94 protein-coding genes, 1 pseudogene and 1 riboswitch are annotated in these 110,843 nt (G+C 73.0%); of the genes and pseudogenes, 31 read left to right on the forward strand and 64 right to left on the reverse strand.

Annotated elements, in window-relative coordinates; all coding sequences use genetic code 11:
• The 3 genes from cofG to ACI78Q_RS13430 form a co-directional block, all read right to left on the reverse strand.
• Positions 1–1,708: 7,8-didemethyl-8-hydroxy-5-deazariboflavin synthase CofG (cofG, locus tag ACI78Q_RS13420; RefSeq protein WP_456923887.1), on the reverse strand; the 1,708-nt coding region annotated here is incomplete at its 3' end.
• 8 nt (positions 1,709–1,716) lie between these two features.
• The gene (locus ACI78Q_RS13425; RefSeq protein WP_456923888.1) at positions 1,717–2,799 is read right to left on the reverse strand and encodes an LLM class flavin-dependent oxidoreductase; all 1,083 of its coding nucleotides are present in this window, start codon (positions 2,797–2,799) and stop codon (positions 1,717–1,719) included.
• 308 nt (positions 2,800–3,107) lie between these two features.
• Positions 3,108–3,836: a GntR family transcriptional regulator gene (locus tag ACI78Q_RS13430; RefSeq protein WP_456923889.1), complete on the reverse strand. Its 729-nt coding sequence runs from the start codon at positions 3,834–3,836 to the stop codon at positions 3,108–3,110.
• A gap of 90 nt (positions 3,837–3,926) precedes the next feature.
• Between ACI78Q_RS13430 and ACI78Q_RS13435 the strand changes: the two genes are divergently transcribed.
• From ACI78Q_RS13435 to ACI78Q_RS13445, 3 genes are all read left to right on the forward strand, one after another.
• Entirely contained in the window at positions 3,927–5,135 is a 1,209-nt protein-coding gene (locus ACI78Q_RS13435) for a CaiB/BaiF CoA transferase family protein (RefSeq protein WP_456923890.1), read from the forward strand.
• Positions 5,136–5,172: 37 nt separating this feature from the next.
• Positions 5,173–6,333 carry an acyl-CoA dehydrogenase family protein gene (locus ACI78Q_RS13440; RefSeq protein ID WP_456923891.1) on the forward strand — a complete coding sequence of 387 codons (1,161 nt, stop codon included), beginning with the start codon at positions 5,173–5,175 and terminating at the stop codon, positions 6,331–6,333.
• A 71-nt stretch (positions 6,334–6,404) separates the two neighbouring features.
• Positions 6,405–7,349, forward strand: coding sequence for a 3-carboxyethylcatechol 2,3-dioxygenase (locus tag ACI78Q_RS13445; protein ID WP_456923892.1), 945 nt, complete (start codon positions 6,405–6,407; stop codon positions 7,347–7,349).
• Here the strand turns inward: ACI78Q_RS13445 and ACI78Q_RS13450 are convergent.
• Together ACI78Q_RS13450 and ACI78Q_RS13455 are read right to left on the reverse strand one after the other, a co-directional pair.
• Positions 7,283–8,044, reverse strand: a complete 762-nt coding sequence (locus tag ACI78Q_RS13450; RefSeq protein WP_456923893.1) for an SDR family oxidoreductase — start codon at positions 8,042–8,044, stop codon at positions 7,283–7,285. The two genes, ACI78Q_RS13445 and ACI78Q_RS13450, sit on opposite strands and share 67 nt — an antisense overlap.
• Positions 8,045–8,100: 56 nt before the next feature.
• A complete protein-coding gene (locus tag ACI78Q_RS13455; RefSeq protein WP_456923894.1) occupies positions 8,101–8,955 on the reverse strand; it encodes an alpha/beta fold hydrolase in 855 nt (284 codons plus the stop codon).
• Positions 8,956–9,287: 332 nt separating this feature from the next.
• Between ACI78Q_RS13455 and ACI78Q_RS13460 the strand changes: the two genes are divergently transcribed.
• Complete coding sequence (locus ACI78Q_RS13460) at positions 9,288–10,400, forward strand: LLM class flavin-dependent oxidoreductase (protein WP_456923895.1); 1,113 nt, start codon at positions 9,288–9,290, stop codon at positions 10,398–10,400.
• A 53-nt stretch (positions 10,401–10,453) separates the two neighbouring features.
• Here the strand turns inward: ACI78Q_RS13460 and ACI78Q_RS13465 are convergent, their stop codons facing one another.
• From ACI78Q_RS13465 to hpaB, 7 genes are all read right to left on the reverse strand, one after another.
• Positions 10,454–11,467 carry an AraC family transcriptional regulator gene (locus ACI78Q_RS13465; RefSeq protein ID WP_456923896.1) on the reverse strand — a complete coding sequence of 338 codons (1,014 nt, stop codon included), beginning with the start codon at positions 11,465–11,467 and terminating at the stop codon, positions 10,454–10,456.
• 97 nt (positions 11,468–11,564) lie between these two features.
• Entirely contained in the window at positions 11,565–12,422 is an 858-nt protein-coding gene (locus ACI78Q_RS13470) for an alpha/beta fold hydrolase (protein ID WP_456923897.1), read from the reverse strand.
• On the reverse strand, positions 12,419–13,036 hold the full coding sequence (locus ACI78Q_RS13475) for a cysteine hydrolase family protein (protein ID WP_456923898.1): 618 nt from the start codon (positions 13,034–13,036) through the stop codon (positions 12,419–12,421). Before ACI78Q_RS13475 ends, ACI78Q_RS13470 begins: the two co-directional genes overlap by 4 nt.
• A gap of 53 nt (positions 13,037–13,089) precedes the next feature.
• Positions 13,090–14,163, reverse strand: a complete 1,074-nt coding sequence (locus ACI78Q_RS13480) for an LLM class flavin-dependent oxidoreductase (protein WP_456923899.1) — start codon at positions 14,161–14,163, stop codon at positions 13,090–13,092.
• A gap of 70 nt (positions 14,164–14,233) precedes the next feature.
• A complete protein-coding gene (locus ACI78Q_RS13485; RefSeq protein WP_456923900.1) occupies positions 14,234–15,172 on the reverse strand; it encodes a 3-carboxyethylcatechol 2,3-dioxygenase in 939 nt (312 codons plus the stop codon).
• A 34-nt stretch (positions 15,173–15,206) separates the two neighbouring features.
• Positions 15,207–15,761, reverse strand: a complete 555-nt coding sequence (locus ACI78Q_RS13490; protein WP_456923901.1) for a flavin reductase family protein — start codon at positions 15,759–15,761, stop codon at positions 15,207–15,209.
• The gene (hpaB, locus tag ACI78Q_RS13495) at positions 15,758–17,251 is read right to left on the reverse strand and encodes a 4-hydroxyphenylacetate 3-monooxygenase, oxygenase component (RefSeq protein WP_456923902.1); all 1,494 of its coding nucleotides are present in this window, start codon (positions 17,249–17,251) and stop codon (positions 15,758–15,760) included. The genes ACI78Q_RS13490 and hpaB overlap by 4 nt, the downstream gene beginning before the upstream one ends.
• 160 nt (positions 17,252–17,411) lie before the next feature.
• Between hpaB and ACI78Q_RS13500 the strand changes: the two genes are divergently transcribed.
• The 3 genes from ACI78Q_RS13500 to ACI78Q_RS13510 all read left to right on the forward strand — a co-directional run bounded on the left by ACI78Q_RS13500 (position 17,412) and on the right by ACI78Q_RS13510 (position 21,055).
• A complete protein-coding gene (locus ACI78Q_RS13500; RefSeq protein ID WP_456923903.1) occupies positions 17,412–18,164 on the forward strand; it encodes a GntR family transcriptional regulator in 753 nt (250 codons plus the stop codon).
• Positions 18,165–18,380: 216 nt separating this feature from the next.
• Positions 18,381–19,709, forward strand: coding sequence for a bifunctional 3,4-dihydroxy-2-butanone-4-phosphate synthase/GTP cyclohydrolase II (locus tag ACI78Q_RS13505; protein WP_456923904.1), 1,329 nt, complete (start codon positions 18,381–18,383; stop codon positions 19,707–19,709).
• Positions 19,710–19,777: 68 nt separating this feature from the next.
• Positions 19,778–21,055, forward strand: coding sequence for an LLM class flavin-dependent oxidoreductase (locus ACI78Q_RS13510; RefSeq protein ID WP_456923905.1), 1,278 nt, complete (start codon positions 19,778–19,780; stop codon positions 21,053–21,055).
• Between the two features lie 246 nt (positions 21,056–21,301).
• Here the strand turns inward: ACI78Q_RS13510 and ACI78Q_RS13515 are convergent, their stop codons facing one another.
• The 5 genes from ACI78Q_RS13515 to ACI78Q_RS13535 form a co-directional block, all read right to left on the reverse strand.
• Positions 21,302–21,766 carry an NUDIX domain-containing protein gene (locus ACI78Q_RS13515; RefSeq protein WP_456923906.1) on the reverse strand — a complete coding sequence of 155 codons (465 nt, stop codon included), beginning with the start codon at positions 21,764–21,766 and terminating at the stop codon, positions 21,302–21,304.
• Positions 21,767–21,849: 83 nt separating this feature from the next.
• Entirely contained in the window at positions 21,850–22,473 is a 624-nt protein-coding gene (locus ACI78Q_RS13520; RefSeq protein WP_456923907.1) for an isochorismatase family protein, read from the reverse strand.
• A complete protein-coding gene (locus ACI78Q_RS13525; RefSeq protein WP_456923908.1) occupies positions 22,470–24,347 on the reverse strand; it encodes a hydantoinase B/oxoprolinase family protein in 1,878 nt (625 codons plus the stop codon). The genes ACI78Q_RS13520 and ACI78Q_RS13525 overlap by 4 nt, the downstream gene beginning before the upstream one ends.
• Before the next feature lie 3 nt (positions 24,348–24,350).
• Entirely contained in the window at positions 24,351–26,414 is a 2,064-nt protein-coding gene (locus ACI78Q_RS13530) for a hydantoinase/oxoprolinase family protein (protein WP_456923909.1), read from the reverse strand.
• Positions 26,411–27,169, reverse strand: coding sequence for a GntR family transcriptional regulator (locus tag ACI78Q_RS13535; protein ID WP_456923910.1), 759 nt, complete (start codon positions 27,167–27,169; stop codon positions 26,411–26,413). The genes ACI78Q_RS13530 and ACI78Q_RS13535 overlap by 4 nt, the downstream gene beginning before the upstream one ends.
• A 104-nt stretch (positions 27,170–27,273) precedes the next feature.
• Between ACI78Q_RS13535 and ACI78Q_RS13540 the strand changes: the two genes are divergently transcribed.
• Positions 27,274–28,167 (forward strand): isocitrate lyase/PEP mutase family protein, encoded by an 894-nt coding sequence (locus ACI78Q_RS13540; protein ID WP_456923911.1) that lies wholly within the window; start codon positions 27,274–27,276, stop codon positions 28,165–28,167.
• Positions 28,168–28,295: 128 nt separating this feature from the next.
• On the opposite strand, the gene ACI78Q_RS13545 is transcribed toward ACI78Q_RS13540, so the two are convergent.
• The 12 genes from ACI78Q_RS13545 to ACI78Q_RS13600 all read right to left on the reverse strand — a co-directional run bounded on the left by ACI78Q_RS13545 (position 28,296) and on the right by ACI78Q_RS13600 (position 40,830).
• Positions 28,296–29,090, reverse strand: a complete 795-nt coding sequence (locus ACI78Q_RS13545; protein ID WP_456923912.1) for an enoyl-CoA hydratase/isomerase family protein — start codon at positions 29,088–29,090, stop codon at positions 28,296–28,298.
• A gap of 241 nt (positions 29,091–29,331) precedes the next feature.
• A complete protein-coding gene (locus ACI78Q_RS13550; protein WP_456923913.1) occupies positions 29,332–30,186 on the reverse strand; it encodes an alpha/beta fold hydrolase in 855 nt (284 codons plus the stop codon).
• Between the two features lie 115 nt (positions 30,187–30,301).
• Positions 30,302–31,339, reverse strand: coding sequence for a sugar ABC transporter substrate-binding protein (locus tag ACI78Q_RS13555; RefSeq protein WP_456923914.1), 1,038 nt, complete (start codon positions 31,337–31,339; stop codon positions 30,302–30,304).
• A gap of 124 nt (positions 31,340–31,463) precedes the next feature.
• Positions 31,464–32,594: an ABC transporter permease subunit gene (locus ACI78Q_RS13560; protein WP_456923915.1), complete on the reverse strand. Its 1,131-nt coding sequence runs from the start codon at positions 32,592–32,594 to the stop codon at positions 31,464–31,466.
• Complete coding sequence (locus ACI78Q_RS13565) at positions 32,591–34,207, reverse strand: sugar ABC transporter ATP-binding protein (protein ID WP_456923916.1); 1,617 nt, start codon at positions 34,205–34,207, stop codon at positions 32,591–32,593. Before ACI78Q_RS13565 ends, ACI78Q_RS13560 begins: the two co-directional genes overlap by 4 nt.
• A gap of 5 nt (positions 34,208–34,212) precedes the next feature.
• The gene (locus tag ACI78Q_RS13570) at positions 34,213–35,019 is read right to left on the reverse strand and encodes an alpha/beta fold hydrolase (protein WP_456923917.1); all 807 of its coding nucleotides are present in this window, start codon (positions 35,017–35,019) and stop codon (positions 34,213–34,215) included.
• A complete protein-coding gene (locus tag ACI78Q_RS13575; protein WP_456923918.1) occupies positions 35,012–35,455 on the reverse strand; it encodes a RidA family protein in 444 nt (147 codons plus the stop codon). The genes ACI78Q_RS13570 and ACI78Q_RS13575 overlap by 8 nt, the downstream gene beginning before the upstream one ends.
• 99 nt (positions 35,456–35,554) lie before the next feature.
• Positions 35,555–37,009 carry an amidohydrolase family protein gene (locus ACI78Q_RS13580; RefSeq protein WP_456923919.1) on the reverse strand — a complete coding sequence of 485 codons (1,455 nt, stop codon included), beginning with the start codon at positions 37,007–37,009 and terminating at the stop codon, positions 35,555–35,557.
• 112 nt (positions 37,010–37,121) lie between these two features.
• A complete protein-coding gene (locus ACI78Q_RS13585; RefSeq protein WP_456923920.1) occupies positions 37,122–37,814 on the reverse strand; it encodes a GntR family transcriptional regulator in 693 nt (230 codons plus the stop codon).
• On the reverse strand, positions 37,811–38,716 hold the full coding sequence (locus ACI78Q_RS13590) for a fumarylacetoacetate hydrolase family protein (protein ID WP_456923921.1): 906 nt from the start codon (positions 38,714–38,716) through the stop codon (positions 37,811–37,813). The genes ACI78Q_RS13585 and ACI78Q_RS13590 overlap by 4 nt, the downstream gene beginning before the upstream one ends.
• A gap of 48 nt (positions 38,717–38,764) precedes the next feature.
• A complete protein-coding gene (locus ACI78Q_RS13595) occupies positions 38,765–39,907 on the reverse strand; it encodes an FAD-dependent oxidoreductase (RefSeq protein ID WP_456923922.1) in 1,143 nt (380 codons plus the stop codon).
• Positions 39,908–40,404: 497 nt separating this feature from the next.
• Entirely contained in the window at positions 40,405–40,830 is a 426-nt protein-coding gene (locus tag ACI78Q_RS13600) for a hypothetical protein (protein WP_456923923.1), read from the reverse strand.
• 322 nt (positions 40,831–41,152) lie between these two features.
• Here ACI78Q_RS13600 and ACI78Q_RS13605 point away from each other — a divergent pair, with 322 nt between their 5' ends.
• Together ACI78Q_RS13605 and ilvA are read left to right on the forward strand one after the other, a co-directional pair.
• Positions 41,153–47,197: a DUF4011 domain-containing protein gene (locus ACI78Q_RS13605; protein ID WP_456923924.1), complete on the forward strand. Its 6,045-nt coding sequence runs from the start codon at positions 41,153–41,155 to the stop codon at positions 47,195–47,197.
• Between the two features lie 47 nt (positions 47,198–47,244).
• Positions 47,245–48,528 (forward strand): threonine ammonia-lyase IlvA, encoded by a 1,284-nt coding sequence (gene ilvA / locus ACI78Q_RS13610; protein ID WP_456923925.1) that lies wholly within the window; start codon positions 47,245–47,247, stop codon positions 48,526–48,528.
• Here ilvA and ACI78Q_RS13615 read toward each other — a convergent pair.
• Complete coding sequence (locus ACI78Q_RS13615) at positions 48,510–49,490, reverse strand: LysR family transcriptional regulator (protein WP_456923926.1); 981 nt, start codon at positions 49,488–49,490, stop codon at positions 48,510–48,512. The two genes, ilvA and ACI78Q_RS13615, sit on opposite strands and share 19 nt — an antisense overlap.
• Positions 49,491–49,654: 164 nt before the next feature.
• Between ACI78Q_RS13615 and ACI78Q_RS13620 the strand changes: the two genes are divergently transcribed.
• The 3 genes from ACI78Q_RS13620 (at position 49,655) to ACI78Q_RS13630 (ending at position 52,880) form a co-directional block, all read left to right on the forward strand.
• Positions 49,655–50,602: a fumarylacetoacetate hydrolase family protein gene (locus ACI78Q_RS13620; RefSeq protein WP_456923927.1), complete on the forward strand. Its 948-nt coding sequence runs from the start codon at positions 49,655–49,657 to the stop codon at positions 50,600–50,602.
• Between the two features lie 70 nt (positions 50,603–50,672).
• Positions 50,673–51,941, forward strand: a complete 1,269-nt coding sequence (locus ACI78Q_RS13625) for an LLM class flavin-dependent oxidoreductase (RefSeq protein ID WP_456923928.1) — start codon at positions 50,673–50,675, stop codon at positions 51,939–51,941.
• Positions 51,942–51,944: 3 nt separating this feature from the next.
• Positions 51,945–52,880 carry an MBL fold metallo-hydrolase gene (locus tag ACI78Q_RS13630; RefSeq protein WP_456923929.1) on the forward strand — a complete coding sequence of 312 codons (936 nt, stop codon included), beginning with the start codon at positions 51,945–51,947 and terminating at the stop codon, positions 52,878–52,880.
• A 9-nt stretch (positions 52,881–52,889) separates the two neighbouring features.
• Here the strand turns inward: ACI78Q_RS13630 and ACI78Q_RS13635 are convergent, their stop codons facing one another.
• The 3 genes from ACI78Q_RS13635 to ACI78Q_RS13645 all read right to left on the reverse strand — a co-directional run bounded on the left by ACI78Q_RS13635 (position 52,890) and on the right by ACI78Q_RS13645 (position 54,537).
• Positions 52,890–53,753: a chitosanase gene (locus ACI78Q_RS13635; protein ID WP_456923930.1), complete on the reverse strand. Its 864-nt coding sequence runs from the start codon at positions 53,751–53,753 to the stop codon at positions 52,890–52,892.
• A gap of 155 nt (positions 53,754–53,908) precedes the next feature.
• Positions 53,909–54,304, reverse strand: coding sequence for a type II toxin-antitoxin system VapC family toxin (locus ACI78Q_RS13640; RefSeq protein WP_456923931.1), 396 nt, complete (start codon positions 54,302–54,304; stop codon positions 53,909–53,911).
• A complete protein-coding gene (locus ACI78Q_RS13645; protein ID WP_456923932.1) occupies positions 54,301–54,537 on the reverse strand; it encodes a FitA-like ribbon-helix-helix domain-containing protein in 237 nt (78 codons plus the stop codon). Before ACI78Q_RS13645 ends, ACI78Q_RS13640 begins: the two co-directional genes overlap by 4 nt.
• 118 nt (positions 54,538–54,655) lie before the next feature.
• Here ACI78Q_RS13645 and ACI78Q_RS13650 point away from each other — a divergent pair, with 118 nt between their 5' ends.
• The 5 genes from ACI78Q_RS13650 to ACI78Q_RS13670 all read left to right on the forward strand — a co-directional run bounded on the left by ACI78Q_RS13650 (position 54,656) and on the right by ACI78Q_RS13670 (position 60,615).
• Positions 54,656–55,759: a serine/threonine-protein kinase gene (locus ACI78Q_RS13650; protein WP_456923933.1), complete on the forward strand. Its 1,104-nt coding sequence runs from the start codon at positions 54,656–54,658 to the stop codon at positions 55,757–55,759.
• Positions 55,760–55,785: 26 nt separating this feature from the next.
• On the forward strand, positions 55,786–55,923 hold the full coding sequence (locus ACI78Q_RS13655; protein WP_172442492.1) for a hypothetical protein: 138 nt from the start codon (positions 55,786–55,788) through the stop codon (positions 55,921–55,923).
• A gap of 7 nt (positions 55,924–55,930) precedes the next feature.
• Positions 55,931–57,100 (forward strand): TRAFAC clade GTPase domain-containing protein, encoded by a 1,170-nt coding sequence (locus ACI78Q_RS13660; RefSeq protein WP_456923934.1) that lies wholly within the window; start codon positions 55,931–55,933, stop codon positions 57,098–57,100.
• The gene (locus ACI78Q_RS13665; RefSeq protein ID WP_456923935.1) at positions 57,097–58,764 is read left to right on the forward strand and encodes a GAP1-N2 domain-containing protein; all 1,668 of its coding nucleotides are present in this window, start codon (positions 57,097–57,099) and stop codon (positions 58,762–58,764) included. Before ACI78Q_RS13660 ends, ACI78Q_RS13665 begins: the two co-directional genes overlap by 4 nt.
• Positions 58,765–58,932: 168 nt before the next feature.
• Complete coding sequence (locus tag ACI78Q_RS13670) at positions 58,933–60,615, forward strand: PHA/PHB synthase family protein (protein ID WP_456923936.1); 1,683 nt, start codon at positions 58,933–58,935, stop codon at positions 60,613–60,615.
• 2 nt (positions 60,616–60,617) lie between these two features.
• On the opposite strand, the gene ACI78Q_RS13675 is transcribed toward ACI78Q_RS13670, so the two are convergent.
• Together ACI78Q_RS13675 and ACI78Q_RS13680 are read right to left on the reverse strand one after the other, a co-directional pair.
• Positions 60,618–62,822: a SpoIIE family protein phosphatase gene (locus ACI78Q_RS13675; RefSeq protein ID WP_456923937.1), complete on the reverse strand. Its 2,205-nt coding sequence runs from the start codon at positions 62,820–62,822 to the stop codon at positions 60,618–60,620.
• 10 nt (positions 62,823–62,832) lie between these two features.
• On the reverse strand, positions 62,833–63,183 hold the full coding sequence (locus ACI78Q_RS13680) for an STAS domain-containing protein (protein WP_456923938.1): 351 nt from the start codon (positions 63,181–63,183) through the stop codon (positions 62,833–62,835).
• Positions 63,184–63,299: 116 nt separating this feature from the next.
• Here ACI78Q_RS13680 and ACI78Q_RS13685 point away from each other — a divergent pair, with 116 nt between their 5' ends.
• Both ACI78Q_RS13685 and ACI78Q_RS13690 read left to right on the forward strand, forming a co-directional pair.
• Entirely contained in the window at positions 63,300–63,731 is a 432-nt protein-coding gene (locus tag ACI78Q_RS13685) for an ATP-binding protein (protein ID WP_456923939.1), read from the forward strand.
• Positions 63,732–63,742: 11 nt separating this feature from the next.
• Positions 63,743–65,296, forward strand: coding sequence for a protein kinase domain-containing protein (locus ACI78Q_RS13690; RefSeq protein ID WP_456923940.1), 1,554 nt, complete (start codon positions 63,743–63,745; stop codon positions 65,294–65,296).
• 9 nt (positions 65,297–65,305) lie between these two features.
• Here the strand turns inward: ACI78Q_RS13690 and ACI78Q_RS13695 are convergent, their stop codons facing one another.
• Entirely contained in the window at positions 65,306–65,845 is a 540-nt protein-coding gene (locus tag ACI78Q_RS13695; protein ID WP_456923941.1) for a hypothetical protein, read from the reverse strand.
• 116 nt (positions 65,846–65,961) lie between these two features.
• Between ACI78Q_RS13695 and ACI78Q_RS13700 the strand changes: the two genes are divergently transcribed.
• Positions 65,962–67,125: an RtcB family protein gene (locus ACI78Q_RS13700; RefSeq protein ID WP_456923942.1), complete on the forward strand. Its 1,164-nt coding sequence runs from the start codon at positions 65,962–65,964 to the stop codon at positions 67,123–67,125.
• Positions 67,126–67,227: 102 nt separating this feature from the next.
• On the opposite strand, the gene ACI78Q_RS13705 is transcribed toward ACI78Q_RS13700, so the two are convergent.
• The 3 genes from ACI78Q_RS13705 to ACI78Q_RS13715 form a co-directional block, all read right to left on the reverse strand.
• Complete coding sequence (locus ACI78Q_RS13705) at positions 67,228–67,836, reverse strand: hypothetical protein (RefSeq protein ID WP_456923943.1); 609 nt, start codon at positions 67,834–67,836, stop codon at positions 67,228–67,230.
• Positions 67,837–67,893: 57 nt separating this feature from the next.
• Entirely contained in the window at positions 67,894–68,193 is a 300-nt protein-coding gene (locus ACI78Q_RS13710) for a hypothetical protein (RefSeq protein WP_456923944.1), read from the reverse strand.
• 76 nt (positions 68,194–68,269) lie between these two features.
• Positions 68,270–69,112 (reverse strand): NmrA/HSCARG family protein, encoded by an 843-nt coding sequence (locus ACI78Q_RS13715; RefSeq protein WP_456923945.1) that lies wholly within the window; start codon positions 69,110–69,112, stop codon positions 68,270–68,272.
• Positions 69,113–69,156: 44 nt separating this feature from the next.
• Here ACI78Q_RS13715 and ACI78Q_RS13720 point away from each other — a divergent pair, with 44 nt between their 5' ends.
• Positions 69,157–70,056: an SMP-30/gluconolactonase/LRE family protein gene (locus ACI78Q_RS13720; protein ID WP_456923946.1), complete on the forward strand. Its 900-nt coding sequence runs from the start codon at positions 69,157–69,159 to the stop codon at positions 70,054–70,056.
• 47 nt (positions 70,057–70,103) lie between these two features.
• Here the strand turns inward: ACI78Q_RS13720 and ACI78Q_RS13725 are convergent, their stop codons facing one another.
• From ACI78Q_RS13725 to ACI78Q_RS13735, 3 genes are read right to left on the reverse strand one after another with little or no spacing between them, the layout of a single operon-like run.
• On the reverse strand, positions 70,104–70,328 hold the full coding sequence (locus tag ACI78Q_RS13725) for a hypothetical protein (protein WP_456923947.1): 225 nt from the start codon (positions 70,326–70,328) through the stop codon (positions 70,104–70,106).
• Positions 70,329–70,381: 53 nt separating this feature from the next.
• A complete protein-coding gene (locus ACI78Q_RS13730; protein ID WP_456923979.1) occupies positions 70,382–70,726 on the reverse strand; it encodes an NAD(P)-dependent oxidoreductase in 345 nt (114 codons plus the stop codon).
• A 28-nt stretch (positions 70,727–70,754) separates the two neighbouring features.
• A complete protein-coding gene (locus tag ACI78Q_RS13735) occupies positions 70,755–70,919 on the reverse strand; it encodes a hypothetical protein (protein ID WP_456923948.1) in 165 nt (54 codons plus the stop codon).
• 359 nt (positions 70,920–71,278) lie between these two features.
• A riboswitch (cyclic di-AMP (ydaO/yuaA leader) is annotated at positions 71,279–71,405 on the forward strand.
• Between the two features lie 15 nt (positions 71,406–71,420).
• Here ACI78Q_RS13735 and ACI78Q_RS13740 point away from each other — a divergent pair.
• The gene (locus ACI78Q_RS13740) at positions 71,421–71,918 is read left to right on the forward strand and encodes a C40 family peptidase (RefSeq protein WP_456923949.1); all 498 of its coding nucleotides are present in this window, start codon (positions 71,421–71,423) and stop codon (positions 71,916–71,918) included.
• Between the two features lie 23 nt (positions 71,919–71,941).
• Here ACI78Q_RS13740 and ACI78Q_RS13745 read toward each other — a convergent pair whose 3' ends face one another.
• Entirely contained in the window at positions 71,942–72,313 is a 372-nt protein-coding gene (locus ACI78Q_RS13745; protein ID WP_456923950.1) for a hypothetical protein, read from the reverse strand.
• A gap of 221 nt (positions 72,314–72,534) precedes the next feature.
• Between ACI78Q_RS13745 and ACI78Q_RS13750 the strand changes: the two genes are divergently transcribed.
• On the forward strand, positions 72,535–73,035 hold the full coding sequence (locus tag ACI78Q_RS13750; RefSeq protein WP_456923951.1) for an HAD domain-containing protein: 501 nt from the start codon (positions 72,535–72,537) through the stop codon (positions 73,033–73,035).
• 7 nt (positions 73,036–73,042) lie between these two features.
• Here ACI78Q_RS13750 and ACI78Q_RS13755 read toward each other — a convergent pair whose 3' ends face one another.
• Complete coding sequence (locus ACI78Q_RS13755) at positions 73,043–73,651, reverse strand: hypothetical protein (protein WP_456923952.1); 609 nt, start codon at positions 73,649–73,651, stop codon at positions 73,043–73,045.
• 158 nt (positions 73,652–73,809) lie between these two features.
• On the opposite strand from ACI78Q_RS13755, the gene ACI78Q_RS13760 reads away from it, so the two are divergent.
• Positions 73,810–74,658 carry a carbohydrate kinase family protein gene (locus ACI78Q_RS13760; protein WP_456923953.1) on the forward strand — a complete coding sequence of 283 codons (849 nt, stop codon included), beginning with the start codon at positions 73,810–73,812 and terminating at the stop codon, positions 74,656–74,658.
• Between the two features lie 4 nt (positions 74,659–74,662).
• On the opposite strand, the gene ACI78Q_RS13765 is transcribed toward ACI78Q_RS13760, so the two are convergent.
• The 3 genes from ACI78Q_RS13765 to ACI78Q_RS13775 are packed head-to-tail and all read right to left on the reverse strand — an operon-like array spanning position 74,663 to position 76,942.
• Entirely contained in the window at positions 74,663–75,034 is a 372-nt protein-coding gene (locus ACI78Q_RS13765; RefSeq protein WP_456923954.1) for a type II toxin-antitoxin system death-on-curing family toxin, read from the reverse strand.
• Positions 75,031–75,237 (reverse strand): ribbon-helix-helix protein, CopG family, encoded by a 207-nt coding sequence (locus ACI78Q_RS13770; RefSeq protein WP_456923955.1) that lies wholly within the window; start codon positions 75,235–75,237, stop codon positions 75,031–75,033. The genes ACI78Q_RS13765 and ACI78Q_RS13770 overlap by 4 nt, the downstream gene beginning before the upstream one ends.
• A gap of 43 nt (positions 75,238–75,280) precedes the next feature.
• Positions 75,281–76,942: an FAD-dependent oxidoreductase gene (locus ACI78Q_RS13775; RefSeq protein ID WP_456923956.1), complete on the reverse strand. Its 1,662-nt coding sequence runs from the start codon at positions 76,940–76,942 to the stop codon at positions 75,281–75,283.
• A 106-nt stretch (positions 76,943–77,048) separates the two neighbouring features.
• On the opposite strand from ACI78Q_RS13775, the gene ACI78Q_RS13780 reads away from it, so the two are divergent.
• Positions 77,049–80,297 (forward strand): BTAD domain-containing putative transcriptional regulator, encoded by a 3,249-nt coding sequence (locus ACI78Q_RS13780; protein ID WP_456923957.1) that lies wholly within the window; start codon positions 77,049–77,051, stop codon positions 80,295–80,297.
• Here the strand turns inward: ACI78Q_RS13780 and ACI78Q_RS13785 are convergent, their stop codons facing one another.
• Complete coding sequence (locus ACI78Q_RS13785) at positions 80,298–80,981, reverse strand: hemerythrin domain-containing protein (protein WP_456923958.1); 684 nt, start codon at positions 80,979–80,981, stop codon at positions 80,298–80,300.
• Positions 80,982–81,140: 159 nt separating this feature from the next.
• Here ACI78Q_RS13785 and ACI78Q_RS13790 point away from each other — a divergent pair, with 159 nt between their 5' ends.
• A complete protein-coding gene (locus ACI78Q_RS13790; RefSeq protein WP_456923959.1) occupies positions 81,141–81,758 on the forward strand; it encodes a hypothetical protein in 618 nt (205 codons plus the stop codon).
• Between the two features lie 150 nt (positions 81,759–81,908).
• Here ACI78Q_RS13790 and ACI78Q_RS13795 read toward each other — a convergent pair whose 3' ends face one another.
• From ACI78Q_RS13795 to ACI78Q_RS13840, 10 genes are all read right to left on the reverse strand, one after another.
• On the reverse strand, positions 81,909–82,553 hold the full coding sequence (locus ACI78Q_RS13795) for a dihydrofolate reductase family protein (protein ID WP_456923960.1): 645 nt from the start codon (positions 82,551–82,553) through the stop codon (positions 81,909–81,911).
• 137 nt (positions 82,554–82,690) lie between these two features.
• Positions 82,691–83,869, reverse strand: coding sequence for a DUF3048 domain-containing protein (locus tag ACI78Q_RS13800; protein ID WP_456923961.1), 1,179 nt, complete (start codon positions 83,867–83,869; stop codon positions 82,691–82,693).
• A gap of 258 nt (positions 83,870–84,127) precedes the next feature.
• Positions 84,128–85,612 carry a DUF4407 domain-containing protein gene (locus tag ACI78Q_RS13805; protein ID WP_456923962.1) on the reverse strand — a complete coding sequence of 495 codons (1,485 nt, stop codon included), beginning with the start codon at positions 85,610–85,612 and terminating at the stop codon, positions 84,128–84,130.
• On the reverse strand, positions 85,609–86,514 hold the full coding sequence (locus tag ACI78Q_RS13810) for a hypothetical protein (protein WP_456923963.1): 906 nt from the start codon (positions 86,512–86,514) through the stop codon (positions 85,609–85,611). Before ACI78Q_RS13810 ends, ACI78Q_RS13805 begins: the two co-directional genes overlap by 4 nt.
• Before the next feature lie 214 nt (positions 86,515–86,728).
• Positions 86,729–87,166, reverse strand: a complete 438-nt coding sequence (locus ACI78Q_RS13815; RefSeq protein WP_456923964.1) for a hypothetical protein — start codon at positions 87,164–87,166, stop codon at positions 86,729–86,731.
• Positions 87,167–87,378: 212 nt separating this feature from the next.
• Positions 87,379–88,302 (reverse strand): PGN_0703 family putative restriction endonuclease, encoded by a 924-nt coding sequence (locus tag ACI78Q_RS13820; RefSeq protein WP_456923965.1) that lies wholly within the window; start codon positions 88,300–88,302, stop codon positions 87,379–87,381.
• A gap of 67 nt (positions 88,303–88,369) precedes the next feature.
• Positions 88,370–90,016, reverse strand: a complete 1,647-nt coding sequence (locus ACI78Q_RS13825) for an NERD domain-containing protein (protein WP_456923966.1) — start codon at positions 90,014–90,016, stop codon at positions 88,370–88,372.
• A complete protein-coding gene (locus ACI78Q_RS13830) occupies positions 90,013–91,308 on the reverse strand; it encodes an exonuclease domain-containing protein (RefSeq protein WP_456923967.1) in 1,296 nt (431 codons plus the stop codon). The genes ACI78Q_RS13825 and ACI78Q_RS13830 overlap by 4 nt, the downstream gene beginning before the upstream one ends.
• A gap of 473 nt (positions 91,309–91,781) precedes the next feature.
• Positions 91,782–92,438 (reverse strand): hypothetical protein, encoded by a 657-nt coding sequence (locus ACI78Q_RS13835; protein WP_456923968.1) that lies wholly within the window; start codon positions 92,436–92,438, stop codon positions 91,782–91,784.
• A 99-nt stretch (positions 92,439–92,537) separates the two neighbouring features.
• Positions 92,538–93,227, reverse strand: coding sequence for an NUDIX domain-containing protein (locus tag ACI78Q_RS13840; protein ID WP_456923969.1), 690 nt, complete (start codon positions 93,225–93,227; stop codon positions 92,538–92,540).
• Positions 93,228–93,297: 70 nt separating this feature from the next.
• Here ACI78Q_RS13840 and ACI78Q_RS13845 point away from each other — a divergent pair, with 70 nt between their 5' ends.
• Together ACI78Q_RS13845 and ACI78Q_RS13850 are read left to right on the forward strand one after the other, a co-directional pair.
• Positions 93,298–94,698, forward strand: coding sequence for an ADP-ribosylglycohydrolase family protein (locus tag ACI78Q_RS13845; RefSeq protein WP_456923970.1), 1,401 nt, complete (start codon positions 93,298–93,300; stop codon positions 94,696–94,698).
• Between the two features lie 33 nt (positions 94,699–94,731).
• Positions 94,732–95,394, forward strand: a complete 663-nt coding sequence (locus ACI78Q_RS13850) for an HD domain-containing protein (protein ID WP_456923971.1) — start codon at positions 94,732–94,734, stop codon at positions 95,392–95,394.
• Between the two features lie 195 nt (positions 95,395–95,589).
• Here ACI78Q_RS13850 and ACI78Q_RS13855 read toward each other — a convergent pair whose 3' ends face one another.
• Together ACI78Q_RS13855 and ACI78Q_RS13860 are read right to left on the reverse strand one after the other, a co-directional pair.
• On the reverse strand, positions 95,590–96,294 hold the full coding sequence (locus ACI78Q_RS13855; RefSeq protein WP_456923972.1) for an EcsC family protein: 705 nt from the start codon (positions 96,292–96,294) through the stop codon (positions 95,590–95,592).
• Between the two features lie 235 nt (positions 96,295–96,529).
• Complete coding sequence (locus tag ACI78Q_RS13860) at positions 96,530–96,877, reverse strand: nucleotide pyrophosphohydrolase (protein WP_456923973.1); 348 nt, start codon at positions 96,875–96,877, stop codon at positions 96,530–96,532.
• A gap of 215 nt (positions 96,878–97,092) precedes the next feature.
• Between ACI78Q_RS13860 and ACI78Q_RS13865 the strand changes: the two genes are divergently transcribed.
• Positions 97,093–98,889: a DNA/RNA helicase domain-containing protein gene (locus ACI78Q_RS13865; RefSeq protein WP_456923974.1), complete on the forward strand. Its 1,797-nt coding sequence runs from the start codon at positions 97,093–97,095 to the stop codon at positions 98,887–98,889.
• Between the two features lie 44 nt (positions 98,890–98,933).
• On the opposite strand, the gene ACI78Q_RS13870 is transcribed toward ACI78Q_RS13865, so the two are convergent.
• The 4 genes from ACI78Q_RS13870 to ACI78Q_RS13885 all read right to left on the reverse strand — a co-directional run bounded on the left by ACI78Q_RS13870 (position 98,934) and on the right by ACI78Q_RS13885 (position 109,559).
• Complete coding sequence (locus tag ACI78Q_RS13870; RefSeq protein ID WP_456923975.1) at positions 98,934–99,659, reverse strand: hypothetical protein; 726 nt, start codon at positions 99,657–99,659, stop codon at positions 98,934–98,936.
• Between the two features lie 97 nt (positions 99,660–99,756).
• A complete protein-coding gene (locus ACI78Q_RS13875; protein ID WP_456923976.1) occupies positions 99,757–103,005 on the reverse strand; it encodes a TM0106 family RecB-like putative nuclease in 3,249 nt (1,082 codons plus the stop codon).
• 176 nt (positions 103,006–103,181) lie between these two features.
• Positions 103,182–103,766 carry a hypothetical protein gene (locus ACI78Q_RS13880; protein ID WP_456923977.1) on the reverse strand — a complete coding sequence of 195 codons (585 nt, stop codon included), beginning with the start codon at positions 103,764–103,766 and terminating at the stop codon, positions 103,182–103,184.
• Positions 103,767–103,904: 138 nt separating this feature from the next.
• Positions 103,905–109,559: an AAA domain-containing protein gene (locus ACI78Q_RS13885; RefSeq protein WP_456923978.1), complete on the reverse strand. Its 5,655-nt coding sequence runs from the start codon at positions 109,557–109,559 to the stop codon at positions 103,905–103,907.
• A gap of 256 nt (positions 109,560–109,815) precedes the next feature.
• Here ACI78Q_RS13885 and ACI78Q_RS13890 point away from each other — a divergent pair.
• Positions 109,816–110,843 (forward strand): annotated as a pseudogene (locus tag ACI78Q_RS13890) (hypothetical protein); the annotation flags it as partial.

A 110,843-nucleotide genomic window follows, 5' to 3' on the forward strand; every position in this document is an offset into this window, starting at 1 on the left:
CCCGGTCGCCGACCTGGGCCATCGACAGGGTGTAGGCGTCGGCGTCGGTGCGCCGCTGGGCGAACGCGCAGAACCGGCAGCCGGTGTAGCAGACGTTGGTGAAGTTGATGTTCCGGTTCACCACGTACGTGACGTGGTCGCCGTTGACGTCCCGGCGCACGGAGTCCGCCAGCCGGCACAGCGCCTCCAGCGCGACCCCGTCGGCGGTGAGCAGGGCCAGGTACTCGGCGTCGGTCAGCCCGGCCGGGTCCCGCTCGGCGTGCCGCAGCGCGGCCCGGACGTCGGCCGGCAGCGGCGCCGCGGCCGCCCCGGTGCGGGCCGCGTGGCCGCGGACGGTGTCCCAGTCGCCGTAGACGGTGTCGAAGTCGCCGCGCCGGTCGTCGCTGCGACCGGAGCTGTCGACCTCGGCGTGCAGGTCGACCCGGCCGGTGCCCGTGGCGCCGAACTCGGGCTCCTGCCACGGCCGCCCGACCGGGGTGCGGCCCTCGACCGCGAGCCCGTCCGGCCCGGCGAGCGCGGCGACGTGCGCGGCCACCCGCGGGTCCAGCCAGGGCTCGCGCTGATAGGGCGGGTACACCGTGAGCCGCTCCCGCAGGGTGAACCCCGCCTCGGCGGTCCGCGCGGCCAACTCCTCCAGGTGGGGCCACGGGTGCTCGGGGTTCACGTGGTCCGGGGTCAGCGGCGACACCCCACCCCAGTCGTCGATCCCCGCGTCGAGCACCGTCCGGTACTCCTCGCCGATCAGGTTGGGCGGGGCCTGGATGCGCACGTCGGGCCCCAGCAGCAACCGGGCGACGGCGATGGTGGCGGCCAGGTCCTCGAGGTCGGCGTCGGGGTGCGCGCGCATCGCGGTGTCCGGCTTGGCCCGGAAGTTCTGGACGATCACCTCCTGGACCCCGCGGTAGGCGCGGGCGATCTCGCGCAGCGTGAACAGTGCGTCGACCCGCTCGGCCAGGGTCTCGCCGATCCCGATGAGGATGCCGGTCGTGAACGGGACGGCGGTACGACCGGCGTCGTGCAGCACCTGCGTGCGCACGAGCGGGTTCTTGTCCGGCGAGCCGAAGTGCGGGCCGCCCGGCTCGGACCACAGCCGCTCGGCGGTCGTCTCCAGCATCATCCCCATCGAGGGCGCCACGGGCTTGAGCCGGGACAGTTCCTCCCAGGAGAGGACGCCGGGGTTGAGGTGCGGCAACAGGCCGGTCTCCTCCAGCACCGCGATGGCGCAGGCCCGGAGGTACTCCAGGGTGCTGGCGTACCCCCGCTGCTCCAGCCACGTCCGCGCGACGTCCCACCGCTCCTCGGGCCGGTCCCCGAGGGTGAACAGCGCCTCCTTGCAGCCGGCCGCCGACCCCGCGCGGGCGATCTCCAGCACCTCGTCGCGTTCGAGGAACGGTGCCGGCACCCGGTGCGGGACGGTGGCGAAGGTGCAGTAGTGGCAGCGGTCCCGGCACAGCCGGGTCAGCGGGACGAACACCTTCCGGGAGTAGGTGATGACACCCGGCCGGCCCGCGGCGAGCAGTCCGGCGTCGCGCACCCGGGAGGCGCTGGCCGACAGATCGGCCAGCGCCTCCCCCCGTGCGGTGAGCAGCAGCTCGGCCTCGATGCGATCGAGGGCGACCGAGTCGCGGGCCCGGCGCAGCACCCGGCGCATCGCGCTGGGCGTGGGCCGCAGCTCGGTGCCGGCGGGCCGGTCGCGGTGTGCGTCCACGGCGCCCGTCAGATCCGGGCGAGGATCGACGACCCGATGTCGGCGATGTCCCGGCGGGCGGTGAACGGGTTGTAGAGGAACACGCTGAGCGCGTCGAGGCCACTCTCCATCATGAGTTGGGCCTTCTCGAGGAGGTCGTCCGGCGACCCGTACAGGGTCCAGAAGTCGAGGATGTCCTGGGACATGTAGGGCATGTGCCGCTCGTCGAAGCCCTTGGCGTAGGTGTCCCACTGGTCCAGGTGGCTGGCGGCGCCCATCTCCTCGGGGGCGCCCATGATCGTGTTCTGGACCATGGCGATCGACTTGTCGACGATGTCCGCGCCGATCTCCTCGCGGAACTTCTTGAGGTAGCCCATGTCGCTGATCGTCGAGCCCATGGGCGCCGTGGTGCCGAAGCCCTTGGTCAGGGCGTCCTCCCAGGTCTCGCCGTTGCGCAGTTGGTAGAAGAAGGTGAGCCCGATCAGCTTCACGCTGCCCGGCGGGCGCCCCGCCGCGGCGACCTCCCGCTCCAGCTCGCGTCGGACGATCTTGATGAAGTCCGGGTTGGGCCCGACGCAGTAGAGGATCGCGTCGGCGTACCGGGCGGCGTTGGCGACGCCCTTGGGCCCGCCGGCGGCGATGTAGACGGGGAAGTCGGGGTCGGTGCGGAAGAAGCCGGCGTCCGGGGCGCCCAGCAGCTGCGCCGCCTTGGTCTCGCCGCGCCATGTGTGGTCGGCCCGGCCCCCGCGCACCAGCGCGGAGATCACCTGCACCGCCTCGGCGAGCTCCTCCGGCTTGGCGCTCTTGCGGCCCATGGCGTGCAGCGCCGAGTTCGCCGTCCCGAGGCCGAGGAAGGCCCGCCCCTCGGAGACCAGGTTCAGCGTCGCCAGCGAGTTGGCGACCGAGGGCGGGATCCGGGTGAGCGGGTCCATCACGTACGGGCCGAGCTTGATCGTTGAGGTCTCCCGCGCGGCCAGCGCCAGGAACTGGAAGGGGTCGCTGGAGTGCAGCGGCCCCTGCCCCGCGCCGTAGTGGGTGATCCCCACGTCCTCGGCGAGCTTGACCTGGTCGAGCCCTTCGATGTGCGCGAGATTGCCGACGATGAAGTCCACGTGCGCCTCTTCTCGGATCGGGTGCGGACAGGCAGGTCTCACCGCGCTGGAGCCCCGGGCGAGCTCGTCGAGCAGGCCGCTGTGCTCGGTCGGGGCCCGGACGTCGAGCCGGTCGAGGGACCGGCCCGGCCAGGACTCCGTTCCGGGAGCGCCTACTGGAATGCTGGCATGCTAGGGGGACAGATGTGATCTGCGCAACGACCACCTGGCTCTCCTCCGGCTCCGGCGTCCCCGGTCGGGATCAGGTGCGGCCGGGTCCGCCCCGGCGGCGGGCACGGCAACTCCCCCGCCGCTCGCCCCGCCGCAGCTCACGCCGGGTCGTCCCCCCAGAAGCCCCGGCTCTCGAGGTGGGCGACGAGCAGCCGGCCGGCGTGGCTCACGTGGCTGCGCATGGCACGGCGGGCTTGCTCCGGGTCACGCCGGCGCAGCGCTTCGATGATCGCGCCGTGCTCGGCGACGGAGGCCCCCTGCCACCCTTGGATGTCGGCGTAGAAGCGGCGCGGGGCGTACCGGGCGAGGCTGCCCAGGACCCACGTCAGCTTCGGCGAGGCCGCCCCGCGGTAGACCGCCCGGTGGAGCTGGAAGTTGAGTTCCTCCATCTCCTCCGTCGCTCCCCGCCGGGAGGCCTCCTCCAGCTGCTCCTGCAGCGCGGTGAGGCGGTCGACGACCTGCGGCGCGAGGCGCTCCGCGGCCCGCCCGGCCAGCTCCGCGGCGACGTCGGCCTGGACCTGGAAGAGGTCGGCCACGTCCTGCCGGCTCAGCGGGGCGACGACGAAACCACGGCGGGCCTCCAGGCTGACGAACCCCTCGCCACGCAGCGACAGCAGCGCCTCGCGCACCGGCGTCGCGCTGACTCCCAGCTCCTCGGCGATGCGTTCCAGCCGGAGGAACTCGCCCACGCGCACCTGCCCGGACATGATCAGGTCGCGGATGTAGGACGCGACCTCGTCACCGAGCTGCACGCGCGTGCGCCTGCGGAAGTCCGACGCCGAGGGCAGACCGTTCCGCACCGACGGGCCGGGCGCACCTGGCTCCACGTCGCTCCTCCCCAGCAGGCCCACCCGGGATCGCGCACCGGGACGCTGCTGTCCCACGGAGCCATCTTCTACATTGTATGGTGCGCCACCATGGCCGGACCGACCTCGTCCCTGCCCCTGGCTGGGCTGGTCGTCGTGACCATCGAGCAGGCCGTCGCCGCCCCGCTGGCCACCCGCCACCTGGCAGACCTGGGCGCGCGAGTGATCAAGATCGAGCGACCCGGGCGCGGCGACTTCGCCCGGGACTACGACACGACCGTCCACGGCCTCTCCAGCCACTTCGTGTGGCTGAACCGCTCGAAGGAATCGGTGGCACTGGACCTCAAGCGACCCGGGTGCCGGTCAGTCGTGGAGCGGCTGCTGGATCGTGCCGACGTGTTCGTGCAGAACCTCGCCCCCGGGGCGGCCGAGCGCCTGGGGCTCGGCTCGGAGACGGCCCGGGCCACTCGCCCGCGCCTGGTCACCTGCGACGTCTCGGGATATGGCGCGGAGGGTCCGCACGCCCACCGCAAGGCCTACGACCTGCTCGTGCAGGCGGAGGCGGGGCTCCTGTCGGTCACCGGGACGCCGGAACACCGCGCCAAGGCGGGGATCCCCGTGGCCGACATCGCGGCGGGGACATACGCCTTCAGCGGCATCCTGGCGGCGCTCTACGAGCGCGAACGGACCGGCACCGGCCGTGCCGTGCGGGTGTCCCTCTTCGACTCCCTGGCCGAGTGGATGGGCTTCCCCTTCTACCACGGGGCCTACGGCGGGCAGGCGCCGGTGCGCAACGGTGCCGCGCACGCCGCGATCGCCCCCTACGGCCCGGTCCGCACCGGCGACGGGAAGCAGGTCGTCCTCGCGGTCCAGAACGACCGTGAGTGGGCCCGGTTCTGCGACGTCGTGCTCGAGGACCCGGCGCTGGCCACCGATCCCCGTTTCGCGACGAACAGCCGGCGCGTGCAGCACCGGGCCGAGCTGCAGGAGCGGATCGAGCAGCGCACCGGCCGGCTGCCCGCGGAGACCGTGGAGGACCTCCTGGACCGCGCCTCCGTGGCTCACGCGCGCATCGCGGACGTGACCGCTCTCGGCGACCACCCGGCCCTCACTGCACGGCACCGCCTGCGAGAGGTCGCTTCCCCGGCCGGCCCGCTGCGGGCCCTCGAACCTCCCCTGACCGGCCCCCACCGGCCGGCTGCCATGGGGCCGGTGCCGGAGGTGGGCGAGCACAGCGTCGCCGTGCTGCTCTGGGCCGGCCTGGATGAGTCGGAGGTCGCGGCGGCCCTCGGCCCGGCAACTCCCCGGTCGGCGCCATGACCACCGCACTCCCCCTTCCCCCACGAGGAGACGCCGGATGCCCCAGCTGAGCGAGGAGGAACGGGCCATCGTCGCGACGGTCCGCCGCTTCGTGGACCGCGAGGTGGTGCCGGTCGCCACCGAGCTCGAGCACAGCGACACCTACCCCGAGGCTCTGATCGAGCAGATGAAGGACCTGGGCGTCTACGGGCTGGCCGCGCCCGAGCGCTTCGGTGGCCTCGGCGTCTCGACGCCGTGCTTCGCCGCGGTCACCGAGGAGCTCGCCCGCGGCTGGATGAGCCTGGCCGGGGCCATGGGCGGGCACAGCGTCGTCGTCAGCCTCCTCACCCGGTTCGGCACCGAGGAGCAGCAGCAGCGCTACCTCCCGGCCCTGGCGACCGGGCAGCTGCGCGCCACCATGGCGCTCACCGAGCCCGACGGCGGTTCGGACCTGCAGAACATGCGGACCGTCGCCCGTGCCGACGGCGCCGGCTACGTCGTGAACGGCACCAAGATGTGGATCACCAACGCCCGCCGGTCGGGGCTGGTCGCGCTGCTGTGCCGGACCGATCCGGACGCCCGGCCCGCTCACCGGGGCATGAGCATCCTCCTGGTGGAGCAGGGGGCGGGCATGACCGTCTCCCGCGACCTCGCCAAGCTCGGCTACAAGGGCATCGAGACCTGCGAGATCGCCTTCACCGACTGCCGTGTGCCGAGCACCCAGCTGCTCGGCGGGGTGGCCGGTGCCGGCTTCGCGCAGATGATGCGCGGGCTGGAGCTCGGCCGGATCCAGGTCGCCGCCCGGGCCAGCGGGGTCGCCCGCGCGGCCTTCGAGGCCTCTCTGGCCTACTCGCAGCAGCGGGTCGCCTTCGGGGTGCCGATCTGGCAGCACCAGTCGATCGGCAACTACCTGGCGGACATGGCGGTGAAGCTGGAGGCCGCCCGGATGCTCATCACGGCCGCGGCCGAGCGCCTGGACGCCGGCGCCCGGTGCGACCTGGAGGCGGGGATGGCCAAGCTCTACGCCTCCGAGGTGTGCCTGGAGCTCTGCCAGCAGGCGGTGCGCATCCACGCGAGCAACGGCTACGCCGCCGAGTACCCCGTCGAACGCTTCTACCGCGACGCCCCGCTCATGGTCGTCGGCGAGGGGACGAACGAGATCCAGCGTTCGATCATCGCCCGCCGGCTGGTCGAGCGAGGCGGACTGCCGTACGCATGACCCCGCCCCACCACATCTGACACCGCCGACAGCCGCTCCCGCGGGACGGCTGGGATGGGGAGCCCACTGCCATGTCCCTGGCCCTCTGCGCCCTGTCACACACCCCGGTGATGGGCGTCCACCAGCCCACCGACGACGTCGTCGACCGGGTGCAGGCGGCGATCGACGACGCCCGGGAGTTCGTGGTCGCGTTCGACCCCGAGCTGGTCGTGGTCTTCGCCCCCGACCACTACAACGGCTTCCTCTACGACCTCATGCCGTCGTTCTGCATCGGGGCCGCCGCGACGGCGGTGGGCGACTACGGGACGTCGGGCGGTCCCCTGCCGGTGGACGGCTCGGCGGCACGGACCTTCACCGCGACCGCGCTGGATCGCGGGGTCGACGTGGCGTTCTCCGAGCGCATGACCGTCGACCACGGCTGCGTGCAGCCGCTGGACCTGCTCTTCGGCGGCATCGACGCGGTGCCGGTCGTGCCGGTGTTCATCAACTGCGTCGCCGAACCGCTGGGCCCGGTGGGTCGCGCGCGCCTGCTCGGCGAGGCGATCGGCTCCGCCGCCCTCGGGCTGGACCGCCGGGTACTGCTGCTCGCCTCCGGCGGCCTGTCCCACGACCCGCCGGTCCCGCGGCTGGCCGAGGCCCCGCCCGAGGTGGCCGAGCGGCTGATCGCCGGCCGCAACCCGACCCCCGAGCAGCGGGCCGCCCGTGAGGCGCGCGTGTTCGACGCTGCGCTGGCCTACGCGGCCGGGACGACGGACCTCATGCCGCTCAACCCCGAGTGGGACCGACAGTTCCTCGCGGTCATGGCCTCCGGGGACCTCGCGCAGATCGACTCGTGGAGCAACGAGTCGTTCGTCGACCAGGCCGGGCACTCCTCCCACGAGGTCCGCACCTGGCTCGCGGCCCACGCCGCCCTGTCCGCCCACGGCCCGTACGACGTCCGCTCCAGCTTCTACGAGGCCATCCCGGAGTGGCTGGCCGGCTTCGGCCTCACGACGGCACAGCCGCGGCAGAGCTGAGCGGGGCCGGCGGGCTGCGAGCAGAGGAAGGCCACCACGGCGCCGAGGTCGGCCGGTTCGCCGACGGCGTTCGCCGGCACGTCCGCCGCGAGGTCTGCCAGCCGCTCCCCGGCCCAGGACTCGAGCCGTTCCGTGCGGTGGTAGCCCGGCTGGACCGTGTTCACGGTGACGCCGTCCGGGGCGACCTCCAGGGCGACCGTCTTCAGGAACGCGGTGAGACCCGACCGCCCGGTGTTGGACAGGATCAGGTCCGGGAACGGCTGGCGCACCCCCACCGACGTGATGGCCACGACCCGACCCCAGCCCCGCGACTGCATGTCCGGCACCGCTGCCTTGCACATCGCGACCGCGCTGAGCACGTGGTTCTGCAGCGCGGGCCCGTACGCCTCGAACGCCGTGGACCCGAAGGTCCCGGCCGGCGTCCCTGGCACGTTGACGACCAGGATGTCGACCTGACCGAGGGCCCGCTGCGCCTCGTCCACGAAGCCCGTCGCGCCCTCGGGCGTGCTGACGTCGGCCTCGATCGGGACGACTTCGCCCCCGATGGCGGCGGCAGCCTTCTCGACACGCTCCCTCTGCCGCCCGCAGATCGCCACCTGCACACCCTCGGCCGCGAGCGCCTGCGCCGCCGCGAAACCGAGCCCGCTGGTCGACGCGGCGACGGCCGCGCGCTTGCCGGCAATACCCAGGTCCATGATCCACCCGTCTGCAGAGGAAGCAGTTCGTGCCGCCGATCGGAACGCCGGACGACCTAGTCGAGCGTCGAGCGCAGGAACTCCAGGTGGAGGGCGTTGAACCGCTCGGGCTGCTCGTAGTGCGGCCAGTGGCCGGCTTCCTCGATCATCTCGAACCGGGCCCCGGGGATGGAGTTCGCCCAGAAGTGCCCTTCGGCGACCGTGCTCGTGGGGTCCTCGGCGGTCCACACGACCAGTGTCGGGGCCTGGATGCGGCCCAGCCGCTCCTCGGTCATGAGGTTCTGGGTGCGGACGTCCATGTCCTGCAGGACGAGGATGTTCCCGACGTTCTGCTTCATCTCCGGCTGCTGGTAGATCGCGTGCCGGATGGCGACCAGCTCATCGGTCACGCTGGTCTCGGGATGGGCCATGAGCCACTCGATCCTGCGGCGGGTGCCGATCGGGTCGCTGTTCTCCACCGCGGCGAGCGTCGACGTGCGGATCTGGTCCATCACCTCGGGCTTCGCCACGGTGCCGCCGGGAGCGAGCAGGGAGAGGGAACGCACGCGGTCGGGGTGCTCGGCCGCCGCCCAGGCAGCGACCCAGCCCCCCAGGGACTGTCCCGCCAGGTGCGCGCTCCCCACGCCGCAGGCGTCCAGGTAGCCCAGCAGGTGCTCCACGTAGGCCGGGATCGTGTACGGCCGGTCCGGCTTGCCGGTGTACCCGTGGCCGAGCATGTCGATGGCGTGCACGGTGAAGTGCTCGGCGTGTGCGGCGATGTTGCGGCTGAAGCCGTCGAGGTGCCCGCTGGTCCCATGCAGGAAGACCAACGGCGGGCCCGAGCCCGCCCGCAGGCTCCGCGTGGGGATGCCGTCGACATCGATGGAGCTGACGCTGAACTCCAGCCCCGTCAGATCGGTCCACACCGTCATCGGTGATCTCCAGCTCTCGTCGGAAGCGACGTCGAGCGCCCGGCGGCCACTCGGAGGGCAGGGCTCCGGCGTCGCGCTCGCCACCGCAGCCCCGGACGGTTCAGGCTGCTGCCCTGCGGACGCCAAGCTAAGCGGCGGCGCGGTAGGGGTCAAGTATTTTATACGAGACGTGCCGCAGGCTCGGGACCTGCGACTCCCGGCCCGCAGACATGCCGGAAACCGGCTGCGCAGGGCGGCCGGAACCGGCGTTTTCCGGCTCGGACCCGGCGGCGACCCGCGGCTACCGTGCGCCCGGCTCACCCCCCCGACCGGCACTGTCGACAGGAGACACCGTGGTCAAGTCCTGGATGTTCGACATCTTCAACTACCCCTACGACAAGCGGGCGGAGAACTTCGACCCGGCACTCTGCTCGGAGCTGTACGACTGGCACTTCGACACCTGGGTGGGGGCCGAGGACCAGGGCTTCGACGGTGTCTTCTTCAGCGAGCACCACTTCACCGCCTACACGGTGAGCCCGTCGCCGAACCTCCTCGTCGCGGCGGTGGCCGCGCGGACCACGAGCATCCGGCTGGGCGTGATGGCCAACATCATCCCGTTCCACGAGCCGCTGCGGCTCGCCGAGGAGGCGGCCATGCTCGACTACCTCACCCACGGCCGCCTGGAGGTGGGCCTGGGCCGCGGCGTGGACGAGCTGGAGTTCCACAAGGCCGGCGTCCCGATGGAGGAGACCCGCCCGCGCTTCGAGGAGGGCATGCAGCTCATCCACGAGGCATGGCGCAACCCGTCGTTCACCCACCACGGACGCTTCTGGGACTACGACGACGTCGCGGTCTGGCCGAAGCCGATCCAGCAGCCGAACCCGCCGGTGTGGATCACCGCCCTCAGCCCGGCGACGACCGAGTGGGCCGGCACCCAGGGCTACAAGATGGCTCACACCTTCCTGCCGGTCCCGGACACCAAGGACATGTTCGACCGGTACCGCAAGGCGGCCCGCGAAGCCGGCAACTCGACGGCGCCCGACCGGGTCGCGGTGATGCGCAACATCTTCGTGGCCCCGACCGACGCCGAGGCCAACGATCTCGCCGAACCGGCCCTGGACCACCTGTTCGGCCTCTTCCGGACGCACGCCATCTTCGAGGACCTGGACAACGTCCCGAAGGGCTACGAGTACTACCAGTCCTTCTTCCGCCCGTTCGTCCAGGACAACGTGAGCTGGAAGGACCTCAACGACGCCGGGATCATCTGCGTCGGGTCGCCGGAGACGGTCCGGGACAAGCTCGTCGCCCAGGCCGAGGAGCTCGAGTGCGGCAACATCATCGTCTGGGGCACGTTCGGCAACCTCACCGAGCAGCAGACGAAGCGCTCGTACGAGCTCTACTCCCAGGGCGTCATCCCGGCACTCAAGGGGCTGCGGCTCCCCGGGGAGGAGCCGAACGCCGGCTGAGCCACCCGAGCCCCGGGGCCCGCACGTCTTCGTCACGGGTCCCGGGGCCCGGGTCATCCCCCCGAGCGCAACGTGTCCGACGGGGACCGGCCGTACTTGCGCCGGTAGGCCACGGCGAACCGGCCGAGGTGACCGAAGCCCCAGCGCAGCGCGACGGCGGTGACCGTGGTGCCGTCGCCCGCCTCCGCCAGTTCCCGGTGCACGCGTTCGAGCCGGACGTCGCGCAGGAACTCCATCGGCGACATCCCGACGTGGCTGTGGAACGCCGCCTGCAGGGTGCGGACGCTCACGCCTGCCGCGTCGGCGAGGTCGGTCGTCGTCAGCGGGTCGTCGGGGCGCTCGATCATGAGATCCATCGCGCGCCTGACGTGTCGTGGCCGGCTCGGCCCGGGGGGTGCGGTGAGCACGTCGCTGAGGTCGTGCGGCTGGGCGGCCAGCAGCCCGCTCATGACGAAGTCCTCGACCTGGGCGACCATCAGCCGGCTGGACAGCCAACTGCCGGCCACCGTGTCGAGCTCGGTCACGATGCTGCCCAGCAGGGACACGAAGCTGCGCACCGCCGGACTCTCGGCGAGGGCGAAGCGGAAGGCGATCGGCCCGCCACTGGGGCGGCCGACGGTGCGTTCGAAGTGGTTCTGCAGCGCCTGCTGGTCGATGCGGACGGCGATCTGGGCGCAGTCACCGCCCCAGCTCATCCGCCATTCCTGGCCCGGGGCGAAGACCACACCCTGACCGCGGCGCGACTGGTCCACCTCGTCACGACCGCGCCACGACCGGACGGCACCCCGGTGCAGGAGGTTCAGGTGGTAGCACGGACCCATGGCCCCGAGCCCACCGATCTCGACCGGAGCGCCGTAGCGCGAGTAGGCGAAGGTGACCCGGTCGAGCACGACGGCGTGCAGCCGGGCGGCCACCGCCCCCGGGCCGGCGACGTCGACGTGGTGAGGCACGAAGACGTTGCCGATGCCATGGCGGGCCTCGTCGAGATCTGCGGATGCCAGGACGACGTGGCGGGACAGCGGTTCCGTCCCGGGCCCACGCGCGCCGGTCAGCTCTTGCCTCGTCATCTCACCGCTCCGAACGGCTCCCCCGGTGCCGGGCCGCGGTGGACGACGACTCCTCTGGCGAGGGTGCTCACCGGCCACCGCGGCATCCGGACCCCGGTCACCCCTCCTTCGTCAACCAGTCGATGACCAGTTGGTTGAACGTCGCCCGCTGCTCCCACTGCGGCCAGTGCCCTGCTCCGTCGATGAACTCGAAGCGACCACCGGGGATCTTCTCGGCCATGTCCATCCCCACACCGGCGGGCCCGGAGGGGTCGTCCGACGTCCAGATCACCATCGCCCCGTGGGGAACGGCAGCCAGCTCCTCATCGGTGACGAGATTGCGGCGACGGGTCTCCGGGTCCTGCAGGCACAGCAGGTGCCGCATGGACTCGGCGAAACCGGGACGGTCGTAGATGGTCCGCCGGATGGCCACCAATTCGTCAGTGACGGTTGTCGGGTCGGCCATCAGCCATTCCAGCCGGGCCCGGATGTTCGCGTCACTGGGATCGTCCGCCGCCGCCTGGGAGAGGCTGCGGATCCGCTCCATGACCTCCGGCCGGGCCATCGTCCCGCCCGGGGTGTTCAGCACCAGACGCCCGGTCCGGTCCGGGTGAGCGGCAGCGAACTTCAACGCCACCCACCCGCCGAGGGACTCCCCGCTGAGGTGCGCCCGGGACACACCCAGGACGTCGAGCAGGCCGGCGAGGTGCTCGACGTAGTCGGGCAGCTCGAGGTCGCTCGTGGCGAGGGTGGTGTACCCGTGCCCCGGGTAGTCGTAGGCGATCACCCGGAAGTGCTCGGACAGCGGTCCGATGTTGTGGGCGTAGGCCTCCAGGTGGCCGCCGGTGCCGGGCATCAGCACCAGCGCTTCCCCAGAGCCGGCCTGCAGCACCCGGGTGCGCCACGGACCGACGTCGATGTGCTCGACGCTGTGCGGCACGTCGCCGAGGGCGACCCAGACGGGGGTGTCGCTCATGCGGTCGCGCCCTCCGTGGCGCCCAGCGCCTGGGTCACCTCGGCGGCCGTGGTGATCTCGGCGAGCAGCCCCATGGAGCCGACGGAGGCCTCGTGCGCCTCGAGGGTCCCGGCCGAACAACCGTCCTCGACCAGGATCGTGCGGTACCCGTGGTCACTGGCGCCACGAACGGTCGCCTCGACCGAGGCATTGGTCGCCACGCCCGAGACGATCACCGTGCTGACGCCCAACTCCTCGAGCAGGCCCTGCAGGGAGGAGTCGACGAACGGACCGACCCGCCGGTGCGTGACGACGTGGTCGCCATCGGTCGGCGCGACCTCATCGATGATCTCGGCCGAGGGGCTGCCCTCCTTCAGGCAGCCGAACTGCGAGACCATGCCCAGCAGCGGAGAGTTGGCGTGCAGGTCGGAGTAGTCGGGCTGCCACGCCACCCGGGTGTAGATCACCGGGACGCCGGCCGCACGTGCCGCGGCGATCAGATCGGCATTGACCGCCACGACGTTGCGAGCGACGACCTGTTCGTGGAAGAAGCCGGCGAAGGCACCGTCAGCGCCGACGATGTCGTTCTGCAGGTGCACGACCAGCAGCGCGGTGGTGCGGGGGTCGAGGTCCATGGGGATTCCTCCTGGTGTCCGTGGATGGGCCGGATGGGTCGGGGACGAGCAGGTCAGGCGCGGGCGAGGATGCTCTTGCCGATGTCGTTGATGTCGCGCTCGGCCGTGTAGGGGTTGGACAGGAAGACCTGGACCAGATCGACCCCGGACTCGGTGATGAGCTGCGCCTTCTCCAGCAACTGGTCCGGGCTGCCGTAGAGGCACCAGTAGTCGACGAGCTCCTTGGTGATCAGCGGCAGGTGCTTGGGGTCCAGGCCGCGCAGGTACTGCTTCCAGACGTCGAGGTAGTGCGGCCGGTCGACGGCGTCCGGGTTGCCGAGGTAGGCCATGGCCGCCTCGTTGGTGGCGTTGACGATGTCGCCGCCGAGCTCGTCGACGTGCTGGTTCATGAACCCGATGTTGGTCAGGCAGGAGCTGATCGGACCCGAGCCGAAGCCCTTGGTGATGCCGTCTTCCCAGGTCTCACCGTTGCGCAGCTCGTAGAACCAGGTGACGGCGACGAGCTTCACCGAGCCGGCCGGGCGGCCGGCATCGGCGACCGCCTTGTCCAGCTCGCGGCGGACCAGGCCGATCATCTCGGGGTTCGGACCGAGGCAGTAGACGACGGCGTCGGCGTACTTGGCGGCCTCGTGCAACCCCTTGGGGCCGCCGGCCGCGACCCAGATCGGCACCCGGTCCTCGATGTTGTACCAACCGGCGTCGGGGTCGAGGAACTCGATCTCGCGCTGTTCACCCAGCCAGTCGTGGACCACCCGCTCGCCGTTCAGCAGCCCGCGGGAGACCTCGAGGGAGTCGGTGAGCTCCTTGATCCGCGCGGTGCGGTGGCCCATCGAGCGCAGGGCGTTGTTGGCCGTGCCGATGCCCAGAAAGGTCCGCCCTGGCGCCAGGGCGTTGAGCGTGGCGATCGAGTTGGCGGTGACCGGGGCGATGCGGGTCAGCGGGTTGGTGACCATCGTGCCCAGTTGGATGGTGGATGTCTGCTGCGAGGCGATGGCGAGGAACTGGTACGGGTCGCTGAACAGCAGCGGCCCCTCACCGGCGCCGAAGTGCGTGACGCCGAGGTCCTCAGCCTGCTTCACCATGCCGATCTGATCGATCTTGGCGCACGTACCGACGACGAAGTCCACTGCTGCTCCTTTGCGGCTCCGGCTGGGCCGGATGTGGGTGTGTGGTGCTGTGATGGGGCTGCTGGTGCGGTCAGGCCGGTCGTGCGGTCGTGACGGCGAAGCCGGCGATCCACTCCGGGACGGGTTCGTAGAAGGACTGGGTGACGACGTACGAACCGGTCGCGGCGAGGGCGGCGTAGGCCGCGATCGACGTGCGCACCTCGTGGGACGAGTGGCCGGCCTGCTCGACGAACGACTCGTTGCTCCACGAGTCGAGTGCCTCCAGCCGCCCGGAGGCGAGGACGTCCAGCAGCGCCCGGTCCCACTCGGGGTTGAGTGGCTGCAACGGCAGGGTGCCCGCGGCGAACTGCCGGGCGGCCGCTGTCACCCGCTCCTCCCGTTCGGCTCGTTGTTCGCGCGTCGGGTTACGCCCGCTGATCAGCCGCTCGGCCACCTCGGGGGCGGCGCCGGCGAGCGCCGGCACCGGGGGGTCGTGGGACAGCCCGCCGGAACCGAGGAACAGCACCCGCCGGTCGAGCCCGGCCGCGGCCCGACCGAGTGCGTCCCCGAGGAGCCGGGCACGGCTGACGGGACCGAGCGGTTCGGCGACGCTGTTGATGAAGACCGGGACGGTCGGCACTGCCGCGATCCCACCGAAGAGCAGTGTCAGTGGCTGGGTGAAGCCGTGGTCGACGTGCATCCGCTCGGAGACGGCCACGTCGACGCCTGCCGCGAGCACCGCCGAGGCGAGGGTGTGCGCCAGGTCGCGGTCCACCTGCAGCGGGCCCTCTTCGTAGCCGTAGTCCCCCACGGACGAGGCCTCCGTGCCGATGCAGAACGGCGGCATCATGTCGTAGAAGAAGCCGTTGTAGTGGTCCGGCGCGAGTACGACCACGACGTCCGGAGCGAAGTCGCCGATGAAGGCCCGGGCCTCGGCGAACGCGGCCTCCACCCGATCCCGGACACCGGGAGCCGGCTCGTTGCGGGTCATCAGGGGCGTGTGGGAGACGGTGCACACCGCCAGGGACATCGAGTTCACCTTCCGCGCGTCGGGGGTCAGGTCATCACCAGGGGGCCGAGAGCAGCCATTCGTGCGGAGCGGTGGCCGTGACCCGCTCCCAGTCCTGGTCGGGGACGTCGAGGAAGGCGCCCTGGCTGTACAGCAGCGGTTCCCCCGGGGCGAGGTCCACCTGGCGCACCCTGCCGACGACGATCGCGTGGTCCCCGCCGTCCAGGACGCCGTGCAGGTCGCACTGGATCTGCGCCAGCGCACCCTCGATGCGCGGGATCCCGTGCCGCCCCGGACGCACGGCCAGGCCCGCGAAGCGGTCCTGGCCGGCACGCGCGAAGGCGTGGGCGATCTCCCGCTGGTCGTGGGCCAGCACGTTCACGGTGTAGCCGGGCCCCGAGGTCAGCGGACCGTGCATCCGGCGCTCCCGGCCGATGCACACGAGCACCAGCGGCGGGTCCAGGGACAGCGAGGAGAAGGCGCTGACGGTGCACCCGAGGGGCACGCCGTCCCCCGTCACCGCGGTGATCACGGTGACGCCGGTGGCGAACTGCCCCATCGCCCGGCGCAGCAGTCCGGGGTCGACGTCGGCGTCCACCGTCGTGGTCACGCCTCGACCCCGCGGGACCGGACGGCAGCCACGGCGTCCCCCGGGTCGCCGGCCAGGTCGAGTGCCCGGTCGACCAGGCGTTGGCAGTCGGACTTGTCGTACGTCAGATAGTTCATGGCGTAGAGGCGGACCGGGTCACCGGCGTAGTACCGCTCGTACTGCAGGGCCCGCTGCCCGAAGCCGTCCCCGCAGAGGTCCCAGGCGAGCTTGTAGAGCCGGACCCGGTCGACCGCCGGCAACCCTTCCGCCCCGACGAAGTACCTCTCGATGTCGGGGGCGATCTCGCTGCCGAAGTCCTCGGCCGAGGGCATCATCAGCAGCCCGCCGGCTCCCAGCGTCTGCAGTGTCTCCACCACCTTGGGGTAGGCGGAGGACAGGTGCATGCGCAGGGTCTGCAGCGCCTGGAAGCGCGGCCGCACCGATCCGCTGGTGCCGACCTCGAACTCGGTCTCGGCGGCCACGATCAGCGCCCGGCAGGTCTCCACCGCGGCGATCGCCTCGCCGAGGGCCTTCTGCACGTGCAGGAAACCGTCGGTCTTGACCGACTGGCACAGCGCCATGGCCACGCCGGTCACGAACTGCATCTTCACCAGCCCGCGGACGCCGGTCTGGTGGCCGGTGTGCTGGCGCAGGTTGGTGCGGCTGTACATCGCGTTGGCCAGCGCGACGTCGCCGTGCAGGAACACCCGGTCCCAGGGGACGAGCACGTCGTCGAAGACGACGAGGCAGTCGGCCTCCTCGAAGTGCGAGGACAGCGGGTGGTCGAAGCTGTTGCGGCTGCCGTCGTCGTAGGGCTCGCGGGCGATCAGCCGCAGACCGGGCGCGTCGATCGGCACCGCGAAGACCGCGGCATGCTTCTCGTCGCCCGGGCGCAGCCCCGGCAGGCTGTAGATGATCATCTCATCGGCCATCGGAGCGAGGGTGGCCAGCATCCGGGCCCCGCGGACGACCAGCCCGTCGCCGGTCTCCTCGACCACGCCCATGTGGAGGAAGGGGTCCTGCTGCTCCCCCGCTGAGCGCGACCGGTCGGTCTGCGGGGTGATCAGGGCGTGGGTGAGGAAGAGGTCGTTGTCCCGGACGTGCTCGAAGTACGCCCGCACGTTGCTCGCGTACTGGGGGCCGAGCTCCTCGAAGACGGCCGGCTCCTCGGCGAACGCCATCAGCGTGGTGTTCAGGAAGTCCGGTGATCTGCCCATCAGACCGAGCGTTGCCTCCGCCCACACCCGGAAGGCCTCGCGTCGGGCGACGAGGTCCTCCTGGGAGCGCGGCGGCACGAAGGCGATCCCGACCGGCCCGTCGGGCCCGGGCCTGGTCAGCACGGGGCCCAGCTCGGGGTCGTGCTGCATGTCGTAGAGGTGGGCGATCTGCTCGATGGGCGCGGCCAAGGCGGGATGGGTGGTGACGTCCTCCACCCGCGTGCCACCGATCCAGACCTCGCGGGGCGTCTTACGGAGCCGTTCGATGTACTGGGCGCCCGTACGGATCGGCATGAACCTGTCTCCCAACTGGCATGCTAGCGTTTCGGGAAAAGTAGCGGCGGTCACACCGCGGCGCAAGGCCCTCGTCGCCCCGGGTCGGCGGGCTCCTGGACGCCAGGCCGGACCGCCCGGCTCGACCACCGGGACTGTGATGACCGATTACCCTTTGGCCATGTCCGGCGACCCGATGCGGCCCAGGCTCGGCGCCCTGGACGACATCTCCCCACTGCCGGCCGCAGACCGCTCCGCCCTGCGGATGGGCACGGTCGCCTACCGCGAGATCAAGGAGTCCCTGCTCGAGGGGCACTGGGCAGCCGGCGAGCGACTGTCGGTCGAGATGTTCAAGTCGGCACTCGGCGTCAGCAAGCAACCGATCATGGAGGCCCTCCGGCGACTGAGCGCCGACGGCCTGGTCGAGATCGTGCCCCAGGTGGGGTGCCGGGTGGCCACCTACAGCCCGCAGGACGTGGCGGACTTCTTCACCCTCTTCGGCGCCTTCGAGGGCGCGATCAGCGCCGTCGCGGCCCAGCGGCGGACGGCGGCCGACCTGGTCGCCCTCGACGAGGTGCACGCCCGGATCGGCAATCTCTGCGGCGAGCAGGACGCCGACGTCCGCTCACACGGCTACCGGGTCTTCAACCGCGAGTTCCACGGCAGCATCCACCGCATGGCCCGCTCGTTCATGGTCGAGGAGATGAGCCTGCGGATGTGGGATCTCAGCGACTTCCTGATCAACACCGCCGGCATCCCACAGCCACTGAGCAGTGCGCTGGACGACCGACATGCCGACCACGAGGAGATCCGCGCGGCGCTGATCGCCGGGGACGCCGAGCGCGCCCGCGCCGCCACCGAGCGACACATCGTCGGCACCCTGCAGGTCATCCATGCAGAGGCCGACACGGGAACGCGCGCCACGGGCAGCTGAGCCCCGGTTCGACACTCCTGATCGCACCGCAGCGCTCAACCACACTCCCGGCCGCCGAGCGCCGGCGCCGCTCTCCACCGCCTCCCCGGACACCCGGTCGGTGATCCGGCATGCGGTCCTTCCGGGGGCCCGGCTCCTCACATGCCGATGCGGCGAGTCTTGTGGCATGGGTCTCACCCGGCTAGGTTTCGCACGCTAGCATTCCAGGGAGGATCCATGATCGGTCTGCCGGATCACCGCTGGGTCTCACCGCCCACCGGCGCGCCCGAAGTTCCCCTGCCCGGTTCGCGCCGTGGCGACCTGGCTGCTGCCGTCGCCGCGTTCCGCCGGGGCGAGCCGGTGCTGGTCGTGGACGACGAGGACCGGGAGAACGAGGGCGACCTCATCGCCGCAGCCGAGCTGATGACGCCGGAACTGATGGCGTTCATCGTCCGGCACACCGGCGGGGTCGTCTGCGTGTCGATGGAGTCCGACCGGCTGGAGGCGCTGCGGCTGCCACAGATGGTCGAGGACAGCGAGGACCCGAAGGGCACCGCCTTCACCGTCTCGGTCGACCTGCGCACCGGCATCTCGACGGGCATCTCGGCCGCCGACCGGGCCGCCACCGTGCGGGCCCTGGCAGACCCGGACTCGGTCGCCGGCGACTTCGTCCGGCCCGGTCACGTCTTCCCCCTACGGGCCCGCGCGGGCGGCGTGCTGGAGCGCGCCGGCCACACCGAGGCCGCCGTCGACCTCAGCCGGCTGGCCGGGCTTCGCACCGTGGCGGTCATCTCCGAGGTGGTCAACGACGACGGGTCGATGGCGCGTCGCGCCGACCTCCAGCGGTTCGCGGCGCGGCACGACCTGCACCTGATCTCCGTCGCCGACCTGGCCCGGCACCGGCGCGCCGCCGAGCCGGTCGTGCGACGCGCGGCCCTGGCATCGCTGCCGACCGCCCACGGCACCTTCACGGCGTACTGCTACACCGGGACCGACGATCCGGTCGAGCACATGGCCCTGGTGATGGGCGACGTGCGCGACGGCCGCGACGTGCTCGTGCGGGTGCACTCGGAGTGCCTCACCGGCGATCTGTTCGGGTCGCAGCGGTGCGACTGCGGCGAGCAACTCGACACAGCGCTGTCCCGCATCGCGAGGGCCGGCCGCGGGGTGCTCATCTACCTCCGCGGCCACGAGGGCCGGGGCATCGGGCTGGCGAACAAGATGCGCGCCTACGAGTTGCAGGAGCAGGGGCTGGACACCCTTGACGCCAACCTGGCCCTGGGCCTGCCGGTCGACCTGCGCCGGTACGACGCCGCGGCCGCGGTGCTCGCCGACCTCGGGGTCCGCTCGGTGCGGCTCATGACCAACAACCCCGACAAGTGCCGCGACCTCCTCGAGCACGGGATCGTGGTGAGTAGCCGCGAGCCGATCGTCGTCGCGCCCGTTCCGGCGAACGTCCGGTACCTCCGGGCCAAGCGCGACCGGCTCGGCCACGAGCTGGGCACACTCGGCGACGAGGCCCGGCCTGCCGGGACGCTGACCGGCACCGCACCCAGCGGCACCTGACGTCCCTGCGACGACTCCGACCCGTCCGGCATCGGGCCGGCGACCACCACGAAGGGTTGACACCGACCATGAGGCTTGGAACCTTCCTGCTGCCCAGCGCCGCTGCCTCGCCGGCCGATTTCCGCAAGGGCTACGCCGGCGCGAACCCCAACTACTACCAGCGGGCGCTGTTCGAGAACAGCGAGATCATCAAGCAGATCGACGATCTCGGCTTCGACTTCGTGGCCTTCTCGGAGCATCACTTCCACCTCGAGGGCCTCGAGATGTCGAACAACCCGATCCTGCTGGGGGCGTGGGCGGCCGGCATCACCAAGCGGCTGCGGATCGGGCAGATGGCCACCGTGCTGCCCTCGCGAAACCCGATCCTGGTGGCTGAGGACCTCGCGATGCTGGACCACTTCAGCGGCGGGCGGATGTTCGCCGGCTTCGCCCGGGGCTACCAGTCCCGGCACGTGATGACCGTCGGCCAGAAGAACAACGCATTCGCGACCTTCGCCACCGACCCCGATTACGCGGCCCACGACAAGGTCAACCGGGAGCTGTTCGAGGAGAGCTACGAGATCATCCGCGGGCTGTGGGAGAACCGGGAGTTCTCCTTCCAGGGCCAGCACTGGAGCGTGCCGCCGGAGGGCGTCTCCTGGCAGCACCCCGGCACACAGTCGATGGCGCCCTCGACGGTGGATCCGGACGGGACGCTGCGCAAGATCGGCATCGCGCCGAACACGCTGCAGGACCCGGCCAGCATCGAGTTGATGGTGCCGTTCACGCTCAGCCCGAACACCATCCGATGGGCCGCGCAGCAGGCTGCCTGGCCGATCATCTTCAGCCCGATCAAGGAGATCGTCGATTCCTGCCTGGACGCCTACCACGAGGAGGCGCTGAAGCGGGACCCCTCGATCAAGCGAGGCGAGAACGTCGGCCACTTCCGCGAGATCGTCGTCGCCGAGACCGACGAGGAGGCCTTCGCGGTCGGCTCGGACGCGCTCGGGTTCATCTGGCCCGAGTGGCACGACTTCTTCGGCTTCAACGAGGCGCTGCGCTACCCCGGCGAGGAGGGCCCGATCCCGAACAACTACCGGGCCATGGTCGACCGTGGGTACTCGTTGACCGGGTCGGTCGACACCGTCGCCCGCAAGCTGGAGAAGGTGATCGAGGACTTCGACACCGACCTGCTCGTGCTGTGGCAGGGCATCGGCCCAGCGCCGATCGACAAGATGCTGAAGAGCAACGAACTCCTGGTCGACAAGGTCCTGCCCAAGCTGGGCGTCAGCCTGGAGCAGTTCAAGCCGACCCTCCGGCCGGAGTTCGAGTCGCCCCTGTGGACCGAGACACCGCCCGTCCGCTGATCGGCAGCCCCGGTCGGCCGAGGTCCGCGTAGACCTCGGCCGGCCCGGCGTGGTCCCCGTGCCCGACGGAGACGCCGGGCAGCAGATCCGAGCTGACAGCACCCGGGTCCACTCGCAGCTGTGGCACCGGCTCGCGTCCCATGGCGGCGCTGCCTGCCACCCCCCCTCACCTCTCCGCCCCGGAATCGCCATCTCCGACATCCGGTCGGGACCGCTTGCTGACCTGCACCTGCCGCCGATCGCGACCTAGCCGGGCAGCCGTTCCAGCAGCCGGTCGAGGAAGGCGACCTGGGCCGCGACCAGCTTGGCGCGGGCCTCCTCGACCGGCAGCCACGCCGCGCGATCGATCTCGGGGAACTCCTGGACCCGCCCGGACCGCGGCGGCCACTCCAGCTCGACGGTGTTGCTGCGGCAGGCGGCGGCGTCCAGGTCCCCCTCGGCCGCCCACACGGACAGCCGCTTGCCGCCGGACTGGCGCACCTCGCCGAGGGGCACCAGCGCGTCGGCCGGCACCGGCGAGCCGAGCTCCTCCTCGAACTCCCGGCGGGCGACGGCGAGCGGGTCCTCGCCGTCGCCGTACTCGCCCTTCGGGATCGACCAGGCGCGGTCGTCCTTCCGCGCCCAGAACGGGCCGCCCATGTGCCCGATCAGCACCTCGACGCCACCGGGCCGCACCCGGTACAGGAGCACCCCCGCGCTGGTCCTCGACACCCGCCCATCCTCCTCGGCCCACCCGACCGCGAGGTGAGACGACCTCCCGGAAGCATGCGGCAGGGCCCGCTGGGCGGCGGTACTCAGAGGTGGGCGAGCGCCTCGGGCAGGTCGACGACGTCGGCGTACTTGGCGTCGAGGTCGGCCAGGTTGTTGTCGTGCAGCTCGGGAGTGCGGTCGGCGCAGGCCTGGCGGACCACCTGCGGGCGGAAGCCGGAGTTGAGGGCGTCCATGGCGGTGGCCCGCACGCAGCCCGACGTCGACACCCCGGCCACGACGAGGGTGTCGACACCGAGGCCGGCCAGGGTGGGCGCGAGCGGGGTGCCGAAGAACGCCGAGGCGTACTGCTTGACCACCACCGGCTCCCCGGGCGCCGGGGGCAGGGTCAACTCCCCCCACTCCCCCGGCGCGTCCTCGGCGAAGGCGGCCAGCGCCGGCACCTTGCGCACGAACAGCCCGCCGTCGGCCAGCCCGCGGGTGTAGCGGACCGCCGTCCAGAGCACGGGGTGCCCGCCGGCGCGCGCGGCGTCGACGAGGGCGGCGGCCGCCGCCACCGCCGGCCCGGGGTCGGGCAGCGCGAACGGCCCGCCCGGCTCGGTGTAGGCCCGGCACAGGTCGATGACCAGCACCGCCGGGTGGCTCCCCCAGCCGACCCGGCCGGAGAACGCCGACCCGTGCGGGCCCGGTGCCGGCTCGGGCACCGTCATCCGGCCGCCCACACCGGGCGCCGAGGAGCGGGCAGCCCGGTCTCCTCCTCGCAGCGGGCCAGCAGCTCCTCGATCGGCGGCCCCATGTCGAACACCGGCAGCTCGGCCGGGCGGTCGGCGCGCATCTGGTCGCGCAGCGTCTCGGTCGCCGCCGCGTCGACCTCGCCGCCGTCGCACACCACGACGCCGTAGCGGCGGGCGCCCTCCCCGGTCACCAGCCCGCGCCGCACCTCCAGTGCGACCAGTTCCGGGTCCCGCTCCAGCGGGTCACCCCACCCGCCGCCACCCCAGGTGACGAAGTGCAGGACGTCGCCCGGCGCCACCGGCACGTCGTGGCACTTGCTCGGCAGCACCTGGCGGGTGCCGTCGGCGCGGTCGAGCCACTTGGTGCCGCGCGCGCCGGGATGCCCGCCGTTCACTCCCCAGGGGTGGGTCAGCCAGCGGTCGTCGTGGATCGCGATCGTGCCCGGCTCGTCGAAGCGGTAGGCGACGTCGACACCGTTGCCGCCGCGGTGCAGGCCGGCGCCGCCGGTGTCGGCGACGGTCTCCCACCGCTCGATGCGCAGGGGGTAGTAGGACTCGAGGTACTCGCACGGGATGTTGGTGAAGCTCGGCCACAGCGAGTGCCCGTCCGGCCCGTCGCCGAGCGGCCGGCCCGGGATGCCGCCGAACCCGATCGAGTACAGCTGGAACCACTCCCCCTTGCGCTCGCCCCCGGAGTAGTAGCCCGAGTACATGAAGTGCGGCGAGGAGGAGAAGCCGGCGGCGTTGAGCAGCGCCGGGTTGGTCTGCCCGAGCAGCCCGCCGAACAGGTCGAAGACCCGGCCGATGCCGTGGTTGCGGCCGTTGAGCGACGCCGGGTGCTTGGGCTTCCAGTAGGAGCCGTCGGGGATGGTGACGTCGACCAGCGGGTAGAAGCCGTCGTTCCAGAGGATCTGCGGGTCGGCGACGGTGATCATGTAGATCCCGAAGAACATCCGCGTCAGGTTCTCGTTGATGTAGTAGTTGATCGGCCCGGCCGCCTGGGGCGAGGAGCCGGTGAAGTCCAGGTGCACCTTCTCCCCGGTGCGGGTCAGCGACAGCTTGAGCTCGTAGGGGCCGAAGCCGACGCCGTCGTCGCAGATGTAGTCGGTGAACGACAGCGTGCGGCCCTCCTCGAAGACCGCCTGCAGCAGCACCTTCATGGCGTCGTAGTTGCGCTGCAGCAGGGCGTCGAGCGCCGAGAGGTAGGTCGCCGTCCCGAACCGCTCGCACATCTCCACCACCCGGCGGGCGGCGGTGCGGCAGGCGGCCACCAGGCCGTTGAGGTCGGCGCGGTTCCAGTCGGGCTTGCGCACCTGGTTGAGGATGATCCGCAGGGCGTCGTCGTTGATCTCGCCCTTGCGGTAGAGCTTGAAGGGCGGGATGACCACACCCTCCTCGTAGATGGTGTGCGCGTCGGTCGGCATGGAGCACGGTGTCTTGCCGCCGACGTCGGACATGTGCCCGAACATCGACGCCCAGCCCACGACCCGGCCCTCGTGGAAGATCGGGACGACGATCAGCCAGTCGTTGGCGTGGCTGATGGCCGCGCCGCAGGAGTACGGGTCGCTGGTGAGCAGGACGTCGCCCTCCTCGACGGTGTCGTCGAAGCCGGCGAGGAAGTCGGGGACCGAGAGGCCGAACTGGCCGACGACCATCTTGCCGCTGGGGTCGGCGATCAGCGGGAACTCGTCGTGCTGCTCCCGGATGCCCGGCGACAGCGCGGTGCGGAAGAGCACCTCGTCCATCTCGTAGCGGGCATTGCGCAGCCCGTTCTCGATGAGGTCGAGGGTGACCGGGTCGACGTCGACGGTGTCGACCGTGCCGGTGGCGGTCTCGATGATCCGTGCCATGTCTCAGCCCTCCAGCGGGGTGATCAGCAGGCTGCCCGAGGGGTGCACGGTGGCCGCGTGCCCGGGCAGGACGAGGGTCGTGGAGTCCATCTCGGTGACGATCGCCGGACCGGTGACGACGTCACCGGCGCGCAGCCCCGCGCGGTCGTAGACGCCGGCGGGCACGTACTCGCCGCCGACGTAGATGCGGTGCTCCTGCACCAGCGCGCCGGCCGGGTCGCCGTCGCCGTCGGGCAGCACGACCGGGGCGACGTCGGGCCGCGGGCCGGTGACCGTGGCGCGGGCGTTGACCAACTCGTGGTCGACGTGCAGCAGGAACGAGAACAGCCGGTCGTGCTCCGCGTCGAAGGTCTGCCCCAGCCGCTGCAGGGCGGCGTCCGCGTCGTCGAGCCAGGCGGGGTCGACGTCGACCGGGATCTCGAAGCCCTGGCCGTGGTACCGCACGTCGACCTGGTAGCTGACCGTCTGCTCGGAGGTCGGCACCCCCTGGGCGGCCAGCCGCCGGCCGGCGTCGTCGGCGAGCTCGCGCAGCACCGTGACCAGGTCGCCGCCGGTGAGCTCGGCGAAGCGGCGCAGCACGGTGCGGGCGGACTCGTCGCGACGGCTGGTGGTGGCGTCGCCCAGCGCGCACAGCAGCCCCGGACCCGGCGGGATGATGACCGGCCAGGCGCCGGTGAGCCGGCCCATCGCGTTGGCGTGCAGGGGGCCGGCGCCGCCGAAGGCGACGAGGGAGAAGTCGCGCGGGTCGAAGCCCTGCTGCACCGAGACCAGCCGGACGCCGCCGAGCATGTTCTCGTTGACGATGTCGATGATCCCGGCCGCGGCGGCCTCGACCGAGTCCAACCCCATGGCCTCGGCGATCTTGCTGATCGCCGCGCGGGAGGCCTCGACGTCGAGGGAGATCTCGCCGCCGGCCAGCGTGGTGGGCAGGTACCCGAGGACGACGTTCGCGTCGGTGACGGTCGGCTCCACGCCGCCCTTGCCGTAGGCCGCGGGACCCGGGTCGGCGCCGGCGGACTGCGGGCCGACCCGCAGCGCCCGGGTCAGCTCGGGGACGTGGGCGATGGAGCCGCCGCCGGCGCCGACCGTGCGGACGTCGACGCTGGAGGCGCGCACCGCGAGGTCGCCGACCTTGGTCTCCCGGCCGATCTTCGGGTCGAGGTCGCGGACCAGTCCGACGTCGGTCGAGGTGCCGCCCATGTCGAAGGTGATCAGGTCGCGGTGCCCGGACTGCTCGGCCACCCAGACCGCCCCGGTCACGCCGCCGGCCGGGCCCGACAGCAGCAGGGTGACCGGGGAGTCGATGGCCGCACCGGCCGAGGAGAGGCCGCCGTCGCTGCGCAGGATGGCCAGCTCGCCGGCGACCCCGCCCTCCTGCAGCTGCTCGGACAGCGTCGTCACGTACCTCTTGACCTGCGGCTGCACGTAGCCGTTGGCCACCGTGGTCAGCGTGCGCTCGTACTCGCGCAGCTCGGGGAGCACGTCGGAGGACAGCGACACCGGGACGCCGGGCAGCACCTCGGCGGCGATCTCGGCGATCCGCCGCTCGTGGGCGGGGTCGGCGAAGGAGTTGATCAGCGAGACCGCCAGCGCCTGGATGTCCTGCCCGGCGAGCCGCTGCAACTGCGCGCGGACGTCGTCCTCGTCGAGCGGGCGCACCACGGCGCCGTCGCTGGCGATCCGCTCGTCGACCTCGACGGTGTTCTCCAGGGCCGCGAGCGGCTCCGGCTTGGGCCAGATGATCCAGCCGGCCAGCCCGCCGGGGACGTAGGAGCGGGCGATCTGCAGCACCTGCCGGAAGCCCCGGGTGGTCACCAGGCCGACGGTCGCGCCCTTCCCCTCGAGGATCGCGTTGGTCGCGACCGTGGTGCCGTGCAGCACCTGGGCGACCTCCGAGAGGTCGATGCCCGCCTCGCCGCAGGCCTTGGCGATGCCGGTGAGGACGCCGACGGACTGGTCGGCCGGCGTGGAGGCGGTCTTGGCCCGCCACGTGCGGCCGCTGCCCTCCTCGACGAGCAGGACGTCGGTGAACGTGCCGCCGACGTCGACTCCGAGCCGGTAGCTCATGGCGTCTCCTCTTCTCGCGGGTGCTCGGTGTGCTCCGTGCTGAGGGCGCGGTGGTCCGCGCGCGTGCGGGCGCGGGGGCCCACGGGTGCCAGGTCGAGGTCGTTGGCGGCGGCCGCCCGGACCATGACCGCTCGGGCGTTGCGGATGTGCGCGGTCATCACCGCGCGCGCCCACTCCGCGTCGCCGGCGCGCAGCGCGGCCACGATCTCGACGTGGTGGGCCAGGCTGCGGCGCAGCGACGCCTCGTCGTAGGCGCGGAAGTTGCGCACCACGATCGGCGGGTGGACGACGCCGGCGAGGGCCGTGGCCAGTGCGGGGTGCCCGGCGAGGGCCACCAGCCGGTCGTGGAAGGTGCGGTTGAGCGGCACGAGGGCGTCGAGGTCCTGCTGCGGGCCGGGGGCCCCGATCCGCTGCATCTCGTGCGCGACCTCGTCGAGCTCCTCGACGTCGGCGGCCGTGGCCTGCGGGACGGCCAGGGCGGTCAGCTGCGGCTCCAGCAGCGCGCGCAGCTCGAAGACCCCCTCGAGCTCGTCGAGGGTCCAGGTCGCCACGCGGGCGCCGCGGTTGGGCACCAGCTGGACCAGGCCCTCGGCGGCGAGCCGGGACAGCGCCTCCCGGACCGGGGTGCGGCTGACCCCCAGACGCTCGGCCAGCTCCACCTCGCCGAGGCGCGCACCGGCGGGCAGCTCGCCGCGCAGGATCACCTCGCGCAGCGTGTCCAGGGCCCGTTCGGCCGAGGTCAGCGCCCGTGTCATGCCTCACACCCCTTCGCGATTGCATGCAACGTAGGGCCGAGGGCTTCCCAGGAGCAATCCCTCCTGCGTAAATTCCTGGCGACTGCATACAAGAGGGGGCCGCCGTGGGAGACCTGCTGGGAAGTCGCCGTCCGTCACCGCGGGCCCGGCTGCGGGAGCTGCTGGCCGCGCCGGGGCCGCTGATCGCGCCGGGCGCGTACGACGCCCTCTCGGCCCGGCTCGTCGAGCAGGCCGGGTTCGACGTCGTCTACATGACGGGGTTCGGGACGACGGCCTCGCTCATCGGCCGCCCCGACGTGGGCCTGCTGACCGGTGCGGAGATGGTGGACAACGCCCGCCGGATCACCGCCGCGGTCGACGTGCCGGTCATCGCCGACGCCGACACCGGCTACGGCAACGCGATCAACGTCGTCCGGACGGTGCAGCTCTACGAGCAGGCCGGGGTCGCCGGCATCCAGCTCGAGGACCAGGTGATGCCCAAGAAGTGCGGGCACATGAGCGGCAAGGTCCTGATCGGCGCCGACGAGATGGTGGGCAAGCTGCGCGCCGCCGTCGAGGCCCGCCGTGACCCGGACCTGGTGCTCGTCGCCCGCACCGACGCGGTGGCCACCCACGGCATCGACGAGGCGATCACCCGCGCCCGTGCCTTCGCCGAGGCCGGCGCCGACGTGCTGTTCGTCGAGGCGCCGACGTCGGAGGCCGACATCGAGCGGGTCGCCACCGAGCTGAAGGGCGTGGCCCCGCTGGTGTTCAACTGGGCCGAGGGCGGCCGCACGCCCCCGCTGTCCCTGGAGCGGATGACCGAGCTCGGCTTCTCCCTGGTCATCTACCCGATCGGCACGCTGCTGGCCGCGACCGCCGGCATCCGCTCGCTGCTCGCCTCGCTGCGCCGGGACGGCGTGCCCTCAATGGAGGGGCTGCCGGCGTTCGGGGAGTTCACCGACCTGATCGGGCTGCCGGAGGTCCAGCAGCTGGAGCAGCGCTTCTCCGGGAGCTGACCTCCGAGCGGGATCTGCCCGGCCGGATCAGACCCGGAGGTGCTCGTGCTCTGCCCACGATGGTGGGCAGAGCACGAGCATCCGCAGAAGACTTCTCGAGGTGGTGGGGTCGCAGGCGGCCCGTCGGGTCAGCGGCCGGTCCACCGCGGCGGGCGCTTCTCGAGGTGGGCGGCGATGCCCTCCTTGCGGTCCTCGCTGAGGTAGGGGTTGGGGCCGACGTCGAGCCGCAGCGCCTGCCAGAGCGGCAGCTCCAGCGACTTCACCGCGGTCTCCTTCATCCGTCGGATGGAGATCGGTGCGTTGGCGGCGATGGCGTCGGCGAGCCGCAGCGCCGTCGGGAGCACCTCGCCGGCCGGCACCAGGCGGTTGACCAGCCCCCACCGCTCGGCGACCTCGCTGGTCACGTACTCGCCCGTGTAGAGCAGCTCCAGCGCGATGCCCATCGGGATGCGCTTGGGCAGGACGACGGACCCGAAGTTGGCGCCCATGCCGATCTTGGCCTCGGGCAGCCCCATCGGGACGCCGGGCGCGGCCACCCGCAGGTCGCAGGCGAGCGCCAGCTCGAAGCCACCGGCGACCGCGGCCCCGTTGATCGCCGCGATGACCGGGACCGGCGTCTCGGTGACCAACTCGAACAGCGACCGGGTGGGCCGGCCCATCGGCGGCCGGAACCGCTCGCCGCGGCGGTCGCCCTCGCGGATCTCCTTGAGGTCGAAGCCGGCGCAGAACGCGGGGCCGTTGCCGGTGAGCACGACCGCGCGGACCCCGCCGTCCTCACCGCAGCGCAGCAGCTCCTCGACGAGGTCGGCCTGGACCGCCGAGGAGAGCGCGTTGCGGCGCTCGGGCCGGTCCAGGGTGAGCACGCGGACGTGCCCCCGGTCCTCGACGACCAGTCCCGACTCCCGCCGCTGCGCATCGCCCATGCCGGCCAACCTCTCACGTCTGCCGCATCGCGACGTCGCAGTGCGGTGGTGGACCCGGCTCCGGGGCGTCCACGGCCGGGGCCTGCGGGGTGCCGGTCCCACGCCGAGCGGGAGGCTCAGCGCGACCAGAACCGCACACGGGACGTACGTCCACGACATCCCCAGCGCGGTGCCGGCCGCCGCACCCAGGGCTCTGCTGGTCCCGGCACCGCGGGCACTCCTCTCCGACGGCGCGCCGGGCTCACACGGGGCGGCGGCGGCGCCAGCCGGTCATGATCTCGGCGAACCGGTCGGGGTCCTCGAAGTACGGGGCGTGCCCGCAGCCCTCCATCACCTCGAGGGTCGATCCCGGCAGGGCCTCGTGCGCGGCGCGGCCCATGGCCAGCGGCGTCCACCGGTCGTCCTCGCCCCACACGAGCAGCACCCGGTCGGTGAGCCGTGCTTCGTTGAGGGCATCGACGACCAGGTCGTCGTTGCACGGGCCGAGCAGGAAGTCGGCGACCGCGGTCAGCGACTCGCGGGCACCGAGGGAGGAGTTGATCATCGACTCCTCGCGCACCCAGGCGTCGGTCACCATGGCGGGGTCAGCGACGAGGAGGTCCAGCTTGCGGCGGACGCCGGCGTCGCTCGCGTCGGCAAGGACCTCACGCGGGACCATGTTCTCGTCGGGCAGGGGCGCCAGGCCGATGGCGCCGATGAGCACGACCGAGTCGACGAGGTCCGGCCGGTCGAGGGCCAGGTGTGCCGCGACGTGGGCCCCCAGGGACGTGCCGGCCACGGTCACCCCCGAGAGGCCCAGTTCGTCCAGGACGCCGCTGATGAACGCCGCCATACCGGCCGCGGTGTAGTCGGGGCCGGCCCCCTTGTCGGCGAGCCCGTGACCCGGGAAGTCGATGGCGAAGACGCGGTAGCCGGCGGCCACCAGACCCGGGATCGTCGGCACGAAGCGGTCGGCCCGGGACCCGGCGCCGTGCAGGCAGACCAGCGGCGTGACACCCCCGGTGGACTCCACCACGCGGGTGCGGATGCCGGCCGCGGTGACCGGATAGCTGATGACCTGGTCTCGGCCGGAGGTGAAGGGACGGGCATCGGACACGGCGGTCTCCTGGTTCGATCGTGCGACGTCGGAAGGGGCGGCCCCGGAAGGTGGGCGGGCGCCGCTCCCGGTCCGGCCCCGCGCGGGACGGGGCCGGACCGGGAGCGGGGCGGGCTCAGCAGTCGCCGGAGGCGATGAGCGCCTCCACGTCCTCGTGGCTCTCCGCCGTGACCATCTGACTCGGCACGTCGACGAACCGCTCCGCGGGCTTCTCGCCGTCACGGACGAAGGCCATGAGGGTGTCCATCGCCAGCTTGCCGGTGGCGACCCCGCAGAGCGTGATCGTCATGTCCATCTCGCCCGCGGCCACCGACTGCCGAGCCGGCTCGCCGCCGTCGGTCCCGATGATGACGATGTCCTCCATCGCGATGCCCCGCTGCTGGGCAGCGAGGATCCCGCCCAGCGCGATGTCGTCGTTGTCGAAGTACAGGGCGTCGACGTCGGGGTTGGCGGTGAGCACGTTCTCCGCCGCCGCGAGGCCCGCGTCGGAGCTGAACTCGCCGGTGTAGGGCCCGTCGATGACGGTGATGCCGGGGTTCTCGGCGAACACCTCCATCGCGCCCTGCGCCTGCAGCTCGCTGAACAGCAGGCCCCGGATGCCGTGGATCATCGCCACCGTGCCCTGCCCGCCGAGGGTGTCGACGAGGTACTGCGCCTTCTCCCGGCCGACCTCGGTGTACTCCTTGCCGACGTGGCCGATGACCGACGCCCAGCCCTCCTCCTGGATGTCGTTGACCGCGGTCAACACCGGGAGGCCGCCGTCCGAGGCCTGCTGGAAGACCGGGATCAGGGCGGCCGGGTCGACCGGGACCACGATCACCCCGTCCGGCGACTGGGTCAGCGCGTTCTGCACCTGGTCGTACTGCAGCTGCGGATCGGTCTCGCCGTAGGTGACGTTCAGCGTGACGCCCTCGGCGTCCGCCCGCTCCTGGGCACCGGCGACGAAGTCCTGGAAGTAGGGCAGCGACCGCGAGTAGACGTTCATCTCCACGGTCAGGTCGTCGCCACCGCCGCCGCCACCCGAGGCGGCGGCCTCCTCGCCGCCCCCGGAGCAGGCGGCGAGGGAGAGGGCGAGGCCGGTGGCCGCCAGCGCGGCGACGGCACGACGCGGGTGGGCGGATCGGGGAAGGGCGGACGTGGTCGGGGTGCGCACGGATACCTCCTGGAAGGGGGGGTGGACACCGGTGGGGGACGGCGGTGTCCGTGACCGGGGCGGTACGGGCGCAGGCGGGGAGACCTGCGGACGCGCGCGGCGGTGGCCAGGCGCGGGCTCGGGGTCAGCGCGGCGGTGCGGCGGCTGACGACGGTGGGACGGGGCCGACACCGGCGGGCACCTGATCCGGTGCCGTCGGCGGCTGGTCGGGGGTGGACAGGACGGGACCGGCGGAGGACGGCGTCACCCGCCGGCGGACGAGCCGCCTGCGCAGGAAGTCGACCGACGCGGCGAGGATGAAGACCGAGCCGAGGACGACCTGCTTGTAGTCCTCGCTGATGCCGGAGAGGTCGAGGCCGTTCCGGAGGACGGCGATCAGCAGGACGCCCCACAGCGTCCGGACGACCGAACCGCGACCACCGTTGAGGCTGGTGCCGCCTACGACGACCGCCGCGATCGCCTCCAGCGCGAGGGTGCCGTTGGCGTTGGGCTGACCGGACTGCACCCGGACCAGCAGCGCGATCGCCGCGAGCGCGGTCGCCAGCCCACCCAGGACGAAGACCAGGAGCCGCACCCGGCCCAGCGAGATGCCGGAGAGCCGGGCCGCCTCGGCGTTGCCGCCCACGGCGAGCACCTGGTAGCCGAAGACGGTCTGCCGCTGCAGCCACCACAGCAGGAGGAAGATCACCGCGGTCCCCCAGACCAGGACCGGCAGCCCGAGCAGGCGCAGGGTGGCGATGCCACGGAAGCCCGCCGGCAGGCCGCTGACCACCCCGCCGTTCGTCATGGCCAGCGCGATGCCACCGCAGATGATCATCGTGCCGAGGGTGGCGATGAACGAGGGCACCTGCAGCGCCGTGACGACGACGCCGTTGACCAGCCCCAGCAGCAGCCCCGCGAGCAGGCAGGCGCCGAGGCCCAGCCAGATCGACCCCGTGTCGACCATGACCGTCGCGCCGATGACGCTGATCAGCGCCGAGCCGGTGCCCATCGATAGGTCGAGCTGGCCGGCCATGATCACGAAGGTCGCGCCGAAGGCGACGATCGCCAGGATCGACGCCTGCATGAGCACGTTCGTGACGTTGATCCGGGAGAAGAAGGCGTCGTTGGTCGCCGACAGGTAGGCGACGAGCGCCAGGAGCACGGCCGGCACGAACAGCCGGTCGAACAGGGCGCCACGGACCCGCACCTGGGGTGGGAGCGCCGGCACTCCCGTCGGGTCGCTGCGGACGGGTCGTTCACGCATCGCGGTCATCGAGGACTCTCCATCCGGACGTTCGGTCGGGAGGACGGGATCGAGGGGGACGGCGGAGCGGTGCCGTCGGGGACCCGCGGTGCGGGGGCGGCGGGTACGTCGTCCTCACCGGCGGTCAGCGCGGTCAGGCGCGCCTGGTCGAGTTCGTCGAAGCTGTGCACGCGGGACAGGCAGCCGTGCCGGAACACCGCCACCCGGTCGGCCAGCGCCAGCACCTCACGGACGTCGGTGGAGAACAGGACCACGGCGCCGCCCGCGGCGGTGAACTCCCTCAGCAGGTCGTGGATCTGCGCCCGGCCACCGATGTCCACTCCCTGGGTGGGTTCTTCCACCGCGATCAACCGGACGCCGGAGGCGAGCCACTTGGCGACCAGCACCTTCTGCTGGTTGCCCCCCGACAGCGCCGACGCCGGCGCGGTGAGGGTCGGCATCCGGATGTCCAGCCGGGTCCGGAACTCCTCGGCCCGGCGCAGCAGCCGCCGCCGCGACACCCGCCCGGCGGTGGACACCTGCCCCAGCGACGCGAGCGAGATGTTGACCGCGCACGAGTGGTCGAGCACCAGACCGCGGGCCTTGCGGTCCTCGGGGATGAAGCCGATGCCCAAGGCCTGGGCATCCCGTGCGGTCCGCAGCGGCACCTCGCGGCCGTCCACCTCGGCCCGGCCGCGCAGCGGCACGTCCCCACCGACCATGGCGACGAAGGTGGCCGCACCCGAGCCGACCAGTCCCGTCACCGCGACGGTCTCCCCCGCGTGCACGTCGACGTCGAAGGGGTCGCCGTCGTCGGAGCACCGGACGCCGCGCAGCCGTAGCAGCACCCCGGGGCGCACCGACGAGGCGTCCGGGCGCGCGGACTCCTGCGGGCGGTCCCCCACCATGAGCCGGGCCATCTCCGCGGTGGTCAGCCCGGCGCTGGAGCGCTCGGCGACCCGCCGGCCGTCCCGCAGCACGGTCACCCGGTCGGCGATGGCGGCCACCTCGTCCAGCCGGTGCGAGACGAAGGCGAGCCCGACGCCGTGCCCGCGCAACGTGCGCATGAGGGTGAGCACGCGCTCGGCCGCCGCCGGCTCCAGGGAGGCCGTCGGCTCGTCGAGGATGAGGAAGCGCGGCTCGGTCACCATGGCCCGCGCGATCTCGACGAACTTCCGCTCCGCCGGGCCGAGCGTGCCGACGAGCGCCCGAGGGTCCAGGTCGACGCCGAGGCGGTGCAGCAGCTCCTGCACCTGGCGCCGCCAGGCCCGGTGGTCGACGGCCCCGAGCGCGCTGGCCCGCCGGGGCACCTCGGCGGCGCTGGCGAGCAGGGTCTTCTCCACCGAGAGGTCGGAGAAGAGGTTGTAGTTCTGGTGCACGACCGCGACACCGGCCGCCTGCGCCTGCTGCGGGGTGGTGAGGTGGACCGATTCGCCGTCGAGGAGGAGCGTGCCGCCGGTCGGCTTCACCGCCCCGGTGAGCACCTTGATCAGCGTGCTCTTCCCCGAGCCGTTCTCCCCGAGGAGCGCGTGGATCTCTCCCCCGCGCAGCTCGAAGTCGACGTCCCGGAGGACGATGACCCCCGAGTAGTCGTGGACGGCGGCGGTCACACCGAAGGTGGACACGCCCGTGGTCGCGGCCATCGCGCTCAGCCCGCCGACCTGCTGAGGAAATCCTCGACGGCCTTGTTCAGCGCGGCCGGTTGCTCGAGGAAGGCCAGGTGCCCGGCGCGGGGGATCTCGACGTACTCCGCGCCCGGGATGGCGGCGGCGACCCGCCGGTTGTAGCGGGGCAGGGTGATCCGGTCCTCGTCCCCGTGCACCACCAGCACCGGCACCTGGATCGAGGGCAGCCGGTCGATGGCGTCGTGGGCGAGGTCGGCGGTGAAGTGCCCGATGAAACCGGAGACGTCCTTCGAGCCGGTCCACCCGCGCAGCTCGGCCTCCAGGGCGCAGATGCGCTCGTGCTCCTCCTCCAGCAGCGTCGGCGACCACATCCAGAAGGCGAACTTCGAGAACACGTCGAGCGGGCCGTGCTGGAGGGCGTAGCGGCGCGACTCGTAGTGCCGGCGCACGTGGTTCTCGTCCGCCGTCCGGCTCCAGGTGGACAGCAGGACCGCCGAGCGCACCCGCTCCGGGTGGCGCAGCGCCATCTCCTGCGCGGTGCACGAGCCCAGGCTGAAGCCCATGACGTGCGCGGACTCGACGCCGAGCGCGTCCAGGAGGGCGACCGCGTCGTCGGCCAGCAGGGCCGGGGTGTAGTCGGAGTCGGTGCAGTCGGCGGTGCCGACCCCGCGCATGTCGTACGTGATGCACCGGTACTGCCGGGACAGGTGCTCGACCTCGTACGCCCAGGCCCGGCCGCTCATGCCCGTGCCCATGATGAGCAGCAGCGGCTCCCCGGTGCCGGCCTCCCACCAGGTGGTGCGGTGGCCGTTGACGGTCACCTCAGGCATCGCCCACCTCCACCTGGGCGGCTCCGGGGACGGCGGCGATGGCCTCGATCTCGATGAGCAGCGGCTCCTCGACCAGCCGCTCGACGAAGAGCAGCGTGTTGGGCGGGTAGCCGCCGTCGGGGTAGATGTCGGCGAAGATCTCGCCCCGGACCCTCATGAACTCCGGCAGGTGGGTGCCCCCGCCGACGAGGTAGGTGGTCATCTTCGCGATGTCGGCGAACGTGCCACCGACGGCGGCCAGCGCCGTACCGAGGTTGGCGTAGGCGCCGCGGACCTGGTCGGCGAAGCTGCCGTCGCCGTACAGCTCGCCGTCCTCGGTCATGCCGACCTGGCCGGCGATGAGGACCGGGTCGCCGTCGGCGACCACGCTGACGTGGGAGTAGCGGCCGAGCGGCTCGCCGAGACCCTTGGGCTTGCGGTGCAGGTGGACGGTCACGGGGTGGTCCTTCCTCTGGAGGATCGCCGCCCGGCGTGCGGGCAGCTGGGGAGCGACGCGCGGCGGTGCCGGCATCGGGGGTCGGTGCGGGGGCGGCGCTCAGTCGTGGACGGCGCCGTCCGGGGCCAGCTCCTCGGCGGCGAGCGCCCTCTGGCTGCGGTCCATCTCGTGGGCGATCTCGACGCCGTCCGACATCGACCACGGCAGCACGTTGTACGGCTTGTCCGGGTTGTCGCCGGTGACCATGTCGTAGGTCAGTTCGGTCTGGCTGTAGATCAGCGGGTCGCGGTCGTTGTGGAACCGGACCATGTCCAGGTCGTCAGGGAAGCTCTGGACGACGCCGTCCTTGATGACGATCTCGACGTTGCGCTTGTCGACGAGGACGTGGAGGTTCTCGGCCGGGTTGCCCTTGACCACGATGACGTCGGCCAGGTAGCCGGGCAGCAGCTTCCCGAGCTTGCCCTCGAGGTTCATCATCTTCGCGCCGTTGGCGGTGGCGGCGAGGATGGCCTCCATGTTCGACAGCCCCGCGTAGACCTGCAGCAGCTCCAGCTCGCGGGCGTGCCACTCGCCGTAGGGCGTGATGGCGAAGCCGGTGTCGGTGCCCATCGCGAACTCCACGCCCGCCTCGTGCGCCTTGTGCAGGCTCTCGACGCTCTTCTCGAGCATCCGGCGGCAGCCGTGGTACTGCCCGTAGGGGGCGCCGGTCAGCTCGGGCCAGTCGGCGAGGTTGGCCAGCAGCAGCAGCGTCGGCACGAGGGTGACGTCGTTGTCGACGAGCTTCTCGATGCCCTCGTCGGTCATGACGTTGCCGTGCATGATCCAGTCGAAGCCCGCGTCGGCGGCCGCGCGCACCTCCCCCGGACCGCGGGCGTGGATGGTGACCTTCTTGCCGAGCTGGTGGACGAGGTCGGCGACCGCCTTCATCTCGTCGTTGGTGAAGGCCTGGAAGTCGCCGTACGGGCTGTCGGCGAGCTTGATGAGGTCGACGCCGTTCTTGACCTGGTGCCGGATCTCGACCTTCATCTGGTCCACGGTGTTCGTGAGCGTGCCGATGTTGCCGTCGGGGACGCCCACCGAGTCCGGGTACCAGTCGGTGAGACCGTTGCTGGTGGTCAGGTAACGGCCGGCCGAGGTCATCCGCGGGCCCTGGACGAGCCCGGCGTTGATCCCCTCGCGGATGCCGACGCCGATGTAGTAGCTCCCGCCGGGCTGGGAGATGCTCGTGATGCCGGCCCGGAGCACCTTGCGGGCGTTGGCCGCGGCGATGAGCGTGCGCATCTCCGCACTGGTGTAGAGGTCGATCTCCTCCTCGTACCGGGCCTCGCCGTAGGTCATGTGGCAGTGCGCGTCGATCAACCCCGGCATGACGGTGCGCCCGGTGGCGTCGATCCGCCGCATCTTCTCCTTGGGCGGCATCTCGATGCCGGTGGAGTCGTCGCCGACGGCGACGATCGTGTTGCCGTGCAGGACGACGTCGGTGTCCGGGCGGGGGTCCGCGCCGGTGGCGTCGATGACGGTGCCGCCGGTGATCAGGGTCCAGTCCTCGTACACGGGGACTCCTCTCCTGGCTGTCGAAGGGTGTGCGGGATCCCGGCACGCCCTCCGCCGGGCGGAGGGGTGTCGTGGGTGGGGCTGCGGGAAGGGGTGGCGCCGGAGTCCGAGCTCAGCCGCCGTCGGGCTCGAGTGCTGGGGCGACCTGAGCTGCGGTCTGGTGCAGGTGCGAGCGGATGGCCGCCTCCATCGCATCGGGGTCGCGCCTGACCAGGGCGGCGAGCATCTCCCCGTGCTCGTCGTGTGCGGTCGCTGCGGAGGGCCCGGTGGAGACCAGGATGCGGACGTAGAACTTGGCCCGGGACGAGAGCGTGCTGATCAGCGCGATCAGCTCCCGGTTGGCGCAGGGGGCGTACAGGGTGGCGTGGAACTCCTGGTTGAGCTGGGCCCAGAGCACCGGGTCCGTGACGCCCTCCATCGAGTCGTGCAGGTCCTGCACGGCAGCGATGTGCGCCTCCGTGGTGGCGGCGACCACCTTGCGGCCGGCCAGGACCTCCAGCTGCTCGCGGATCTCGTACAGGTCGAGCAGCTGCTGCACCGAGGGCCGGGTGACGACGGCCCCCCGGTGGGCGTCGAAGGTGACCAGGCCCTCGCTGGCCAGGGCGTGCAGCGCCTCCCGCAGCGGGGTGCGGCTGATGCCGAGGCGGGCGGCCAGCTCGTCCTGGCGAAGCGGGGTGTCGACCGCCACGCCGCCGCTGATGATCAGGTCGCGCAGCGCGTCCCTGGTGGCGTCGCGGATCGTGCCGCGCTGGATCGGCGAGAAGCCGGCCAGCGCTCCCCGGGTGACCGTGGGGTCGGTGCTCATGAGGGCGCTCCCTCATCGGTCCCCGGCGGGCCCCCGACCGTGTTGGTCAGCGTGCCGAGCCCGGTGATGCTGATCTCGACGGTGTCGCCTGCCCGCAGGAACCGCGGCGGGTCGAAACCGATGCCGACCCCGGCCGGCGTGCCGGTGGCGATCACGTCGCCGGGCTCCAGGGTCATGCCGGCGCTGATGGTGGCGATGAGCGTCGGGACGTCGAAGATGAGGTCGGCCGTCTTCGCGCTCTGCCGCAGCTCCCCGTTGACCCGGGCCTCGACCAGCAGGTCGGTGAGGTCCACCTCGTCAGCGGTGACCGCGAACGGCCCCATGGGGCAGCACCCGTCCAGCGACTTCCCGAGGAACCACTGCCGGTGGTCACGCTGGACGTCGCGTGCGGTCACGTCGTTGACGATCGTGTAACCCCAGACGTGGCTGAGCGCCTCCTCGGCCGGGATCCCGCGACCGCCCCGGCCGATGATGACGCCGAGCTCGGCCTCGTAGTCCAGCTCGGTGGTCAGCGTGTCGTGCAGCGGGATGACGTCACCCGGCCCGATGACCGAGCTGGTCGCCTTGGTGAAGACGACAGGGCGGTCGGGCACGCCGTTGCTGGGTGTGGAGTTGTACCCGGAGGCGTCGAACTCCAGCGAGTGCTGGTGGTAGTTCTGGCCGACGCAGATGACGTTGCGGCGCGGCCGCGGGATGGGCGGCAGCAACCGGACGTCGGCCAGCGGGATGGGTGTGGTCGAGCAGGGCACCGAGATCGGAGTCCCGCGCTGGATCAGCTCGAGCAGCCCCAGCGGGGCGCCGTCGGAGCTGACCGCGTACCCGTGCGGGACGGGGAACACGTGCTCACCGAGCACCACCCCCACGGCGGGACCGGTGTCCCCGAGGAACGACACGTACTTCACGAGGCAGCCTCCAGGTTCGTGCGCACGGCACTGGGTCGGATCACGGGATCAGGCGGGAAGGGACGCGGTCCGGGCGCCGGCGGGAACGTGCCTGGCCCCCTTGTTCAGGCCGTGCTGGAAGGGACGGCTGCCGGACACCGATCGCAGCAGGCGGCCGCGCAGGCCGTCCATGCGCTCGGGGACCTTGGCGACGACGAAGCCGTACAGGTAGGACCACCACTGCACGTGGTCGGTCAGCGCGCGGTTCTCCCGCTCCCACCGCGTCAGGGCGGTCGGGACGTCCTTCTCGTGCTCGAGGGTCATGGCCAGGGCCATCGCGTTGATGAAGGCGGTGTTGGCCGCCTGGCCGAGGTTCGGCGGCATGGCGTGGGCGGCGTCGCCGATCACCGCGACGTGGCCCTTCGACCAGTACCTGCAACGGACGTTGACCAGGCGGTCCCACCGGCTGGCCTCGGCGAACCGGTCGACCAGGTGCGCGGCGGAAGGGAACTCCGTCCGCCACAGGTCCCGGTCGACGGGCATCCGGCTGGCCCGCTCGTCGGACACCGGGGCGCTCAGGAAGATGTAGTCCTGGCCGTCGGTGCACGGGTTGTAGAGCAGCCGGCGCCGGCCGTGCCAGTACTCGATGATCGTGTCCTCGGGGTCGCCCTCGGCGCGGTCGATCATCATCCGGATGCCGGCCTCGGTGCCGAAGTCCATCCACGCGGTCGAGAAGATCGACTCGCGCAGCCGGGAGTACGCGCCGTCGGCCGCGACGACGAGATCCGCCGAGTACTCCTTGCCGTTCTCCATCTGCAGCCGACCCTCGGGCGACGCGCCGACGGCGAGGGACGAGGTCTCGATCTCCACCCCGAAGTGCTCCGCCTGCGCGATCAGCGCCTCGTAGAGGTCCGCCCGTGGCGGCAGCAGCAGCCGGTCGTCGGGGGTGGTGCGGCGGGACATGAGGACGCCGCCGTGCTGGTCGGCGATCCGCCACTCGGCGATGCTGCGTGCCCGCGCTGTGGCCTGGTCGAAGGCGCCGATCGTCTCGAGCGTCCGCAGTCCGCTCTCCCAGATCCAGATGCCCGCGCCGAACATCCGGAGCTCGGGGTTGCGCTCGTGCAGCCGCACCTTCCAGCCGAGCTGGGCGAGCCGGGTGGCGAGCACGAGTCCGGACAAGCCGGCGCCGGCGATCTCCGCTGTTCTGGGCACGTAGAACCTCCACGGGTAGGCCTGTGACCTGCACGTTTCCCGGGCGGATCCAGGATCCGGGATTTGGGATCCGGAAGGTAGCGCTGTGCCCCGCGCCAAGGGAAGAGGTTCGCGTGAACCCGATGGAAGTTCTTGGTTCCGGCTGTGTTAAGAGACGCGGCACTCCGGCTGTCGCCGCGCTCGCGCCGCCTGGAGGGCCCCCGCGACGGGGTGTGTCACATCGCGATCAGACCAGCCGCGTGATGACGGCGGGTCGTGTGCGCCGGCGCCCGGTTCTCCCGCACAGAACCGGGCGCCGGCGCACACGCTCCATCGGAGATCGGGGCGTCAGCCCCGCCGCTGCGCGACCTCGGGGTCACACGATCACCCGTGGAGAGCTCCCCGGCGCACACCTCGACCCGCGACCGGGTGGGTCGGCCCGACGCCCGGTCCCGACTCCCGCCGCTGCGCACGGCCCATGCCCACCGACCTCTCACGAGCCCGCGGCCGTGCAGAGGTCATCGGCAGGCGGCGCCGCCCCGCTGGGATGCGGCCGCGTCCCGCGCTCGGGCTGCGCCACGCCCCTCACCGCACCGGGCCGGCTCGGCGTCCTCGGTCGCAGCGGGCTCGGGCGCGGGCTCCGGCGGGACCGCGCTGGTGGAGGCGGTCGCCGGCCGCGTGGGGACGGGCGCGTCGGGGGTCGTCACGACCTCCGGCACGGGCGGCTCGGTCACCCCGGGCACCGCGGACGGCGGGGTGGCAGCGTCGTCCACCGCGAGCCGTCCACCCCGCGCGACCGGGTCGGCGCTCTCGCCGACGACCGACCGCGGTCCGGCGACCGCCTCCGGCGCCGGGGTCGCCTCCTGCGCCACGCTCCCGCCGGACCGGCCCACGACCACACCGGCGATCGCGACCAGGCCGATCGCCGCGAGCGCCACCGCCACCACGGCCCACCGCCCGACGGACGAGGACGAGGGTGCGCGGTGCGCCGGCCGGAACCGGACCGTGTCGTCGTTGATGGGATTCCTCCTCGGTGCGGGTGCGTCCGGCCGACCGTACGAAGAGATCCGGCGCGTGCCGTTCCGCAACGCCGGTCGGAACGCGGCCGCCCCGGGTCGCGCGGATCGGCACGCGGACCGGTGTTCGTGACCGTCCGGAGGTGTCCCGGATGTGATCCGTGGTCAGACCGGCAGCACCCGTCACACCCGCCCCAGACGCCTCGCGCACCTGACCGGACCGTTCCGTCCGGACCGGTAGACAGATCGCATGAGCGCCACGGACCTCCGGTCGACCGACACCAGCACCCGGCCGGCCGTGGCGATCTCGGCGACCTCCACCCCGGTCCTCAGCTACGCGCTCGCCCACAACCGGGTGCCCGTGGTGAGCCGGTTGGCGTTCACCAACCACGGCGGTCCGGTGCGCGCGGCGACGGTCCGGCTGGGCGTCCGCGACGCCGAGGGCCCGATCGGCAGCGCCGTCGAGCTGCTGGTCGACCTCGACGCCGGCCAGACCACGGTGCTCAGCGACGTCGGCCTGGTCATGGACCCCGCCGCGATGCTGCAGATCGAGGAGCAGCGCCCGGGCTCGATCGAGATCGACCTCCTCGTCGACGGCGAGGACGTCGCGGGCACCGCCGTCCCGGTGCAGGTGCTGGCCGCCAGCCAGTGGCTGGCCGCGCCGGTCCCGCTGGCGCTGGAGATGCTGGCAGCGCACGTCATGCCCAACCACCCGGCGGTCACCGCGCTGATCGACGAGGCCAGCGTGCTGCTGGAGGAGCGCACCGGCAGCGCATCGGTGCAGGGCTACCAGTCCGGCCCGGAGCGGGTCGACGAGATCGTCGCCGCGCTGACCGAGGCGATGCGCCGGCGCGGCATCCGCTACAGCGAGCCGCCGGCCAGCTGGGCCGACGTCGGGCAGAAGGTGCGCACCCCCGGCGACGTCCTCGACGGCCGGGTCGGCACCTGCCTGGACACCGTCGTCGTCCTGGCCGCCGCCCTGGAGCAGGCCGGCATCCGCCCGATGCTGTGGCTGGCCGAGGGGCACGCCTTCCTCGGCTACTGGCGGGAGGAGCGCGGCGCCGAGAGCGCCGCGACCACCGACGTCGCCCCGCTGGTCAACCTGGTCGACCTGGGCCTGGTGCGGCTGGTGGAGACCACGCTGCTCACCAGCCGTGCCCGGGACGGCGAGCCGCAGGACCTGCACTCCCCCGCGTACGACGCCTGGCTGACCGGCGACCTCGACCGGGTCCTGGGCGTGACCGACGTCCACCGCGCCCGGCGCGACGGCATCGTGCCGCTGCCGGCCCGCACCCGCGGCACGGACGGCGCGGTGCAGGTGTTCGAGTACCGGCCGGCACTGCACAGTGTCGCGGCCAAGCCGGTCGAGCGGACGCCGGCGCCGGTGCAGCCGGGGCGCCCCGAGACCCCCGCCCGGGTGCAGCAGTGGAAGAACAGCCTGCTCGACCTCTCGCTGCGCAACCGGCTGATCAACTACTCCGAGCGCGCCGGGCTCCCGCTGGCCGTGCCCGCCGCCTCCCTCGGGACGCTGGAGGACCTGCTGCACGCCGGCACCGCCGTGCAGTTGCTGCCCAGCGACCGGATCGCCGCCGTCCAGCGGGAGCGCGGGCTGCGCTCGGCCACCGAGCTGCCGGCCGACGTGCTCGCCGAGCTGCTGGTGGAGCGCAAGGCGGTGCACGCCGACGTCACCGAGGGCGGCTACCTGCCCCGGCTGCGCAACCTCGCCTACAAGGCGAAGACCGTGCGCGAGGAGACCGGCGCCAACAACCTGTACCTGGCGCTGGGCAGCCTGGCGTGGGAGCTCGACGGCCGGCCGCTGCGCTCGCCGCTGGTGCTGGTGCCGGTCGCCCTCACCCCGACCAGCCGCAACGGCGTCTACCGGCTGACCCTCGACGACACCGGCACCACCACCCCGAACCACTGCCTGCTGGAGAAGCTGCGCCAGCTGCACGGCCTGACCGTGCCGGGGCTGACCGAGCCGGCCGAGGACGGCGCCGGCATCGACCTCGACCGCGCGCTGCAGGCGATGCGCCAGGCCCTGGCCGACTCCGCGCTGCCCTACCGCGTCGAGCCGACCGCGGACCTCGCCGTCCTGCAGTTCGCCAAGTTCCGGCTGTGGAAGGACCTCGACGAGCACTGGGCCGACTTCACGGCCAACCCGCTGGTCGCCCACCTGGTGCACGAGCCCACCGAGGCGTTCGCCGACCCCGCGCCGGACACCGCCGACCGGGTCGACCTCGACGAGCTCGCCGCGACCTGCCCGGTCCCGGCCGACGCCTCGCAGCTGCGGGCCGTGGCCGAGGCCGCCGCGGGCCGCACCTTCGTGCTCGAGGGCCCGCCCGGCACCGGCAAGTCCCAGACCATCACCAACCTGCTCACCCGGGCGGTCGCCGACGGCAAGCGGGTCCTGTTCGTCGCCGAGAAGCGGGCGGCCCTGGACGTCGTCGCGCGGCGGCTCGAGGCCGTCGGCATGGGCCCGTTCGCCCTCGACCTGCACGACAAGGGCAGCAAGACCTCGGTGGTCCGCGCGCAGATCAAGGCGGCGCTGGAGCACGCGGTCGCCGTCGACGAGCAGGGCCTGGCCGCCGACGGCGAGGACCTGCGCTCCGCCCGCCGCACCCTGGCCCGCTACGCCGACCGGCTGCACGCCGAGAACGCCGCCGGGCTGTCCTACTACTCGGCCCGCACCGCCGCGCTGGCCGTGCGCGACGGCGTCCCGTCGATGCCGCTGCCGGCGACCTTCGTGGCCGCCGCGTCGGCGGAGACGATGACCGCGGTGCGCCGCGCGCTGGCGCTGCTGCCCGACATCGCCGACCTGGTGCGGCCCTCGCCGCAGCACGCGTGGGCGTTCGTCGACACCGCGCGGGTGGACCTGCTCGCCGCCCAGCAGGCCGCCGCCGCCGTCGACGCCGGGATCCGCGACCTGCCGGCCGAGCAGCACCTGGCCCGCGCGCTGCGCGAGGTGCGGACGCCCGAGGACCTCACCGCCCTGGCACACCTGCTCACGGGCCCCGCGACGGCGCTCGACGTGCTCGACGAGGTGCCGACCGAGCGCTGGACGACGGCGACCACCACCGTGCTCGGCGAGGTCGCCGCGTTCACCGCCGCCGTCCACCCGGGGCTGGAGCTGGCCACGCCGGCCGCGCTGGAGTTGCCGCTGGCGGACCTGTACGTCGCCGCGCAGACCGCGCAGGCCGGGCGCTGGATGGCCCGCCGGAAGGGGCTGCGCGCCGTCCGCGACCAGCTGGCCCCGGTGCTGCGGCCGGGCGTGAGCGTGAAGCTCAAGGACGTCCCCGAGCTGACCGCGGCCCTGTGGCGGGTGCAGACCGCGGCGCAGGGCATCGCCGCCCGCGCCTCCGTGATCCCGGGGCTGTCCGTGCCGGCCGGCTGGAACCCGCTGGTCGAGCCCACCCTGCTCGACGGGCAGGTGGCCTGGCTGCGCGCGGCCGGCGCCGCCACCGACCGGGACGGCGAGTTCGCCGCCGCCCTGCGCCGCTGGGTGGTCCAGGGCCCCGGTCCCGACGCCGCCACCGGTGCGGCCGTCGCCCGGCTGCGCGACGCGATCACCGCACTGCTGCGGGTGTGTTCCACCGGCTCGCGCCAGCTGGCCCGCTGGGCCGGGGACGACGGCCTGGTGCTGCGCTGGCACATGACCCGCCCGGAGCGCGGGGTGGAGCACACCGGGCTGATGTCGCTGCGCCGCTGGGCGGACTTCATCGACACCCTCGAGCCGCTGCGCGCCGCCGGCCTGCACGAGGCACGGGCGCTGCTGATCAGCGGGGAGCTGCCCGCCGACGACGCGGTGCGCGCCTTCGAGCACGGCGTCGCCCTCGCCTCGGTGACCGAGCGGCGTGCCGCCTCCGGCCTGGACGGCTTCGACGCCGACGTCCACCTGCGGGCGATCACCCGGTTCACCGCCGCCTCGAAGGCCGTCCGGGAGCACCTGCGCTCGGCGCTGCCCGGCGCCGTGCTCGCCGCCCGCCCGTTCGACGCCGCCAGCGGCAACGGCCAGGTCGGCGCGCTGCAGCGGGAGCTGGCCAAGACCCGTCGCGGGCTCGGCGTGCGCGGCCTGCTCGCCCAGTACGGGGAGCTGGTCACCGCCGTCATGCCGTGCGTGCTGGTCTCCCCCGACTCCGTGGCCCGGTTCTTCCCGGCCGAGGCGGGCCTGTTCGACCTCGTGGTCTTCGACGAGGCCTCGCAGATCCGGGTGGCCGACGCCGTCGGCGCCCTGGGCCGGGCGAGGGCCGCGGTCGTCGTCGGCGACAGCAAGCAGATGCCGCCGACGTCCTTCGCCGAGCCGTCCACCGGCGCGGCCGAGGACGACGGGATCGAGCTGCTGGGCACCGCGGTCGAGGACGAGGAGTCGATCCTCTCCGAGTGCGTGCAGGCCCGGGTGCCGCGGCAGTGGCTGTCGTGGCACTACCGCAGCCAGGACGAGTCGCTCATCGCGTTCAGCAACGCCAACTACTACGAGAACCGGCTCTCGTCGTTCCCCGCGCCGACCCACGGCCGCCCCTCGGCGGACGTCGACGGCCGCGGCATCTCGCTGGTGCGGGTCAACGGCACGTTCCACCGCTCCGGCGCCGGCCGGCTGCTGCGGACCAACCCGATGGAGGCCAAGGCCGTCGTCGCGGAGATCCGCCGCCGGTTCGACGCCTCGCCCGACCAGCTGCCCTCGATCGGGGTCGTCACGTTCAACGTGCAGCAGCGGGCCTACATCGAGGGCCTGCTGCGCGACGCCGGTGACGACCGCCTGGTCGAGGCGCTGGACCGCACCGACGGCGAGGGGCTGTTCGTCAAGAACCTGGAGAACGTGCAGGGCGACGAGCGCGACGTCGTGCTGTTCTCCACCGGCTTCAGCGTCAACGACCGCGGGTTCCTGCCGCTGAACTTCGGCCCGCTCAACCGGGTCGGCGGCGAGCGGCGGCTCAACGTCGCGGTCACCCGCGCCCGGCGGCAGGTCGTCGTCTTCTCCTCGTTCGAGCCGTCGCAGCTGCGGGCGGAGCAGACCTCGTCGGTGGGCATCAAGCACCTGCGCGCCTACCTGGACCTGGCCGCGCTGGGCACCGACGCGCTGCCCAAGGACGCCCGTCCGGTCGCCGTCCCGGACCGGCACCGTGACGAGATCGCCGCCGCGCTGCGCGACCGCGGGCTGGTCGTGCGCACCGACGTCGGCCTCTCGGAGTTCCGGGTGGACCTGTCGGTCGCCCGCGCCGAGGCGCCGGACGCGCCCGTCATGGCGGTGCTGCTCGACGGCCCGACGTGGGCCCGCCGCCGGACGGTCGGCGACCGCGACGGCCTGCCGGTCGACGTCCTCGCCGGCATGCTGCGCTGGCCCGCGGTCGAGCGGGTCTGGCTGCCCACCTGGCTGCGCGACCGCGAGGCGGTGCTCGATCGGCTGGTCGCCGCCGTCGACGCCGCGCCGGTGCCCGCCCGCCGGGCCGAGCCGGCCTTTGTGGCCACTTCGGCCCCTCAGGAGCCGGCCATCGTGGCCACAATGGCCGTCGCGGAGCCGGGAGACGTCGTCCCGCCGGTCCCCGCCGAGCCGCCGGCGACCGAGCTGAGGTCGGCGGTCCCGCTGCGGACCACCGCAGCGGTCGTCGTCGAGGTCCCGGTCGCCGAGGTCGCTGGAGTCGCCGAGGTCGGGGCCCCCGTCGTCGGGGAACCCGTGACCGAGGCTCCCGAGCCGGCTCCGGCCCGGCCCGCGCGGCGGACGGCGAGGAAGGCCACGGCGACGCCGCTGGACGGCGAGCTGCCGTTCGTGCCGTGGGTGCCCAAGACCGCCGGCGACCGCAAGGTCCTCGACGCGCTCTCCGACGCCCGCATCGCCCGCACGGTGAAGCGGGTGCTCACCGCCGGGCTCAAGGCGGAGGGGCCGGTGCACCGCGACCGGCTGACCCGGCTGACCGCGAGCGCGTTCGGGCTCACCCGGGTCAGCGAGTCCCGGCGCGACGCGCTGCTGGCGCTGCTGCCCCCGGCCACCCTCGTCGGCGAGTTCGTCTGGCCCGAGACGCTGGACCGCGACACCTGGTCGGCCTTCCGCCGGCAGGCCGCCAGCGCCGACCGGCCGCTGGAGCACGTCGCGCCGGAGGAGGTCGGCAACGCGATGGTCGCCCTGTGCCGCGCCAGCGCCGGCATGACGCAGGACGAGCTGTTCCTGCGGACGGCGGAGGTCTTCGGCTACCGCCGGCGGACGCCGTCGCTGCTGCCGCTGCTGGAGGCGGCGCTGGCCCGCGGACTGGACGCCGGCCGGCTCACCCGCCAGGAGTCCGGTCTGCTGACCGCGGCGGGGTGACCCGGGCTGCCCGCGGGGCGGGGCGGCGGGTCGGCGACGATGGCGGCATGAGTTCTCCCTCCCTCGCGGGCGCGGGCCTGGACTCCGGGTCGTTCGAGGCGGCGGTGCGGGAGGCCGTCCGCCGCCTCGCCGGGGTGGCCGAGCGGACGCCGCTGCAGCGCAACGCCCGGCTGTCGGCGGCGACCGGGGCCGACGTCTGGGTGAAGCGGGAGGACCTGCAGGTCGGCCGGTCCTACAAGGTGCGCGGCGCCTACAACACGATCGCCGGGCTGGCGCCCGCCGCCCGGGCCGCGGGGGTCGTGTGCGCCAGCGCCGGCAACCACGGCCAGGGCGTCGCGTACGCGTGCCGGGCGCTGGGCGTGCGCGGCTCGGTGTTCGTACCCGGCACCACGCCCCGGCAGAAGCGGGAGCGGATCAGCGCCCTCGGCGGGGACGCGGTGGACCTCGTCGTCACCGGCGACTCCTACGACGAGGCGGCGGCCGCGGCCGCGGCGTTCGCCGGGCGCACCGGCGCCACGCTGGTGCCGGCCTTCGACGCGCTGTCCACCGTGGTCGGGCAGGCCACGGTGGGCGTCGAGGTGCTCGAGCAGCTCGCCACCCCGCCCGACGTCGTCGTCCTGCCCGTGGGCGGCGGCGGCCTGCTGGCCGGGTGCGGCACGTGGCTGCGCGCGCACAGCCCCGGCACCCGGCTGGTCGGGGTGGAGCCGGCGGGCGCGGCGAGCATGGCCGCAGCCCTGGCCGCGGGCCGTCCGGTGGAGCTCGCGGAGATGGAGACCTTCGTCGACGGCGCCGCCGTCCGCCGGGTCGGCGACGTCACCCTCCCGCTGGTCCGCGACTGCGGCGCGGACCTGGTCGCCGTCCCCGAGGGCCAGATCTGCACCGAGATGCTGGACCTGTACCAGGTGGACGGCGTCATCGCCGAGCCCGCCGGGGCGCTCTCGTCGGCCGCGCTGACCGGCGGCCTGGTGACGGTCGAGCCGGGGCAGACGGTCGTGTGCCTGCTGTCCGGCGGGAACAACGACGTCAGCCGGTACGCCGAGGTGGTCGAGCGCTCGCTGGTGCACCGCGGGCTCAAGCACTACTTCCTCGTGGAGTTCCCGCAGGAGCCCGGTGCGCTGCGCCGCTTCCTCGACGAGGTGCTCGGCCCCGACGACGACATCGTGCTGTTCGAGTACGTGAAGCGGGACAACCGGGAGACCGGCGCCGCGCTCACCGGAATCGAGATCGGGCGGGCGGCCGACCTGCCCGGCCTGCTCGCCCGCATCGAGGCCAGCCCGCTGCGCATCCAGCACGTGGCCCCGGGGACGACGGCCTACCGCTTCCTCGTCTGACCCGCCGGGACCGCGTCCTGCGGGCGGCCGGTCCCGGGGTCCAGCCAGCTCTGCGCCCTCGACACCCCGAGCGCCACCTCCACGAAGCGACGGACCGCCGCACCGGCGTCGGGGCGCCAGTAGACCTGGACCGGGATGAGCGGTGCCGGCTCGACGGCGCGCCACACGAAGCCGTCGGGCAGGGGGTCGAACTGCGTCACGAACGCCACCGAGAAGGCGGAACCGGCGACGATCTCCGCGCGGGCGGCCGGGTCGCGGTGGAACAGCGCGGAGGTCAGGTACTCGAACTCGTGGATCGGCCCGCGGAATCCGTGCCGCCGGAACGAGCCGACCACCTGGTCGAAGAAGTCCGGCGAGAACTGGCGCGGCCAGATCGCCAGCGTCGAGTCGGCCAGCTGCGCCACGGTGAGCACCGGGTGGGCGGCCAGCGGGTGACCGCTGCCGAGCACGATGCCGATCGGCTCGTCGCGCAGCCGGACCGACTCCAGGTCCTCGCCCACGTTGGCCGACCGCGCCATCCCGACGTCCACCCGCCCGGCCCGCACCGCCTCCAGGCTCTCCGGCTGCCACATCTCGCACATCTGCAGCGACAGCTCCGGGAGGCGCTCGTGGACGGCGGAGACCAGGTGGGGCAGGGTCTCCTGGACCAGCGTCGGCGTGTACGAGACGACCAGCCGGCCGCTCTCCCCCGCGGCGGCCCGCTGGGTCTGCTCCAGCGCCGAGGCGACGACTCGGAGCACCGTCTGTGCCCGGTCCAGCAGCACCGCACCGGCCTCGGTGAGCTCCACCCGCCGCGTGGTCCGGCGGAACAGCTGGACGCCGAGGCCGTGCTCCAGCTGCTGCACCTGCGCGCTCAGCGACTGCTGCGCCAGGTGCAGCCGGCGCGCGGCCCGGGAGAAGTTCAGCTCCTCGGCGACGGCCACGAACGCACGCAGGTGGCGCAGCTCGACGTCGTCCCTCACCGCACCTGACCTCCCGGGGCGCACGGGCCGGCGGCGCCGGCCGCGGGCGGATTCACCACGCTAGCCGGTCAATCCACCGGCATTCACTGTTTCCCACGCCGCTCGCGCCGGACCTAGGTTCGGCCCCAGGTGGTCGCCGGAGCCCACCGGAGAGGGGCGGATCGGTGCAACTGGTCAGTTTCCGCCGCACGGGAGCGGCCGGACCTCCGCTCCCCGGGGTCCTCGACGGGGGCCAGGTCCTCGACCTGCTCGCGGCGGCCACGGCGCTCGCCCCGGACGCCCCGCGGCCGGACTCGGTGCTCGCGCTCCTCCGGCTGGGCGAGCGGGGTCTGGACCTCGCCCGGACCTGCCTGGTCCGCGCTCAGGAGACCGGCCACTCCCTCGTGCCGCTGGAGGAGGTCCGGCTCGCCGCGCCGCTGCCCCGCCCCAACTCGATGCGCGACTTCATGCTCGTCGAGGAGCACGTCCGGAACAGCCTGGGCACGGTGCCGGCCGAGTGGTACCGCCTGCCGATCCACTGGAAGGGCAACCCGGACACGGTGATCGGCCCGGAGGACGAGGTCCCCTGGCCGCACTACACCGACAAGCTCGACTACGAGCTCGAGGTGGCCGCGGTGCTCGGGCGGCCGGCCTCCCAGGTGACGCCGGAGCAGGCACTGGACTGCATCGTCGGCTACACGATCTTCAACGACTGGAGCGCGCGGGACATCCAGTTCCGCGAGATGGAGGTCCGGCTCGGGCCCGCCTTCGGCAAGGACTTCGCCACCTCCCTCGGCCCGACCCTCACCACCGCGGACGCCATCGACATCTCGACCGCCCGGATGAGCGCACGGGTCAACGGGGAGACCTGGTCGCAGGGCACCCTCGGCGCGATGGTCTTCAGCTTCGCCGAGGTGATCTCCACCCTGTCGGTCGACCAGCCGCTGCAGCCCGGGGACGTCATCGGCGGCGGGACGATCGGCCGCGGGTGCGGCCTGGAGCTCGATCGCTGGATCCAGCCCGGCGACGTCGTCGAGCTCGAGGTGGAGGGCATCGGCGTCCTGCGCAACCCGGTCGGCAAGAAGCGGGACGCCCCCGGCTTCGGGATCGACCTGACCGACCGGGCGGGCTGACCCCTCCCCTGCACACGGCGCGCTGTCGTCTCGACCGCGCGCTCCCCACCCCGAGGCAACGGAGAAGCGCATGCCCGACGTGATCCTGCAGGTGTACCCGACGCTCGGCGACGAGCAGGAGATGGCCGCCCGCCGTCCCATCGGCCGGGACAACGACGCCTACCAGCGGATGCTGGAGAGCCTGGTCGAGCTGGTGAAGGCGGCCGACGACCTCGGCTACTGGGGCATCACCCACGTCGAGCACCACATGCACTCCGAGGGGATGGAGATCTCGCCGGCCCCGCTGATGCTCAACGTCTACCTGGGCCAGCACACCAAGCGGCTGCGGCACGGTCAGCTCGGGCTGGTCCTCCCCGCGCACGACCCGATCCGGCTGGCGGAGGAGATCGCCATCGCCGACCACATGCTCAAGGGCCGGCTGTTCGTCGGCATGGCCCGGGGCTACCAGGCGCGGTGGCAGAACATCCTCGGGCAGCGGTTCGGGGTGACCTCGACGGCGTCGGACATGAGCGACGCCGACCAGCGCAACCGGCTGCTGTTCTCCGAGAACTTCGCGATCATGAAGAAGGCGTGGACCGAGCCGCTGCTGCAGTACGACGGCCCGACCTACAAGGTGCCGTTCCCGGTCGAGGGCATCCCGAACTGGCCGCCGGCGAAGACGATCACCGGCCCCTACGGCCAGCCCGGCGAGGTGGACGAGCACGGCACGATCAAGGGCGTCAGCGTCGTGCCGCGGCCCTACACCAGCCCGCACCCGCAGCTGTTCCAGGCCTTCGGCGCCAGCCCCGGCACGCTGCAGTGGTGCGGGGAGGAGAACGTCACCCCGACGATCCTCATGGGCTCGCACGAGAAGTTGCGCCAGCTCATGGACATCTACGTGCAGGGCGCCAACTCACGCGGGCGCGACCCGCGGTTCGGGGAGGGCATCGGCGTCTGCCGCACCTTCTACATCTACCCGAACGGCACGCCGGAGGACGAGGTCCGGGCCCGCATCCGGGAGAGCGTCGACCGCTACGAGAAGCCGGTCTGGCAGGGCTGGTACGAGCAGTTCGGCTTCATGGAGGGCGCCCGGTACGACGGCGAGGAGGGCCCGGTGCCCAAGCCCGGCGAGCACCTCGCCGACCGGCTGATCAACAGCGGGCTGCTCATCGGCGGCACGGTCGACGACGTCAAGCGCCAGGTCGGGGAGTTCCTCACGAAGCTGCCCATCGACTACTTCGTGTGGCTCTTCCACTGGGGCATGATCCCGCGCGACGAGGGCCTGCAGATGCTCGAGCTGTTCTCCACCGAGGTCATGCCCGAGTTCGGTCTCGCCGAGGCCACGACCGGGCAGGCCTGACCCGTGAGCACCACCAACGCCCACACGGCCGTCCTGCCCCCGCCGACGATCGAGGACCTCGGCGGCGGCTTCCACGCCTTCGTCCAGCTCGACGGCAGCTGGGGCCTGAACAACGCCGGCGTCCACGTCGGCCGGCGCGGGGTCACCCTCGTGGACACCGCGTTCACCGCCGCCCGCGGTCAGGGGCTCAAGAACGCCGTCGGCACGCTGACCGAGATCCCCGTGCAGACGATCGTCAACACGCACCACCACGGCGACCACACCTACGGCAACTACCTGTTCCCGCAGGCCACGATCGTCGGGCACGACCTGTGCCGGCACACGATGCTGGCCGTGGGCCTGGAGACGAAGGAGTGGTTCCCCGGCGTCGAGTGGGGCGACCTGGAGATCGCCGCCCCCACGGTCACCTTCGAGGACTCGGTGACCGTCTACTGCGACGACGTCGCCACCACGCTGCGGTACGTGGGGCAGCCGGCGCACACCACCAACGACGTCACCATGTGGGTGCCCGAGCGCGGCCTGCTCTTCGCCGGCGACCTCGTCTTCAACGGCGGGACGCCGTTCGTGGTGATGGGGTCGGTGCAGGGGCTGGTCGACGCGCTGACCGAGCTGCAGGCGCTCGACCCGGCAACCCTCGTGCCCGGGCACGGCGCGGTGTGCGACGGCGGGGTGATCGCCGGCCAGCTGGAGTACCTGCGGTTCGTGCAGGAGCGGGCCCGCGAGGGCTTCGCAGCGGGCGACCCCCCGCTGGAGGTGGCGCGCCGGACCGACCTCGGCGACTTCGCCGGCCTCACCGACCCCGAGCGGCTGGTCGGCAACCTGCACCGCGCCTACTCCGAGCTCCGGGGCGAGCCGCAGGGCGTGCCGCTGGACTACCACCAGATCGTCGACGAGATGATCACCTACAACGGTGGCCGGCCGCTGACCTGCCTGGCCTGACCCGCGGGGTCAGGGGATGCGGTAGGCGTCGCCGTACGTCGACCAGAGCAGCGGCGTGTCCAGGTGGAGGTTGCCCTCCTCCAGGAACCGCCGCTGCTCGGTGTCGACCCGGCTGGTGTCGCGGTGCGCGCGCTCCTTCTGCATCGCCTCGACCCGGGCGTCGAGGAACGCGTCGAGCCACTCGGCCTCGTCGCCGCCCTGCGCGGGCGGGCTGGCGTCGGCCAGGGCCGCGGTGCGGATGCCGCCGAAGCTCAGCGCGTCGTCCCCGGGACCGTGCACGACCAGCGCGTCGAAGTAGACGAACTGGCCGAGGGCGTGCACGCCGTCGGCGATGCCCTGCTGCACGGCCGGGTCGAAGTACACGGTGTCGACGACGTGGTCCTGCGCCTCCCGGAACAGCGGGTCACGCGCGGCGGCCCGCCAGTCGGCGACGAAGGCGGGGCCCAGGCCCTCCTGGGTCACGTTGCCCATGCCGAGCTCCTGCTGCTCGCGCAGGGCGGGCAGGTACTCCTCCAGCCGGTTCCCGGGCGCGATGCTCGTGTAGTACTCGACCAGCCGGGCCATGTCGCCGCAGCCGCTGCAGAAGCCGATCAGCCCGGCGGTGTAGCCCCGGTTCTCCGCGTCGACGCCCTCGACGTCCCACTCGATGTAGGCGTACTGGTCCTGCCAGTCCAGGGTGGAGTTCTCGGCGCTGGAGACCAGCTGCATCGCGACGTCGCGCTTGGCCGGGGCGCTGAGGTCGGCGGTGTCCACCGGGGTCGGGCTCGCCTCCGTCGTCGTCGCGGCCGGCCGGTCGTCCGGCTCGCCGCCGACCCGGGGGACGACGACGACCAGCAGCGCCAGCAGCACGGCCAGGCCCACGGCGGCCAGCACCGCGGACCGGGGCGGACGACGCCGGGGCGCGGCATGGCGGTGCGGCGCCGTCCGGGGCCGCGTGCCCGTGCCGATCCCGCTCATCCACTCCCCTGACGTCCGCCCCCACCGCTCCGAGGACCAACGTCCCGGACGGACCTGTGTGTTCCGTCTGATCACGCCGGCAGGACGAAGTCGCACGCCGGACCGCTCGCCCGGGCCAGCCGGCGGTCGAGGGTGAGGAGCGGCGCTCCGAGTTCCTCGGCGAGCGCCACGTAGGCGGCGTCGTACGCCGTGACCGTGGGATGGAGCGCCCACACCCGCGACGCCAGCGGCTCGAACGGGAACGAGGTCACGCTGAGCTGCACGAGATCGTGGTGGGCCAGGGTGGCGACATCGCGGCTCAGTCGTCCGCCGAGGACCGCCCGGCGGAGGGCGCTGGACACCTCGACCCGCAGGTGGGAGGGAGCCGCGAGCGCCTCCCCGCCGAGCTCCCGGCGCGCCCACGTGCCCTCGTCCCCGCCGTCGACGAGGGCAGCCAGCACCGCGGAGGCGTCGACCACGAGCGTCACGGGCGGTCGGCGTCCCTCGCCTCGAGGATCTCCGCGGTCGACAACCGGGTGCCCGTGGCTCGCACCCGCTGCTCCACCCGCTCCCAGAGCTCCTCCGGGGTCGGCCGCTCGGCCAACGTCTTCAACTGCGCCCGGACGTACTCCTGCAGCGACTGGCCCGCGCGGGCCGCCCGAGCCGCGAGGACGGCGCGCGTCTCGTCGGGCACGTCGCGGATCGTCATGGAAACGGGCACGCCACCATTCTGGCAGCGGTGCATGCACTCTGCATGCCACCGTCTCGAGAACCTCCGCTCCCAGGTTCGCGTTCTACCGTCGTCGTCCAGCCGTCGCCGACCCGGGAGGCCCCGCACCGTGGACGAGGCGCTCGACCCCACCGGAGCCGTCGCCGACCTGGCCGGCACCCGCCAGGTGCACCTCCTGGAACCCGGCGACCCCGACCGCATCGGCCCGTACACGCTCATGTGCCGGCTGCCCCGCGGCGGCCAGGGCGCCGACCTGTTCGTCGGCTCCACCGGGGACGACGGCCCGCTGGTGGTCATCAAGCGGCTGCCCGAGGCCGCCCCCGACCTGGCCCGCAAGCGGCTGGCCCGCGAGGTGGAGAACGCCACGCGGGTGAAGAGCTCCCGGGTGGCCCGGATCGTCGACCAGGACCTCGCCGCCGACGCCCCCTACTACGTGCAGGAGTACGTGTCGGGCACGCCGCTGGACGAGTTCCTCGCGCACCGCTCGGCCGGGCTGAACGCCGAGGAGCTGCGCCGGATCGCGATCGGCCTGCTCCGCGCGCTGCGCGACGTGCACGCCGCCGGCGTCGTCCACCGCGACGTGAAGCCGGGCAACATCATCATCTCGGGCAACGACGTGTGGCTGGTCGACTTCGGGATCAGCCGGTACATCGGCCCGGAGCCGCCGTCGGGCACCGCGACCACCGGCATGGCGGTGCTCGGCACGAAGCTGTTCGCCAGCCCGGAGCAGCTGCAGGGTGCCGCGCTCACCGAGGCCAGCGACGTCTACAGCTGGGGCATGGTGATCGCCTTCGCCGCCGGCGCGGTGCACCCGGTCGACCCGGACGACACCATGTCCGACTCCGACTACTTCCTCGCCCTGCGCGGCGGCCGGCTCAACCTGTCGCAGGTGCCGCCCAACCTGCTCGACAGCGTCACCCAGGCGCTGCGGTTCGCCCCGGAGAAGCGGCCGTCGCTGTCCGCGCTGGCCCGGCAGGTGGAGCAGCAGACCCGCTGGCTGGGCGGCACCTCGCAGATCCCCGACCCGCGGACGACGATGCGCGACCTGCAGTCGGTCGGTGCGGTCGTCGAGGCGGCGCGCTACGAGCTCGCCCGGCTGGAACGGGCGGTCGCCGACACCCGGGCCGGCTTCGCCGCCGCCGTCGCCGTGGCCGTGCTGCTCGGCATCGTCGCCGGGCTGGTGCTGGCCATCGCCTACCACGTCGTCTTCTGACCCCGTCCCCGAGGAGGCCCCCCACCGTGTCCGGCATGTACGAGCGGGCGCTGGCCCAGCAGCGGCTGGACGCCCGGCGGCACCGCTACCGCGAGCGGCAGCGCGTGCTGCTGGCGGTGTTCTGCGCGACCGCTGTCGTCTTCTTCGTCCTCTTCGTCCGCTGAGCGAGCGATGAAGCGCCGCGTCTGCCCGCGTTGCCTGGAGCCGCTGACCACCCCGGTGTGGCGGGACGCCGCCGGCGTCCCGCGCCGCCCGCCGGTGGAGCGGCGCACCCGCTGGCAGCGGCTGCTGGAGCCGCTGCGGGCTGAGCCGGCGCCGCCGCCCACCCCCCGGGACGCCGCCGTCGCGGCCGCCGCGAGCGTCAGCCCCACCTGCCCGAACGGCCACCGGCTGCCGCCGGACTACCTGGACCGCGCGACGATCGTGGTGGGCCTGGTCGGGCTGACCGGGGCGTCGAAGAGCACCTACCTGACGGTGCTCATCGACCTGCTGCACGAGGGTGCGCTGGCCCCGCTCGGCATCTCGGTGGAGATGGACGAGGAGAGCGCGGCCCGGTTCGACGACTACCGCTACCGGCTCATGGTGCAGCGCCGCCAGCTGCCGCTGACCCTGCCGCTGCTCGGCCCCGGCAGCTCGCCGGAACCGTTCATGCTGGTGCTGCGCGGCACCGGCCGGGGCGGCGCCGAGCGGGCGGTCAACCTCGTCTTCTTCGACGCGTCCGGCGAGCAGCTGTACCGCGCCGAGGACATGGGCCAGTACGGCAAGTTCCTCTACGCGGCGTCCTCGGTGCTGGTGCTGCTCGCCCCCGGCGTCTTCCCGCGGCTGCGGCACCTGGCCGACCCGGGTGAGGAGTCGATGGGGCTGGCCCGGCACACCCAGATGGTGGTGAACCTGGCCAACCTGCTGCGCACGGCGCGCAACCTGCACCCGGACGCCCCGCTGGAGGGCGTCTCGGCGTCGGTCGTGGTCACCAAGGCCGACAAGCTGCGCGGCCTGCCCGACTTCCCGGCCGGTGCGCTGCGCGACACCGACCTGACCGCGATGCCGCTGCCGCACTGGTTCGCCGACGTGCGCGCCACCAGCTCCCGGCTGGTCGACTTCCTGGAGGTCAAGGGCGGCTCCAACCTGCTGACCGCAGTGCTCAACCGGCTGCCGCGGCCCACCGTGCACGCGGTGTCGGCCACGGGCGCCGACGCGCGCGACGGCGGCTACCCGGAGATCTCCCCCGTCGGGTGCCTGGACCCGCTGCTGGTGCTGCTGGCCCGCCACGGCTTCCTGTCCGCCGAGGGCCTGGACCCGGAGGAGGCCGGCTCTGCCGTGCGCGGCGAGTGGTTCGGATGAGCGCCCGGGCGTACGCGCAGGCGGTCTACACCTCCGCGCCGCGGACCCTGGAGGGCCCGGGCTTCGGCGTCTTCGCCCACTCCCCCGACTGGCCGGCCGAGGTCGGCCGCACCCGCAAGGCGCTGGGCGCGCTGGTCGGGTTCACCCCCGACGCGGGCGAGGCGTTCGGGCTGGTGCACCGCGGCACCGGCCGGCTGCTCTACCGCAAGGTGGCCGCCCGCGCCGACGGCTTCGGCCGGCCCGGCAACTACCTCGTGCACCTGCTGTGGGACGACGGCGACCGGCTGGGCCTGCGCGAGCTGCTGGCCCTGCGCCGCACCGGCCGGTTCCTGGACGCGCTCGACGCGGACGCCGTCCCCACCGCCGAGCTGCCGCCGCTGCGGGTGCCGCCGGCCGAGCGCACCGCGCCCGCACTCACCGCCGAGGACGTCGACGCCCTCACCCCGTTGCTGGCGCGGGTGCTGGCCGCGCTCGCCGCCGGCTCCGGCGGGTGCACCCTGCCGCGGCGCACGCCGTCGGGCCGTGAGGTGGCCGACATCGTCGCCGCGGTGCTGCCGCGGGCGCTGACGTCGGGCGTCTCGCTGACCGCGGACCCGCAGGCCGACGACGGCGACACCGCCGCGGTGGCGGTGGTGCTGGGTTCCGGGCCGGCCGGCGCGACCGCGGGCCCGGCCGACACCGAGCGCGCGCGGTCGCTGCTGGCCGCCGCCAGCAAGGGCGACCTGCCGCCGGACCCGATCGGCGACCTGCGCCGGCTGGACGCCTGGCTGTTCGCCGACGAGTGGGCCGAGCAGGACGCCGCCGACCTGACCCCCGAGCAGGTGGCGTGCGTGCTGGAGTCCGACGGTGCCACGGGCTGGCTGGGCCGCGGGCACAACACGGCCGACGCGCTGGCGCTGGCCGCGGCCGAGCCGCCGGTGGCCACGGCGCTGCGGGCGTCGGTGCGCCGGTCGGCGGGCGTGGCCGGGCGGGTGCGGTCCGAGGTGCTGGCCGCGCTGCTCGACGAGGTGTTCGACGGCGCCGAGGGGCCCGCCGAGACCGCCGTGACCCTCGCCGGGCTCACCCAGGGCGACCTGTGCGCCGCGCTGGCCGAGGAGGTGGGCCGCGGCCGGCGGATCGCCCGGCTGGACCGCGCGGCCGGGCTGCTCGTCGAGCAGGCGCTCAGCCTCGGCGTCCGGCTGCCCTTGCTGCGGCTGACCGACGACCGGTGGGAGCTGGCCCTGCTGGCGTCCCGGCGACGGGTGGTCGGCGACGCGCTGGAGGCGCAGTGGCGCGCGGACGGCGGCGCCTTCGACGAGGAGCACCGCGCGCTGCTCGGGCACCTGCTGGTGGCCGACGTCCGCTGGCTGGGCCGGCTGGAGTCGCTCGTGCCGGCGTCCGCGCTGCCGCCGGTGCTGCGCTGGGCCGCGCTGCGCCTGGACGTCGCCGGGGTGGAGAAGCTCGCCGCCGCGGTGGCCACCGGCGGCACCGCCGGGCACGGGTGGGCGCTGCGCGAGGTGGTGTTCGGCTCGGAGCTGCCGGCGCGGGACGTCGACACGGTGCTGGGCCGGTCGCTGGCGCTGCTGCTGGTGGACGACGGCTGGCCCGCCGAGCTGGCCGAGTCCTTCGCCCGCAGCCGCGGCGCCGAGGACGACGTCCCGCGCCGACGCCGCCGCCGCGACTGACCCCGGGTCACCCCGCGGGAGCTCGTGCTCTGCCCACCCCTGCGGGCAGAGCACGAGCTCCCGGGGAGTGTGTCGCACCCCATCCCACCCCAGGGACTTTGGGCCTCGTCGCGGACGGTTCCCTCTCGTTAACGTCGGCCCCACGGGCCCCAAACGCGAGGAGAGCACGTGAGCCAGGCTGCGCAGGAACGCCCCCTCCACTCCGTCCCCGCCGGGGGTGGTGAGGACGTCGCCGCCGCGGCGCCGGTCGGCCGTCTCGGCGGGGTCGCCGCACTGCTCGGCCGGCCGCGGGCCATCGCGGCCGAGAGCGTGCAGCTCGGCAAGGACCTCGTCGAGATCGTGCGCGGCACCGACCGCATCGCGCCGAGCCCGCGGGACAAGCGCTTCACCGACCCGGCCTGGACGGACAACCCCGGCTACCGGCGGCTGGGCCAGGGCTACCTCGCGTGGGGGTCGGCGCTGCAGCGGCTGGTCGACCGCATGGAGGCCGACGGCGCGGACTGGCGCGAGGTGGAGCGGGCCCGGTTCACCATCAACGCGCTGACCAGCGCGGCGGCGCCCACCAACACACTGCTGGGCAACCCGGCGGCGCTCAAGCGGGCGCTGGAGACCGGCGGCGGCAGCGTCGTCCGCGGGACCAAGGCGCTGCTGGGCGACGTCCTGCACAACGGCGGCCTGCCCACCCAGACCGACCGCTCGGCGTACCGCGTCGGCCGCAACCTCGGCATCACCCCGGGTGCGGTGGTCTACCGCGACGACGTCATCGAGCTCATCCAGTACTCCCCGTCGACCGAGCGGGTCCGCGAGCGGCCGCTGGTCGTCGTCCCGCCGCCGATCGGCCGCTTCTACTTCCTGGACCTCGCCCCCGGCCGCAGCTTCGTGGAGCACGCCGTCGCCCAGGGCCTGCAGGTCTTCATGATCAGCTGGCGGAACCCGACGCGGAAGCAGGCGCACTGGGACCTCGACACCTACGCCGAGCGGATCCGCCGCGCGGTCGCGGTGGCCCGGCAGGTCACCGGCTCCCCCGACGTCAACACCATCGGGATCTGCGCCGGCGGGATCGTCCAGACCACGCTGCTCAACCACCTGGCCGCCGTCGGCGACGACAGCATCCACAGCGCCGCGTACGGCGTGACGCTGCTGGACTTCAACTCCCCGGCGCCGCTCGGCGCCTTCGCCGGACGCTCCACCGTCGGCCTGGCCCGGCGGCTGTCGCGCACCCGCGGGGTGATCCCGGCGCGGTCGATGGGCAGCGTCTTCACCTGGATGCGCCCCGACGACCTGGTGTTCGGCTACCTGGTCAACCAGTGGCTGATGGGCGAGGCGCCGCCGGCGTTCGACGTCCTGGAGTGGAACGCCGACGGCACCAACCTGCCGGCCGCGCTGCACGAGCAGTTCCTGCGCATCTTCCGGGAGAACACGCTGACCCGCCCGGGTGCGGAGACGGTGCTCGGCACCCCGGTCGACCTGGGCCGCATCACCGTGCCGACGTTCGTCGTCGGCGCCCTCACCGACCACATCACCCCGTGGAAGGGCACCTACCGCACCACGCACCTGTTGTCGGGCCCGACCGAGTTCGTGCTCAGCTCCAGCGGCCACATCCAGAGCCTGGTCAACCCGCCGGGCAACCCGAAGATGAGCTACTGGACCGGCGGCCCGCTCGGCCCCGACCCCGAGGACTGGCGGGCCGGCGCGCAGCGGCACACCGGCAGCTGGTGGGAGCACTGGGCGGACTGGACGATCGCCCGGTCCGGCGACGAGGTGCCCGCGCCGCAGGAGCTGGGCAGCGAGGACCACCCGCCGCAGGAGGCGGCCCCCGGCCTCTACGTGCTGGACCGCGTGCCGGCCTGACGTCAGGCGCGGCCCAGGCCCACCATCGTGACGTCGTCGGCGTCCGGGGGGTCCAGGGCCGCGAGGACGTCGGCGAGCAGCGCCTCCGGGTCGCGGCCGGCCGTCGCCGCGGCCCGCAGCGCGTCCAGCCGCTCGGGCAGCGGGACGTCGCGGCGCTCCACCAGGCCGTCGCTGAACAGCAGCAGCCGGTCCTCGGCGTCCAGCTGCAGCCGCGCCTCGGGGTAGTCGGCCCGGTCGAGCAGGCCGAGGGCGGGGCCGCGGCCGGCGGTCACCAGCGTGGCCCCGCCGGCGGCGGCGTGCAGGACCGGCAGGTGCCCGGCGCTGGCGACGGCGACCGCACCGGTGGCCGGGTCGACCTCCGCGACGACGGCGGTGGCCAGCTCCCCGGGCAGCAGGGCGGCCACCAGCGCGCCGAGGCCGGACAGGGCGGCGCCGGGGCCGGCGTCGCGCAGCAGGTGGGCCCGCAGCGCGTGCCGCAGCTGCGCGGTGATCGCCGCGGCGGCCAGGCCGTGGCCGGCGACGTCCCCGATCACGACCGACACCCGCCCGCTGGGCAGCGGCACGAGGTCGTACCAGTCGCCGCCGACGACGTCCGCGGCGCTGGGCCGGTAGTGCGCGGCCAGCGCCAGCCCGGGCACCTTCGGCAGCTGCTCGAGCAGCAGCGTGCGCTGCAGGACGGCGGCCAGCCGGTTGTCCTCCCCCGCCCGCTGCAGCGCCGACCCGGCGAGGTGGGCCGCCAGCGCCTCCGCGGCGGCGACCTCGTGTGCGCGCCACGGTGTGGCCGTCCCGCGCACCGTCTCGCTCCAGGCGGCGAAGGAGCGGCGCGGGCTCAGTCGCGGCCCGGCGTCGGTCTCGACGGTCTTGGCGGTGTGCGGGTTGCCGCCCCAGGTGACCTCGCGCGGCGTCTCGGGTCGGAACCAGGCGAGGAAGTCCCCGCTGCCGCCGCCGATCTCCACGGCGAGCAGGCCGCTGGCGGTGTCCGCGACGTCGGCGGCGGCCGGGACGACCCGGCCCAGCGCGTCGGTGGCCGGCTCCCCCGTCGCGAGCAGGGCGGCGACCAGCCCGGGCACCCGGCCGGCCGGCGGGGTGCTGCCCAGCAGGTGCAGCCGCCCACCGAGCCGCACCGCGGCACCGGCGGCGGGCAGCAGGTCCAGCACCGTGACCTCGCCCCTGGTCAGCGCGGCGGCGGGGTCGCGCGGGGTGCGGCCGGCGGCGGCGACCAGCTGCGCCTGCCGCTGCGCCACGCCGACGACCTCGTCGCGGTCCACGGTCTCGACGGCGGTGTGCAGCAGCAGCGAGGCGGTGCGGGCCAGGAACTCCGCGGCGACGCGGTCGGCGTAGGAGGGGCGGTGCGGACCGGCGTAGTGGTGGCAGGAGACCAGGCCCCACAGCCGGCCGCGGTCGATCAGCGACACCGACATGGAGGCGACGACGCCCATGTTGGCCAGGTACTCCAGGTGCACCGGCGAGACGCTGCGCAGGACGGAGCCGGAGAGGTCCAGCGGGCGGCCGGTGGCCGGGTTCGCCGCCGGCGCCAGCGGCACCGGGCGGTAGCGGGCGTCGGGGATCAGCCGCTGCCAGTTCACCGCGTACAGGGCACGCGCCTGGGCGGGGATGTCGCTGGCCGGGTAGCGCAGGCCGAGGAACGGCTCGAGGTCGGCGCGGCGGTCCTCGGCGACCACCTCGCCGTTCCAGTCGGCGTCGAAGCGGTAGACCATCACTCGGTCGAAGCCGGTGAGCTCGCGGACGTCGCGGGCCAGCACCGCGGTCAGCTCGTCGAGGCCGGTGGTCGCCGACAGCCGCTGCAGCACCGCGGGCAGCCGGCGGTGCCAGCCCGCGCCGGCCTGCCCGGCGCCCTCGACCGGCTCCCACTCGGTGAGCAGCAGCCCGTCGGCGCGGTGGACGACGACGTCGAGCTCGACGCCGTCCACGGTGGTCCGCAGCGGGTTGAGCTCGGCGTGGTCCCCCGCCAGCCCCGCGCGCAGGCGGTCGAGGTCGGCGGGGCCCAGCAGCTCGGTCAGGGACGCCGGCGCGCGGCCGAGGAGGTCGGCGGCGTTGGCGGAGGCGACGACGACGGCGAGGTCGGGCTCGGTGACGGCGAGCAGCGCGCCGTGCGGCTGGATCGCACCGGGGACGGCGATCGGCTCGTCGGCGCAGCGGGCCAGGGCGTCGTCGGGGAGGGCGGGCTGGGGGACGGTCGACGTCACCGCCGCGACCCTACGGGCCGACCTCTCCCTCGGTGAGCGAGGCCGACTCGACGATCGGCACGGAGGTCTGCAGCTCCAGGAGCTCGACGACCAGCCGCACGGGCCGGTTGTCACGCGGGCAGACCACCTGCAGCGCGACGTCGGCGGCCCGTGCCGACCGCGCGAGGTGGACCAGCTGCCGGGCTCCGGAGGAGTCCAGGAACGTGGTCTCGGTCAGGTCGACGACCACCGAGCGGGGCTGCTGGGACAGCAGTGACTCCGCTGCCGTACCGAGCTGCGGGGCGGTGGCGAGGTCGAGCTCGCCGCGTACTCTCAGCGCCGGTCGCCCGAGAACCGTCGTCCGTTCCACCTCGAACAGCACGGTTCGGTCCCCTCGTCGTCGTCGCCCTGCTACTGCAGGGTAAGGGCCATCGGGCACGGAGGGGGAACTCGGATGGACAGCGCACGGACGGACAGCCCTCGGATGGACGGCCCGGGATGGACATAGCCTTCACCGTCCGCCTGCCGGTGGACAGCACCAGCGTGCCCTTCGTGCGCGGGCTGTGCCGGCAGGCCCTGGAGCACCTGGGCGTGGAGCGGACCATCGTCGACGAGGTCACGCTGGCGCTCACCGAGGCGTGCGCCAACGTCGTCCACCACGCCGGGGAGCACGCCGAGTACGAGGTGCAGGTCGCCATCCACGACGCGATGTGCCGGATCAGCGTGTTCGACGACGGCGAGGGCTTCGACCCCGACGCGCTGCCCGAGGCCACCGACCGGGGGCCGCTGGACGGCGGCCGCGGCCTGCTGCTCATGCAGGCGCTGGTCGACCGGCTCGACTTCCGGCACGAGTCCGACGGCCGGCACCGGGTGACCCTGGAGAAGCGGCTGGCCTCTCCCCCGCCGCTGCGCCTGGTGGACCCGGGCTGAGCGCTGCGGACATGCACCTGCCGGGCTCGGTTCTGCAGGACCGCTACGAACTCCTCTCCCCCATCGCGACCGGCGGGATGGGGCAGGTCTGGCGTGCCCGCGACCTGGTCCTGGGCCGCACCGTCGCGGTCAAGGTGCTGCGCCCCGAGTACACCGGCGACACCGTCTTCCTCACCCGCTTCCGCACCGAGGCCCGGCTGTCGGCGGGGCTGGCGCACCCGAACATCGCCGTCCTGCACGACTACGGCGAGGTCGAGCCCGAGCTGGCCGGCGGCGACCGGCTGGTCTACCTCGTGATGGAGTTCGTCGACGGCGAGCCGCTCGCGGCGGTGCTGCAGCGGGAGCGCCGGCTGACCTCCGACCGGACGCTGGCGATCCTGCGCCAGGTGGCCGCAGGGCTGGCCGCCGCCCACGCGGCGGGCGTCGTGCACCGGGACGTGAAGCCGGGCAACGTGCTCGTCGCCCCCGACGGCACCGTCAAGATCACCGACTTCGGCATCGCGTGGTCGGCGGCGAACGCGGCGGTCACCCGCACCGGCCACGTCGTCGGCACCGCCCAGTACCTGGCGCCGGAGCAGGTGCGGGGCGACAGGGCCGTCGCGGCCAGCGACGTCTACTCCTGGGGCATGGTGGCCTACGAGTGCCTGGCCGGCCGCCGGGCGGTCGACGGGCCCGACCCGGTCGACGTCGCCTTCCGGCAGCTGCGCGACACCCCGGACCCGCTGCCGGACGACGTTCCTGAGCCGGTGCGCCGGCTGGTCGAGCGCACCCTGGCCAAGGAGCCGGCCGACCGGATCCCGGACGGCGCGGCACTGCTGGCCGCGGTGGACGACGTCGTCGCCGAGCACTCCCCGGGGCGGCACCGGGCGCCGCCGGCCGCGGCCGAGCCGGACCGCGCCGACACCCTGGTGATGCCGGCGGTCGGCCCGGAGCCGACGACGCGGGTGCTGCCCGCGGTGCCCGCCGCCGGCGTCGTGCCTGCTGCCGACGTCGGCCCGGTCCCGCCCGTGGCCGGCGCCCCCGAGGTGCATGACGAGGTCGGCGGCCGGCCGCGGCGCCTGCTGGTGCCGCTGCTCGTGGCCCTCGTCGTGGTCGCCGCCGTCGCGGGCGCGGTGTTCCTCGCCGCGCGGAGTGGCGACCCGGCGCCCGCGAGCGCCACCACACCCCCGCTCGCCGCACCGACGACGTCCGCTCCCCCGACGACCGCGCCGGCGCCGCGCGTGGTGCAGGTGCGGCTGACCGCCGAGGAGTACGTGGGCAGGCCGGTGGCCCAGGTGCAGGCCGAGCTCACCGGGCTGGACCTCGTCGTGCAGTTGCGGCCGGTGCAGACGGCCGACGTCCCCGCCGGGCAGGTGATGGCGCTGGACCCGGTCGGCGAGGTGCCGGTGGGCACGACGATCGCCGTGACCCACGCGGTCGCCCCGCCGCCGCCACCGACGACCGCCGCGCCGACGACCGAGCCGCAGCCGACCGACGAGGACGGCGACGACGGTGAGCGCGACCGCCGCGGAAAGGACAAGGACAAGGACAAGGACAAGGACAAGGGCGACCGCGGGCGGGACTGACGGTCGTCGTCAGCCGTTCGCGGCGGCCAGCCGGGCCTCCCACTGGGCGCCGAGCGTGGCGCCCCACTCGCGGGCCCGCTGCTCCTCCCCGGCCAGCAGCGGCCCCTGCACCGAGGTGACGTAGAAGTGCTCGGCCGGGGCGACGATCCGGCAGTGCAGGTGGCGCAGCAGCTTCTCCTCGGTCCTCGAGGCGTGGTCGAGCTTCGTGACCACCTTGGGGTGGTCCATGCGGGTGTCGAAGGCGGCCGCGGCGATGGCCGGGCCGTCGATGTGCACCTCCTCCAGCCACTCGCGCAGGCCCGCCTGCGGGTCGACGTGCAGGCCGTAGTCGCGGTTGGCCCCCTCGCGGGTGGCGGGGCGGGCCATGCCGGTCACGTGGTTGGGACCGCCGACGACGAGCAGCCCGATCTCCGGGCCGAGGATCGTGGGGGCGTCCTGCGCGGCCGCCACCGTCACGGGCATCCGCGCGGACAGCCCGTCGGCGATCGCGCGGGCGATCGTGCGGCCGTCGCCGAACAGGGACTCGTGGACCACCAGTGCCGTCGTCATCGCTCTTCTCCTCCATCGGTCGTCGTCCCGATGCTGGCCCCGCGGGCGCGGCAGCGCGGCGTCCGGAGGTCCGTGGCGGACGGGACGGAGGTCCCCGGCCGGGGTAGGGCACCGCGGTGGAGAAGATCAGCGACCGCCTGCTGAACTGGGCGTCGATCCTGGAGCCGACCACGCGCCTGCAGGCCGAGCGGACGGCGTCGATGCCGTTCGTCAAGCCGCACATGGCGCTCATGCCCGACGCGCACCTGGGCAAGGGGGCGACGGTCGGGTCGGTGATCCCGACCGACGGCGCGATCATCCCGGCGGCGGTGGGGGTGGACATCGGGTGCGGGATGAACGCCGTCCGCACCCAGTTCACCGGCGACGACGTGCGCGGCCGGAACCTGTCGGTGCTGCACGAGCAGATCTCGCGGGCGGTCCCGCTGTCGGCCGGGCGCTACAACAAGAAGCTGCGCGAGTCGGCGGCCGCGCGGGTCGCCGAGCTGCGAGACCTGCCCGGGGTGGCGCAGGCCGACGGCGTCGCGCACAACTGGCCGCTGCAGCTGGGGTCGCTCGGCTCGGGCAACCACTTCATCGAGGTGTCGCTGGACGAGGCCGACCGGGTGTGGCTGTTCCTGCACTCGGGTTCGCGCGGGGTGGGCAACCGGCTGGCGTCCAAGCACATCCGGGTGGCGCAGGACATCGCCCGGGCCCGCAGGCTCGACCTCCCCGACCGCGACCTCGCCTACCTCGAGGAGGGGACGCCGGAGTTCGACGCCTACGTCGAGGCCCTGCACTGGGCGCAGCGGTTCGCCTCCCTCAACCGCGCGGAGATGATGGACCGCGTCGCCGAGCAGGTCTCGCGGTTCCTGACCACCGCGGTCGAGCGTCAGGTGGAGATCTCCTGCCACCACAACTACACCGAGCGCGAGGAGCACTACGGCCGCTCGGTGTGGCTCTCGCGCAAGGGTGCGATCTCGGCGCGGCGGGGGCAGGACGGGCTGATCCCGGGGTCCATGGGGACGGCGTCCTACGTCGTCGTCGGCAAGGGCAACCCGGAGTCGCTGATGTCGGCGCCGCACGGGGCGGGGCGCAACCACTCCCGCGGCCAGGCGCGGCGGCTGTTCACCCGGGCCGACCTCGACCGGCGCATGACGGGCATCGCCTGGGGCCGCTCCGACGCGTTCCTCGACGAGCACCCCGACGCGTACAAGCCGGTGGACGTCGTCATGGCCGACGCCGCCGATCTGGTCGAGATCCGGCACACGCTCCGGCAGATCGTCAACGTGAAGGGCGACTGAGCGCTCCAGGCGGCACCTCCTCCTGCGGGAGCTCGTGCTCTGCCCACCACCGTGGGCCGAGCACGAGCTTCCGCATACGGAGTTCCGTGTCGAGACGCCGTCCTAGATGCCGGCCCCGCCACCACAGGAGAAGCCGCCTCCGCCGCCGCTTCCGAATCCGCTGTCTTCGGCTTGTTCGGCAGCCTCGGCCCTCACACCGATGCTCGCGTCGCGATGGGTCAGCACAGTCGTATCCGCGGGCATCACGGCGATCGTGTCGAGGCACACGTCCCAGAGGACGAACGAACCGTCTCTGGAGCCCAGCAGATAGAAGCCCACCGCCCTCGGTGACTCCAGATCAGTCCCCCGACGTGGCGGCGACGCGTCTGCGGGAACGGAGACCTCCACGTCCACGGTCGGCCAGGACACCAATCTGACCAGAGGTGGTGGGGCGATGGCCGGTATGTCCAGGCTCTGCTGGACTGCTGCATTGGCATCGCGGATGAGAGTGCGACCTGCCGACACGCCGTTGTGGTAGGCCACCACCAGTCCACCGGCGAACGCGAGTGTCGCCAGCATCAGACACAGACCCCGATGTCCCCTGGTGTAGCCCCAGAAGAGGAGTGCAGCGACCACGACCAGGTCGAGTGAGGTCCACAGCAAGAGGAGGACCTGCCGTTCAGTGCCCACCGTCAACGGCGCGAGGACCACGGCCAGGAACGCGCTGATCACAACCGCGGCCACCCCGATGCGGATGAGCGCTATCCAGCTGCGCCGCTCCGCGGACAATCACGACGCCTGCGCACGGAAGAACAGCCCGATCATGAGGACCAGCCCCGTCACCATCACGGCAGCCGTCCCGGCCTGGGTGATGACGGTCGTGTAATCCAGTCCGACCTCCTCGGGCCGGAGGTCGAACTGTTCGTAGAACCCGATGTGCGCCGACCACGCCTGGACGAAGATCCCGAGACCGACGCTGACGAGCGCTGTGGGGAGAACGACGGACAGCCGCTCGGTCCACTGAGGCAGTACGTCGACCCGTCTGGGCGCGGCGATCCCCTCCACGAGTCCCTGACGCGCAGAGCTCACGTCGGAATCGTCGCAGAACCGGCTCGCCCGACGCCCGGGCTCCAGCGTCGGTATCGACGTCCGCCCCGCGCCGGCCTCAGCCGCTCCAGCCGCCGCCGGCCAGCCAGGCCGGCAGGTCGCGCAGGCCCTGCGCCAGGGCGCGGGTCGCCGCGACGTCCGCCCGGTAGGCGGGCACGTGCGCGAACCAGGCGAACATCGCCCGGGAGTCCTCGTCGAGGCCGTCCAGCGGCAGCGCCTCGTAGCGGCCCGGCCGCCCGGCGCGCTCGCCGAAGGCCGCGGCGATCTGCTCGCCGGTCCGCTCGTCGCCGCCGATCTCGATGCTGCCGCCGGGCACCCGCGAGGGGTCCACGAGCACGGCGGCGGTGACCGCGCCGATGTCGGCGACGGCGATCATCTGCAGCGGCACACCGGCCGGCAGCGGCATCCGGACGACGACCTCGGCGCCGTCGGCCGCCACCATCCACGGCAGGTTCTCCATGAAGAACACGGGCCGCACGATCGTCGCCGGCAGGCCGAGGATCGCGATGTGCTCCTCGACGCGGCGCTTGCTCTCGAAGTGCGGGATGCCGGTGGACCGCTCCGCGCCGCCGACGGAGTTGAACACCAGGTGCTCGACGCTGGCGTCGGCGGCCGCGTCGGCCAGCGCGATCCCCTGGGCCACCTCCACCTCCGGGCCGCCCGCGCCGAACGGGGTCGTCATCGCGAACACCCGCTGGGCGCCGCGGAACGCCGTCCGGAGGCTCGCCGGGTCCTGCAGGTCGGCGCGCACCAGCTCGGCGCCGCGGTCGGCGAGGTCGTGGGCCTTCGCCGGGTCGCGGACCAGCGCGCGGACCCGGGCGCCGGCGTCCAGCAGCGCGCGGGCGGTGGCGCCGCCCTGCTGTCCGGTGGCTCCGACGACGGCGATCACGGGGTCGGGCATGCGGTACTCCTCCAGGGGGTCGGGTCCCCCTAGGGTGCCCGACCATGGCAGAGCGGCAGCTCAGGACGGTCCTGGAGGGCGGCGGGTTCTTCGAGGGCCCGCGCTGGCACGAGGGCACCTGGTGGGTGTCGGACTTCTACCGCCACACGGTCAGCCGGGTGGCCGCCGACGGCGCGGAGACGGTCGTGGTCGAGGTGGAGCAGCAGCCGTCGGGGCTCGGCTGGCTGCCCGACGGCTCGCTGGTGGTCGTGTCGATGAAGGACCGCCGCGTGCTCCGGTACGCCGACGGGTCGCTCAGCACGTACGCCGACCTCGCCCGGCACTGCGGGGGGCACCTCAACGACCTCGTCGTGGACGCGCAGGGGCACGTGTTCGTCGGCGACTTCGGCTTCGACCTGATGGGCGGCGGCGCGGCGGCGACCGCGTCGCTCAAGCGGATCGACCCGGACGGCACGGTCAGCGTCGCCGCCGACGGGCTGCAGTTCCCGAACGGCTCGGTGATCACCCCGGACGGCGGCACGCTGGTCGTCGGCGAGACGCTGGGCAACCGGTACACCGCCTTCGACCTGGGCGCCGACGGGTCGCTGACCAACCGGCGGGTCTGGGCGTCGCTGGGCCCCGAGGTCACCGGGACGACGGTCGACGAGGTGCTCGGTCAGCTGGTGGTCGCCCCGGACGGCTGCGCGCTGGACGCCGAGGGCCTGATCTGGGCCGCCGACGCGGTGGGCGGCCGGCTGGTGCGGGTGGCCGAGGGCGGGCGGGTGGACGACGAGATCTCCGCGCCGTCCGGGCTCGGGGTGTACGCCTGCATGCTCGGCGGGGACGACGGCCGCACGCTGCTGATGTGCTGCGCGCCGGACTTCTACGAGCACAACCGCGCGCCGGTGCGCGAGGCGGTGCTGCTGGCGACCGAGGTCGACGTCCCCCACGCCGGCCGGCCGTAGTCAGGCGGACGTCCGCCGGCTGTCCCGCTCCTCCGGCTGACCGGGGGTCAGCTCCCGGTGGCGCCGGGAGGCGGCTCCGCCGGGCGCGGCTGCCCGTCACTGCCGGGCACACTGGGGTCGACGGTCCCCATGGTGCCGCCCTGGGCTGCGCGCGGCTCCTCCTGCTGCGACGGCGGCCCGACCAGGTCGGGTTCCTCGCGCTCGCCCGGGTTGCCGCCGGTGGCCTCGTTGGCGCCCCCGTAGGGGCGGCCGGTCATGTTGCCCTCTGTCATCTCCGGACCTCCTCGTCCTGGGTGCGGGGGTGGGTACCCGGGGCGGGCGGCGCTCACGCGGGGGCGAGGACGCGGACCGGGGAGCCGGCGAGGAAGGCGGCGACGTCCTCGACGGCGTCGCGGAAGAACACCTCGTAGGTGGCGCGGGTGACGTAGCCGAGGTGCGGGGTGAGGACGGTGTTCGGCGCGGTCCGGATCGGGGCGTCGGCGGGCAGCGGCTCCCGGTCGTGGACGTCGACGCCTGCCCCGGCGATGCGGCCGTCGCGCAGGGCCCGGACGAGGGCGGCCTCATCGACGATCGGGCCGCGCGAGGTGTTGACCAGGATCGCGGTCGGCTTCATCCGGGCGAGCTCGGCGGCGCGGGTCAGAGCATGCGGCAGCGGCCCCTGCCCGGGGATCCGGGAGGGGCCGCTGCCGGGCGGTGGATCAGTAGCCGCGGCCCCGGCCGTAGCCCTTGCCGCCGCCCTTCTGCTTGGCCTGGTAGTCGGCGATGAACTTCTTGATCTTCGCCTGGTTCTCCGGCTTGCGGGCCTCCTGGATGACCTTCGCCGCGATCCCCGACGCCACGAGCTTCCGGATCATGCCGGCCATGTGGTTCCTCCTCGGTTGGTTGCGTTGATCGTGCCCGCCCAACGGTCCGGCCAACCACCGAGGTTCCCGTGGCGATACGTGCGGTCGTCCCCACGGACGGTCAGGACGCTCCGTATGGGGTCCAACTGCCCTTGACTTCGCTGACCTGCCCAATTGTCAGCAGCGACGGGACCTTGGTCCCGGTGTCCGACGTGGTGGGACTGCGTGTCGCGCGCGTGTCGGCCCGCGTCTCGCCCGGGCGCCCTCGCGCCGGCGCTCGCCCGGCGTGGCCGCGCGCGTGCGTCTAGCGTCCTCTGCGGTCCCGACGGGCCCCCGTTGCCGAAACCGTGGCGACACCCGTCGGACCCCGCCGAACAGGGGCGTGGCCACTGCCGCGCCCGGACCGGGGACCCACCGAAGCACAGGGGTGAAACACGGCCTGTTGCCGTGCCGGGCGACCTCCCGCCCGAACCCGACAGCTAACCCGGTAGGCGGACGGATGGAACAGGAGAACCGTCGTCGATGACGACTGCCCGCACGTCCTCAGCCCGTCGCACCATCCGTGGGATCGCGGTCGCCGCGATCGCCGGCGCCGGGATCGCCCTCACACCCGCCACCGCCTCGGCCGCCCCGGACACCATCGCCGTGTCGGCCGCGGCGGTCGCCAGCCCGGCGGCGCAGAGCGCCGTGAACACCGCACTCGCCCAGGTGGGCGATCCCTACCGCTGGGGCGCCTCCGGCCCCAACGCGTTCGACTGCTCGGGCCTGACCTCGTTCGCCTACCGGGCGGCCGGCGTCGGGCTCCCGCGCACCGCCCGGGCGCAGTCCGGCGCCGGGGTGGCGGTCTCCCGCGACAACCTGCAGCCAGGTGACCTGCTGTTCTTCTACCGCCCCGTCTCGCACGTCGCGATGTACATCGGCAACGGCAAGATGGTGCACGCCTTGCGGCCGGGGCAGCCGGTGAGGGTCGACAACGTGAGCTACATGCCGAGTTACGCCGGCGCCCGCCGCATCGCCTGACCTGCTCTGCCGGTGTCCTGTCGCTAGTGGCGGCAGGGCACCGGCGGCTGGTCGGCCGGCTGCAGCGAGAAGACCGAGCCGGCGTCGCGCGGCCAGGAGTGCAGGAACAGCAGTCCGAGGCGGGTGTTGACGAACGCCTCGGGTCCCGCCTCGCGGACCAGGTCCGCCAGGTGGGCGGTGTCGTGGTTGCGGTGCCGCTGCAGCTCGTCGCCGACGGCCAGCGTGACGACGTCCCCGACGGCCCCCATCACGACGACCGGCTGCCAGTGGGCGTCGTCGGCCTGCGCCAGCTGGACGTGCGCCGGGTGCGGGGCGTGGCCGCGGGCGAGGCGGCGGCAGGGAATCGGCGTCTCGACGCGGCTCGAACCCGGGTGCGACTCGAGGTGGTCGGACACTGGCTCCCCCTGGTTCCGTGCTCCACCGGAAGACCGGCGGACTGTCAGCGAACCACCTCGCTGCCCCGCTCGCCGGGGTGCCGAACGTCCCGGACGGCGAAGTCGCCCGTGTGGGTGCCCGCTCTGCCGTCGAGGTGACGGACGGCGACGGGTCAGCCGGGCGCGACGCCAGGAAGGGGCCGCGCTCGGGTACGAGGGTGGCCATGGCCGCGAGTGGAGACGTGCCGATCCTGCTGCTGGACGTCGACGGCGTGCTCAACGCGGCCTGCAGGGACCTCCCCGAGGGCTGGCGACGCGGGACGTTCAACGGCTTCGTGCTGTCGTGGGACCCGACGGTCACCGCCCGGCTGCGCGAGCTGCACGAGTCGGGCCGGGTGGAGATCCAGTGGCTGACGACCTGGGCCGGCGACGCCGACCGGCTGCTGGCCGAGCCGATGGGGCTCCCGCGCGGGCTGAGGGTGCACGCCCGGGAGGGGGCCGCGCCCACCGGCTTCCGCGGGCCGCTCGGGACGGCGACGGACTGGTGGAAGCTGGCCTGCGCCCGCGCGGTCGCCGAGGCCGAGCCGGGACGGCGCATCGTCTGGATCGACGACGACCTCGCCGAGCAGGCTGCCGACACCGGCGAGTGGCTGGCCGCCCACCCGCACGTGCTGGTGGTCGCACCGACCCTGGGCGTCGGGCTCACGCACGCCCAGCTCGACGAGATCGAGGCGTGGCTGTGAGGTTCGGCTACGAGACGCGGACGAAGTCGCGGCCGTTCCAGTGCCACCGCACGGTGATCGGGATGGACGGGCCCTCGGCACGGTTGTCCTCCGGCGCGTAGGCCCACATCCCGGCCACGATGTCGCCGTCCCGGACCGACAGCGCGGTCGGGTCGTAGAGCGGCGTCAGGACCGTCGACTCCTGCAGGGTGCGCGGGCTGGGCAGGACCGCGAGCCGTTCCCCGTCGGCGGCGAACACCTGGACCTCGTCGAGGATCCCGTTGGACGGCTGCGGGGAGCACTGCAGCAGCACGACCGTGTCGGGCTCGCCGTCCCCGTCGACGTCACCACTCGCGCTGCCCACGAAACGGACGTCGTAGTACTCGTAGTACGGGCTCCGGCTCGCGTCGGCGGGCACGCGCGCGGCCCCGCCGTCGAGGTCCGCCCGGAAGCCGCCCGGGACGATCCCGTCGCAGGTCACGCTGTACATGGCGTCGGGCCAGTCGGGCGCCGGTTCCGGGGAGGGCCCGGGCTCGGCCCCGCTGCCCCCGGCAGCGGCGCACCCGGCGAGCAGGCACGCCGCGAGGCCGGCCGGTGCTCGCAGCAGCCGGCCCGGCGCGGTCCACGATCCGGACATCGGCGATCACCTCGGCTGCGGAGGGCGGGGAGCTCCCTCCGGACAGGGAGGGTCCCACGGTGCGGCCGTCGTCGGGGGCTGTCGGCGAGTGGCGGTCCGGGCAGTCTGTCCCCGTGGACGTCCCGCGCTGGCCCCGTCCCCCAGGCGCAGGTCCGGTCGTGGCGCTCGGCAAGCTGGTGGCCGACCAGGTGCTGGAGCTGTCCGGACCGCTGGTGACCGGCGGGCAGCAGCGGGTGGTGCGGACGACGTCCGCGGGCGGCGCACCGGCCAACGTGACGGCGAACCTCGCGCGGCTGGGGATGCCGGCGCGGGTGGCCGGCTGGGCGGGTGCGGACCCGGTAGCCGACGGGCTGCTCGCGCGGCTGGCCGAGCGTGGGGTCGAGACGGCGGTGGTGCGCCGCGGCCGGACGCCGCTGACGACGGTGCTGGTCCACCTGGACGGCGAGCGCACGCTGCTCGCCGACCGCGGGGAGGGCGGGCTGGAGCCGGCCGACGTCCGCCGCGGGTGGGTGGCCGACGCGGCCGTCCTCCACCTGGACGGCTACGACCTGCTGCGCTTCCCCGTCGCGCTGCGGGCCGCGGCGTCCCTGGCGCACGACGCCGGGGTGCCGGTCAGCGTCGACGTCGCCGCGGCGACCCGGATCCGCGATTCGGGCGTGGAGGAGTACGGCGAGCTGCTGGCCGGGCTGCGACCCGACGTCCTGTTCTGCAACGCCGCCGAGGCGTCGGTGCTGGGGCTGGACGGCGGCCTGCCCGCGTGGGCGCCGGGGCTCGTCCTGGTCCACGCCGGTGACCGGCCGACGCGGGTGCTGACCCGTTCCGGGACGGCGGAGGTGCCGGTCGAGCCCCTGGCGTCGGTGCGGGACACGACCGGCTGCGGGGACGCCTTCGCCGCCGGCGTGCTGGCCGGCTGGCGGGCCGGGGCGTGGGTGCTGGACGCCGTCCGCACGGGGCACGCAGCAGCCGCGGTGGTCGCCGGCGTGGTGGGCGCACAGCCGCCGTCCTGATCCGTCAGCGCGGGACGACCCGGAGTCGGTCGGCGATCTCCTCGACGTCGGCTGCGCCGGCGGCCACGTCCATGACGAGCTGGAAGGCGGCGTCGTCACTCAGGTCCGGTTCGGCGGCGTTGAGGTCCAGGAACACGACGGTCGCCAGCCAGCCCAGCCGCTTGTTGCCGTCGACCAGCGGATGGTTCCGCGCGAGTGAGTGCAGCAGCGCCGCTGCCTTCGACGACAGCGTGGGGTAGGCCTCCTGTCCGAAGACGTGCGCTCGGGGCCGCGCCGCAGCGGAGTCCAACAGGCCGGCGTCCCGCACCGGCCCGGTCTCGAGGGCGCGGACGAGGCCGAGGAGATCGTCGAGGTCGAGGTACTCGACCTGGCTCACACCGTGCCCAGCCGGTGGAGCACGTCACCCCACCTGTCGATCAGCCGCTCCGAGCTCTCCTGGACTCGCGCAGCGTGTCCACTGCGCTCGTACCGCTCGAGGACGGCCCGACGGATGACCTCCTGACGAGAGGTGCCTTCGGCGGCCGCGAGCGCGGTGAGCGCCTTCTCGAGTTCCTCGTCGGTCCGCAGCGTCAGCGCCATGAGCTGAATGGTATCGCGCTGATACCACGCGTTCCGGTGCTGCTCAGACGGCGAGCAGGCGGTGCACGAACTGGATGGCGATCGAGCCCTCGCCGACCGCGGAGGCCACGCGCTTGACCGACCCGTGCCGGACGTCGCCGGCCGCGAGCACCCCGGGCACGCAGGTCTCCAGCGGCATCGGCCGGCGTCCCAGCGCCCGGACGGCGTCGTCGCTCAGGTCGGGCCCGGTGAGGACGAAACCGGCGTCGTCGCGGGCGACCGCCGGTGGCAGCCACTCGGTGTGCGGCCGCGCGCCGATCATCAGGAACAGCGCGTAGGCGGGCACCGTCTCCCGCTCACCGGTCCCGCGGTCACGCAGCACCAGGTGCTCCAGGCGGCCGTCGCCACCGCCGTCGACGACCTCGGTCGACGTCCGGACCTCGATGTTCGGCGTCTCCTCGACCTGGCGGACGAGGTAGTGCGACATCCCGGCGGCGAGGCTCGCGGCCCGGACGACGAGGGTGACGCGCTTGGCGTAGTGGGCCAGGTGGAGCGCGGCCTGCCCGGCGGAGTTCGCGCCGCCGACGATGTAGACCTCCTCCCCCGCGACCAGCGGCGCCTCGGAGGCCGCGGCGCCGTAATAGACGCCGGCGCCGCGCAGCTCCTCGAGCGGCTCGACGCCCAGGCGGCGGTAGTTCGCACCCGTCGCGAGCACGACCGCGCGGGCCACCACGACGCCGCCGGTGTTGAGGGTCAGGACGACGCCGTCGTCCTCCCGGGCGAGGTCCGTGACCGTCTGCATGAAGGCGAAGCGGGCGCCGAAGACCCAGGCCTGCTGGTAGGCGCGGCGGGCGAGGTCGGCACCGCTGAGGCCCCGCGGGAAGCCGAGGTAGTTGCGGATCGACGAGCTCGCCGTGGCCTGCCCGCCGATGCTGCCGGAGTCGATGACGACGGTGCGCAGCCCCTCGGAGGCGCCGTAGACCGCGGCGGACAGGCCGGCCGGGCCGCAGCCGACGATCACGAGGTCGTACCGGTCCCCCGCGGGATCGATCGTCTCCCCCGCCGACCGGGCGATGTCCATGTCGGTGGGGTCCTCCATGACGCGCCCGTCGGGCATGACGAGCAGCGGCAGCCGCTTGTCCAGCCCGGCGTCGGCGAGGATGGCACGGCCCTCCTCGGAGCCGGCCAGGCAGAACCGGTGCGGCATCGCGCAGCGGCCGAGGACGTCGCGCAGCTCGTAGGCCCGGCCGGACCAGGTCTCGCCGACGACGTCGATCGTGTGCGGCGCTCGGCGGCGCGCCTCGGCCCACGCGAGCAGGAAGCTCGACACGGCCTGGTGGAACTGCTCGTCGGGCGGCGCCGCCGGGCGCATCACCCACTGGTCGATGCGGCCGCGGGCGATCGCCTCGAACACGGCGTCGCCGGTGGCCGGGTCGCCGACACGGGCCCACGGGAGGAGCAGCCCGCGCTGGGCGTGCGGGAACAGCCCCGGGACGTCGGCCAGGAACTCGGTGCCCGGTGTGCCTGCGAGTGTCTCCCCGGCGAGCACCAGGGCGACCTCCTCGCCGGCCGCGGCGAGCTCGTCCAGCGTGCGGCGGGCCTCATCCGACGAGTGCAGGCAGCAGACGCGGTAGTCCGACGCGTACCGGTTGCGCAGCTCGCGTTCGACGTCGGCCAGCAGGGCGGGGTCGTCGTCGACCGCGACCAGCAACGGAGCGCTCGCCATGCCCCGTCACCGTAGGAACGGGCACGGCACGGGACCAGGTTCGAAGGTCACCTGCCGGACAGGCGCGACCCTCGGGAGGCCCGGCACCGGTTAGGTTCTGCCCGCCATGGATGCTGCCCTGCCCGAGGTCCCGCCGATCGCGGTGTCCGTGCTCGGTCCGGTGGGGGCCACCGTCGCCGGGCACCTCGCTGTCCTGGGCGGGCCGCGGCAGCGGTCGGTCCTCGCCCGGCTGGTGCTCGCCGGCGGGCAGGTGGTCTCCGCCGACCGGCTGGTGGAGGACCTGTGGGAGGGCGAGCCGCCGCCCAAGGCGCTGGCCTCCCTGCAGGTGCACGTCTCCCGGCTGCGGCGGGCCCTGGAGCCGGCCTCCGGACGGCGGACCGGCGCCACGGTGATCGTCAGCGCGACACCCGGCTACCGGCTGCACCTCCCCCGCGAGGCCGTGGACGCCTGGTGGTTCGAGGACCTGGTCGCCCGGGCGCACGCCACGCCGGACGCCACCGCCCGCCGGGAGCTGCTGCAGGAGGCGCTGGGCTGCTGGTCCGGCCCTGCATACGCCGAGTCGGCCGACGCCGCGTGGGCCGCGCCGGAGGTGGCCCGGCTGGAGGAGCTGCGGCTGGTCGGCGTGGAGCTGCGCGCCGAGGCCGACCTGGCGCTCGGGCGCGCCGCCTCCGTCGTCCCGGAACTGGAGCGCCACCTGCACGACCACCCCGCTCGGGAGGAGGCCGTGCGGCTGCTCGCCCTCGCGCTCTACCGCAGCGGCCGGCAGGGCGACGCCCTCACCGTGCTGCGCCGCGCCCGCGAGCACCTGGCCGAGGAGCTCGGGATCGACCCCGGCCGCGGCCTGCGCGAGCTGGAGGCCGCCGTGCTCGCGCAGGAGCCGGCACTGGACCTGCCCGCCCCGCCCGTCGCGCTGCCGGCGGCACCCGCGCCCGCTCCGCCGCCGCCGGCGCCCGCTCCCCCGTCGCCGGCCCGGGCCGGCGAGCTGCGGCTGCTGCTCGACCTGGCCGCCCAGGGCGCGCGGATGGTCTGGATCGCCGGCGAGGCCGGGGCGGGCAAGACCACGCTGGTGGAGGCCGCCGCGGCGCGGTTGCGCGAGGGCGGCTGGCGGGTGACCGAGGGCCGCTGTCCCGAGGTCGACGGCGCTCCCCCGGCCTGGCCCTGGACGGAGATCACCCGCGCGCTCGGCGCCGCCCCGCTGGAGGAGGGCACGGCCTTCTGGCTGGCCCGCGCGGTCGCCGACCGGTTGAGGGCCGCTGTCCGGGAGCAGCCGCTCGTGGTCGTGCTCGACGACGTCCACCGCGCCGACGAGCTGACCCTGCAGCTGCTGCGCCAGGTCGTCGACTCCCTCGCCGGCGAGCGGCTGCTGGTGCTGGCGACCTACCGCGACACCGAGGCCGGCGAGGCGCTGTCGGCCACCCGCGCGGCGCTGGCCTCGGCCGGGGCGCGGCACCTGGAGCTGCGCGGCCTGGACGCCGACGGCGTCGCCGTCCTGGCCCGGCAGTCCGGGCTCGAGGACGTCGGGCCCGCGGAACTGCGGTTGCTGCTCGAGCGCACCGACGGCAACCCGCTGTACGTCCGCGAGCTGGCCCGGCTGCTGGCGGCGGAGGGCCGGGGCGCGGCGCGAACCGGGGTGCCGGCCGGGCTGCGCGACGTGCTGCGCCGCCGCGTGCAGCGGCTGCCCGGTCCGGCGGTGACCGCGCTCCGCCAGGCGGCGGTGCTGGGCCGGGAGGCCGACGTGGACGTGCTGGCGGCCGTGGCCGGGCGGGAGGTGGACGAGCTGCTCGACGCGCTGGAGACCGCGGTGCTGGCCGGCCTGCTCGACGAGCCGGCGCCGGGTCGGGTGCGGTTCACCCACGCCCTGGTGCGCGACGTGCTCTACGAGGACACCCCGCTCCTGCGCCGCGGGCGGCTGCACGCCGCCGCGCTGGACGTCCTCCGGGAGACCGTCGGGGTGGACGCCGCCACGCTCGCCCACCACGCGGTCGCCTCCGCCGGGCCGCGCACCGCCGCCGACGCCGTCCCGTACGTGGCCGCGGCGGCACGGGAGGCCGGCCGGCTGGGTGCGGCGGCTGAGGAGGCGCGGCAGTGGGCCTCGGCGCTGCGGCTGCTGGAGCTGGCCGGCCGGCGCGGGTCGGCCGACGAGCTGGCCGTCCTGCTGCCGTCGATCCCCGCGCACGCTCGCGCCGGCGACGCGGTGACCGCCCGCGCCCAGCAGCGGGACGCCGTCCGCATCGCCCGCCGGCTGGGCCGCGACGACCAGCTGGTCGCGGCGCTGGCGGCCTGGGATGCGCCGCTGGTGTGGACGGTCCGCGACGACGGCGCGCAGGACCCCGAGCTGCTCGGCCCGCTGCTGGAGCTGCTGGAGACGCCGGCCGGGGAGGAGCTGCCCGGCGACGTGCGCTGCCGGCTGCTGGTGGCGCTGGTGCGGGAGGTGGAGGGCGTCGACGACGAGCGGACCGCCGCCGCCAGCGCGCAGGCGCTGGAGCTGGCCCGCGCCGCCACCGGCCCGGACGCCGCCCGGCTGCTGTGCGCCGCGCTCAACGTGCGGGCCTTCGCCGCGCTGGGCCCGGACCTGGCCGAGGCCCGGGAGCCGCTGGCCGAGGAGCTGCGGGCGGTGGCGGCCGCCGCCGGGCTGACCGACCACCAGGCGGTGGCGCACTGGCTGCTGTTCCTCGCCGCCGCGGCGCGCACGGACCTCGCGGCGGCCCGCCGGCACGTCGACACCGCCGTCGCGCTGGCCGACGCCGGCCAGCTGGGCCACGTGCTGGGCGCGCTGCAGGTCTTCTCCGGCGCGCTGCTCGTGCTGGCCGGCCGGTACGACGAGGGGCAGGCGCGCTACGAGCAGGTGGCCGCGCACCTGGTGGAGACCGGCGCGACCAACGGGGGGCTGATGGCGTTGATCGGCCGGTTCGCGGCCGGCTTCGCCCGCGGCGACCTCACCCCCGTCGTGCCGGAGCTGCAGTGGCTGCACGCGGCCATGCCCGGGGCGCTCACCGACGCCGTCGTCCTCGGGCTGCTCGACGCCGGGCGGGTGGACGACGCCCGCGCGGCCTGGGCCGTGCGCCGGCCGATCAGCCGCGACTACTACTGGCTGGCCACCACGACGCTGCGGGCGCACGCCGCCGCGCGGCTCGGTGACCTCGCGGTGGCGCGGCAGGTCCGCGACGAGTTGCTGCCCTGGGCCGGGCGGATCGGCGGACTGGACTCCGGCACGCTCGTCGTCGGCCCGGTGGACGACGGGCTGGCCGCGGTCGCCGACGCCCTCGGGGACGCCGCCGCCGCGGCCACCGCCCGGCGCGGTGCCGAGCGGGTGCGTGCGGATCTGGCCGCACAGCTGGCCGCGGTCGGCGTCTGATCAGACTCCGAAGACGGCGCGCTCGCGGCGGCGGAAGGGCGGGACGACGAGGGTGAGGACGACCTTGAGGGCCAGGCCGCCGTCGGCCTCGATCGCGGCACGCTCGGCGTCTGTGGCGACGGCGAGCGCCCGGGGGGCCTCGAACGACAGCCGCGCCCGCTTGCGGATGCGGGCCTCGACCGCGGCCCAGTCGGCGACCGACACGTAGCGCTGGAGCACCGGGAAGACGGCGGCCTCCTCGTCGCCGATGTGCTCGGTGAGGGTGTCGCGCAGCTCGGCGAGCTCGACGGCCAGGGCGGTGGCGGTGTCCTCGCCGGGGCGGGCGCGGAAGGTGTCGGCGGCCGCCCGCAGCCGGTGCAGCGCGGGGTCGAGGGCGGCGTGGTCGTCGGAGAGCTCCGTGAGGTCGACGTGCGGACCGGCCGAGGCGGCGAGCACCGGCCAGAGGACCTCGTCCTCGACGCTGTGGTGGTGGTGCACCGAGTCGGCGAAGTCGCGGACGTAGCGGGCGACGGCGTCGGCGCGCTTCCCGTCGGTCGTCGGCTCGGCGGCGAGCCGCTGGGCGAGGTCGGTGAGCCGTCGGGCGTCGCGGAGCATCGCGCGGTGCGCCAGCCGCATGCCCAGGACGTCGGGCACGGGGTCGCCGTCGGTGCGGGGGTGGACGCGGGCGGGGCCGGAGCGGGTCATCGCGGTTCTCCTTCGGGTCGGTGGGCCGTCGCCGCGGACCTTCGCGCGGCCCGCTTGCCGGTTCCTTGCAGCCGCGACTGCAAGGGCGCGGCAAGCGCGGCCGGTCACGGTTCTCGCCGACCGGGTTCCCCGGACTCCGACTCACCGTGAGGACGTGCCATGACCGCCACCGCCCTGCCCGCCGCCGTCTCCCCGACCGCCGCCGTCCCCGACCACCGCCCGTCGCTCGCGCTGCGCGGGCTGGCCGTCACCGCCGGGGGCGTGCTGTTCGCCGTCGGCAACGCGCTGCACCCGATGGAGCACAACGAGGCGGCCCACCACGCGGCGACCTGGGTGGCCGCGCACGTCGTCTTCAGCGCCGGCGCCCTGCTGATCGCCGCGGGGGCCGGCGCGCTGGCCGCACGGTTGAGCCGGTCCCGGGTCGCCACGATCGGCCTGTCGGTGCTGTGGGTCGGCCTGGTGCTGATGCCGATCGGTGGCTACACGGAGGCCTACGTCGCGCCGGCGATGCACGACGGCTTCGCCGCGATCGAGGAGGCGACCCTGTGGTTCTCCGCGCTGGCCGGCACCGCCACGCTGCTCGGCCCGCTGCTGATCGCCGTCGGCGCGCTGCGCAGTCGGCTGCTCCCGGCTCCGGTGGCGGTGTCGCTGCTCGCCCTGCCGGTGGGCGGCGTGCTCGCCGGCGCCCTGCCCGTCGAGGGCTGGGGGATCATCCCGGGCACCATCGTGTTCGGCCTCGGCATCGCCGCGGCGGGCTGGATGAGCCGCCGTCCCTGAGGTGTCCTGGTGCGCCCCGGTCCCGCTGTCCGCGGGGCCGGGGCGCTGGTCGTCCCGGCGCGGCCGGGTGCGCGGACTCCGACGAGATCCAAGGAGCCGGTCCCACGGCCGTCGGCGTGTGGGCGGCCGTCACCCGCGGGACGCGTCCTGTCACTTCCGCCAGAACAGGTGGTGCGTCACGCCGCTCGGGCTCGGCACGACGTCGAGGTGGAAGCGGTCGAGCAGCTCCTCGGGTGACTTCCACAGCCGCACCCCGGAGCCGAGCTCCACCGGCGCGACCGCCACGTGCAGGGTGTCCACGAGGTCGGCGTGGAGGAACTCCCGGATGGTGGTGGCCCCGCCCCCGAGCCGGACGTCCCTGCCCTGGGCCGCCTCCCGTGCCCGGCGGAGGACCGTGGCGGGGTCGGCGTCGACGAAGTGGAACGTGGTGTCGGAGAGCGTGAACGATGGGCGCTCGTGGTGGGTCATCACGAACACGGGGGTGTGGAAGGGGGGCTGGTCGCCCCACCAGCCCTGCCACTCGAGGTCCTGCCACGGACCGCGGTGGGGACTGAACTTGTTGCGGCCCATGATCTCGGCGCCGATGTTGTGGGTGAAGTCCCGCGTGAAGTAGTCGTCGAGACCACGGCTCCCCCCGGGCTCGGTGCGGTTGGGCCAGCTCGCGGTGGCGCCGGCCCAGGCCATCAGGGCGCGGGGATCGGCGTGGCCGAACGGTCGCTCCAGGCTCTGGTTCTCACCCGCGCCGAACCCGTCCCTCGAGACGGTGAAGTTCTGGACTCGCAGCAACTGCTCCACGTGGCTCCTCCTCGCGCGTTCGACGACGGTCAGACCGCCGGGGCCCGGGGAACTCATCGCCGGCACGGGACCGCTGAGTAGCGCAGAGCGACCCCCGCGGGCGGGGAACCGTCCACTGACGGGCTGGGTCGTCGTGGTCACACCGCGGCGACCGCGCCTCCGCGGTTGGGGATCAACTCGATCCAGGTGTTCCCGGGCGCGAGCTGCACCGGGTCGCCGTCCGCTCCGGTGAGGCTCACCGGGTCCCCGGTCCCCGGCTTGGACCAGGTGGCCTCGACCGTGTGCCCGCCGGAGGCGACGACGGCGCGGCCGGTGCCGGTCAGGATGGTCTCCGGGACGGGGTTGCCCGCCGGATCCCGGGCCTCGGTCGCGACGACGTCCACGCGGAGCACGACGACGTTGGTGGCGCCGATCCGCCGCCCGTCCGCCTCGACGGCCGGGGTGCTCCCCTCGCTGCGCAGCCATCGGCCGTCCGCCGCGTTCCACGTCCACCGCGGGGAACTGATCCCGGACAGCGTGAGGTCCAGACCGGCGGCCGGCTGCCCGGCGGCGACGGCGGTGGGCGGGTCGTCCGTGGCGTGCTCGAACTGGTTGCCGGGTGCGGCGCGATGCGCGGCGTCGGCCTGGTCGACGAGGGTCTGCGGCACCGCGTAGACGTTGTGCGGCGCGGTGCGGGTCGACGTCCGGGAGAAGCCGCCGGCGCCCGTGTCCTGGCTGAGGACCTGCAGGCCCGCGTCCTGGGCCGCGCTGACGTAGGACTGCACGCCCCCGGAGAACGCGAGCAGTCCGCCCAGCGGCGCGGCGATCGCGGGGTCCATCGGCCGGATCGAGCGCACCGGGCCGACCTCGGGCGGGAGGGTGGAGTGGTAGACGGCGACGAACCGGGTGATGCCGCCCTCGACCACCTGCTCCCAGACCACGTCCGCGGCGTCCAGCCCGGTCTGCGGGCGTGCGTCGACGGAGTTCTCGATCTTCACCGCGAGCGCCGGCCGATCGGGCACCACGTCGACCGGGACGCCGGTCAGCGGCCAGGCGGGCGCGGACGACGACGGGAGCGCGGAGACGATCGAGTCGAGGAACGGCACCGCGGACAGCTGCTGCCGCAGGGCTGGCCAGGCGACGACGCCGATCGCCACCAGCACGACGAGCAGGACCGCCCGGAGACCCCGCCGGGACTTCGCGCGGCGGCTCCCCCTCGCCGGGGTCCGCTTCGGCGGCGTCCGCCTCGGCGGCGTCCGCTTGGTCGTGCGGGGGCTCGTCGTGCGGGCGCGCCTGCTCGACCCGGAGCGGGCCGGGGCCGCGGTGGACCTGGGCACGGCAGATCTCCTGGGTCAGCGGGGTGGTGCCTCCTCTGTATCGGCACGCTTCGCTGCGCCTGGTACGTGGAGCGGCGGGACGGCGCGCAGCCCTCACTCCAGGGCGCTCGCGTCGCCGTCGCCGAACACCGCCGCGCACTGCAGCTGGCCGAGCCGGTCGCCACCTCGACGAGTCGACTCAGCGCGTCGATCCCACGTCGCCAGGTGAACGCCCGTCCCGCGACTTCCCGGTGGGCTCGCGCCCGACCACGGAACGGCTCACACGGACGCCGGCGATGAACCGGCCAGTCGGTTGTCCCGTGGGTCCTCGGAGTCGAGGTCGTCAACCAGGTAACCGGCGCCGAAGTCCTCCGCGAACACGGATCCGCTGCGTACCTCCGTGGCCGAGGCCGCTCCGGGAACGCGTCCCAGCTGCTCGTCCCGCCAGCGCCGCACGCCGTCATGGGTCACCGCGAGCTGGGCGTCGAGCACCATCCCCGTCGCCCGTGACTCGGCCTCCAGCGTCCGGGCCGCTCGTGCCTCGGCGGCAGCCAGCGCGGAGCGCGCCAGCGTCTCCGCCTCCTCGTACTCCGTCTGCATGCGCAGGCGCACCCTCGCCTCGGCCTTCTCCTCCTCCAGGGCGACAAGCCGCTCGTACAGCGAGGGCGGGGCCAGCGCGAGCATCGTCTTGAAGATGATGGGCAGGCACTCCAGTGCGGTCATGAAGGCGAAGAGCAGCCAGTGCGCGCTCGCGGCCGCCGGGTCGTCCTCCCCCATCCGCTCCAGCGCGGTCAGTCGCGCCAGGATGCCGTCGCTGTTGCCGACGGACTCCCGGTGTGCGGCGATCTCCTCCGCTCGCTGCCGCTCGGTGGCCGCGACCTCCGCCCTCAGCTTCTCCAGCCGCTCCTGCTCATCAGCCGCCTTCTGCCCCTCCTCCGCAGTGAGCTGACCCTCCACCTGCGCCTTGGTGATCTCCAGCTGTCGCGTGAGTGCGTCCCGCTCTCCTTCGAGCCGGTCGCGGTCGGCCATCCGCGCCGCGGTCGCCGGGCCCATGCCTGCGTCCCCGGTGCCACAGGTGCCGTCGGCCTCGCACAGCAGGGCCGCGACGGCCGCGTCGTACTGCGCGGTGACCTCGTCGAGCCGGCGCTGCAGGTCGGCGACGGCCGGGTCCTGTGCGACGTCCGCCGGGGTGATGCCCTCCGCGACGGAGACCTCCAGCGATTCGATCTCTTTCTTCTTCTCCGGGAGCTCCTTGTAGCGGCTGTCTGCCGCCAGCTGCTCGTTGAAGAGGTCTTCGTCCTCGGCCGCCATCTGCCGCACCTCGGTGTTGATCTCCGCGCTGAACACGGCGAGCGTCAGCGGCGTCGACACCACCGCGCCGATGAGGATCGCGAGGAGCACGCGCGGCAGCGCCATCGCGAGTGTGCCGACCTTGGTCTTCAGCCGCGGGGACGAGACGACGAGCCAGCGGTCCAGGTTCAGGATGACCAGGCCCCAGGCGAGGCCGCCGACGAATGCGAACGGCCACCAGAGGTGCAGCGCGAGATGCAGTGCGTAGGTCGCCGACACGACCGCGATCGCAGCGGTGGACACCAGCACGGCACCCATGGCGACCTGCTTGGTGCGCTCCTTGGGGGCCTCCCGCAGGACGTCGCGATTCGCTCCGGCGACGGTGAGCAGCTGCTCGGCGATCGCCTGTCGGTTGAGCCGTCGACGTGCTGCAACGAGTGAGGAGCGCGCCCCCTGGGGCAGGCGCGCGGTCACTTCGTGCCCTCACGTTCGGTCCGGCGGATCCGCCGCAGACGGTCGATCACGGGAGCGGGCACGCCGACGAGTCCGGTTGGAGCGCCCAGACGGGGACGCAGGCATTCCTGGGTCGCCCAGAAGGCGTCGAGCCGCTGACTGATGGGCGTAGCCGCACCGACCGTCGCCGCGACGTCGGTCCGCAGGGCGACGGGTGGCGGGGCAGACAGCGTCGGCAGATCCAGCTGCGGCACCGTCATGGCCACGACCGCCGCCGTCGCCACCGGCGTCGTGCCGTGCCGGTTGCGCCCGACGAGTTCGATCCGACGGCTCGCGTCGATCCGGACCAGCGCCTCGCCGCAGGCCGGGTACCCGCTGCGTCCGTCGACGACGACGTCGCCGGCGCGCTCGAAGCACCACGTGACGCTCACGCTCGAACCGGGGCGCACGATGGTGTGGCTGACCGACAGGGCCCGCAGGACCGGTGCCCGCTCTTCCCGCGTCTCGGTGTCGACGACGACGCCGTGCCGGCAGGTGACCGATGCCGGACCGTCCGGGGACTCGACCGACGCAGCCGTCCGCTGCTGCGCGTCGGCCTCACGCCAGTCCCGGATCCAGCGGTCGGTCCACGGGAGGTCGGGTGAGGCGTTCCGCGCCGGTCCCCCGCCCGCTGTTCTGCCGGCGGAACGGGATGGACCACCGGTCATCCGCCAAGCCCGTGCTCGCAGCCACGCGAGGAGCAGGAGGACGAAGAAGGACCACAGGAAGATCTCGGCGAGGTCCTTCAGGAACCCGGCGACACGGTCGGCCTGCAGGTGTCCGCTCCACTCGGTGTTGTTGCTCAACGCCACGAAGGCGCCGAGCAGCATCAACAGCGCCCAGCCGACGACGAGCGGATCGCGACGCAGCGGTTCCCGGAACATGTCTCCCCCGATGCACGGGTCCAGCCCGTGCGCGTTGTCCGATGGGATCTACGGAACCCGTACGGCTCGTAGTCCTCTCGTTCTTGTTACCGGGGGCGGCTGACCGACGACACGGCTCCTCACCCCATGGGGCGAGAACCGAACCGCGGGGCCTCGAGGACGACTGAGGGCCTCCCGCCGGGATCGGCGAGAGGCCCTCAGTGGGGAGCGGTGCTCACCGCAAGGTGGCTGCCCTGGCGGTGAGTGGCCGCAGTTCCATCCACGCCGCGCAGACCTCGTGGTGCATCTCGTAGATGTAGGCACCAGGGACCTCCCCGGCGCTGGCCTCACCGCGATGCCATCCAATGGGCCACCGGTGTCCGGTGAACTCACGCCGGACCAGCTGGGTCATCTTGCCGTTGCGGCTCTGCAGCTGCGCCGGAGTACAGCCGACGCGACTGGCCAGCTCGACGTGGTGCAGGCGCTTCTGCTCAGCGAGGACATCCAGCATGGCAAGGCAGGTCTGCGCCGAATCGGTGCTCTGCCCCTCCAGCAGATCGAGCAACTGCTGAAGCCGGTTTCCCTCCAGCCAGTTCAAACCGGTGCCGTGGGAATGGACGTCGCCCTCGACGCCGAGGTAGTTGTCGACGTTCTCGTCGCGGTACCGAGACACAGCACTCCTTGCATCCGGGGAAACCGGACTGTGCCGCGAGGGAGCGGACAGCCCGGCCCTACGCGCCGAACCCGCGACTGCCAGGAGCCTCAGACGCCTCACTGGCCCCACCAGTACCAGCAGCGGCGCAGCACGACGGATGGTGCAGGGCACCACCGCTCTTGAACCCGGATGAACATGCGCGTGCCGGTGAACTGCGTTCGGCTGCGGTGTCAGCCGCCGACGTAGCGCCGACGAAGGTCCCGACTCCACTGCGCCAGCCCCGGAATGCGGTCGGCGGCCGCCGCCAGGTCCCCGTGGCCGAGGAAGCGAACCGTCGCCGGCATCAACCCGCGCTCGGCGTCCAGCTTCTCGACCGCTGTTCGTGCCGACGAGTCGTCGTCGCGGGCCAGGACGACGGTCACCGCCTCGTCGAAGAGCGGGGTGCCCGTCGTCCCGCCCCGACGGACGCTCTCGGTCAGCAGCACGTTGCGCAGCAGCTGCCGCGTCGGGTACTTCCCGAGCCGGTCGAAGGCGCCGTCGGCCATGCCGAACGCGCGGCAGAAGCGGTCGTACTTCCTGTCGGCGTCAGCGTTCTCCGGGTCGCGGCTGAAGCTGTCGACGTACTTAGTCTCGACCGCCACGAGCAGGCTGCGACCGTCTGCCAGCCGAGCCGAGACGACGGCGTCGAAGGCGGACCGGTCGTCGAGGTGCTCGCGCCGCTCCGGCGCCCACTCGCACTCGATGCCGTCGATGGTCCGCACACCGACCTCGACCGGCACCAGCTCGGCGATGTCGACGTCCAGCAGATCGCTCAACACCCGGGCCGCAGCCTCCCGGTGAGCCCGGAGGTGGCCGAAGACGCTGAAGACCAGCGGCATCGAACTGAGCATGTTGGTGCGCAGGCGGGTCTTCTCCAGCTGACCGCCTTCCTTCTGCACGCGGTCGGCTCGAAGGTCGGCGTAGTCGGCAGCCTCGGCGCTGAGGAAGTTCTGCCGCCAGTGCTCGTCGGGCAGGTAGTTGCCGAGGGTCCGTCCGAGCCGATCGGTGCCGGCGGGCAGCCCGAGCACCTGTTCGCGGTAGTCGGACTGCCGTCGCCGTTCCCGGCGGGTTACCGCGTCGTCCGAGCGCACGAAGGCGATGTCAGCGGTGGTCATGTGTTCTCCTCGAGTGCCGGCCTCAGCCGGCTGGACTGTCGCGGCGGCGTGCCCGGGCAGACCTCGGTCACGCGACCTCCCCGCTGGTGAGCCGCCGGGCCACGGCCTCACCGCCGACGCGGCGGATCAGTTCCAGGTCGCCGCAGACGACGAGCAGGTCGCGTGCCCGGGAGAGGCCGACGTAGAGCATCTCGCGGGCGCGGGCCGCGTCGCGGAAGCCGTTGACCGCGAGGACGACGGCGGGCCGCTCCAGCCCCTTGAAGCCGAGGACGTGCCCGTAGAAGAGGTCCTCGTCGTCCCAGAAGGTGGCCCAGTAGGCGTCCTGCCCGGCGGCCTGCCGCTCCTTCTGTACCGCGTGCCGGGCGTGCGTGGTCAACAGGGCCACTGACTCCGGCGGCCAGTCCTCGTCCTCGAGCAAGGCCGCGGCGACGTCGTCCGCCACCTCGACGGCCTGCTCCGAGGCACAGGGCACGAAGCGCACCGGCAGGCCGGACAGCCCCCGTACCCTCATGCCGGGCGCCAGGCTGGAGAAGGTCCCGGCGATCTGCTTGGTGTTGCGCAGGTTCTCGGACAGCGGGAACGACTCCAGCGCGACTGTGGGACGTCCCTGCCGCGCGAAGATGCGCTGCCCCTCGTCGGAGAACACGTACAGCGCCCCGTTCTCGGGATCGCGCAGGGCCGCGAGGACGGCGTCCCACCAGCTCTCGGCGAAGTCCTGTCCCTCGTCGACGACGATCGCGTCGAAGCGCTCGGATCCCGGCAGGGCCTCGGCCAGCGACACCATTCGCTCCGGCAGGAACTCCTCCCAGTACCGACTGTCGTCGTCCGAGCCCGCGGGGACGCCCCAGCCGATGCCCAGGTAGTGGAAGGTGCCGACGTAGTCCGGTCGCTGCCGTTTCGGCAGCTTCTCGACCCGCCGTCGCAGGAACTCGGCGAGGCCGCGCGAGTAGCACATCAGCGCCACGCGCTGGCCCTCCGCTGCGAGCCGGCGCGCCTTCTCCACGGCCAGCCAGGTCTTGCCGGAACCGGCGCCACCGGTGATCTCCACGCGGTGGCGGCCGGACAGGAGGTCGAGCACCTTGGCCTGGTCCCTGGTGAGCAGATCGCAGGCGGCTTCCCGTTCCGCGAGCCAGGCCACCAGGTGCTGCTGCGGGATCGCGGTCCCGGCGAGGCAGTCGACGAGGTCCTCGACGTCCTCAGCGGCCGGCGGGTCCGGCTCGTCGCGCACCTGCTCCAGCGCCGCGCGGATGCGCGCGGCCGCGTGCGGCACGTCGGTCTTGTCGATGGCCATCCACCGGGCGAGCCCTGGCGCAACAAAGGCATCCGGCAGCGTGGTGGCCGGAAGCGCGACGAGGTGCGCCAGGCGTGGCCGGCCGGCGGTCCAGCGCGGGTGCTCGGCGAGGTAGTCGCGCAGCAGGTACTTGCAGGCGGTGGCCTGGTCGACCGGGTGGATCTCGTGGTCGATGCCGTCTCCGACCTGGCGCCACACGCCACGCTGCAGGGACACGCTGCCGCCCTTGACCTCGACGACGGCGACGCCGACACCGGGCCAGGCGACGATCACGTCTGCCTCGCGGTCCTCCGCGCGGTCGCTGAAGCGCAGGTTGCAAAACAGGACGGCGTCGTCGGGCAACTGCTCCTGCAGCGTCCGGACGAAGAGCTCCTCGGACGCCGCGGCGACCTGCGGGGCGTCGGGGAAGACCCGCGCCGTCATGCGCGGACCCCCGCGCCAGACAGCGCCTCCCAGAACACCGTTTCACTGATGACCCGGACGCCGAGGGCACGGGCCTTGGTGGCCTTGCCCGACTTGGAGTGCGGGTCGGCGCACACGAGAACGCCCGTCTGCTTCGAGACCGACGACATCGGCACCAGCCCGCCGGCACGTGCAGCCTCTTCGAGTTCGTCGCGAGTGCGGCTCATCGCGCCGGTGAAGACGATGCGCGTCCCGGGCGGCAGCAATGCCTGACGCGGCAGGGACACCTGGGCACCGCTGCGCACGACAGTGAGGGCCATGTCGACGTCGCGGCCGCTAAGCCCCAGCAGCACGGCGACCCGGTCGAGATCGGCACGCTCCTCGTCCGTCACCACCCCGTCGGCGTACGCCACGGTGGCCAACGCCTCGAGGTAGAGGCGGTGGGCGGTCAGGACGTGGTCGGGACCGCAGCCGAGTTCGCCGGCGACCGCCATGAGTTGGTCGGCCTCGGTCACGCTGACCAGCCGGTCCTCGAGCACCTGGTCGAGGACGGTGAGGTACGGCGCCATGCTGGGCGGAGCGTCGTCCAACGCCGGGAGCGCGGCCACCAGCCCGCTGAGGTAGCCGTCCCGCTGCCGGGTGGCCGCGGTCGCGGCCTCGCGAGGCAGCATGCGACACGGCGGGCACGGGTCTACGGCCGTTCCAGCCGCGGCGGCGACGAGGTCGGCCCAGCCCGCGTCGAGAGCGTCGAAGCCCCGGTAGCTGCCGTCCTCGGCGAAGTGCAGACGTACACCGGCGCCGGCGAGCGACCCGTTCCCGAGGTGGGAGGACAGCATGTGCAGCATCAGCTGCGCCGTCGCGCGGGCATCGTGCAGTGCCGCGTGCGCGTGCCCGAGCGGGATGTCGACGAAGTCGCACAGCGCCTGGAGGGAGCGGGTACCCGGGCCGAAGAACAGCGGCGCCAGCCGCATGGTGCACAGTGTCGGCGGTAGGTCGACCGGCAGCCCGGCTCGCCCGAACTCACGGGCCAGGAAACGCAGGTCGAACAGGGCGTTGTGGGCCACCACCACTCGGCCGGCGAGCAGGGAACGCAGGTAAGGCGCCAGGTCCGCGAAGGTGGGGGCCTCGACGACGTCCGACGCGCGGATGCCGTGCACGCCGGTCGGCCCGACGTCCCGGCCCGGGTCGATGAGGGTCTCAAACTCCGCCTCGACCTCGCCGCGCTCGTCGAGGAGGACGACCCCGACCTCCACGACCCGGTCCGTCCGCGGGGACAGCCCGGTGGTCTCCACGTCGATGACGGCGACGGTCACGACGACTCCTCTGCGTTCCCGGCCGCGAGGCGGCCGACTGGGTGCGGCGTCCGGCCGACCATGACACGGCGACGGGGCGGAACCCGGGAGTTCCGGCCGACGCCGTCCGCACCCGTCCCACGAACCCCACGGCACACTCGGCGCCCGCGATGAATCACCGGCCAGGACGCCGCCGAGAGCCGGGCCCCATGCCATGACGAGGCAGAAACGTCGACGGGGCCACCCTGATCCGCGCACTCGACGGGTTAGCGACTCCCGAGGGCCGAGCCCTTCGCGCGCGGGGGTGACCCCGGACGGGCCGCGCCCCAGGAGGACACATGCGGTCTCAAGCGCGGCTTACGGACAAGCTAGGCCCCCGCACCGCCAAGAGATCGGCGGCGCGCCGGTCAACCCTGCGTCAGCACCGATCGGCTGCCGATCGGTGCCACGGCAACCAGTCTTCCGCTGAGGACCGCGACGGGACGGCGCAGCCCTCACTCCAGGACGCTCGCGTCGCCGTCGCCGAACAGCGCGGCGCACTGCCGGCAGGTCCCTGCGGCGCCGACGAACCACTCGGGTGCGTGGGCGCGGCGGCACGAGCGGCACCAGCGGAACGAGCGGCGTCGGCGCGCGGCGATGGCCTCCGCCGCCTCCGCGACGAGCTCCGGCGTCCAGAGGAGGTCGTCGCGGCTGAACTGGTGCCGGTCGGCCGACTGCAGCTCCGTCGGCTCACCCCAGCGGGTCAGCGGACGAGCGAGAACGAACCACGGACCCTCGACGCCGACCGCGACCTGCGCCGGCTCGCCGCTGACGAACCACTGGACCAGGTCATCCGCGGCGCCCTCCCGCCGCCACCCCGTGCCGAGCGCGCGGACGACATCGGCGTACCGCACGTCCAGCAGCTCCGCCAGCGCCTGCTCGTCGGTGGTCGGATCCCCGTCGCGACCCCAGTCGAGGCCGCACGATCGACAGGCGAGGACGGGTATCTCCCCGGGGCCCTCCGGCATGAGGCAGCCGCCGAGTGCGACCAGGCCACGCTCGGCGAGCCGGAAGTCCTCGACATCAGGCAGGCCCCACAGCAGGGGGACCGAGTCCTCCCGCCCACACCCGGGACAGACCCGCCCCGCCTGGACGCCGACCGGTTCTGCCATGCCACTCCCGTCTCGCTAACCGTCCCCGTGACGGCCGGGCGCGGATCGTGGCAGGTACCACCGACAGGAGTCGCGAGACCGCTGAGCGCGGCCCGCGCTTCAGTGGTCCGAGCGGGTTGACGCGCGACGGCGGAGATAGAGCTGCGCCGGCTTGCCGACGGTTCCCTCCGACCTCCGTTGCGTCTCGTCGAGCATCGGCAGCATCGCCCGGCGGAAGGTGTCCGCGGAAAAGGGCAGGCCACCTGCGACGGCGTCGTGGAGGCGGTGCAGCTCGCGGATCGTGAAGGGCTCCTCCAGCAGCCCGTCCGGGTCCGGACGCGCGGCGTAGGCGGCCCGCATGTCGGCCACGGCGCGGCGCACGATCTCGTCGTGGTCGAAGAGCAGCCCACGGACCTCGTCGACCGGGCGCACGACCACGTCGTCCGACCGCGCGGCGAGCACCGGTTCGGCCTGTCGCCACGGCAGCGCGGCCACGTGCGCGACCGACAGCACCCAGCCCCGGTCGTCACGGTCCGGTTCGTCGAACACGTGCAGCTGGCGCGGCGCGACGTCCGGCGTCAGGCCGGCCTTCTCCCCCAGCGACCGCTGCACCGCGACCGCGAGCGTCTCCCCCTCGTGCAGGAAGGTCCCGGGCAGCGCCCACTCCTCTGCGCGCGACTCCCCCGCCCGGCGGACGAGGAGCACGCAGAGCCGCGGGTCGTCGTCCGGCACGGTCAGGACGGCGGTGTCGACGGCGACCGACGGCCGCGGGTAGTCGGTGAGCGCCTTGCCCGAACTGTCGCGGTACACGCGGTGGACATTAGCGCAGATCCCGTCTAATCTGGTGTTGGCGCAGGGTTGCGCTAACGAGGAGGTCCGGATGTCACCGCGCATGCACCGCTCCCACCGCGTCGCCGGCGCGCTCGTCGGCTCCGCCGTCGGCGACGCGCTCGGTGCTCCCTTCGAGTTCGGGCCGTCGGGTCAGTTCACCGCCCAATTCCCCCAGCCGGCCCGCGGCACGCACACCGAGATGCGCGGCGGCGGCTCGCTCGGCTGGGAGCCGGGCGAGTTCACCGACGACACGCAGATGGCGTTGCTCGTCGCGACGTCCCTCGTCGAGCGCGGCGGCCTGGACGAGGCCGACCTCTTCGACCGCTTCCGTGCGTGGCTCGGCGGCAACCCGCCGGACGTTGGCAACCAGACCCGTGCCGTTCTCGGCTCGGGCCGGCCGTGGGACGTCGCCGCCGCCGAGCACTTCGCGCGGTCGGGGCACGCCGCCGGCAACGGGTCGCTGATGCGGACGACGCCGGCGGCCATCCGGTTCGCACGCGAGGGCCGCGAGGCGACGATGGACGCCGCCCGCCGGATCTCGGCGGTCACCCACGGCGACCCGTCCGCCGGCGAAGGCTGCGCGATCTTCCACGAACTGGTGCGGGTCGCACTCGACGGCGATGACCCGCTGGCGTTCATCCCGTTCGCCCTGATGGCGGTGCCGGACGAGCACCGAGACCGGTGGGCGACCGTGCTGGCGCCGGACTGGACGCCCGCGGACGCAACCGAGTCCAACGGCGCGGTGTGGCCGACACTCGGCCAGGCGGTGTGGGCGCTGCGGCACGGCCGCGACTTCGCCGAGGTGATGCGGCTGGTCATCGACCTGGGCGGGGACACCGACACGGTCGCCGCGGTCGCCGGCGGGCTGGCCGGTGCGGTGTTCGGCATGGGCGGGATCCCGGTGCGGTGGGCCTCGGTGGTGCACGGCCGCGTGCCCGGCCATGGCGAGGAGGTCTGGCGGCTGGCGGACCTGCAGCAGCTGGCCGCGGCCCTCGACGGCAAGGACGGCCGGCCGTACGACCCGGGCGCGATCCCGCAAATCGGCCCGCGCGAGGTCATCCCGGGCATCTGGGCCGGCAACCTGGACGGCGCCCGGTACAGCGAGGAGGACTTCGCGGTCATCTCGCTGTGCCGGCTGGGCGAGCCGTTCCCGCACACCGTGCACCGGATGGCCTACATCGCGGACAACGACCACAACCACGACCTGGACGCCGTCCTCGCCGACGTCCTCGACGACATGGCCGCGCTGCACGCCGAGGGGCACCGGCTGCTCGTGCACTGTCACGGCGGCGCCTCGCGCACCGGCCTGGTGCTGCGCGGCTGGCTGGTGCGCGAGGAGGGCATGTCCGTCGAGGAGGCGACCGCCTACGTCGCCGAGCGGTGGGAGCACCTGGGGCTGTGGAACGCCAGCTTCACCGCGGCGCTCGAACGACTCGAGCGGGCGCACTGACCCGTAGGTACGTATCGACAGCTGAGGAGACCGATGACGACGTCACTGGAGAGCCGCCGCGAGATGGGCTCCGGCCCGCTGACCGAGCGCTTCGACGACGCGCTGCTGTTCGCGTCGCAGCACCACCGGAAGCAGCTGCGCAAGGGCTCGCAGGTGCCTTACATGACCCACCTGATGAGCGTCAGCGCGCTGGTCATGGAGCACGGCGGGTCCGAGGACCAGGCGATCGCGGCACTGCTGCACGACGCGGTCGAAGACGCGCCGGCCGGTACCGGAGGTGCCGTGCTCGCCGAGATCCGGTCGCGGTTCGGGGACGTCGTCGCCGAGATCGTGCGCGCGTGCTCGGACGGCCTCGATGCCGACGGTAACCGCAGGGGGACGTGGGCCGAGCGGAAGCTCCCGTACGTGGCCGGCCTGGCCGACAAGCCGCTCGACGCGCTGCTGGTCACCGCCGCCGACAAGACGCACAACGGGCTCTGCATCGCCGCCGACGTCCGCCGGTACGGGCAGGACTTCTGGTCGACGTTCAACGCCAGCCGCGACGAGCTGCTCTGGTACTACACGAGCGTCGGGCGTGCGGTGGTCGAGCGACTGCCGGGTAGCTCGATCACCGAGGCCCTGCGGCGAGCCGTGGACGAACTCCTCGAGGCGGCGGGGAGGACGAGCCTGGCGGCCGCGTCGGACCCGCGCGACTGAGGCGGTCTCGACCGCCGTCCTGATTAACGGCGAGCACTGCGACTCGGCGACCATGGCCACGAACTCGTGAGCCTTCTCGTCCGGCGCCCAGGGGACAACCGCTCGAGCCCCTCCGACATCCGGAACGCGTCGTACTGCGGTTGTGCCAGCCCGACACAGATCCCCGAGCGGATACGCGGGCGCCCGCCTACGCGGTCACGTCTTCGGGAAGTTCTTCTTGGCGTAGCCGGCGATACCTCGCATGCCGACCACGTTGACGGAGGCACCGACACCGGCGCCGACGACCGGGACGAACTTGCTCAGGTTGATGGCCCCCGTCGTCCCGGCCTTCGTGATCAGCCGGAAGCCGACCTTCTTGTTGATCTCGACCAGGACCTTGCCGGGCACCTTCTTGAGCACGGCGAAGGCCGCCTTGGTCCCGAGCTGGATCCCGGCCTCCCCAGCCACCGCCACTCCGCCGGCCCCGAGGAGGGACAGCAGGACGACGCTGCGGACCTCATCTGACGTGACGTCGTAGCCACGGAGGTGCGCCACCGCGGCCGCGCAGCGACCCGCATACATGTAGAAGACAGCCAGGTCGGTCGGGATGGTGACGGGGAGGGTGATCAGTCCGCCGAGTCCCGTTGCGAATCCCGTGGCACCGACGACGCGCACATGGGTGGCAATCAGACGGTCGATCGCCTTGTCGACGTCCACGTGCTGCGTGCGGTGCTCCTCGGCGATCTCCTGGGCGCCCTTGAACCGACCGACTCCGTCGACGCCGGCCGAGAGGATGCTCTCGATGAGCTTCTCCGCGCGGGCTGTCAGAGCGGGTTCCACGCCAGCCGCTTCGTCCACGGCGTCTGCCGGGGTCTGGATGTCCTCGTCGGTGCGGTTCGTCCTCGCCAGCCCGAATGCCACGTGATCTCCCTGTGTCTGCCCGGCATCGTGTGCTGACTACATCGGCAGAGGCCACGGCGAAGGAGACGCCCTCCTCACCCCACCGGGCGGGTCCACAGGCGGGACTGGTGTCCGCCAGGCAGACGATGGCCCCGGGCCGGATCGGGCCGGATGCCGCTGGCCCCGGCAGCGCCTCAACGTGTCCGCCCCTCCGGTCACGTGAGCAGCGCCAATCCCGGAGCCGCTCACCGCTCACTCACGCCTTCGCCGGAGCCACGCTCCTGTGGTCGTCCGGAGGAAAGCGCTCCTCGTTCGCGCGCAGCTTGTCTGTTGCGGCCCCGGCGAGGTCGATGCCCACGACATCCGCAAGGCGCAGCAGGTACAGCAGCACGTCGGACATCTCCTCGGCCAGCCGACGGTTGAGCGGCGGCTCCTGAGCCGCGGCCACCTGCCCCTCGTGCGGCAACCACTGCAACAGTTCGGCCAGTTCCCCCACCTCACCGACCAGCGCGAGCGTCAGCGACTTGGGATCGTGGAACCGAGCCCAGTCGCGGGCCTCGGTGAAGTGGCGCATGCGACCGGTGAGGTCCTCGATGTCCGACACGAGCCGAGTATCAGCACGGACCCGGCCAGCCCCGGCATCTACTGTCGACAGACGCGGCCCGACAGGCTTCCGCACTCCGGACACGCCTCCACCCGCACGACTCGATTCGTGCTGCCCGGAGACTGTCCTTGCCCTCACCCTTGCTCCGCACCTCTGCCCGAGGACTCGCCGACCTGACCCGATCAGGCCGGGCGAGCGCCGTCCTCGCTGAGCAGATGTCCTTCCAGATGAAGCGCCGAGCCTCGGCCGCCGAGATACGTTCCTGGGACGCCAGCCTCCGAGTGCTCGCCGACGACCTGCTGCAGGCCGGGCTCGAGCAGGTTGAAGTGCTGCTCGAGTACCAGCTGCCACTGAGCAGCAAGCGCATCGACGTGGTGCTCGCTGGCCGCCACCCGCGTCAGGACGGACCTTCCTACGTCATCGTCGAGCTCAAGCAGTGGACCGAGGCTCAGCAGTTCGAGCACGACGCTGAGCTGGTCGTCCAGCCGTCGTACGGCCCCGGGCCGATCCTGCACCCGGTTGCGCAAGTGCGGTCATACGGCGAGTACCTCCTCGACTTCACCGCGGTCCTCCACGGGACGACGGATGTGCTCGCCGGCGCTGCCTACCTCCACAACGCGTCGACGGCGAAGGTCGGAGAACTCTTCAACTACCCGCAGGACGAACTGGGGCGCCTGTTCACCGGCCAGAACCGGGGGGAATGGCTCGAGTTCCTGCGCAGCCGGCTCGCGCCGACCGACGGAAGCGTCTTCGGCGACCGACTGCTGCACTCCGCCATCTCCCCCAGCAAGCAGCTGATGGCAGTCGCCGCCGAAGAGATCCGCCATCGGGAGCAGTTCGTCCTGCTCGACGAACAGCGAGTGGCCTTCGACCTGGTGATGCACGAGGTGGAGAAGGCGCGCACCGGCGACCACAAGAGCGTGGTGATCGTGTCCGGCGGTCCGGGGAGTGGAAAGAGCGTCATCGCGCTGTCGCTGCTCGGTGAGCTGAGCAGGCGTGGGCGCTCCGCCATCCACGCGACCGGCTCGCGTTCCTTCACCAAGACACTGCGCAAGGTCGCCGGACGAGGCTCGAGCCAGGTGCAGTCGCTGTTCAAGTACTTCAACAGCTTCATGGACGCCGACAAGAACGGCTTCGACGTCCTCATCGCCGACGAGGCGCACCGCCTACGCGAGACCTCGGCCAACCGGTGGACCAAGGCCGAGCACCGCACCGGCAACGCGCAGGTCGACGAGCTCATCGACGCCGCCCGCGTGCCTGTCTTCCTGCTGGACCAGAACCAGGTCGTACGCCCCGGTGAACTCGGCACCGTCGAGGACATCGAAAAGGCCGCGCGGGAACGCGGGCTGGACGTGCACCACGTGGACCTGAGCGCCCAGTACCGCTGCGGCGGCTCGGAGCCCTACATCGACTGGGTGGAGCGACTGCTCGGGCTCAAGCCCGGTGGTCCGGTGCCGTGGGAGGGCGACCCGAGCTTCGACGTGCGGGTGGTCGACTCGCCGTCCGCCATGGAGACGGCGCTGCACACCAAGCTCGAAGAGCGATATGGCGCCCGCATCGCGGCCGGCTACTGCTGGCCATGGAGCGATCCCCGCAAGGACGGGTCACTCGTGCCGGACGTGCAGATCGGCGACTGGGCCCGACCGTGGAACCTCAAGGGCGAGCGAGCGGTCGGCGGCGCTCCGCCGTCCGCACTGTGGGCCAGTGAACCGGCGGGCTTTGGGCAGGTCGGCTGCGTCTACACAGCACAGGGCTTCGAGTACGACTGGAACGGCGTCCTCATGGGGCCGGACCTGGTGTGGCGCAGCGACCGTTGGGTCGCCGTTCGTTCGGCCAACCGGGACCCTGACTTCCGCAACCCCAAGCGCGTCAGCGACGAGCACTTCGATGCGCTCGTCCGGAACGTGTACAAGGTGCTGCTGAGCCGGGGTATGCGAGGAACGCTGCTCTACTCGACCGACGCTGAGACGCAGGCCTTTCTCCACAGCTTGGTGACGCAGGAGACGAGGTAGCGCGTCTCACTGGTCTCCGTGCCGGTGACCGGGGCTCGCTCAGCTCAAGACTCAACCTTCGACCTGTGATCCGAGAAGCGCACTCGGTCGGGGTCGAGGAGCTCTATCAGGTCGATGAGTGCGTGTTGCAGGTGGACGAGTCGCCGGTTCGAGTCGCCCGGCTTTGGCCACACTTGGGCACAGAAGGGCGTGAACCAGCGGTGGATCTCCGACGCAGGATCCTCGAGTTCCTTGGAGAAGGCAGCGTAGCCAAGGCAATCAGAGCGCACTCGGCCGTCAGCGTCCCGCCCCTCGATGACCATGAGTTCGCCCAGCGCCCTCTGTTCCGATCGCTGGATCTGCAGGCGCGAACCACCCCGACTGTCCGATGAGCATGCGTGTGCGATGTTCCCGAGCAGTCGCTGCACCGCTGCCTGCTGACTCTGCTCACGGAGCCTCAGGAACTGCGCTTCCCGCCGGAGGATCTCCGCCCAGCCGAAGTACTGACCGAACAGCCACACCGTGCTCTGCTCGGTGTACTCGCGACTGATGTGTCCAGCGTCCAGGAGTCCTCTCGCGAGGATGTTGAAGAGCCGAGATTGCAGGTCATACGCGGCCCGCAGCAGCGGCTCCTGATAGCGGTCGATGAGCGCCTGGGTGCGCTCCTCGGCCGCTCGCTCGGCCGCTTCGCGTGCTGCATGACGCTGCCCACGGACGCTGATGATCGCCGAGCCAACGCTCGTCGCCGCAGCGAGCACGGCGACGACTATCGAGACGACAGTGGCGCTCACGGAACTCCCTTGCTCCCCTTGCCGGCCCCACGACTGGCGCCTCCGGACGACGTCCAATCTCGCACCGCTGCACCTAGGGAAGTCGTAGCGGCAGGCATCAATGGATCACCGTGGCCATCTCGACGAGCCGGCACAGGGCGTTGACCTGACGCAGCTGCTCCGGCGTCCGGACGGCGGCGTCCAGCAGCTCCTCGCTCATCACGACGACGGCCAGCGCCTTCGCGCGGGACACCGCCACGTTCAGCCGGTGCAGGTCGTAGAGGAACGAGACGCCGCGCGGGGCGTCCTCGGCCGACGTCGACGTCATCGAGTAGAGGACGACCGGCGCCTCCTGGCCCTGGAACTTGTCCACGGTGCCGACCCGCGCGCCGTCGGGCAGCAGGCTCCGGATGCGGGCGACCTGGTTGTTGTACGGCGCGACCACCAGCACGTCGTCCGCACCGATGACCGACCGCTCCCCCGCCGCGTCCACCCAGCCGACGCCCTGCAGCGACCGCCACAACTCGGCGACGGCCGCCGCCTCGTCGTCCGACGCCGCCGCGGCCGCGCGGGTGTGCTCCACGAACCGGACGGCGAGGCCGCTGGTCCAGCCGTCGACTGCGATCCGCTCGCGGTCGGCCGCCGACTCCAGCCGACCCTCGTACGCGAGGTCGGAGACGAACGCGGTCAGCGCCGGGTGCATCCGGTAGGTGCGGTCGAGGAAGACGCCGCGGTCCTCCGGCACGGTCGGGTGCCCCTCGAGCAGGTGCTCGAGCGCCGAGAGCCCCGACTCCCCCGGGTGCACGGCCTGCGTCGGCTGCGCCAGCTGCTGCGGGTCACCGAGCAGCACCAGCGACTTCCCGGCACGCGCCACGGCGACCGCGTTGGCCAGCGAGAACTGCCCGGCCTCGTCGATCACCAGCACGTCGACCGCCTCGGCCAGGTCCGGACGGGTCCAGAACCACGACGTCCCGCCGACCAGGTTCGCCGTCCCGTCGAGCAGCCGGGAAGCCACGTCGGCGGAGTCCTTAGACCACTCCACACCCGGCGCTCCGCAGGCCTGGTGCTCCTCGCACTTCTGCAGCGCCGGCCGGCCGACCGCCTGCAGCACGTTGCCGATCACCGCGTGGGACTGCGCCGTGACGCCGACTCTCTTGCCGGCGTCCAGCAGCGCGCGGATCAGTCGCGAAGCCGCCCGCGTCTTGCCGCTCCCGGGCGGCCCCTGCACGGCGAGCACCTGCCCGTCCAGCTCCAGCCCGAGCCGGACGACGGCGTCCCCGGCCTCCTCGCCCGGCAGTCGCCGGCAGTCGGCCGGGACGACTCGCTCGAGCAGCGCCTGCCCGAGACACGGCCGGCCGGCGAGGACGTCGTCCGCCGTGGCGACGATCGCCGCACGCATCTGCTTGTCGTCGAGCGGTCCCTCCGGACCGAGTCCCCGGACGGCGCCCGGCTGCTTGGTGCTCTTGACGACGATCCGCCCGCCGACCGCGTCGAGCTCACGCACCTCGCCGATGCGGGCCTGGGTGTCGACGTCGAAGGCCGGCTTGCCGACCGCGAGCTTGGCGTCCTGCGGCGGGAAGGTGAACTCGTAGAGCTTGCTGCGCTTCTCGGTGCCGATCTCGGCGGCGACGGAGAGCCCGCCGAGCGCGGTGCGGTCCTCGACGAGCTGCTCGTCCTCGAGGTCGCCCCGGCTGAAGAACTCCCACCAGCCGGGCCGCGCCTCGCGGCGGTGCCACTGCACGAGGTCGCCGAGCAGGTCGTGGCCCTTCGTCTGCAGCTGCTCGACCAGCGCCAGCTCCGCGACCTCGGCGTCCGACTGCGGCTTCGGTGCGTCGATGTCGGACAGCACCGGGCGCGGCAGTTCGCCGTGCTCCCCCTCCAGCTCGGCGCGCTGGGTCTCCAGCCAGTCGTGCAGCTCGCGGGTGGAGTCGACGTCGTCGCGGTTGTAGTCGTGGATGGCCTGCAGGCGGGCCGGGTCGCGGTCGATCAGCCACTTCTCGTACTCGACGACGCTGGACATCGCGTCGGCGACGTCGCCGGTGTGCTCGCGTCCGTAGAAGGCCTCGACCTTCTTGATCGAGTAGGACTCCTTGCTGATCCGCATCGACTGGCGGACGACGGGATAGAGATCGACGAACCGCTCGGCGCGCAGCAGCTGGTCGAGCTCGGCCTCGCGGACGCCATACCGGCCGGTGAGCCGCTTGAGCGCGCTGACCTCGTAGGCGGCGTAGTGGTAGACGTGCATGCCGGGGTCTTGCTGCCAGCTCTCGATGACCCGGTCGATCAGGTCCCCGACCATGCGACGTTCCTCGGCAGCGTCGTGCGCCCAGAGCGCGGTGAAGCGGCCCTGCCGGTCGCCGAGGCCGGCGAGGTACTCCAGCCCCTGGCCGTCGCCGGAGAGCGGGTCGCCCTCGAAGTCGAGGTACAGGTCGCCGGGGCTGGGCGCGGGCAGCTTGAGCAGCCCCTGGGACTGCTGCGGTGAGAGAAGGGTGCGGGTCGGCGCTCCGGCCTGGCGGCCGCGGAGCTGCTCGCGGGCCTGGTCGCGCAGCCGCTCGCGGGTGCCCCTCGTGATGCCGGTGGCCTTGAGGACGTCGTCTGTGGCGTTCGCCAGCTGCTCGAGCGTGGTGACGCCGACGCCGATCAGCGCGGCTCGCTGGTCGCGGCGCATGCCGGCGACGAGGCTGAGGTCGTCGCCGGTGCGCAGCTCGTCCTCGCACCGCGCCTTCCAGCTGCACTGGCCGCAGTGCGCGATGGGCACCGGGGCGGTGCTGCCCGGGTCGGCGACAAAGCCCTCCAGCCGAGTGCGAGCGCGGTGGGCGTAGGCGGCGACGTCGACCAGCCGCCACGGTCGGGACTCGCCGTCGCCGGTGACCACGCAGATGCGCTCGGGGGTGCGGCCCTGCAGGGCGGCGAGCCGGTCGGCGTAGGTGGCCATCTGCAGCAGCGCCGGCACCTTGATGCGGCGGGCGAGCTTGGCGTCGGCGACCTCGTAGGACCAGTTGCCGAGGTCGGACGGCGTGGCCCTCTTCAGGAGGAAGTCGGCCTGGCCGCCCCAGGTGCCGTCGAACAGCGTCGCCTGGTGGATGACGTCGACGCCGGCGCGCATCGCCTCGATCGTGGCTGCTTCACTGCGGCTCTGGTGGAGGCGGACGACGTCGAGGCCCTGCTCCTCCAGCGACTCCAGGTAGCGGAGCTCGTGGGCGATGCCGAGGTCGGCGACGAGCACCGTCTGGTCGCTCACACCTTCGGCGAGCGGCTGTAGGTCTCCGCCGGCCACCGCGAGGTTGAGCGCGGTGAGGTGGTGGCACTCCTGGTGCCGGGTCAGGTCACTGGGGCTGAGGACGAGCCGCCCGTCGACGCGGTACACGGCTCAGCCCTCCGTCGGACGGACGGCGGCGGGCAGGGATGAGTGCGGCAACGTTCCCCCGTGGTGCAGCGTGCAGAGCCGCAAGGAGGCTGTCACGGACGGCGCCGTCTCAGCACTTCCCGCGCCGATGGCAACACACTCTCGGCCGCCACCGTCTTCAGCCTTGCCTTCTGAGATCAGCCCTCCGCGGGAACTACGACTTTCCTAATGAGATCGGCCAGCCGACCGAATGACACCGGCGGATCGGCCAGCGCCTGGACCCGCGCCAGTCCAATGCTCTGTTGCCCTGTAGCGGCGACGATCCGCCGCGGTAGGACCCAGAACAGCCACTGGTCGAGGTCGAGAGCGTCGTAGCGAGCGTGCTCCGTAGTCGTCAGAACTGCGAAGACGTAGCCGTCGGCGTTATACGTTGAATCCGCTGTCCAGGAATCGCCTGATGGAACCCGAGCCCGCAGCCCGCCGAAGGTGATCGCCGACAAGCGAGGCTGCTCCCACGCCTGCAGGTAGGCGCCCGACTTCACTTCGAGGCGCAGCCCATCGGGAGTGAGGACGTCGTAGGAGTCCCACTCAACGCGCGGGCGGAGATCTGCGCCAACGGCTCGAGCGACCAGGTACTCAGCGAGCAGCGGGCGCACGGTGTTGGCGCGCAGGTTCGAGTAGCCCCATGCCCAGAAATCCCGCAAGGTCGTGTCCGCACCGCGGATCGGCTCGTCACCGGTGAGAATCCGCGGGTCCGGCAGTGCACCCCAGCTGGTTGTCATGCCGACAGAGCCGAGCAACGCGGGACTAGAGCGCTCGCCGCGTCCGTTGTATAGGGGACTGGTTGGAGGAGCCTGTGTTGGGCCATGGCCGTTCTTTCTCGTCGTTGTGGTCGGTCTGACTGGTGACGGCGGTCGTGTTCAGGCGTCGACGGAGTAGCCGAGATCGCTGAGACGCCGCCGTGCAGTCTCGAGTTCCCGGGCCATGAAGAGCTCGCGGTAGGCCGGGTCCAGGACGGCGGCCTCCAGGCTGTGTTGCAGCATCCCGAGCTCCCACAGTCGGGCCAGCCCGTCGTGCACCTTCGGGTCCGCGAGGAGCTGCCGCGCAGTCACCCAGCCGCCTTGCTGGGTGAGCAACCGCTGGTAATACGTCGGGCGGTAGTTGCACCGGCGAGCCACCTCCTGCAGATCCCGCCGGAGCCGGTGTCCGAACTGGATCTTGAGTGCCGCTATGGCCTTCTCCGACAGCGGCGCCGTGCCGGCGCCCATCCCTTCGGGCAGGCTCCCCGACTCGTCGCGGCCAGCCGAAGGTGCTTGATCAGCCGACTCGGTTCGGGCCTGACGGTTGAAACCCTCGATCCAGCGAGCGCGGTTCGCGACCTTGTCAGCGTCGGACCCGACCGGCTCGGCCTCTTCAGCGAGGACGTAGTGGGCACCGCGTCCTGCTCCGCGCAGCTTCAGGAGCCCCTCGTCCGCAAGGCGCCCGAGGAGACGCCGCGCGACCACGCGGTCCACGTCGAGGAGGTGTCGCACCATCTCGTTGGTCAGCGGTCCCCGGTTCGCGAGCTCCAGCACCAGCTGGGCCATGTCGTCGTCAGTGACATCGCTGGCGCTTCGGACGGACTCGTGGATGCCCTCTCTAACGACACCAATGGCGGACGAGCTGGGCGCATCTCCGGAGCCGGTCAGAACGTAGTGCGTGCCCTTCGTGGCCCCCCTTTTCTCCAGGAGCCCTTCGTCGGTGAGAGCCAAGAGAACCCGCCGCGCCTCGTCGGCGCCGACGCCCAGGAACTGCCGCACGACCTCGTTGGTCAGCGCACCGTCGGAGGCCAGCTCGAGAACCAGCGCCCGCGTCTCCTCGTCCACGAAAGTGCCGGCGCGCCCGTTCGGCACAATTCCCGGGCCAGCTGCCGGAGCGGGAACCACCTGCACCGTTTGACCGGGCTCTGCAACGGCGGGAGGAACGTCCGCCGACTCCGCGGAGCGAGTCGCTACGACGGCCTCGACTGGCGCAGGGGCCAGAGGCGGCGTCGGGACGTAAGCCGCGCGCCGAGGCTCGGTCACCGGCACTCGTGTCGCCGAGACGTCCGGAACGCCGCCGGCTAGGTCATCGCTCGGCTCGTCGACCTCCCCCTCGGCTGCGTCATCGGTGGCGGGCAGGTCGAGCGGCGTCCAATCTGCGACGCTCTCGCCGTCCGTGGTGATGCGGGCCGGCCCGATCCCACGCCGGTCGAGGGCGGTCCAGAGGTCGGCGAGTGCGCCGTCGGGGTCGAGGTAGTACCGCGACTCTCGGATCCGCCAGAACTGCCACCCGCAGCGGCGCAGCTCCAACTCACGCGCGAAGTCGCTGGCGACCTGTTCCGGGGAGCTGTGCCAGGCGTCGCCGTCGCACTCGACCGCGAGCTTGCCCTGCGCGCCGGTGACGACCAGGTCGATGCGCCGGCCGTTGACCTCGACCTGTGGCGTGACGTGGTACCCCCGCTGCTGGATGCGCCGGAACACCCGCTGCTCGAAGAGGCTGTCGAAGTCGGGATGCCGCTCGTCCTCCGGCACGTCGTCGGGCATCGCGGCCGCGGCAGCGACCGGCATGGACGCCATGTACGTGAGCAGCTGCGAGCGCAGGTCGTCCGTGCGGAGCTGGTCGGCCATGACCGAGTGGAAGAGCCACAGCTGGTCCCGCGCCCGCGACGCCGCCACGTTGTACGAGCGCTGCGCGTCGAGTCGGGTCTGCGAGGCACGTTTGTGGTCGGGCGCCGTCACGAGACTGAGCAGGATGACGTCGCGTTCGTCGCCCTGGAAGTCCGGCGGGGTGCCGATCCGGATGTTCCGCCGCTCCCACTCCTCCGGCTCGACCCGGCTGAGAAGCGCCTCCCGGATGACGTCGACCTGCGCGTGGCCCTGCAGGACGACGACGCCGAAGGTCTTCCCGTCATAGGCCGGGTCGTGCAGGCAGCCCACGAGCGCCTCGACGATCGCCTCCGCCTCGACCTCGTTGCGCAGCGAGGAGTTGGCGCCCTGGATGTAGGCCCCGGGGACGAACGTCGTCTTCAGCGGCGGCAGCCGGTCGGCTCCGTGCTGGCGGACGGGGACCAGCGGGGCGTCGCGGTAGAACATCTGCGACGACCACGTGATGATCTCCGGCATGCAGCGGAAGTGCTCGCGCAGCCGGATGACCTGACCGAAGCGCGTGCGCAGGATCGAGAAGACGCTGGACCGCGGAGTGAGCGTCGACCGCAGATAGTTCGGGATGTCCGGCAGCAGCGTGTCGAGCCGGTCGAAGACCTTGTCCAGGGCTCCGTGCTTGACCTCCGATGGGGTGCACTGCTTGTCGTCACCGACGACGATCACCCGCGGCGCCAGCCAGAGCAGGAACAGGTTCTCGATGCCGACCTGGCTGGCCTCGTCGACGATCACGACGTCGAACGCGCTCTGCTGCGGCGGGATGGAGGCCAGCACCTCCTGCAGCGGCATGACCCACGCCGGCACCGCTTCCTGAGCCGCCGTCATGGCCTCACGTGCGGCGAGGCGGTAGCGCTGGGCGTACTTGCCGCTCCCCTTACCGACGTTGGCCATGCTGTCCCGGTAGGCCTGCAGTGCCGTGACCTGGGTGGCGTTCATGCGCTCCAGGCACGCCTTCCAGGCCTGGTTTGCGGCGAGTTCGGCGGTGAGCTTGGCGACATCGCGGTCCACGCCGGTCAGCCGGCGGTCGAGCTCCTCCTCGCGTCCGGGAGCCGTCCGCTCGCGCACGAACGTCGCCGCACACGCCCAGCTCCAGGCCTCCGCGAGCAGCGGAGTCCTCTCGACCCAGACCTCGTCGCGCGCCGTCTCCCGCAGCAGGGCCAGCAGGCCGGGGGCCGTCGTCCCCAGGCGCTGCGACAGCTCGTCGCAGCGCAGCTGGGCCCGCCGTTCCCGACCGGCGGCCTCGAGGTCGAGAAGGGCCGCCTGGAACGTCTCGGCATCCGCATTCCGCAGAGCCTCGACGGCGGCGTCCAGCTCCGGCGGACGCTGCGACCGCTCGACCGTGGACTCCAGAGAGGTGGCGAGCCGTTCCAGCTCGTCAGCGGCCCGGCGGGCGATCTCGACGTCAGCGAAGACGGCGGCGACGTCGACGAAGTTGCGGACGCCCAGGGTGGTCACCAGGTCGACACGCGGCATCGCCGGGATCCGCGAGAGCTGGGCAGCGAGCCGGTCTCGGGCCGCCCGCAGGGTCTCGATGGCCCCGATCGTCTGCACAACTCGGTGGGCGTGGGAGACCTGGAGCGCACGGGGTCCGGGCACGCCGCCGGGGATCGCCACCATGGCGGTCGCCGAGGCGAAGGCCTGGAGTCGCGCCAAGGTGTGGAGGTGGAGCGCCACGAGGTGCGCCTGCTCGGCCGTCGTCACCGGCTGGCCCTCGACGGAAGCGCCGGGAAGGTAGGGCTCCGCCGCCTTCTGCTGGTCGCTCTTGAAGAGCTTCTTCAGCGCACCGCCGCCGTGCAGGTACTGGGCCAGGTCGGCGAATACCTGGGCTACCGGCGCGGGTGAGACCTCCGTGGCCAGCTGGACGTCGCGGAAGCCGACCTGGGCGTTCATGGCCTGCGCCTCGTCGACGAGCTGCCGCGCCTGGCCGACCTGCTGCCACAGCAGCTCGTTGTCTCTCCGGAGGACGCCGTCGAGGACGGGCATCGCCCACGAGGCGTCGACACCGGCGGACAGGCCGTCGAGCCCGTCGCGGATCTCGGCGCACACGGAGATGAGGTCGGCCAGCGTGGTGGCGTCGATCTGCCCGAGCACATCGGCGAGGGGACCCGAACGGCTGGCCCGGGCGTCCGCGCCTCGGGCGACGTCCTTGGCCAGGCGCCGCACGACCTGGAGGTCCGGGACGGCCTGCGCGGGAGGCAGGGACTGGTCGCGGCGGCGACGGCGGACGTCGGTGTCGCCGGGCAGCTGCCCTCGGAGCTCGTCGAACTCCGCGGGCGTGAGCGGCAGCGCCCCGGTCGCGGGGACGGGCATCCACGCGAACTGCTCCGCGGCAGCGGCGACGCGCTCCGCGATGCGGGCCAGCGTGCCGGCGTAGCCGGGCGCGACCTCCGGGTTCTGGTAGGTCTCAGCCTCCCGGAGCGCCCGGATCTCCTCGAGGATGCCGGCCCGCTGTGTCCGGGCCTGGCGCAGCTTGCCGGCGACGTCGTCGATGAGCCGCTGCGCCTTCTCCGGGTTGTACGACGAGTGCTCCGCGGCCAGCCGGCTGACGCTCTTGCTCAGCTCGAGCGAGCCACCGCGACCGGCGTCGGTGATGGAGACGCAGAGCTCCTGCATCTCGGCCGGCAGTTTGTCCCGCAGGACCTTCAGCGCTTGCGCCTTCTCACTGGTGACCAGCACCCGCTGTCCCCGGGCCAGCAGCGCCGACATCAGGTTGGCGATCGTGTGCGTCTTGCCGGTCCCGGGCGGGCCCTCGACGACCACCCCGGTGTCGTTACGCAGTCGGCGGATGATCTGGGCCTGCTCCTCGTTGGCCGGCAAGGGGAACAACGGGTCCTCGGCGACGTCGGCGCCGGCGGTCGCGCCGGTGGCTTCCAGCCAGGCGATGCGGTCCTCCGCCTCGATCGACTCCACGAGCTGCGCCAGACCCAGCGGAACAGCTTCGCCATTCTCGGCGAGGGTCCGTTCGATGTCGGTGTAGTACTCCTGCAGGGCGTACGCGCCACGCTGCCGCAGGACGATCGCCGGGGCGAGCGTCAACGAGGTCGTCGTCCCTGACGGCGCCGACCAGCCGTCGCTGACGTCGACCGGCTGGAGGACGGCGCGGGTCGCCCACTCCTTCAGGAAGGTCAGCGCGTTGTCGCTCGCCGGCCGGACGTCCAGCTCGGCGATGCGCCCCCGCAGTACTGCCGTGCCGCCGTCGTCGAAGCAGTCGAGACCGGTGAGGACACGGCCGTCCTCGAGCGACGTGACCGCCGCGGAGTCCAGCTTGACGACGACGTCACCGGTCTCGACCTCGATCTCGACCGTCACCCGGTGGGTCAGGACGTGGGTCCGGACACCGTCGTCCGGCAGGACCAGCAGCCCTCCAGCGACGACCGCCTCGACGCTCTCCGGGTTCTCCAGCGTCTGCTGTCGCATGGTGCGCAGCTGGTCGTAGGTCTGGTGCAGGCGGCGCTGAGGGCGGTCGCGGGTAGCCCAGCGCTGCCACTCCGGCAGCCAGGAGTCGTACGCCAGCGCGACCTCGGGTCGCTCCTCGAGCGGCACCCGCCCACCGCCGTCCGCGTCCGGCCCCTCCGACCGGAGCTGCGGCGCCTCCAGCGCACTGTTGTCCCGCTCGGTGACCGGGACCCACCCCTGCAGCAGCGCAGGGAGTGCGGGAGCCGGTTCGAGGACGACGCGCGAGAGCCGCAGGAGCTCCCCGCCCGCGGTCGCCTCGGCATCCAGGAGCGCGAGGTCCCGGACCTGGTCGAGCCACAGGTGGTCGAGGTGCCCGGTCATCTGGCGCACCGGGACGGCGCGGGCGGTGACGAGGTCCTTGAGGAACTGGATGAGGCGGTTGACCTTGTCCTTGAGGGCCGGGTCGGTCGCGCGGGCGGCAGCGGGCGCCGTGGTCAAGGTCTTCCCCCGTCGGTACATGGAACGTAGGAGCACAGCGATCGCGCTCGCGCGGTCACGGTATGTGGGACCTGCGACACGAACCAGGCCCGGATCGTGCGAGTCCGTCCCTTTCGTCACGGCCGCCACACGGGCGGGGACACGACACCCCGAGTCACCCAGTCCCCTGCCGAGGTACCAGGGCGTGTCGTATCGGTGGCTTACCGTTCCGCATCGACCGGGCGGGCTCAAGGGCCTCAGAACGCACAGGGGATCGATGTCCACGCACTCCGACGACGACGGCGTCGTCGATCCATGGGTCGTCCTCCGACGCCTCATGGCCGAAAATCGAACGCTGCGCCAGAGACAGGAGGCGCTCCAAGAGCGTCTCCTATCACTTGAGGAAGAGTTGCGGACCCTCAGGTCCGAGGCAGTCCCCACGTTCGCCGGTCTTCCGGCGCCAGAGTCGCCCCCAGCCCCGCTCGATGCGGCTGACGCTCCGCGCATCGGCCCTCCGAGGCGAACAGTGGATCCCGCCGCGGTCGAACGGCCGGACGCCTCAGACGAGAATGACGAGACGCTTCCGGACATCGCTTCTCTGCTGGATGCGGGGCAGAAGGCCGCCATTGAGCAGTGGACAACGGAAGGACAGCGCGGTGCCATCCGGGCAGAAGGGCCTGCGGACCGAATCCTCATTGGAGCCGTTGCAGCACGGCAGGCTCTCCTAGAAGGAAGCCAGGTCGTTGTGGTGACTCCGACAGTTGCTGTCCACGCCTCCTGGCTAAACCGACTGTCCGAACTTCTCCCCGGAATCGACGTCGGTCAGCTGGGCGGAGGTCGAAGCGACGACCTTGACGACTGCCATGTTCTGGTAGCTACGGTCTCGGCGCTCGTCGGTGTGGCGTTGGATCTGCGCCCGGGAGATCTGGTCGTCACTGACGACTGGGACAGATACAACGCAGACCCAACAGTCCACCACCTGATCGAGACCTTCGACCGCCGGCTCAGTCTCATCTCCGGCTCTATCACCCGCGCAGTCGGCGCCACGTCAACGGGCAGAACGCCCTCGCCAGCGAGCGGTGGGGACGGGCGCGGTGCAGCGGAGGAGCCGGACGCCCTCGGTGCGTCGCCTGAGGGCAGCGACATTGCCACGGCGAGCCCGGAGGCGCCGGCGCACGCCACCGCCGCCAAGGGCAAGCCCAGCATCACGCCGTCGCCGGGCACCGGTGAGGGCGCCGTGCTGACCGCCGTGGCCACCGACGACTCCGCCGTCGCGGTCGTCGACGGGGGCGAGGGCCTCAAGCT

This window comes from Geodermatophilus sp. SYSU D00705 (assembly GCF_054050135.1).

Excerpts from the sequence above, each read along its gene's own strand:
- ACI78Q_RS13435 (WP_456923890.1), top strand. The coding sequence starts at position 3,927 with ATGGCCGGACCGACCTCGTCCCTGCCCCTGGCTGGGCTGGTCGTCGTG.
- ACI78Q_RS13440 (WP_456923891.1), top strand. The coding sequence starts at position 5,173 with ATGCCCCAGCTGAGCGAGGAGGAACGGGCCATCGTCGCGACGGTCCGC.
- ACI78Q_RS13445 (WP_456923892.1), top strand. The coding sequence starts at position 6,405 with ATGTCCCTGGCCCTCTGCGCCCTGTCACACACCCCGGTGATGGGCGTC.
- ACI78Q_RS13450 (WP_456923893.1), bottom strand. The coding sequence starts at position 8,044 with ATGGACCTGGGTATTGCCGGCAAGCGCGCGGCCGTCGCCGCGTCGACC.
- ACI78Q_RS13455 (WP_456923894.1), bottom strand. The coding sequence starts at position 8,955 with ATGACGGTGTGGACCGATCTGACGGGGCTGGAGTTCAGCGTCAGCTCC.
- ACI78Q_RS13465 (WP_456923896.1), bottom strand. The coding sequence starts at position 11,467 with ATGACGAGGCAAGAGCTGACCGGCGCGCGTGGGCCCGGGACGGAACCG.
- ACI78Q_RS13470 (WP_456923897.1), bottom strand. The coding sequence starts at position 12,422 with ATGAGCGACACCCCCGTCTGGGTCGCCCTCGGCGACGTGCCGCACAGC.
- ACI78Q_RS13475 (WP_456923898.1), bottom strand. The coding sequence starts at position 13,036 with ATGGACCTCGACCCCCGCACCACCGCGCTGCTGGTCGTGCACCTGCAG.
- ACI78Q_RS13485 (WP_456923900.1), bottom strand. The coding sequence starts at position 15,172 with ATGTCCCTGGCGGTGTGCACCGTCTCCCACACGCCCCTGATGACCCGC.
- hpaB (WP_456923902.1), bottom strand. The coding sequence starts at position 17,251 with ATGCCGATCCGTACGGGCGCCCAGTACATCGAACGGCTCCGTAAGACG.
- ACI78Q_RS13500 (WP_456923903.1), top strand. The coding sequence starts at position 17,412 with ATGTCCGGCGACCCGATGCGGCCCAGGCTCGGCGCCCTGGACGACATC.
- ACI78Q_RS13505 (WP_456923904.1), top strand. The coding sequence starts at position 18,381 with ATGATCGGTCTGCCGGATCACCGCTGGGTCTCACCGCCCACCGGCGCG.
- ACI78Q_RS13510 (WP_456923905.1), top strand. The coding sequence starts at position 19,778 with ATGAGGCTTGGAACCTTCCTGCTGCCCAGCGCCGCTGCCTCGCCGGCC.
- ACI78Q_RS13520 (WP_456923907.1), bottom strand. The coding sequence starts at position 22,473 with ATGACGGTGCCCGAGCCGGCACCGGGCCCGCACGGGTCGGCGTTCTCC.
- ACI78Q_RS13525 (WP_456923908.1), bottom strand. The coding sequence starts at position 24,347 with ATGGCACGGATCATCGAGACCGCCACCGGCACGGTCGACACCGTCGAC.
- ACI78Q_RS13530 (WP_456923909.1), bottom strand. The coding sequence starts at position 26,414 with ATGAGCTACCGGCTCGGAGTCGACGTCGGCGGCACGTTCACCGACGTC.
- ACI78Q_RS13535 (WP_456923910.1), bottom strand. The coding sequence starts at position 27,169 with ATGACACGGGCGCTGACCTCGGCCGAACGGGCCCTGGACACGCTGCGC.
- ACI78Q_RS13545 (WP_456923912.1), bottom strand. The coding sequence starts at position 29,090 with ATGGGCGATGCGCAGCGGCGGGAGTCGGGACTGGTCGTCGAGGACCGG.
- ACI78Q_RS13560 (WP_456923915.1), bottom strand. The coding sequence starts at position 32,594 with ATGACCGCGATGCGTGAACGACCCGTCCGCAGCGACCCGACGGGAGTG.
- ACI78Q_RS13565 (WP_456923916.1), bottom strand. The coding sequence starts at position 34,207 with ATGGCCGCGACCACGGGCGTGTCCACCTTCGGTGTGACCGCCGCCGTC.
- ACI78Q_RS13570 (WP_456923917.1), bottom strand. The coding sequence starts at position 35,019 with ATGCCTGAGGTGACCGTCAACGGCCACCGCACCACCTGGTGGGAGGCC.
- ACI78Q_RS13585 (WP_456923920.1), bottom strand. The coding sequence starts at position 37,814 with ATGAGCACCGACCCCACGGTCACCCGGGGAGCGCTGGCCGGCTTCTCG.
- ACI78Q_RS13605 (WP_456923924.1), top strand. The coding sequence starts at position 41,153 with ATGAGCGCCACGGACCTCCGGTCGACCGACACCAGCACCCGGCCGGCC.
- ilvA (WP_456923925.1), top strand. The coding sequence starts at position 47,245 with ATGAGTTCTCCCTCCCTCGCGGGCGCGGGCCTGGACTCCGGGTCGTTC.
- ACI78Q_RS13625 (WP_456923928.1), top strand. The coding sequence starts at position 50,673 with ATGCCCGACGTGATCCTGCAGGTGTACCCGACGCTCGGCGACGAGCAG.
- ACI78Q_RS13660 (WP_456923934.1), top strand. The coding sequence starts at position 55,931 with ATGAAGCGCCGCGTCTGCCCGCGTTGCCTGGAGCCGCTGACCACCCCG.
- ACI78Q_RS13665 (WP_456923935.1), top strand. The coding sequence starts at position 57,097 with ATGAGCGCCCGGGCGTACGCGCAGGCGGTCTACACCTCCGCGCCGCGG.
- ACI78Q_RS13685 (WP_456923939.1), top strand. The coding sequence starts at position 63,300 with ATGGACATAGCCTTCACCGTCCGCCTGCCGGTGGACAGCACCAGCGTG.
- ACI78Q_RS13690 (WP_456923940.1), top strand. The coding sequence starts at position 63,743 with ATGCACCTGCCGGGCTCGGTTCTGCAGGACCGCTACGAACTCCTCTCC.
- ACI78Q_RS13695 (WP_456923941.1), bottom strand. The coding sequence starts at position 65,845 with ATGACGACGGCACTGGTGGTCCACGAGTCCCTGTTCGGCGACGGCCGC.
- ACI78Q_RS13715 (WP_456923945.1), bottom strand. The coding sequence starts at position 69,112 with ATGCCCGACCCCGTGATCGCCGTCGTCGGAGCCACCGGACAGCAGGGC.
- ACI78Q_RS13720 (WP_456923946.1), top strand. The coding sequence starts at position 69,157 with ATGGCAGAGCGGCAGCTCAGGACGGTCCTGGAGGGCGGCGGGTTCTTC.
- ACI78Q_RS13725 (WP_456923947.1), bottom strand. The coding sequence starts at position 70,328 with ATGACAGAGGGCAACATGACCGGCCGCCCCTACGGGGGCGCCAACGAG.
- ACI78Q_RS13735 (WP_456923948.1), bottom strand. The coding sequence starts at position 70,919 with ATGGCCGGCATGATCCGGAAGCTCGTGGCGTCGGGGATCGCGGCGAAG.
- ACI78Q_RS13740 (WP_456923949.1), top strand. The coding sequence starts at position 71,421 with ATGACGACTGCCCGCACGTCCTCAGCCCGTCGCACCATCCGTGGGATC.
- ACI78Q_RS13755 (WP_456923952.1), bottom strand. The coding sequence starts at position 73,651 with ATGTCCGGATCGTGGACCGCGCCGGGCCGGCTGCTGCGAGCACCGGCC.
- ACI78Q_RS13770 (WP_456923955.1), bottom strand. The coding sequence starts at position 75,237 with ATGGCGCTGACGCTGCGGACCGACGAGGAACTCGAGAAGGCGCTCACC.
- ACI78Q_RS13775 (WP_456923956.1), bottom strand. The coding sequence starts at position 76,942 with ATGGCGAGCGCTCCGTTGCTGGTCGCGGTCGACGACGACCCCGCCCTG.
- ACI78Q_RS13780 (WP_456923957.1), top strand. The coding sequence starts at position 77,049 with ATGGATGCTGCCCTGCCCGAGGTCCCGCCGATCGCGGTGTCCGTGCTC.
- ACI78Q_RS13785 (WP_456923958.1), bottom strand. The coding sequence starts at position 80,981 with ATGACCCGCTCCGGCCCCGCCCGCGTCCACCCCCGCACCGACGGCGAC.
- ACI78Q_RS13790 (WP_456923959.1), top strand. The coding sequence starts at position 81,141 with ATGACCGCCACCGCCCTGCCCGCCGCCGTCTCCCCGACCGCCGCCGTC.
- ACI78Q_RS13810 (WP_456923963.1), bottom strand. The coding sequence starts at position 86,514 with ATGTTCCGGGAACCGCTGCGTCGCGATCCGCTCGTCGTCGGCTGGGCG.
- ACI78Q_RS13820 (WP_456923965.1), bottom strand. The coding sequence starts at position 88,302 with ATGACCACCGCTGACATCGCCTTCGTGCGCTCGGACGACGCGGTAACC.
- ACI78Q_RS13825 (WP_456923966.1), bottom strand. The coding sequence starts at position 90,016 with ATGACGGCGCGGGTCTTCCCCGACGCCCCGCAGGTCGCCGCGGCGTCC.
- ACI78Q_RS13835 (WP_456923968.1), bottom strand. The coding sequence starts at position 92,438 with ATGGCAGAACCGGTCGGCGTCCAGGCGGGGCGGGTCTGTCCCGGGTGT.
- ACI78Q_RS13845 (WP_456923970.1), top strand. The coding sequence starts at position 93,298 with ATGTCACCGCGCATGCACCGCTCCCACCGCGTCGCCGGCGCGCTCGTC.
- ACI78Q_RS13850 (WP_456923971.1), top strand. The coding sequence starts at position 94,732 with ATGACGACGTCACTGGAGAGCCGCCGCGAGATGGGCTCCGGCCCGCTG.
- ACI78Q_RS13865 (WP_456923974.1), top strand. The coding sequence starts at position 97,093 with ATGTCCTTCCAGATGAAGCGCCGAGCCTCGGCCGCCGAGATACGTTCC.
- ACI78Q_RS13880 (WP_456923977.1), bottom strand. The coding sequence starts at position 103,766 with ATGACAACCAGCTGGGGTGCACTGCCGGACCCGCGGATTCTCACCGGT.